General features: G+C 59.9%; 114 protein-coding genes and 1 tRNA gene (1 of these 115 only partly in view). 65 read left to right on the plus strand and 50 right to left on the minus strand.

The annotated features are described in order from the left end of the window. Positions 1-161 precede the first annotated feature (161 nt). The gene (locus IB248_RS18655; RefSeq protein ID WP_192241501.1) at positions 162-611 is read right to left on the minus strand and encodes a DNA polymerase III subunit chi; all 450 of its coding nucleotides are present in this window, start codon (positions 609-611) and stop codon (positions 162-164) included. Beyond that, complete coding sequence (locus tag IB248_RS18660; RefSeq protein WP_192241502.1) at positions 608-2,101, minus strand: leucyl aminopeptidase; 1,494 nt, start codon at positions 2,099-2,101, stop codon at positions 608-610. Before IB248_RS18660 ends, IB248_RS18655 begins: the two co-directional genes overlap by 4 nt. A 190-nt stretch (positions 2,102-2,291) precedes the next feature. On the opposite strand from IB248_RS18660, the gene IB248_RS18665 reads away from it, so the two are divergent. The 7 genes from IB248_RS18665 (at position 2,292) to rsmA (ending at position 10,777) form a co-directional block, all read left to right on the plus strand. After that, complete coding sequence (locus IB248_RS18665) at positions 2,292-3,059, plus strand: phosphatase PAP2 family protein (protein ID WP_192241545.1); 768 nt, start codon at positions 2,292-2,294, stop codon at positions 3,057-3,059. Positions 3,060-3,160: 101 nt separating this feature from the next. Continuing rightward, positions 3,161-4,339 carry an LPS export ABC transporter permease LptF gene (lptF, locus tag IB248_RS18670; RefSeq protein WP_025659817.1) on the plus strand — a complete coding sequence of 393 codons (1,179 nt, stop codon included), beginning with the start codon at positions 3,161-3,163 and terminating at the stop codon, positions 4,337-4,339. Next, positions 4,336-5,424 (plus strand): LPS export ABC transporter permease LptG, encoded by a 1,089-nt coding sequence (lptG, locus tag IB248_RS18675; protein ID WP_018116849.1) that lies wholly within the window; start codon positions 4,336-4,338, stop codon positions 5,422-5,424. Before lptF ends, lptG begins: the two co-directional genes overlap by 4 nt. Then, entirely contained in the window at positions 5,424-7,781 is a 2,358-nt protein-coding gene (locus IB248_RS18680) for an LPS-assembly protein LptD (RefSeq protein ID WP_018857366.1), read from the plus strand. The genes lptG and IB248_RS18680 overlap by 1 nt, the downstream gene beginning before the upstream one ends. A 187-nt stretch (positions 7,782-7,968) precedes the next feature. Continuing rightward, positions 7,969-8,919 carry a peptidylprolyl isomerase gene (locus tag IB248_RS18685; protein WP_025659820.1) on the plus strand — a complete coding sequence of 317 codons (951 nt, stop codon included), beginning with the start codon at positions 7,969-7,971 and terminating at the stop codon, positions 8,917-8,919. Positions 8,920-8,924: 5 nt separating this feature from the next. Then, positions 8,925-9,950 (plus strand): 4-hydroxythreonine-4-phosphate dehydrogenase PdxA, encoded by a 1,026-nt coding sequence (gene pdxA, locus IB248_RS18690; RefSeq protein ID WP_192241503.1) that lies wholly within the window; start codon positions 8,925-8,927, stop codon positions 9,948-9,950. Beyond that, on the plus strand, positions 9,950-10,777 hold the full coding sequence (gene rsmA, locus IB248_RS18695; protein ID WP_018116249.1) for a 16S rRNA (adenine(1518)-N(6)/adenine(1519)-N(6))-dimethyltransferase RsmA: 828 nt from the start codon (positions 9,950-9,952) through the stop codon (positions 10,775-10,777). The genes pdxA and rsmA overlap by 1 nt, the downstream gene beginning before the upstream one ends. Positions 10,778-10,888: 111 nt before the next feature. Here rsmA and gmk read toward each other — a convergent pair whose 3' ends face one another. The 7 genes from gmk to fabD form a co-directional block, all read right to left on the minus strand. Next, positions 10,889-11,554, minus strand: coding sequence for a guanylate kinase (gmk, locus tag IB248_RS18700; protein WP_018116250.1), 666 nt, complete (start codon positions 11,552-11,554; stop codon positions 10,889-10,891). A 3-nt stretch (positions 11,555-11,557) separates the two neighbouring features. Further along, complete coding sequence (locus tag IB248_RS18705) at positions 11,558-12,445, minus strand: YicC/YloC family endoribonuclease (RefSeq protein WP_018116251.1); 888 nt, start codon at positions 12,443-12,445, stop codon at positions 11,558-11,560. A gap of 15 nt (positions 12,446-12,460) precedes the next feature. Next, positions 12,461-13,696 carry an endolytic transglycosylase MltG gene (gene mltG / locus IB248_RS18710; RefSeq protein ID WP_169681067.1) on the minus strand — a complete coding sequence of 412 codons (1,236 nt, stop codon included), beginning with the start codon at positions 13,694-13,696 and terminating at the stop codon, positions 12,461-12,463. A 117-nt stretch (positions 13,697-13,813) separates the two neighbouring features. After that, positions 13,814-15,076 carry a beta-ketoacyl-ACP synthase II gene (gene fabF, locus IB248_RS18715; RefSeq protein ID WP_192241504.1) on the minus strand — a complete coding sequence of 421 codons (1,263 nt, stop codon included), beginning with the start codon at positions 15,074-15,076 and terminating at the stop codon, positions 13,814-13,816. A 94-nt stretch (positions 15,077-15,170) separates the two neighbouring features. Further along, a complete protein-coding gene (locus IB248_RS18720; RefSeq protein ID WP_003547058.1) occupies positions 15,171-15,407 on the minus strand; it encodes an acyl carrier protein in 237 nt (78 codons plus the stop codon). A 289-nt stretch (positions 15,408-15,696) separates the two neighbouring features. Beyond that, positions 15,697-16,434 (minus strand): 3-oxoacyl-[acyl-carrier-protein] reductase, encoded by a 738-nt coding sequence (fabG, locus tag IB248_RS18725; protein ID WP_018857373.1) that lies wholly within the window; start codon positions 16,432-16,434, stop codon positions 15,697-15,699. 30 nt (positions 16,435-16,464) lie between these two features. Then, a complete protein-coding gene (gene fabD, locus IB248_RS18730; protein WP_018857374.1) occupies positions 16,465-17,409 on the minus strand; it encodes an ACP S-malonyltransferase in 945 nt (314 codons plus the stop codon). Between the two features lie 207 nt (positions 17,410-17,616). On the opposite strand from fabD, the gene IB248_RS18735 reads away from it, so the two are divergent. The 6 genes from IB248_RS18735 to rplI all read left to right on the plus strand — a co-directional run bounded on the left by IB248_RS18735 (position 17,617) and on the right by rplI (position 23,345). Continuing rightward, a complete protein-coding gene (locus IB248_RS18735; protein ID WP_025659826.1) occupies positions 17,617-18,660 on the plus strand; it encodes an aldo/keto reductase in 1,044 nt (347 codons plus the stop codon). 201 nt (positions 18,661-18,861) lie between these two features. Then, positions 18,862-20,637 carry an adenylate/guanylate cyclase domain-containing protein gene (locus tag IB248_RS18740; RefSeq protein ID WP_169681069.1) on the plus strand — a complete coding sequence of 592 codons (1,776 nt, stop codon included), beginning with the start codon at positions 18,862-18,864 and terminating at the stop codon, positions 20,635-20,637. Positions 20,638-20,890: 253 nt separating this feature from the next. Next, positions 20,891-21,349: a 30S ribosomal protein S6 gene (rpsF, locus tag IB248_RS18745; protein ID WP_018857377.1), complete on the plus strand. Its 459-nt coding sequence runs from the start codon at positions 20,891-20,893 to the stop codon at positions 21,347-21,349. A 12-nt stretch (positions 21,350-21,361) separates the two neighbouring features. Continuing rightward, complete coding sequence (gene rpsR, locus IB248_RS18750) at positions 21,362-21,610, plus strand: 30S ribosomal protein S18 (protein WP_004680498.1); 249 nt, start codon at positions 21,362-21,364, stop codon at positions 21,608-21,610. Between the two features lie 154 nt (positions 21,611-21,764). Continuing rightward, positions 21,765-22,748 (plus strand): DUF2232 domain-containing protein, encoded by a 984-nt coding sequence (locus IB248_RS18755; RefSeq protein WP_018857378.1) that lies wholly within the window; start codon positions 21,765-21,767, stop codon positions 22,746-22,748. 21 nt (positions 22,749-22,769) lie between these two features. Then, on the plus strand, positions 22,770-23,345 hold the full coding sequence (gene rplI, locus IB248_RS18760) for a 50S ribosomal protein L9 (protein WP_025659829.1): 576 nt from the start codon (positions 22,770-22,772) through the stop codon (positions 23,343-23,345). Between the two features lie 57 nt (positions 23,346-23,402). Here the strand turns inward: rplI and IB248_RS18765 are convergent, their stop codons facing one another. The 3 genes from IB248_RS18765 to IB248_RS18775 are packed head-to-tail and all read right to left on the minus strand — an operon-like array spanning position 23,403 to position 26,619. Further along, a complete protein-coding gene (locus IB248_RS18765) occupies positions 23,403-24,467 on the minus strand; it encodes an HlyD family secretion protein (protein ID WP_018857380.1) in 1,065 nt (354 codons plus the stop codon). Between the two features lie 15 nt (positions 24,468-24,482). After that, complete coding sequence (locus IB248_RS18770; RefSeq protein WP_169681071.1) at positions 24,483-26,165, minus strand: MFS transporter; 1,683 nt, start codon at positions 26,163-26,165, stop codon at positions 24,483-24,485. A gap of 10 nt (positions 26,166-26,175) precedes the next feature. Beyond that, the gene (locus tag IB248_RS18775; protein ID WP_018116191.1) at positions 26,176-26,619 is read right to left on the minus strand and encodes a MarR family winged helix-turn-helix transcriptional regulator; all 444 of its coding nucleotides are present in this window, start codon (positions 26,617-26,619) and stop codon (positions 26,176-26,178) included. A gap of 339 nt (positions 26,620-26,958) precedes the next feature. On the opposite strand from IB248_RS18775, the gene IB248_RS18780 reads away from it, so the two are divergent. Next, positions 26,959-28,455 (plus strand): replicative DNA helicase, encoded by a 1,497-nt coding sequence (locus IB248_RS18780; RefSeq protein WP_018857382.1) that lies wholly within the window; start codon positions 26,959-26,961, stop codon positions 28,453-28,455. A 31-nt stretch (positions 28,456-28,486) separates the two neighbouring features. Here IB248_RS18780 and IB248_RS18785 read toward each other — a convergent pair whose 3' ends face one another. The 3 genes from IB248_RS18785 to IB248_RS18795 all read right to left on the minus strand — a co-directional run bounded on the left by IB248_RS18785 (position 28,487) and on the right by IB248_RS18795 (position 30,384). Beyond that, complete coding sequence (locus tag IB248_RS18785; protein WP_018857383.1) at positions 28,487-28,789, minus strand: AzlD domain-containing protein; 303 nt, start codon at positions 28,787-28,789, stop codon at positions 28,487-28,489. Beyond that, positions 28,786-29,490 (minus strand): AzlC family ABC transporter permease, encoded by a 705-nt coding sequence (locus tag IB248_RS18790; protein WP_018857384.1) that lies wholly within the window; start codon positions 29,488-29,490, stop codon positions 28,786-28,788. The genes IB248_RS18785 and IB248_RS18790 overlap by 4 nt, the downstream gene beginning before the upstream one ends. 72 nt (positions 29,491-29,562) lie before the next feature. After that, a complete protein-coding gene (locus IB248_RS18795) occupies positions 29,563-30,384 on the minus strand; it encodes an AraC family transcriptional regulator (protein ID WP_025659832.1) in 822 nt (273 codons plus the stop codon). A 179-nt stretch (positions 30,385-30,563) separates the two neighbouring features. Here IB248_RS18795 and alr point away from each other — a divergent pair, with 179 nt between their 5' ends. Then, on the plus strand, positions 30,564-31,730 hold the full coding sequence (gene alr / locus IB248_RS18800) for an alanine racemase (RefSeq protein ID WP_192241505.1): 1,167 nt from the start codon (positions 30,564-30,566) through the stop codon (positions 31,728-31,730). Between the two features lie 4 nt (positions 31,731-31,734). Here the strand turns inward: alr and IB248_RS18805 are convergent, their stop codons facing one another. Beyond that, complete coding sequence (locus IB248_RS18805) at positions 31,735-32,370, minus strand: LysE family translocator (protein ID WP_113470709.1); 636 nt, start codon at positions 32,368-32,370, stop codon at positions 31,735-31,737. Between the two features lie 150 nt (positions 32,371-32,520). Between IB248_RS18805 and radA the strand changes: the two genes are divergently transcribed. From radA to IB248_RS18825, 4 genes are all read left to right on the plus strand, one after another. Beyond that, positions 32,521-33,924: a DNA repair protein RadA gene (radA, locus tag IB248_RS18810; protein ID WP_018857388.1), complete on the plus strand. Its 1,404-nt coding sequence runs from the start codon at positions 32,521-32,523 to the stop codon at positions 33,922-33,924. 93 nt (positions 33,925-34,017) lie between these two features. Further along, on the plus strand, positions 34,018-34,647 hold the full coding sequence (locus IB248_RS18815; RefSeq protein ID WP_169681077.1) for a CvpA family protein: 630 nt from the start codon (positions 34,018-34,020) through the stop codon (positions 34,645-34,647). A 171-nt stretch (positions 34,648-34,818) separates the two neighbouring features. Beyond that, positions 34,819-36,309, plus strand: coding sequence for an amidophosphoribosyltransferase (purF, locus tag IB248_RS18820; RefSeq protein ID WP_018857390.1), 1,491 nt, complete (start codon positions 34,819-34,821; stop codon positions 36,307-36,309). A gap of 78 nt (positions 36,310-36,387) precedes the next feature. After that, the gene (locus tag IB248_RS18825; protein WP_062369333.1) at positions 36,388-37,131 is read left to right on the plus strand and encodes an SDR family NAD(P)-dependent oxidoreductase; all 744 of its coding nucleotides are present in this window, start codon (positions 36,388-36,390) and stop codon (positions 37,129-37,131) included. Between the two features lie 7 nt (positions 37,132-37,138). Here IB248_RS18825 and IB248_RS18830 read toward each other — a convergent pair whose 3' ends face one another. Continuing rightward, positions 37,139-37,885 (minus strand): GH25 family lysozyme, encoded by a 747-nt coding sequence (locus IB248_RS18830; RefSeq protein WP_112666415.1) that lies wholly within the window; start codon positions 37,883-37,885, stop codon positions 37,139-37,141. Between the two features lie 358 nt (positions 37,886-38,243). Here IB248_RS18830 and cysS point away from each other — a divergent pair, with 358 nt between their 5' ends. From cysS to cimA, 6 genes are read left to right on the plus strand one after another with little or no spacing between them, the layout of a single operon-like run. Next, positions 38,244-39,635: a cysteine--tRNA ligase gene (gene cysS / locus IB248_RS18835; RefSeq protein WP_025659838.1), complete on the plus strand. Its 1,392-nt coding sequence runs from the start codon at positions 38,244-38,246 to the stop codon at positions 39,633-39,635. Then, positions 39,632-40,108, plus strand: a complete 477-nt coding sequence (locus IB248_RS18840) for a GFA family protein (RefSeq protein WP_018857394.1) — start codon at positions 39,632-39,634, stop codon at positions 40,106-40,108. The genes cysS and IB248_RS18840 overlap by 4 nt, the downstream gene beginning before the upstream one ends. Continuing rightward, a complete protein-coding gene (locus IB248_RS18845; RefSeq protein WP_169681079.1) occupies positions 40,105-40,593 on the plus strand; it encodes a GFA family protein in 489 nt (162 codons plus the stop codon). Before IB248_RS18840 ends, IB248_RS18845 begins: the two co-directional genes overlap by 4 nt. Continuing rightward, the gene (locus IB248_RS18850) at positions 40,590-41,069 is read left to right on the plus strand and encodes a GFA family protein (RefSeq protein ID WP_169681081.1); all 480 of its coding nucleotides are present in this window, start codon (positions 40,590-40,592) and stop codon (positions 41,067-41,069) included. Before IB248_RS18845 ends, IB248_RS18850 begins: the two co-directional genes overlap by 4 nt. Beyond that, positions 41,062-42,021, plus strand: a complete 960-nt coding sequence (pip, locus tag IB248_RS18855; RefSeq protein WP_169681082.1) for a prolyl aminopeptidase — start codon at positions 41,062-41,064, stop codon at positions 42,019-42,021. Before IB248_RS18850 ends, pip begins: the two co-directional genes overlap by 8 nt. 29 nt (positions 42,022-42,050) lie before the next feature. Further along, the gene (cimA, locus tag IB248_RS18860; protein ID WP_018857398.1) at positions 42,051-43,667 is read left to right on the plus strand and encodes a citramalate synthase; all 1,617 of its coding nucleotides are present in this window, start codon (positions 42,051-42,053) and stop codon (positions 43,665-43,667) included. Positions 43,668-43,670: 3 nt separating this feature from the next. Here cimA and IB248_RS18865 read toward each other — a convergent pair whose 3' ends face one another. Continuing rightward, positions 43,671-44,537, minus strand: coding sequence for an rRNA adenine N-6-methyltransferase family protein (locus tag IB248_RS18865; RefSeq protein ID WP_169681084.1), 867 nt, complete (start codon positions 44,535-44,537; stop codon positions 43,671-43,673). Between the two features lie 105 nt (positions 44,538-44,642). Between IB248_RS18865 and rarD the strand changes: the two genes are divergently transcribed. After that, positions 44,643-45,557, plus strand: a complete 915-nt coding sequence (gene rarD / locus IB248_RS18870; protein ID WP_025659843.1) for an EamA family transporter RarD — start codon at positions 44,643-44,645, stop codon at positions 45,555-45,557. Positions 45,558-45,566: 9 nt separating this feature from the next. Here the strand turns inward: rarD and IB248_RS18875 are convergent, their stop codons facing one another. Next, the gene (locus tag IB248_RS18875; RefSeq protein WP_026371809.1) at positions 45,567-46,193 is read right to left on the minus strand and encodes a TIGR00730 family Rossman fold protein; all 627 of its coding nucleotides are present in this window, start codon (positions 46,191-46,193) and stop codon (positions 45,567-45,569) included. A gap of 155 nt (positions 46,194-46,348) precedes the next feature. On the opposite strand from IB248_RS18875, the gene IB248_RS18880 reads away from it, so the two are divergent. The 6 genes from IB248_RS18880 (at position 46,349) to IB248_RS18905 (ending at position 54,413) form a co-directional block, all read left to right on the plus strand. Beyond that, complete coding sequence (locus tag IB248_RS18880) at positions 46,349-48,301, plus strand: LysM peptidoglycan-binding domain-containing protein (RefSeq protein ID WP_169681086.1); 1,953 nt, start codon at positions 46,349-46,351, stop codon at positions 48,299-48,301. Positions 48,302-48,504: 203 nt separating this feature from the next. Then, the gene (locus tag IB248_RS18885; RefSeq protein WP_192241506.1) at positions 48,505-50,382 is read left to right on the plus strand and encodes an ABC transporter ATP-binding protein/permease; all 1,878 of its coding nucleotides are present in this window, start codon (positions 48,505-48,507) and stop codon (positions 50,380-50,382) included. 241 nt (positions 50,383-50,623) lie between these two features. After that, complete coding sequence (locus IB248_RS18890) at positions 50,624-51,322, plus strand: phosphatidylserine decarboxylase (RefSeq protein ID WP_025659847.1); 699 nt, start codon at positions 50,624-50,626, stop codon at positions 51,320-51,322. A 13-nt stretch (positions 51,323-51,335) separates the two neighbouring features. Beyond that, positions 51,336-52,184, plus strand: a complete 849-nt coding sequence (pssA, locus tag IB248_RS18895; protein WP_018857405.1) for a CDP-diacylglycerol--serine O-phosphatidyltransferase — start codon at positions 51,336-51,338, stop codon at positions 52,182-52,184. Between the two features lie 162 nt (positions 52,185-52,346). Next, complete coding sequence (locus IB248_RS18900) at positions 52,347-52,487, plus strand: hypothetical protein (RefSeq protein ID WP_007531226.1); 141 nt, start codon at positions 52,347-52,349, stop codon at positions 52,485-52,487. A 153-nt stretch (positions 52,488-52,640) separates the two neighbouring features. Further along, positions 52,641-54,413 carry an adenylate/guanylate cyclase domain-containing protein gene (locus IB248_RS18905; protein ID WP_192241507.1) on the plus strand — a complete coding sequence of 591 codons (1,773 nt, stop codon included), beginning with the start codon at positions 52,641-52,643 and terminating at the stop codon, positions 54,411-54,413. Here IB248_RS18905 and IB248_RS18910 read toward each other — a convergent pair. Genes IB248_RS18910 through IB248_RS18920 form a run of 3 tightly spaced genes read right to left on the minus strand, consistent with a single transcriptional unit; the run spans position 54,410 to position 56,203 of the window. After that, a complete protein-coding gene (locus IB248_RS18910; RefSeq protein ID WP_113470698.1) occupies positions 54,410-55,033 on the minus strand; it encodes a LysE/ArgO family amino acid transporter in 624 nt (207 codons plus the stop codon). The genes IB248_RS18905 and IB248_RS18910 overlap by 4 nt on opposite strands. A 38-nt stretch (positions 55,034-55,071) precedes the next feature. After that, positions 55,072-55,836 (minus strand): SOS response-associated peptidase, encoded by a 765-nt coding sequence (locus IB248_RS18915; protein ID WP_192241508.1) that lies wholly within the window; start codon positions 55,834-55,836, stop codon positions 55,072-55,074. Positions 55,837-55,882: 46 nt separating this feature from the next. After that, complete coding sequence (locus IB248_RS18920; protein WP_169681092.1) at positions 55,883-56,203, minus strand: YnfA family protein; 321 nt, start codon at positions 56,201-56,203, stop codon at positions 55,883-55,885. 88 nt (positions 56,204-56,291) lie between these two features. On the opposite strand from IB248_RS18920, the gene IB248_RS18925 reads away from it, so the two are divergent. The 8 genes from IB248_RS18925 (at position 56,292) to IB248_RS18960 (ending at position 60,964) form a co-directional block, all read left to right on the plus strand. Beyond that, on the plus strand, positions 56,292-56,711 hold the full coding sequence (locus IB248_RS18925; RefSeq protein ID WP_169681093.1) for an NUDIX domain-containing protein: 420 nt from the start codon (positions 56,292-56,294) through the stop codon (positions 56,709-56,711). Positions 56,712-56,771: 60 nt separating this feature from the next. Next, a complete protein-coding gene (locus IB248_RS18930) occupies positions 56,772-57,203 on the plus strand; it encodes a TIGR02301 family protein (RefSeq protein WP_026371811.1) in 432 nt (143 codons plus the stop codon). Between the two features lie 100 nt (positions 57,204-57,303). Next, on the plus strand, positions 57,304-57,561 hold the full coding sequence (locus IB248_RS18935; RefSeq protein ID WP_018857413.1) for a hypothetical protein: 258 nt from the start codon (positions 57,304-57,306) through the stop codon (positions 57,559-57,561). Positions 57,562-57,578: 17 nt separating this feature from the next. Continuing rightward, entirely contained in the window at positions 57,579-58,325 is a 747-nt protein-coding gene (locus IB248_RS18940; RefSeq protein ID WP_169681095.1) for a hypothetical protein, read from the plus strand. A 61-nt stretch (positions 58,326-58,386) separates the two neighbouring features. Continuing rightward, on the plus strand, positions 58,387-59,220 hold the full coding sequence (locus IB248_RS18945; RefSeq protein ID WP_169681096.1) for a folate-binding protein YgfZ: 834 nt from the start codon (positions 58,387-58,389) through the stop codon (positions 59,218-59,220). Then, positions 59,217-59,822: an HD family hydrolase gene (locus IB248_RS18950; RefSeq protein WP_169681098.1), complete on the plus strand. Its 606-nt coding sequence runs from the start codon at positions 59,217-59,219 to the stop codon at positions 59,820-59,822. Before IB248_RS18945 ends, IB248_RS18950 begins: the two co-directional genes overlap by 4 nt. Then, complete coding sequence (locus IB248_RS18955; RefSeq protein ID WP_192241509.1) at positions 59,819-60,385, plus strand: tyrosine phosphatase family protein; 567 nt, start codon at positions 59,819-59,821, stop codon at positions 60,383-60,385. The genes IB248_RS18950 and IB248_RS18955 overlap by 4 nt, the downstream gene beginning before the upstream one ends. A gap of 3 nt (positions 60,386-60,388) precedes the next feature. After that, a complete protein-coding gene (locus IB248_RS18960) occupies positions 60,389-60,964 on the plus strand; it encodes a hypothetical protein (RefSeq protein WP_192241510.1) in 576 nt (191 codons plus the stop codon). Positions 60,965-60,977: 13 nt separating this feature from the next. On the opposite strand, the gene IB248_RS18965 is transcribed toward IB248_RS18960, so the two are convergent. Together IB248_RS18965 and IB248_RS18970 are read right to left on the minus strand one after the other, a co-directional pair. After that, entirely contained in the window at positions 60,978-61,493 is a 516-nt protein-coding gene (locus IB248_RS18965; RefSeq protein ID WP_192241511.1) for a superoxide dismutase family protein, read from the minus strand. A gap of 117 nt (positions 61,494-61,610) precedes the next feature. Continuing rightward, positions 61,611-61,928, minus strand: coding sequence for a hypothetical protein (locus IB248_RS18970; RefSeq protein WP_192241512.1), 318 nt, complete (start codon positions 61,926-61,928; stop codon positions 61,611-61,613). Positions 61,929-62,382: 454 nt separating this feature from the next. Here IB248_RS18970 and IB248_RS18975 point away from each other — a divergent pair, with 454 nt between their 5' ends. From IB248_RS18975 to IB248_RS18985, 3 genes are all read left to right on the plus strand, one after another. Continuing rightward, complete coding sequence (locus IB248_RS18975; RefSeq protein ID WP_192241513.1) at positions 62,383-64,254, plus strand: EAL domain-containing protein; 1,872 nt, start codon at positions 62,383-62,385, stop codon at positions 64,252-64,254. A 69-nt stretch (positions 64,255-64,323) separates the two neighbouring features. Beyond that, the gene (locus IB248_RS18980) at positions 64,324-64,968 is read left to right on the plus strand and encodes an HD domain-containing protein (RefSeq protein ID WP_018857422.1); all 645 of its coding nucleotides are present in this window, start codon (positions 64,324-64,326) and stop codon (positions 64,966-64,968) included. A gap of 9 nt (positions 64,969-64,977) precedes the next feature. After that, positions 64,978-65,832 (plus strand): MOSC domain-containing protein, encoded by an 855-nt coding sequence (locus IB248_RS18985; protein ID WP_192241514.1) that lies wholly within the window; start codon positions 64,978-64,980, stop codon positions 65,830-65,832. On the opposite strand, the gene IB248_RS18990 is transcribed toward IB248_RS18985, so the two are convergent. The 12 genes from IB248_RS18990 to rpoZ form a co-directional block, all read right to left on the minus strand. Next, positions 65,829-66,830, minus strand: a complete 1,002-nt coding sequence (locus IB248_RS18990; RefSeq protein WP_192241515.1) for an aldo/keto reductase — start codon at positions 66,828-66,830, stop codon at positions 65,829-65,831. The genes IB248_RS18985 and IB248_RS18990 overlap by 4 nt on opposite strands. Before the next feature lie 106 nt (positions 66,831-66,936). Next, the gene (gene recO / locus IB248_RS18995; protein ID WP_192241516.1) at positions 66,937-67,695 is read right to left on the minus strand and encodes a DNA repair protein RecO; all 759 of its coding nucleotides are present in this window, start codon (positions 67,693-67,695) and stop codon (positions 66,937-66,939) included. A 67-nt stretch (positions 67,696-67,762) separates the two neighbouring features. Continuing rightward, positions 67,763-68,125, minus strand: a complete 363-nt coding sequence (locus IB248_RS19000) for a response regulator (protein ID WP_018857426.1) — start codon at positions 68,123-68,125, stop codon at positions 67,763-67,765. Positions 68,126-68,356: 231 nt separating this feature from the next. After that, the gene (locus IB248_RS19005) at positions 68,357-69,109 is read right to left on the minus strand and encodes a Crp/Fnr family transcriptional regulator (protein ID WP_018857427.1); all 753 of its coding nucleotides are present in this window, start codon (positions 69,107-69,109) and stop codon (positions 68,357-68,359) included. 133 nt (positions 69,110-69,242) lie between these two features. Next, positions 69,243-70,181 carry a GTPase Era gene (era, locus tag IB248_RS19010; protein ID WP_018857428.1) on the minus strand — a complete coding sequence of 313 codons (939 nt, stop codon included), beginning with the start codon at positions 70,179-70,181 and terminating at the stop codon, positions 69,243-69,245. Between the two features lie 8 nt (positions 70,182-70,189). Continuing rightward, the gene (gene rnc, locus IB248_RS19015) at positions 70,190-70,909 is read right to left on the minus strand and encodes a ribonuclease III (RefSeq protein WP_112642791.1); all 720 of its coding nucleotides are present in this window, start codon (positions 70,907-70,909) and stop codon (positions 70,190-70,192) included. Next, positions 70,906-71,649 carry a signal peptidase I gene (lepB, locus tag IB248_RS19020; RefSeq protein WP_018857430.1) on the minus strand — a complete coding sequence of 248 codons (744 nt, stop codon included), beginning with the start codon at positions 71,647-71,649 and terminating at the stop codon, positions 70,906-70,908. Before lepB ends, rnc begins: the two co-directional genes overlap by 4 nt. 114 nt (positions 71,650-71,763) lie before the next feature. Next, positions 71,764-72,168 carry a holo-ACP synthase gene (gene acpS, locus IB248_RS19025; RefSeq protein WP_018857431.1) on the minus strand — a complete coding sequence of 135 codons (405 nt, stop codon included), beginning with the start codon at positions 72,166-72,168 and terminating at the stop codon, positions 71,764-71,766. After that, positions 72,165-72,749, minus strand: a complete 585-nt coding sequence (locus IB248_RS19030) for a DUF2062 domain-containing protein (RefSeq protein ID WP_025659865.1) — start codon at positions 72,747-72,749, stop codon at positions 72,165-72,167. Before IB248_RS19030 ends, acpS begins: the two co-directional genes overlap by 4 nt. Positions 72,750-72,890: 141 nt before the next feature. Next, positions 72,891-73,040 (minus strand): hypothetical protein, encoded by a 150-nt coding sequence (locus IB248_RS19035; RefSeq protein WP_018857433.1) that lies wholly within the window; start codon positions 73,038-73,040, stop codon positions 72,891-72,893. A 180-nt stretch (positions 73,041-73,220) separates the two neighbouring features. Continuing rightward, positions 73,221-75,461, minus strand: a complete 2,241-nt coding sequence (locus IB248_RS19040) for a bifunctional (p)ppGpp synthetase/guanosine-3',5'-bis(diphosphate) 3'-pyrophosphohydrolase (RefSeq protein WP_018857434.1) — start codon at positions 75,459-75,461, stop codon at positions 73,221-73,223. A 100-nt stretch (positions 75,462-75,561) separates the two neighbouring features. Then, complete coding sequence (gene rpoZ / locus IB248_RS19045; RefSeq protein WP_018857435.1) at positions 75,562-75,966, minus strand: DNA-directed RNA polymerase subunit omega; 405 nt, start codon at positions 75,964-75,966, stop codon at positions 75,562-75,564. Between the two features lie 285 nt (positions 75,967-76,251). Between rpoZ and IB248_RS19050 the strand changes: the two genes are divergently transcribed. Next, positions 76,252-76,833 (plus strand): NYN domain-containing protein, encoded by a 582-nt coding sequence (locus IB248_RS19050; RefSeq protein ID WP_018857436.1) that lies wholly within the window; start codon positions 76,252-76,254, stop codon positions 76,831-76,833. Positions 76,834-76,865: 32 nt separating this feature from the next. Here the strand turns inward: IB248_RS19050 and smpB are convergent, their stop codons facing one another. Together smpB and dapA are read right to left on the minus strand one after the other, a co-directional pair. Continuing rightward, positions 76,866-77,345: an SsrA-binding protein SmpB gene (smpB, locus tag IB248_RS19055; protein ID WP_025659866.1), complete on the minus strand. Its 480-nt coding sequence runs from the start codon at positions 77,343-77,345 to the stop codon at positions 76,866-76,868. Between the two features lie 103 nt (positions 77,346-77,448). Continuing rightward, a complete protein-coding gene (dapA, locus tag IB248_RS19060; protein WP_192241517.1) occupies positions 77,449-78,333 on the minus strand; it encodes a 4-hydroxy-tetrahydrodipicolinate synthase in 885 nt (294 codons plus the stop codon). Positions 78,334-78,546: 213 nt separating this feature from the next. Between dapA and IB248_RS19065 the strand changes: the two genes are divergently transcribed. Both IB248_RS19065 and IB248_RS19070 read left to right on the plus strand, forming a co-directional pair. Next, positions 78,547-80,619 carry a transglycosylase SLT domain-containing protein gene (locus tag IB248_RS19065; protein ID WP_192241518.1) on the plus strand — a complete coding sequence of 691 codons (2,073 nt, stop codon included), beginning with the start codon at positions 78,547-78,549 and terminating at the stop codon, positions 80,617-80,619. 63 nt (positions 80,620-80,682) lie between these two features. After that, positions 80,683-81,570: an alpha/beta hydrolase gene (locus tag IB248_RS19070; RefSeq protein ID WP_192241519.1), complete on the plus strand. Its 888-nt coding sequence runs from the start codon at positions 80,683-80,685 to the stop codon at positions 81,568-81,570. 93 nt (positions 81,571-81,663) lie between these two features. Here IB248_RS19070 and IB248_RS19075 read toward each other — a convergent pair whose 3' ends face one another. The 4 genes from IB248_RS19075 to IB248_RS19090 all read right to left on the minus strand — a co-directional run bounded on the left by IB248_RS19075 (position 81,664) and on the right by IB248_RS19090 (position 85,921). Further along, complete coding sequence (locus IB248_RS19075) at positions 81,664-82,764, minus strand: porin (protein WP_192241520.1); 1,101 nt, start codon at positions 82,762-82,764, stop codon at positions 81,664-81,666. A gap of 568 nt (positions 82,765-83,332) precedes the next feature. Next, a tRNA-Ser gene (locus tag IB248_RS19080) sits at positions 83,333-83,423 on the minus strand. An 80-nt stretch (positions 83,424-83,503) separates the two neighbouring features. Further along, positions 83,504-84,721: an FAD-dependent oxidoreductase gene (locus tag IB248_RS19085; protein ID WP_192241521.1), complete on the minus strand. Its 1,218-nt coding sequence runs from the start codon at positions 84,719-84,721 to the stop codon at positions 83,504-83,506. A gap of 84 nt (positions 84,722-84,805) precedes the next feature. Further along, a complete protein-coding gene (locus IB248_RS19090; RefSeq protein ID WP_192241522.1) occupies positions 84,806-85,921 on the minus strand; it encodes a Gfo/Idh/MocA family oxidoreductase in 1,116 nt (371 codons plus the stop codon). 205 nt (positions 85,922-86,126) lie between these two features. Between IB248_RS19090 and IB248_RS19095 the strand changes: the two genes are divergently transcribed. The 5 genes from IB248_RS19095 to iolB all read left to right on the plus strand — a co-directional run bounded on the left by IB248_RS19095 (position 86,127) and on the right by iolB (position 92,730). Further along, positions 86,127-86,990, plus strand: coding sequence for a MurR/RpiR family transcriptional regulator (locus tag IB248_RS19095; RefSeq protein WP_018857444.1), 864 nt, complete (start codon positions 86,127-86,129; stop codon positions 86,988-86,990). 105 nt (positions 86,991-87,095) lie between these two features. Further along, complete coding sequence (iolC, locus tag IB248_RS19100) at positions 87,096-89,030, plus strand: 5-dehydro-2-deoxygluconokinase (protein ID WP_192241523.1); 1,935 nt, start codon at positions 87,096-87,098, stop codon at positions 89,028-89,030. A 23-nt stretch (positions 89,031-89,053) separates the two neighbouring features. Beyond that, a complete protein-coding gene (gene iolD, locus IB248_RS19105; RefSeq protein ID WP_192241524.1) occupies positions 89,054-90,904 on the plus strand; it encodes a 3D-(3,5/4)-trihydroxycyclohexane-1,2-dione acylhydrolase (decyclizing) in 1,851 nt (616 codons plus the stop codon). A 65-nt stretch (positions 90,905-90,969) separates the two neighbouring features. Beyond that, positions 90,970-91,887, plus strand: a complete 918-nt coding sequence (gene iolE / locus IB248_RS19110) for a myo-inosose-2 dehydratase (RefSeq protein ID WP_192241525.1) — start codon at positions 90,970-90,972, stop codon at positions 91,885-91,887. 45 nt (positions 91,888-91,932) lie between these two features. After that, the gene (gene iolB / locus IB248_RS19115; protein WP_192241526.1) at positions 91,933-92,730 is read left to right on the plus strand and encodes a 5-deoxy-glucuronate isomerase; all 798 of its coding nucleotides are present in this window, start codon (positions 91,933-91,935) and stop codon (positions 92,728-92,730) included. 99 nt (positions 92,731-92,829) lie between these two features. Here iolB and IB248_RS19120 read toward each other — a convergent pair whose 3' ends face one another. Together IB248_RS19120 and IB248_RS19125 are read right to left on the minus strand one after the other, a co-directional pair. Then, positions 92,830-93,270: a glyoxalase superfamily protein gene (locus IB248_RS19120; protein ID WP_192241546.1), complete on the minus strand. Its 441-nt coding sequence runs from the start codon at positions 93,268-93,270 to the stop codon at positions 92,830-92,832. A gap of 5 nt (positions 93,271-93,275) precedes the next feature. Further along, the gene (locus IB248_RS19125; RefSeq protein ID WP_192241527.1) at positions 93,276-93,464 is read right to left on the minus strand and encodes a hypothetical protein; all 189 of its coding nucleotides are present in this window, start codon (positions 93,462-93,464) and stop codon (positions 93,276-93,278) included. Positions 93,465-93,610: 146 nt separating this feature from the next. On the opposite strand from IB248_RS19125, the gene IB248_RS19130 reads away from it, so the two are divergent. Then, positions 93,611-93,937, plus strand: coding sequence for a hypothetical protein (locus IB248_RS19130; RefSeq protein ID WP_062374651.1), 327 nt, complete (start codon positions 93,611-93,613; stop codon positions 93,935-93,937). A gap of 81 nt (positions 93,938-94,018) precedes the next feature. Here the strand turns inward: IB248_RS19130 and IB248_RS19135 are convergent, their stop codons facing one another. Continuing rightward, positions 94,019-94,465, minus strand: coding sequence for a host attachment family protein (locus tag IB248_RS19135; protein ID WP_018857452.1), 447 nt, complete (start codon positions 94,463-94,465; stop codon positions 94,019-94,021). A 276-nt stretch (positions 94,466-94,741) separates the two neighbouring features. Between IB248_RS19135 and IB248_RS19140 the strand changes: the two genes are divergently transcribed. Both IB248_RS19140 and IB248_RS19145 read left to right on the plus strand, forming a co-directional pair. After that, on the plus strand, positions 94,742-95,137 hold the full coding sequence (locus tag IB248_RS19140; protein ID WP_192241528.1) for a PilZ domain-containing protein: 396 nt from the start codon (positions 94,742-94,744) through the stop codon (positions 95,135-95,137). Between the two features lie 94 nt (positions 95,138-95,231). Beyond that, positions 95,232-96,344, plus strand: a complete 1,113-nt coding sequence (locus IB248_RS19145; RefSeq protein WP_113471051.1) for a pyridoxal phosphate-dependent aminotransferase — start codon at positions 95,232-95,234, stop codon at positions 96,342-96,344. A gap of 133 nt (positions 96,345-96,477) precedes the next feature. On the opposite strand, the gene IB248_RS19150 is transcribed toward IB248_RS19145, so the two are convergent. Continuing rightward, the gene (locus tag IB248_RS19150) at positions 96,478-96,744 is read right to left on the minus strand and encodes a sel1 repeat family protein (RefSeq protein WP_018857454.1); all 267 of its coding nucleotides are present in this window, start codon (positions 96,742-96,744) and stop codon (positions 96,478-96,480) included. Between the two features lie 438 nt (positions 96,745-97,182). Between IB248_RS19150 and IB248_RS19155 the strand changes: the two genes are divergently transcribed. Then, positions 97,183-97,521, plus strand: coding sequence for a DUF2147 domain-containing protein (locus IB248_RS19155; RefSeq protein ID WP_018116338.1), 339 nt, complete (start codon positions 97,183-97,185; stop codon positions 97,519-97,521). Between the two features lie 74 nt (positions 97,522-97,595). On the opposite strand, the gene IB248_RS19160 is transcribed toward IB248_RS19155, so the two are convergent. After that, positions 97,596-98,294 carry a glutathione S-transferase N-terminal domain-containing protein gene (locus IB248_RS19160; RefSeq protein WP_192241529.1) on the minus strand — a complete coding sequence of 233 codons (699 nt, stop codon included), beginning with the start codon at positions 98,292-98,294 and terminating at the stop codon, positions 97,596-97,598. 152 nt (positions 98,295-98,446) lie between these two features. On the opposite strand from IB248_RS19160, the gene IB248_RS19165 reads away from it, so the two are divergent. Beyond that, on the plus strand, positions 98,447-98,623 hold the full coding sequence (locus IB248_RS19165) for a hypothetical protein (protein ID WP_018116339.1): 177 nt from the start codon (positions 98,447-98,449) through the stop codon (positions 98,621-98,623). Between the two features lie 93 nt (positions 98,624-98,716). Further along, entirely contained in the window at positions 98,717-100,213 is a 1,497-nt protein-coding gene (locus tag IB248_RS19170; RefSeq protein ID WP_192241530.1) for an AMP nucleosidase, read from the plus strand. A gap of 10 nt (positions 100,214-100,223) precedes the next feature. Here IB248_RS19170 and IB248_RS19175 read toward each other — a convergent pair whose 3' ends face one another. After that, positions 100,224-100,448: a hypothetical protein gene (locus IB248_RS19175; protein ID WP_018116253.1), complete on the minus strand. Its 225-nt coding sequence runs from the start codon at positions 100,446-100,448 to the stop codon at positions 100,224-100,226. Between the two features lie 147 nt (positions 100,449-100,595). On the opposite strand from IB248_RS19175, the gene IB248_RS19180 reads away from it, so the two are divergent. Genes IB248_RS19180 through IB248_RS19195 form a run of 4 tightly spaced genes read left to right on the plus strand, consistent with a single transcriptional unit; the run spans position 100,596 to position 102,937 of the window. Continuing rightward, positions 100,596-100,955 (plus strand): YciI family protein, encoded by a 360-nt coding sequence (locus tag IB248_RS19180; protein ID WP_192241531.1) that lies wholly within the window; start codon positions 100,596-100,598, stop codon positions 100,953-100,955. Between the two features lie 10 nt (positions 100,956-100,965). Further along, positions 100,966-101,325, plus strand: coding sequence for a YciI family protein (locus tag IB248_RS19185; RefSeq protein WP_018857459.1), 360 nt, complete (start codon positions 100,966-100,968; stop codon positions 101,323-101,325). Positions 101,326-101,329: 4 nt separating this feature from the next. Beyond that, positions 101,330-101,689, plus strand: coding sequence for a YciI family protein (locus tag IB248_RS19190; RefSeq protein ID WP_018116256.1), 360 nt, complete (start codon positions 101,330-101,332; stop codon positions 101,687-101,689). 3 nt (positions 101,690-101,692) lie between these two features. After that, the gene (locus IB248_RS19195) at positions 101,693-102,937 is read left to right on the plus strand and encodes an RNA polymerase sigma factor (RefSeq protein WP_113471048.1); all 1,245 of its coding nucleotides are present in this window, start codon (positions 101,693-101,695) and stop codon (positions 102,935-102,937) included. Here the strand turns inward: IB248_RS19195 and IB248_RS19200 are convergent. Then, the gene (locus IB248_RS19200; protein WP_169681126.1) at positions 102,905-103,867 is read right to left on the minus strand and encodes a lysylphosphatidylglycerol synthase domain-containing protein; all 963 of its coding nucleotides are present in this window, start codon (positions 103,865-103,867) and stop codon (positions 102,905-102,907) included. The genes IB248_RS19195 and IB248_RS19200 overlap by 33 nt on opposite strands. 69 nt (positions 103,868-103,936) lie before the next feature. On the opposite strand from IB248_RS19200, the gene IB248_RS19205 reads away from it, so the two are divergent. Both IB248_RS19205 and IB248_RS19210 read left to right on the plus strand, forming a co-directional pair. Then, positions 103,937-104,953, plus strand: a complete 1,017-nt coding sequence (locus IB248_RS19205; protein WP_026371814.1) for a glycosyltransferase family 2 protein — start codon at positions 103,937-103,939, stop codon at positions 104,951-104,953. Beyond that, entirely contained in the window at positions 104,946-106,442 is a 1,497-nt protein-coding gene (locus IB248_RS19210; protein WP_192241532.1) for a glycosyltransferase family 39 protein, read from the plus strand. Before IB248_RS19205 ends, IB248_RS19210 begins: the two co-directional genes overlap by 8 nt. 72 nt (positions 106,443-106,514) lie before the next feature. Here the strand turns inward: IB248_RS19210 and IB248_RS19215 are convergent, their stop codons facing one another. Continuing rightward, positions 106,515-107,459, minus strand: a complete 945-nt coding sequence (locus IB248_RS19215) for a diacylglycerol kinase family protein (protein WP_113471044.1) — start codon at positions 107,457-107,459, stop codon at positions 106,515-106,517. 316 nt (positions 107,460-107,775) lie between these two features. Here IB248_RS19215 and IB248_RS19220 point away from each other — a divergent pair, with 316 nt between their 5' ends. Continuing rightward, on the plus strand, positions 107,776-108,996 hold the full coding sequence (locus IB248_RS19220; protein WP_192241533.1) for an MFS transporter: 1,221 nt from the start codon (positions 107,776-107,778) through the stop codon (positions 108,994-108,996). Positions 108,997-109,314: 318 nt separating this feature from the next. Continuing rightward, a protein-coding gene (gene mgtE / locus IB248_RS19225; RefSeq protein ID WP_192241534.1) for a magnesium transporter crosses the window boundary here: on the plus strand, positions 109,315-110,658 show its 5' portion. The gene runs 33 nt beyond the window's last position; 1,344 of the gene's 1,377 nt are visible here — the first part of the coding sequence; the start codon lies at positions 109,315-109,317; its stop codon lies off the right edge, out of view.

Genomic DNA, 110,658 nt, shown 5'->3' on the forward strand with positions numbered 1-110,658 from the left:
TACGAACGAAAGTTCAGGCCCGCTAGGACCAACCGCTCTGCGCATCGTCACTGCGGTGTTGCAATCACCTCAATGGCAAACGAGGCCGGTGCATCATAACCGATGCACCGGCCTCGCAATGTATAAGCCCGCTTGAAGCGGACCGCTTGAAGCGGGCTTTTTCATGCTTTTTTTTCCCAACGCCCTTCCGGGGTCTGTTGCCAATAGGTGAGGTTATGTCCTTCGCCTTTCAGGTTCTTCCATTGCGCGCGAGCCCCTTCGAGCTGCGCCTGGTCGTAACCATCGAACATAAAGACGATCCGGCTATAAGGCTCGACCGGCGGCGGCTCAGCTCCATCGACGATAAATCGTACCGTCGCCGCGTTGGAATTCCCTTCGGAAACCGTAAGGAGAACCGGCTGATCTGCCGCCAGGTCCCCCTCATCCGTGCCATGCGGCAGGAAGCTATCTTCGCGAAATGTCCAGAGATGCTGATCGAGCAGGTCGCGTCGCGCAGCGTCTTTCAACTGCACCGCGACCCGCCAGCCGCGCTCAACGCTTTTCTCGAGCAACGGCGGGAGGGCATCCTCCAGCTTGGATTCCGTCAGATGGTAAAACAGAACTTCCGTCATGACTCGTAGTTGGCACGCACCAGCTCATCGAGCAGGCGTACGCCGTAACCGGAACCCCAGGACTGATTGATCTCATCCTGCGGCGAGCCCATTGCCGTTCCTGCGATGTCGAGGTGTGCCCAAGGCGTTTCCTCCACGAATCGCTTCAGGAAATGAGCGGCGGTGATCGATCCCGCATGACGGCCGCCGGAGTTCTTCATGTCGGCGAACTTGCTGTCGATCAGCTTGTCATACTCCTTGCCGAGCGGCAAGCGCCACAGCTTTTCGCTGCTTGTCAAGCCGGCAGCGGTCAGCTGCGCGGAGAGCTCATCGTCATTCGAGAACAGACCGGCGTGGACATTGCCGAGCGCAACAAGGATAGCGCCGGTCAATGTTGCCAGATTGATCATGAATTTCGGCTTGAAGCGATCGTTGCAATACCACAACGCGTCACACAGAACGAGCCGTCCTTCAGCATCGGTATTGATGATCTCGATCGTCTGGCCCGACATCGAGGTAACGATGTCGCCGGGACGCTGCGCGTTTCCGTCGGGCATATTTTCGACCAGACCGATGATGCCGACCGCGTTCACGGCTGCCTTGCGGGCAGCGAGGACATGCATCAGGCCGGTGACAGCGGCAGCACCGCCCATGTCACCCTTCATTTCTTCCATGCCGGCAGCGGGCTTGATCGAAATGCCGCCGGTATCAAAGACCACGCCCTTGCCGATGAAGGCGACCGGACTCTCGCCGCTCTTGCCGCCCTTCCACTGCATGACCGCCAGACGCGGGGGTCTGACCGAGCCTTGTGCCACGCCCAGCAGGGCGCCCATGCCAAGCTTTTGCATTTCCTTCTCGGTGAGGATTTCCACCTCGACCCCAAGTTTCTGCAATTCGCTTGCCTTGGCGGCAAACTCCACCGGACCCAGAACATTCGGCGGCTCGTTCACAAGATCGCGGGCCAGGTTAACGCCCGCCGCAACGGCTTCCGAGAGCTTGAAGGCTTCTGCCGCCTCTGTCGCTTTGGCGGTAACGATCTTGATCGGCACCTGCCCGTTCCGGCCATTGCCGTCCTCGTCCTTCTTCTTGGTCTTGTAGGTATCGAAGCTATAGGCGCGCAAAAGCATTCCAAGCGCAAAATCCGCCGCTTCCTTCGCTCCGACGCCGGCACCCGGCGCATCGACGAAGATTGCGACCTTTTCGGCCTTCTTGATCTTGGATGCGGCGACGCCGCCAGCCTTCAGCCAATCGTGAGCGGTCAGCTCTTCAGGTTTGCCGAGTCCTACAACGATAAGCCGCTCAGCTGCGGACCTCTCGGGCGCAACGAGATCCAGCACAGTCGTCGCCTTGGCGGAGAAGCCGGCGATCTTTGCTGCTCTCGGGATGACGCCAGCGGGATCCGCAAGCTTGGCCCCGGCGGCAAGGTCCGCTCCGCTTGCCTGCAGGAGGATCGCGTAGCCACCGGCGATCTCGGTGGAGCTTGCAAATGAGATATCGAACTTGGCTGACATGTCTTCTCCAGTGGGATTGTCCTAAATCCGCTCTATCCGATCATTTCGGGTTTCACCCCCGAAAACAAGTCTTCGGGATGAGGCCGTGGCGGCCTGACTAACCGCCAACCCGTTAAAGGGATGTCATCTTCGGCGCATATTCCTCCCGCGGAATTAAGTCCACAGGAATTCCGAATTGCTTTCCCTTTTGATGTCTGCAGGGACGAGGACGTGTTGGCGCATACAAATGCCCGACAGCGATCCCGCACGTGTGTTTATAGGTCTTTTCTGTCTGTGGTGGCTGCTGCTTCTGCTGTTCAACGGCTTTCCGCAGATCGATGTCTACGCATCAGCGCATTTCTTTGTGCGCGAGGCATGCAGCACTCCAGCCACATTCGGAAAAAACTGCGGCTACTTTCCTTACCGGCACGAGGCTTATCTCGGGTTCCTGAGAACGCTGTTCTTCCGGCTTCCCTACCTCATCGCCATCGTCCTCTTGTGGAAACTTTTGGAGTGCTACGGGCACTGCGGGGCCACTTTCAACCTCGCGCGCGCCCGCGCCTTCAAGATTGCTCTCGGCTCGCTGGTGATCGGCCCCGTGATCCTCACCAACCTCATTCTCAAGACATACTGGGGTAGACCGCGACCGTCCCAAACGCTGGATTTTGGTGGCCACCTCGACTTCGTGCAGGCGGGCTCCATGATCGGAAAATGCGTATCGAACTGCTCTTTCATTTCCGGCGAAGCGGCAGGCGCCGGCTGGGTTTTCTGTCTGATTTTCCTGATACCACAGCCGGCGCGCTTCGCGCTTGCCCTCCCCCTCACAGCAATCGCCTTTCTGACACCGGCCATGCGTCTTGCATTTGGCGCGCACTACCTTTCAGACGTCATCCTGGGTTGGCTTTCGTCCGTTGTTGTCTTTGCAGGTCTTCTTGCGCTTACCGATTCGCCACAGGGCAAAAAAAAATCTGAAATTTGAATGAATTTTCGACTCCAGCTTGTCGCAAAAGAGACCCAAACAGCGTAGATGGATTTCGCTGCGTAGCGGCATTGGTTCGCAAATGGCGTTCAAGGGCATTAATGAAACTGCTTGAAACATACATACTCCGGCGCGTTGGCCAGATGTTTCTCGTTGCCCTGTTGCCGGTGCTCGCGATCATTTGGACGACTCAGGTCCTGCAGCGCGTCAATCTCGTAACCGACAGCGGCCAGTCGATGGGATCGTTCGCCAAGCTGGCAACGCTGATTCTACCGTCGATCATTCCGATCGTGCTGCCGTTCGCACTTGTCATCGGTGTGACGCAGACCCTGACGACGATGAACAACGATTCGGAGCTGACCGTCATCGACGCGGCTGGCGCCAAGCGCAGCATTATCCTGCGCCCGATCCTCATCCTCGCCGCCGTCATTAGCATCTTTTCGTTTCTGGTGGACAACGTCGTCGAGCCGAAGGCCAAGACGGGGGTTCGCCAGATGGTGGCCGCTGCCTATGCGGATCTGCTCTCGACCGTGATTGAAGAGAAGAACTTCCGCCGCATCGACACCGGCCTCTACGTACAGATATCCGAGAGATTGGCCGGACGCGTGCTCAAGGGCTTGTTCGTCGTCGATGAGCGCGACCCCGCATTCGAGCTTATCTACTACGCACGTGAAGGCGCCGTTGACGAGAAGGGCACGTCACTCATCATGCATGATGGCGAGGTTCACCGCAAAACGCAAACCGGTGAAGTCTCCGTCATTCGTTTCGATTCCTACTCCTTCGACCTGTCCGATCTGACCCAAAACCGCGGTCAGGCGACTCTTCGCGCATCCGACCGCGAGCTTGCGTTCCTCTTCAATCCGGATCCGAACGACAAGGATTACATCGCCAGACCCGGTAGTTATCGTGCCGAATTGCACCGCCGCATGACGGATTGGGTTCTTCCGATGGTGTTTGCGCTGATTTCGCTCGCGATCGCCGGTGATGCTCGCTCCCACCGCGAAGCACGGTTGCACCCCATGGTCGCGGCGCTCATCTTCGCGTTCGGTATTCGTTGGGCGTCGTTCTACGCCGCCAACCAGATCGACACGGATCCAGAGTATATCGGCGTGCTCTATGCGATTCCCGTGGTCGCCAGCCTTTTGGCAATCGCATCTCTGTCGCACCATAAGCGCCTGTCGGTCGTGTCCGCGATGAGCGACCGAATCTCCGCCTCTTGGCAGAGACTGTCGCGACGCTTTGGTCGGTCGGCAGATCCCTCCGCCGGAGGCAGCGCATGATTCTCGGGACACTCGGCCGTTACTTCTTCCGTCGATACCTGCTGACCACAATGTGGTTCTTTCTCGGCGTGATTGGCATCGTCTACCTCGTTGATTTCAGCGAGACCGCTGGCCGACTCTCCGGTCTTCCGGGCTACACCGTGACCGGCGGGCTCGCGATGACGGCGGTGCGTCTGCCGCTCATCTTGCAGCAGACCGTGCCCTTCATTGCCCTCTTTGTGGGCATGACCGTTCTAATCGGGCTCAACCGAAAATACGAACTGGTCGTGACGCGTGCTGCCGGCATCTCGGTTTGGCAGTTCATGTCTCCCTTCCTCGCAGGCGCCTTTTTGCTCGGCGTCCTGGTCATGACCGTTCTCAACCCGCTGGCAGCCTGGGGGCAACGTCAGGCTGCCGTCATCGAGAGCAACTGGCGTGGAGAAGTCTCAGGGTCGAACGCCGCGCCGCAAGTTCCGTGGATTCGCCAGATCAGCGGCGGGGACGACGTGATCATCGGAGCGAATACGATTCTCGAAAACGGCACGCTGCTTATGAACGCCGTGTTCGTGCATTTCGATTCGTCCGATCACATCATCCTGAGACAGGACGCCGCGTCGGCAAAATTGGAAGATGGTTACTGGCTTCTTAAGAACGTTGTCGAGCGTCGTCCGGGCGAAGTCGCCACACGGCTCGATGAGGTGCGCGTAAGCACCAATTTGAAACAGGATTTCATCCAGCAGAGGCTGACAGCCCCTGAAACTATTGGATTTTTTGATCTCTCGAGCCGAATTGACGCGGCGAGATCCTTCGGGATTCCGACCAAGGCGCTTGAGACCCAATTTCATTCGTTGTTGTCCCAACCACTGTTGCTTGTCGCAATGACTCTCATTGCTGCAACAGTGTCCCTAAAATTTAGCCGGTTCAACCAGTCGAGGTCGGTGATTCTGGGTGGAATCCTGTCGGGCTTCGTGCTTTATGTGGTCACCGTGCTTGTAAAAGCATTCGGAAGCAGTGGGGTTGTCCCGCCTTTCGTGGCAACGTGGATTCCGGTCATTGTTGCCTTGGCTTTGGGTGCAACAATTCTGCTTCATCAGGAGGATGGCTAGTGGCGGCAGGCGACCGCAAGACTCTTAGTAAACAGTTGGTTGCCCTGCTCCTAGGCGCGGCCCTGTCTACCTATTCGAATGGCTTTCCTGCTGCTTTCGCCCAGGATGCCCTGCAAGGCTTGAGGCCGAACGTGTCCGCCGACCAGAAGCTGATTCTGTCGGCAAACGAACTCGTCTACAACAAGGACGCGCAGATCGTTTCGGCCATCGGCGGTGTACAGATTAACTACGCCGGCTACAGATTGGTGGCGCAACGCGTCGAGTACAATCAGCAGACCCGCCGCCTGATGGCGCTCGGCAACGTGGAGTTGATCGCCCCCGACGGCAACCGCATGTACGGTGACAAGATTGACATCACCGACGATTTTGCCAACGGGTTCGTAAACGCGCTCCGAATTGAGACCCCCGACAATACGCGCCTGGTTGCCGAAACCGGCCAGCGTGTTGGGGGCACGCAAATGATCCTGAACAGGGGCGTCTATACCGCCTGTTTGCCTTGCGCTGAAAGACCGGAACGACCTCCCTTCTGGCAGGTAAAGGCTGAACGCGTCATTCAGGACGGCGTCAAGCATACGATTCGCCTTGAAAAGGCGCGCTTCGAGCTCCTTGGCCACCCGCTCGCCTACGTTCCGTGGATCGAGGTCCCCGACAATACCGTGAAGCGGAAGTCCGGCTTCCTTTTCCCGACCTTTAGCGCATCGCAGAATCTCGGCTTCGGCCTTTCTGTCCCGTACTATTACGTCATTTCGCCGAGCAGCGACGTCACGGTGACCGGCACGGGTTACACCACCCAGGGTTTCCTGGCGGACGCGGAATTCCGCCAGAGATTCGAGAACGGCACGCACACCTTGCGCGTGGCCGGTATCGACCAGCTCAGCCCGGGGACCTTTACGCCCGGCACCAGCGATGCCGAAAATGACTTCCGCGGTGTCGTAGCGTCGAAGGGGGCCTTCCAAATCAACCCGCGATGGGCGTTTGGTTGGGACGTGATGGTTCAGAGTGACAACAACTTCGCTCGCACCTATAACCTGAAGGGTCTGGACGAAAGTACACATACCAACCAAGTTTACCTGACGGGTCTCGGCAAGCGGAATTATTTCGATCTGCGCTCGTTCTATTTCGACGTTCAGAACGCCGATCCGAATGATATCGCCGAGAAGCAGCAGGCAATCGTTTACCCGGTGATGGACTATCACTTCGTGGCGCCGCAGCCGCTCGCCGGAGGTGAACTATCTGCCGATGTCAACTTCACGAACCTGTCGCGCACGCACGACGACTTTTATAGCGTCGCAGGCTTTGATCGGTTCCGCGGCCTTGAGGGCCAGACATCTCGCCTGACGGGCGAACTGGAATGGAAGCGGACCTTTGTCACGCCTCAGGGCTTCTTGATCACTCCGCTGCTTGCAGCCCGCGGCGATGCCTTGGCGTTGAACATGACGCCGCCGCCGACCTCCGGCACCTTTGTCTATGACGGCAATTACGACGACGGTAATGCAGCGACGCGTTCGATGTTTACCGCAGGGTTGGAAATGCGCTACCCGATCCTCGGTACGACCGCGAACAGCACACACCTGTTCGAACCGATTGTTCAGCTTTATGCACGGCCCGACGAACGGCTTGCCGGCTCTCTTCCGAACGAAGATGCGCAGAGCTTCGTGTTCGATGCGACCAATCTTTTCGAGCGTGATAAGTTCTCCGGCTACGACCGTATCGAAGGTGGCACGCGCGCCAATGTCGGCTTCCAGTACACCGGTACGTTCGACAACGGCTACAAGCTGCACGGTATCTTCGGCCAATCCTACCAGCTCGGCGGCCAAAACTCCTTTGACACGGCTGATCTGGTAAACGTCGGCGCCGACTCCGGCCTCGAAACGGACGTCTCCGACTTCGTCGGACTCGGCGGGATCGAAACGCCACAGGGCGTTGCCCTTGCAGCTTCCTATCGGCTTGACGACAAGGACCTGGATTTCCGTCGTGGCGATTTGACGGCCGGTTACCAGACCGACAATTTCCAAGGTCAGATGATCTACACGCATGTCTCAGCGCAGCCGGAATACGGCTTCGCCGAGGACAATGATGAGATCCAGGCCAAGGCTGCTGTTAAGTTCAAGGATTATTGGACGGTATTTGGCGGCGTCGCTTGGGACCTTCAGGACAACACTGTTGTCAGGAAGACAATCGGCCTTACCTATGAAGACGAATGCACCATCTTCACGATCGCATATATCGACAAGCGCGATACCACCGCGGAAACCGCGAGCGACTGGAGTATCGGGGCGAGGTTGACCTTCCGGACGCTGGGCGACATCAATCTCGGCACGCCCATAGATGCCAGCCCAACCATCTACCAGAATTAACTGTCAGTTCTGTAATACGGCGAAAGAAAGGGCCTTTCTTTCGCCGTAAGACTATGCAGGACATTGTCGCCAGTTGAGATCTAAGGCATATGCTGAATTTTCAATTTGCAGCGGTAATGCCCGTGTGTCTCGGGAAGGAATGCGCGCCGCGACGTGAGTGCGCGGCGTCAATGGGAAGGGTCGATAGATGATTGGCGCAAGAAGAACCGTAAGGACGATGATTGCCGGCGCGACTTTCGCGATGCTGGCGGCTTTTGCCTCGCCGCAGACCGGCTCAGCTTTTGCTGCAAGCGAAGTCAGAGTTGTCGTCAACGGAACAGCAATCACCAGCGGTGACATCGCCAAGCGCCAGGCATTCCTGCGCCTGCAGCATCAAAAGGCTGATGCGAAAGCAGCGGAAGAACAGCTGATCGAACAGACGCTGAAGCAGCAGGAAATTTCCCGCGTCCGCATGTCGGTTTCCAAGGACGACGTCAACGCATCGTTCGCGCGGTTCGCGAGCGGCAACAAGTTGACGACGGACCAGATGACGCAAATTCTCGAACGCGCCGGCGTCGGTGTTGATCATTTCAAGGCTTTCATTGCCGTGCAGATGAGCTGGCCGCGCCTTGTCAATGCCCGCTACGGTTCGAGCAATCGCATGTCGAATTCCGACCTTGTTGCCCGCATGATGGAGAACAAGCAGAAGCCGGAAACCACCGAATATATTCTGCAGCAGATGATCTTCGTCGTTCCCGCCAACAAGAAGGGCATCGTCGGCAAACGCAAGAGCGAAGCCGAGGCGTCTCGCGCGAAGTATCCGGGTTGTGACCAGGCAAAGGTCTTCGCAGCAACGATGCTTGACGTGTCAGTCCGTGACCTTGGTCGCGTTCTTGCACCGGAACTTCCGGCCGAATGGAAGCCGCTTGTCGAGCAGGCAAAGGGCAACACGACCGCCACGCGCGTGACCGACAGAGGTGTCGAATACATCGCCATCTGCAGCCAGCGCCAGGTTTCTGATGACCAAGCCGCCGAAATGGTGTTCCGCCAGGAAGACCTTGATAAGGCGAAGGCAGGGAAGAACGCCCCTCCGGAAAATCCGAACGCCCAGAAATATATGGAAGAGCTGCGCAAGAAGGCGCAGATCATGCGTCCCTGAGCAAGATGACACTCTCGTTCTCGCGCCCGCTTGCTCTCAGCCAGGGCGATCCGGCCGGCGTCGGCCCCGATGTCACACTTCTGGCCTGGATGCGGCGCAGGGAGCTGGGTCTGCCTCCGTTCGTGTTCATTGGCGACCCTGATGTGCTGGCATCGCGTGCCAAGCTCCTAGGCTTGACGATCGCCCTTCGCGAGACCGATTGCACCAACGCCAATGATGTCTTTGCAGATGCCCTCCCCGTGCTCCCCATTGCCGCAGGTATCGACGTTGTAGCGGGTGAGCCGCATGTGGCGACGGCAAAGAGCACGATCGCCGCGATCGAAAGAGCTGTCTCGCTGACAATGAGTGGCGAAGCCCTCGGCGTCGTCACCAACCCGATCGCCAAGTCCGTTCTCTACGAATCCGGCTTTCCCTTCCCCGGACACACTGAGTTTCTGGCCGATCTCGCCGCACGTGCGACTGGACAGGCGGGGATACCGGTGATGATGCTCGCGGGTCCGAAGCTCCGCACCATTCCTGTTACAATTCATATTCCGCTCAAGGATGTGCCTCAGGCACTGACGGCCGATCTCATCATCGAGACTTGCCGGATTGCTGATGCCGATCTCAGGCGTCGCTTCGGGATCGAGCGACCCCGGCTCGCGATAGCCGGTCTTAATCCACACGCCGGAGAAGACGGTGCGATCGGCAAAGAGGATGAAACGGTCATCAAACCGGCCATCCAATTCCTGAGATCCGAGGGGATAAACGCAATCGGTCCGCTGCCTGCCGATACGATGTTCCACGACGACGCCAGAGCGCGTTACGACGTTGCGATCTGCATGTATCACGACCAGGCCCTGATACCGGCCAAGGCACTTGGCTTCGACGACGCTGTCAACGTCACGCTGGGATTGCCCTTTGTGCGCACCTCGCCCGATCACGGCACCGCCTTCGGGATCGCCGGCAAGGGCCTTGCGCGTGAAAACAGTCTCGTCGCGGCGCTGAAGCTCGCCGGTCACCTCGGACGCACCACAGAAGGGCATCGTTGATGGCTGCCTTGGATGGGCTGCCGCCCCTTCGCGATGTCATTCAGCGCCATGGCCTCGATGCGCGCAAGGCGCTCGGCCAGAACTTCTTGCTCGATCTCAACCTGACGCAGAAGGTTGCTCGCACAGCCGGCTCCTTGGAAGGAGCCACGGTTTTTGAGGTCGGTCCGGGTCCCGGCGGCCTGACGCGCGCCATTCTGGCATTGGGTGCAAAGAAGGTGATCGCCGTCGAGCGTGATTCTCGCTGTTTACCCGCGCTTTCGGAAATCGCGGATCACTATCCGGGGAGGCTCGAGGTCATCGAAGGCGATGCGCTGAAGACGGACTTCGAAGCTCTGACGCCCGAGGGACCGGTGAAGATCATTGCCAACCTGCCCTACAATGTCGGCACGCAGCTGCTGGTCAATTGGATCCTGCCGAAGCAGTGGCCTCCTTTCTGGGACTCGCTGACGCTGATGTTTCAGAAGGAAGTGGGAGAGCGCGTCGTTGCGGCCGAAGACGACGACCACTATGGACGTCTTGGCGTGCTTTGCGGATGGCGTACGAACGCACGGATGGCGTTTGACATTCCGCCGCAAGCTTTCACGCCGCCGCCGAAAGTAACGTCGACTGTCGTTCATCTGACCCCAAAGGAAAGCCCGATCCCCTGCTCGGTCGCCGATCTGGAGAAGGTCACGCATGCCGCCTTCGGCCAGCGACGCAAGATGCTGCGGCAGAGCCTAAAGCCGCTGGGGGGCGAAGTCTTGTTGAAGAAGGCGGATATCGACCCGCAACGACGGGCCGAAACGCTTTCAGTCGAAGAGTTTGTTCGACTGGCGAATTGCCTCTAGCCAGCGTTCGCTTAGGGCACGCCGACTTTCCAGGATAGTGAATCGCGTGACAGCATATCGGCCCGGTCAGTTGATCTAGCCGCAAGCACCATTGCATCGACCGTGCAGGTCCTAAAGGTTCGGCTCTTCAGTCAGCAGCCCGTTGACGAAATCGAACAAGCCGTAACGCCGGTCGCGGCGGACGCGTTCGGCATTGACGATGCAGCTCACATTGCGAAAAGCCTCATCGAGATCGTCGTTGACGATGACATAGTCGTATTCGCGCCAGCGTTCGATCTCCGCGCGCGAATTCAAAAGCCGCGTACGAATGACCTCTTCCGAATCCTCGGCCCGGCGATGCAAGCGAGACTGCAGTTCGGTCATGGTGGGCGGCAGCACGAAGATCGAAACGATATCGGCCTTCATCTTGTCCTGAAGCTGCAAGGCACCCTGCCAGTCGATATCGAACAGCATGTCGCGACCTTCGGCCATGGCCGATTCCACGGGCTCGCGCGGCGTGCCGTAAAAGTTGCCGTGAACCTCCGCCCATTCGAGCAGATCGCCTGAGTCGCGCATCCTCTCGAACTGCGGTACAGTGATAAAGTGATAATGCTTGCCGGCAATCTCGCTCGGCCGCTTGGCCCTGGTCGTAACGCTGACAGAGATTTCGAGGCTGTGGTCGTCTCGGAGAAGGTTGCCAGCAATTGTCGACTTGCCTGCGCCCGAGGGCGAGGACAGGACAAGCATCAGCCCGCGCCGGGCGATTTTGGTGGGTGTGCTCGACTGGGCCGGGCTCATGTATCACTCCAGATTCTGGACCTGCTCGCGGAACTGGTCGATGACGACTTTCAGTTCGATGCCGGCGGCGGTGATTGCCGCGGCATTCGACTTCGAGCAGATAGTATTCGATTCTCGGTTAAATTCCTGTGCAAGGAAATCCAGCTTACGCCCGACCGGGCCGCCCTTGCCGAGCAGGTCGCGAGCGGCAACCACATGCGCTTTCAGGCGATCGATCTCTTCACGGAGATCCGCCTTGGTGGCGAGCAGAGCAGCTTCCGCATGCAGCCGGTCGCGATCCAGCTTTCCCGATCCATCCATCAGCAATGCGACCTGCGCGGCCAATCTCGTCGAGATCTCCTGCGGAGAGCGGGAGGGGTCACGCTCGATCACCTCTGTCAATCCCTCGATGGTGGCCACATGGTCGAGAAGTACGCGCGACAGAGCGGCACCTTCCGTCTCGCGCATGTGCCGTAGGTCGGCGAGAGCTGCGATCAGGCCTTCCACAATATCGGAATCGCGGGCGGCGATCGCTTCATCACCGTCCTCGCTCTCGCGGAATTCGATGATACCCCGGATGGCGAGCAATGTATCCAGCTGCAACGGCGCGGGATCGATGATGCCGCCAAGCTGATCGCGCAAGGCGAGCACAGCGGAAAGCGCTTCCTGATTGAGGACGGTTTCAATGCGGCTCTCACCGGCAGAGACGGAAAGCGACGCCTGCATATTGCCTCGGCTGAAGCGCTCGCCGGCAAGGCGACGCACGTCGCTCTCCATACGCTCCAGCCCCGGCGGGAAGCGCAAGCGCAGGTCAAGGCCCTTGCCGTTGACCGAACGCAACTCCCAAGCCCAACGCCAACGGCCGCTCGTGCCTTCTCGCCGCGCAAAACCGGTCATGGACTGCAAAGCCATGCGAGCCTCCAAAAATCAGTTCGTCTTCTTTTTCTTTTGGGCAGCAGGCGCGGCAGGTGTGTCCGGCTGCGTCTGGCTCTCGGGCTGTCCGTCGACCGCAATATTGGGATCGGCTCCCTTGGCGGCTTCCAGTTGGCGCCAGCGCTTGACGTTCGCGTTATGCTCCTCAAGAGTGGCTGCAAAAACGTGCCCGCCGGAACCATCGGCGACGAAATACAGATCCTGCGTCTTCCACGGATTGGCGACAGCCTCCAGCGCATCACGGCCCGGATTGGCGATCGGCGTCGGGGGAAGCCCCTTGATCACGTAGGTGTTGTAGGGCGTTTCCTTCTTCAGGTCCGACTGATAGATCGGGCGATCCGTCGGCTTTCCGTCGCCGCCGAATAACCCGTAGATGATTGTCGGATCTGATTGAAGGCGCATCCCCTTGTCCAGCCGGTTAAGGAAGACGGAAGCCACGTGGGCACGCTCATCGGGAACGCCAGTCTCCTTCTCGACGATCGAGGCGAGGACGACCAGTTCGTCCTTTGACTTGAGTTGCAGCGACGGGTCGCGCTTGTCCCAAACCTGCTCGACCAGCTTCTGCTGGGCCGCAGCCATCTGCTCGATGATTTCGACCCGCTTCGTGCCGCGCGAGAACTTGTAGGTATCCGGGCGGAGGCTTCCCTCTGCGGGGACGACAGCCGGGAGATCGCCTTCCAGCACGGCATCCTCGTTCAGGCGATTGAACATCTGGCGGACGGTGAGGCCCTCGGGGAAGGCGACGGAATACAGGATCGACTTCCCGGATTTCAGCAGTTCCATGATGTCGTTCATGGAAGCATGTGCCTTGATTTCGTACTCACCCGCCTTGAGGCTCTCGCCATCATCAAGGTGGGTTGCCGTGAGGTAGCGGAAGATACGGGCATCCGAGACGATGTTGTTTCGTTCAAGGCTCGCGGCAATTTCAGCAACGCCGGCACCATTTCGCACGATGAAGTTCGTATTCGTTTCCAGCGGACCAGGATCTTGGTAGGCCGAGATCGCGTAGTAGAAGAGGAAGACAGCGGCTGCGCAGCCGAGGACGACCAGCGTCATCAGGAAGTTCAGGAAAATGATAACCTGGCTGCGCGCTTTCTTCGAGCGCTTCGGCGGCTCGGGCACGCGTTCCGGCCGCAGCGCCTCGCTTGGCGACTTGGGAATGATCGGCCCACTCTGCGTCTGCTGGCTCTCCTCGCCGATCGTCCCGTTGTTTTGGTTCGTATCGTTCACCGGCAATCCTCTAAACTTGGCCTCAAGTCCCGCTTCTTGCTAAGCAATGCGGCAAAATGCAGGTGGGGCCACGCCGCGCAAGGTGCAGCCCCACCGCCAGAACGTCAACGCCTGAACTCAGGCGACGTAGCGGCGCAGCACCAGCGAGGCATTCGTGCCGCCGAATCCGAAGGAATTCGACAGGGCGACGTTGATTTCCCGCTGCCTGGCCTTGTGCGGGACGAGGTCGATCGCGGTCTCGCGCTCAGGATTGTCGAGGTTGAGCGTCGGAGGCGCGACATTGTCCCGGATTGCAAGCGTTGCGAAGATGGCCTCGATCGCGCCGGCAGCACCGAGCAGATGACCGGTCGCGGACTTCGTCGACGACATCGAGATCTTGGAGGCTGCATTACCAACCAGACGCTCCACCGCGCCGAGCTCGATCGTGTCGGCCATCGTCGACGTGCCATGCGCGTTGATGTAGTCGATATCGGCAGCGGTCAAGCCGGCTCGCTTCAACGCCATCGTCATGCAGCGCTGCGCGCCTTCACCGTCCTCGGACGGAGCCGTGATGTGATAGGCATCGCCCGAGAGGCCATAGCCGACCACTTCGGCATAGATCTTGGCGCCGCGCGCCTTGGCATGTTCCAGCTCTTCGAGAACGACGATACCGGCCCCCTCACCCATGACGAACCCATCACGGTCCTTGTCATAGGGGCGCGACGCTTTGGTCGGATCGTCGTTGTGCTGGGTGGAGAGCGCCTTGCAGGCGGCAAAGCCGGCGAGCGAGATGCGGCTGACCGGGGACTCGGTGCCGCCAGCAACCATGACGTCCGCATCGCCGAACGCGATGAGACGGGCAGCGTCACCGATCGCGTGAGCGCCAGTCGAGCATGCCGTGACCACCGAGTGGTTCGGCCCGCGCAGCTTGTGGCGGATCGACACCTGTCCGGATACGAGGTTGATCAGACGGCCAGGAATGAAGAAGGGCGAAATGCGGCGCGGGCCCCTGTCGCGCAGCGTGTAGCCTGCTTCGACAATGCCTTCGATGCCGCCAATGCCGGAGCCGATCAAGACGCCGGTCGCAACCTGGTCCTCATCGCTCTCGGGGTGCCAGTTCGCATCTTTAAGCGCCATATCGGCGGCGGCCATGCCATAAATGATAAACGGATCAACCTTGCGCTGTTCCTTAGGCTCCATCCAGTCGTCGGCGTTGAAGGTGCCGTCGCTGCCGTCACCAACCGGAATGCGGCAGGCAATCTTTGCGGGCAGATCGTCGACTTCGAACTCAGTGACCAGGCGGGCGCCGTTTTGACCCGCAAGCAAGCCGGACCACGTCACTTCCGTTCCGCATCCCAAGGGCGATACCATGCCGGTACCTGTTATGACGACCCGTCTCATCGACTGCATTCCCCCGCCTTTTATGTTCTTGGAGAACCATGCCAGAAATAAAAAGGGCGGACTCCGGGTCCGCCCTTTTCTCAATCGCTCAGGATTAAGCCTGAGCCTTTTCGATAAACTTCACGGCATCGCCGACCGTCAGGATCGAGTCTGCAGCGTCGTCCGGAATCTCAACGCCGAATTCTTCTTCGAACGCCATGACCAGTTCGACGGTGTCGAGCGAGTCAGCGCCCAGATCGTCGATAAAGCTGGCGCTTTCAACAACCTTGTCGGCGTCGACGCCAAGATGATCAATAACAATTTTCTTTACGCGTTCTGCGATATCGCTCATGTCGGTTTCCTCGACCTTATATCCTGATCAGAATGCCTTGTGACATCCCTACCCTGTTTCAGCCTGCGGCGCCGTTAAGCCACCCTCGGCAAACTCTTTGAACCCGGCTACCAGAAATGTCCCAGGCTTGCACAAAAGCCCGCCGGTCCGTCTGCTTTCTCGGGAGACTGTTCACAGTCATGGCCCGCTTAACACGGTTTAAGTCTGCCGCAAAGCCAGAAAATCAACCCCATCGGGTTGCTCAACACGCTATTGCGGCGAAAACTGCCTCGAAACGCAGTTTCCCGTTTCAGATCATGGCCATGCCGCCGTTTACGTGCAGCGTCTGGCCTGTCATATAAGCAGCTTCCGACGAGGCGAGATAGGCAACCGCAGAGGCGACTTCCGCGCCGGTGCCCATGCGTTTCATCGGGATCGCTCCCATGATCGCTTCCTTCTGCTTGTCGTTCAGCTTGCCGGTCATGGCGGACTCGATGAAGCCAGGCGCCACGCAGTTGACCGTGACGTTGCGGGTTGCGATCTCCTGAGCCAGTGACTTCGTGAAGCCGATCATGCCCGCCTTGGAGGCGCAGTAATTGGCCTGGCCCGGATTGCCGGTCACGCCTACGACCGACGTGATGTTGATGATACGGCCATAGCGGCGGCGCATCATCGGGTGGGTCATCTCGCGCGTCAGGCGGAACATCGCCGTCAGGTTCACTTCGATGACGCTATCCCAGTCCTCGTCGCTCATGCGCACAAACAGGCCGTCCTTGGTGATGCCGGCGTTGTTGACGAGGATGTCCACACCTTCGAGATCGGCTTCCGCCTTGACGCCGAGCGCCTTGACTTCGTCGCGGTCTGCGAGGTTGGCCGGGAAGATCTTGACGCGATCGCCGAGATCGTTGGCCAGCGCCTCAAGCTTCTCGACGCGGGTGCCATGAAGGCCGACGATTGCGCCCTGCTTATGCAAGATACGGGCGATTTCTTCGCCGATGCCGCCGGATGCGCCGGTAACCAGAGCCTTGCGGCCGGAAAGGTCGAGCATGGGTAGTGTTCCTTGTAATCGTTAAATCTATCAGGCCATCAGGGCGGCAACGGCCGCGTCGATATCAGCAGGCGTGTTGACGGCGATGCCGTTCACCGTCTTGTCGATGCGGCGTGCAAGGCCGGTCAGGACCTTGCCGGAGCCGACCTCGTAAAGCGTCGTCGCGCCATTGGCCGCGAACCACTCGACAGTCTCGCGCCAGCGGACCTGGCCCGTCACCTGCTCCACCAGCAGCTTTGCAATCTCGTCGGCGTCGGTCACCGGCGCAGCGCGCACGTTGGCGATAAGAGGCACGACCGGGTTGGACTTCCTCACGCCGGCCAGCGCTTCGCGCATCGCTTCTGCAGCTGGGGCCATCAGCGAAGAATGGAAGGGAGCGGAGACCGGAAGCAGGATCGCGCGCTTGGCGCCCTTCTCGGTCGCAATCGCAGCGCCCTTTTCGACGGCCGCCTTCTCGCCTGATATGACGATCTGACCGCCGCCGTTGTCGTTGGCGATCTGGCAGGAGCCGACGGCCGAGGCTTCCTCGCAGACGGCGGCGACATCGGCATGTTCAAGGCCAATAATGGCCGCCATCGCGCCGACGCCGACCGGTACGGCGGCCTGCATGGCGTTGCCGCGGATGCGGAGCAACCGTGCAGTGTCGGCCAGCGAGAAGGTTCCTGCGGCGCAGAGCGCTGAGTATTCGCCTAGCGAATGACCGGCGACATAGGAGACCTTTGCCTTTAGGTCGACGCCGTTGGTTTCGAGGACCCGGATAACCGCCATCGACACCGCCATCAAGGCCGGCTGCGCATTGGCCGTCAGGGTCAGCGTATCTTCCGGCCCATTGAACATCGTCTCGGACAGCTTCTCGCCCAGCGCTTCGTCGACTTCTTGGAAGACGGCGCGTGCCTCGGCGAAGTTTTCAGCGAGATCCTTGCCCATGCCGACAGCCTGGCTGCCCTGCCCCGGAAATGTGAAAGCGATGGTCATCCTATGTCCTTTATAATTGGACCTCTGGTTATTTCGCCTCCAATTGACATTCTTTCCTGCAGAGTCAAGTGCCGGAGCCCCGCGCTCCAAGGCTTTTGCAGCTGCGAGAACGCAGCGTTTTGGCCCCTTGCGCTTACTCAATTCCAGTCTAGATTTGCGCCGCCCCTCCAGACCATTTCTTTTTCAGATCACTTTCAAGGCTTTCAGATGAAATACAGGAAACTTGGCCGCACGGATATTTCCGTGTCCGAAATCTGCCTCGGCACCATGACGTGGGGCACGCAAAACACCGAGATCGAAGCGCACGAGCAGATGGACCATTCCGTCGAGAAGGGCGTCAACTTCTTCGACACGGCCGAGCTCTATCCGACTACGCCCGTTTCGGCGGAAACGCAGGGGCTGACCGAAGACTACATCGGCAGCTGGTTCCAGAAGACGGGCAAGCGCAAGGATATCGTGCTCGCGACGAAGGTCGCGGGCCCCGGCCGTTCCTACATCCGCAACGGCGACGGTGCCGACGCGAAGAATATTCGCCTGGCGATCGAGGCAAGCCTGAAGCGCCTGCGGACCGACTATGTCGACCTCTACCAGATTCATTGGCCGAGCCGCGGACATTTCCATTTCCGTCAGGCTTGGCACTACGATCCCTTCAAGCAGGACCACGCCAAGGCCGTCGCCAATATCACGGAGATATTGGAAACGATGGGTGCTCTTGTGAGGGAAGGCAAGGTTCGCGCCTTCGGCCTTTCCAACGAAACCACCTGGGGCACCCAGAAGTATCTGACGCTCGCCGAACAGCTCGGCCTGCCGCGCGTTGCCACGATCCAGAACGAATATAATCTGCTCTACCGCCACCACGACCTCGATCTGGCGGAGCTGTCGCATCACGAGGATGTCGGCCTGCTCGCCTATTCCCCCCTCGCCGGCGGCATCCTGAGCGGCAAGTATATCGACGGCGCCAAGCCGGAAGGCTCGCGCGGGGCGATCAATGGCGATCTCGGCGGTCGGCTGCAGCCTTTGCAGGAAGCACCGACGAAGGCTTATCTCGATATCGCTGCACGGCATGGGCTCGATCCTGCTGCGATGGCGCTCGCCTTCTGCCTGCATCGCCGATTCATGGCTTCGGTGATTATCGGCGCGACGACGATGAAACAGCTCGATACAGACCTGAGCTCCGTCAATCTCAAGCTGTCGCACGACGTTCTCGTGGAAATCGAGGCGGTTCATCGCCAGTACCCGATGCCGATCTAAGGCAACCGGACGATGCATCACGATCTGGCCGTCGACGGCCAGATCACTGCCCTGAAACCATTGCATCGGGGCCCGCCCCACGCAAGTCGCCACAACGACAAGTTTCGAGAACTTTGCCCGCGCGGCAATTTCCGCTTCTCCGTCCTGCGCAATTCAGCTACGTTTATAGGGCTCTGTGTAGGGCCGCGGGGAGCTCATTCCGTGGAACGGAAGCTCGCAGTCATCCTTGCCGGCGACGTGGCCGGTTACAGCCGCCTTGTTGCAGCCAACGAGGAGGATGCGCTTGCGACCCTGAGCGTCTACAGCACCACGATTGGTGACCTCGTTTGCGAGCATGGCGGGCGGATTTTCGGCAGCTCCGGAGACAGCGTGGTGGCGGAATTCCACAGCGCAGTGCAAGGCGTTCGCGCAGCGGTCGCCATCCAGCGCGCGCTCAATCGCCGAAACGCCGACTTGCCTGTGGATCGCCGAATGGAGTTTCGCCTCGGGCTCAATCTCGGGGACGTCGTGGTTTCCGGCGATAACCTGCTCGGCGACGGGGTGAATGTCGCCGCCCGCCTTCAGGAGGTGGCGCTACCTTCGGGTATCTGCATCTCTGGCGCCTTGCGCGAGCAGATCGAAGGAAAGCTGGACTTCCCTCTCGTGCCGATGGGCGATCGTACGCTGAAGAACATTCCGCGCCCGGTGCCTGTGCATAAGGTCGACTGGACCGGCGAGGACCCCGTGGAGGGCGGCGCGCTCGGGGGGCCGCTCCGACTGCCTGACAAACCCTCGATTGCGGTATTGCCCTTCGTCAACATGTCCGATGACCCAGAGCAGGAGTTCTTCGCCGATGGCTTGACCGAAGACATCATCACCGCGCTTTCGCTCTACCGCTGGTTTTTCGTCATCGCCCAGAATTCTTCCTTCGCCTATAAGGGGCGGGCCGTCGACGTGAAGCAGATTGGACGCGATCTCGGTGTCCGCTATCTCGTGGAGGGTAGTGTGCGCAGGTCCGGGACGCGGGTCCGCGTCACGGGGCAGCTGATCGAAGCGGAGAGCGGCGTTCACCTCTGGGCACAGCGCTACGACCGCGAAATCGCCGACATCTTCGCCATCCAGGACGAGCTCACCCAAAATGTCGTCGGCGCCATCGAGCCGGAAATCCTGATAGGCGAAAGCCGCCGGGCACTGCTTAGAACGACGGACAATCTTGATGCCTATGAAAGCCATATGCGCGGCACATGGCTCCACAATGCCCAGGATACCGCCGAACACTTCATCGAATCCATAGCCTGGCATCGCCGAGCCATCGAGCTCGACCCCGAATTCGCACGCGCTCACATGATGCTGGCTCGCTCGCTCTACGCGCGCTGTTTCCACGGCTTCAGCAGCGATGTCGACAGGGACAGCACGGAACTTCGGGCGGAGGCAGAGCGCGCAGTGGCGCTCGATCCGCGCGATCCCTATTCCCACTACGCCATGTGTCTTGGCCATTTCGTCGCTCACAACGCCCCGGCCGCAGTAGAAGAGGCACAGCAGGCGATCGATCTCAATCCCAATTTCGCGCTGGCGCATATGGGACTTGGGTGGGCCAGAATCTTCACTGGCCACTTTGCGGCAGCTTGCGATCCACTCCATATGGCCCTGCGGCTCAGCCCGCATGATCCCCTGGCCTACCTCATCCTCGACCGGCTGGCGCTGTCGAACTACCATCTCGGCAACTACGAGGAAGCGATCCACTATTCCGAGCGCGGCCTTTCCCTGCGACGCGCCTATTTCAATCGCGTCGTTCTTCTTGCAAGCCTGGGGCAATTGCAGCGGCGCGAGGAGGCACAGCGCCTGATCCCGGAAATTCTCGCGAATGTCCCCGCCGACCTGGAGCATTACTGGAAGATCCTGACGCCCTACGTCGACCCCGGTCACTACGACCATTTCGTCGACGGGCTGCGCAAGGCCGGGCTACCGTCGTTGAACTCGCAACGAGAACATTGCTGACTGTCCCTTGCGTTTCCGCCAAAAATCCGTATAAGCGCCCTGTTCGCAAACCCGGTCTTCTGGCTGGTGGCTGAACGGAGGGCCGGTTTCCTACGGGAAATCGTTCGGAACGGAAGCGTTCCAGCCTCCCGTGTCTCCGCTCTCGACCGTCTCGGAAACGCTTTTCTTGCCTGGGTCCGCCCATTCAGGAGCAGTCGTTGAGGCTTAGCCGCCGAATATCGGGTTGAATAAACGCAAGAAAGGCAAAGCTGTCATGGCTCTTTATGAACATGTATTCCTTGCCCGACAGGATATTTCCGCTCAGCAGGTTGATGCCCTCGTAGAACAGTACAAGGGTGTTATCGAAGCTAACGGCGGTAAGGTCGGGCGCGTAGAAAACTGGGGCCTCAAGTCCCTCACCTACCGTATCAAGAAGAACCGCAAGGCTCACTACGTTCTCGTCGACATCGACGCCCCGGCTGCTGCCGTGCAGGAAATGGAACGTCAGATGCGCATCAGCGAAGACGTCCTGCGCTACATGACGATCGCTGTTGAAAAGCACGAAGAAGGCCCGTCTGCCATGATGCAGAAGCGCGACCGCGACGACCGCGGCCCGCGTGAAGGCGGCGACCGTGGCCCGCGCCGCGAGTTCGGCGACCGTCCGCCGCGCCGGGATGGCGACTTCCAGCGTGGTCCGCGTCCGGACCGTGCTCCCCGCGAAGACCGTGCATAAGGAGATCTAAGAATGTCTGAAGCTTCCTCCGCTCCGGTTCGTCGCCCGTTCCACCGTCGTCGCAAGACTTGCCCGTTCTCCGGCGCAAACGCTCCGCGCATCGACTACAAGGACGTTCGTCTCCTGCAGCGCTACATTTCCGAGCGCGGCAAGATCGTTCCTTCCCGTATCACGGCTGTTTCCCAGAAGAAGCAGCGCGAACTCGCCCAGGCGATCAAGCGCGCTCGTTTCCTTGGCCTGCTGCCGTACGTCGTCGCTTAATCAGCCGACGAGACCAAATCGAGGGAAGGCAGCAGTGCCTTCCCTTCTCCCTTTCGCGATGGGCGCGGATCGGAACTCTTAAAACCCATGTTGAGGCTTTTCTGAAGCTGTTCAGAAGAACCCTCTAACTGCTCGATGAAGCAGGACAGCGACCGTGAACCGACTGAACACAAAAACGCTAAGCATTGGCGCACTCGCCGGAGTGACCGCAGCACTTCTGGTGCTCGGCGCGAGCCTGCAGCCGTCGTTCAGCGCGGTCCTCTACGCTGCTTCGGCACTTCCCATTCTTCTCGTCGGCCTCGGCTGGGGCAACATGGCGGCAATCTCTGCCGTCGTCGCAGCCGCTGTAGTCGGCGCGATCGCCATCTCGCCGTCCTTCGCGCTGATGATGACGCTGGTCACGCTGCTTCCGGCCGGGTGGCTCAGCCACCTTGCGAATCTTGCCCGTCCCGCCTCGGAGCTTGGCGGGCCTGAGCATCTGATGGCCTGGTATCCGCTTTCGGATATCCTGCTGCATCTCTGCGGCCTCGTCACCATCGCGGTGATCGTCGTTGGCGTGATGATCGGTTACGGTCCTGAGCTCATCGACCGGCTGGTCGATGTCCTGTTCGGCTCGCTTGCGCAGCAGCAGCCAGAGTTTTCGCCCGATCCGGCAGTGACGGCACAAACCAAATCGCTGGTCCTGCTCATGCTGCCTGCCATCCAGGGCGGCATGTGGGTGGTCATGCTGTTTTCCGCCTACCACATCGCAACCCGGATCGTCAGTGCATCCGGCCGTGGTCTGCGTCCGCGTGAGGACATTCCTTCGGCACTGCGCATGAACCGCAATTCAATCTTCGTTTTTCTCGTTGGGCTTGCCGCCACGTTCTTCGGCGGCATACCGGCGATGATCGGAGCAACCGTCGTCGGCACCTTCGGCGCCGGCTTCCTGCTTTCCGGCTTCGCCGCGCTGCACTTCCGCACGCGCGGCAAGGATTGGCGCCTGCCGGCACTCATCCTCTGCTACCTGGCATCGCTCGTCCTGATGGTGCCAGCCTTTTTCATCCTCGTGGTGGGACTGAGCGATACCCGCAAGGCGATCGCACTGACCCCGAACAAGGATGTCGATGCCCCCAAACAGACAGACACGAAAATCTAAAGACACGAAAGGAACACCAACATGGAAGTCATTCTTCTTGAACGCATCTCCAAGCTCGGCCAGATGGGCGAAACCGTAAAGGTTCGCGACGGCTTCGCTCGTAACTACCTCCTGCCGCTCGGCAAGGCTCTTCGCGCCAACGAAGCCAACAAGAAGCGTTTCGAATCCGAGCGCGCAACGCTCGAAGCTCGTAACCTCGAGCGCAAGTCGGAAGCACAGAAGGTTGCTGACGTTCTCGACGGCAAGTCCTTCATCGTCGTTCGCTCGGCTGGCGAAACCGGCCAGCTGTACGGCTCGGTTGCTGCTCGCGACGTCGTTGAAATCCTCGCTGCCGAAGGCTTCAACATCGGCCGCAACCAGGTTCACCTGAACACCCCGATCAAGTCGATCGGCCTGCACAAGGTTGAACTGCAGCTCCACGCTGAAGTCGAAATTCACGTCGAGCTCAACGTTGCGCGTTCGGCTGAAGAAGCTGGCCGTCAGGCGAAGGGCGAAACCCTCACCTCCGTCGATGCCATCTACGGCGTTGACGAAGACGCCCTGCGTCCGGAAGACTTCTTCGATCCGGAAGCCGACCTCGAAGGCGACGAAGCTTAATCTTCAGAGAAACCTCTCTGGAATGTACGAAAGCCCGGCTCACGCCGGGCTTTCTGCTTATTTGGATGCTGTGTTCTGTTGCGGCGCGGCACTTTTGTCGACATCGACGACGACCGAGAGACCCGGGCCCAAGTCCTTGACTGCCGGCTGGTCGGGATCGAAGCGGATGCGCACGCCGACACGCTGCGCGATCTTCACGAAATTGCCGGTCGCATTGTCAGCCTTGATGACCGCGAACTCCGATCCGGCGGCCGGCGAGAAGCGCTCGATGTACCCCCTCAGCTGCCGCCTGCCGAGCGCATCGACGGTGATGGTTACCGGCTGGCCGACCTGCATGCCGTAAAGCTGCGTTTCCTTGAAATTCGCGACGACCCAGACGTCCTCCGGCACGACCGCCATGAGCTGCGTGCCGGCCGTCACGTACTGCCCGATTCGAACCCCGACTTCGCCGAGGTGACCGTCGCGTGGCGCCAGGATCCTGGTGTTCTGGAGGTCGATTTCCGCCAGATGCACCACGGCTTCAGCGCTTGAGACGTTGGCTTCCAGCAGCGAACGGTTGACGATGATCGTCGCAAGGTTTTGCTTGGAAACCTCGAGTGCGGCCTTCGCCTGGTTCAGGGCGGCCTTTGCCTGGTCAAGCGTCGCCTGTGCGGCCTCTGTCTCACTCTGCGATGCGATCCCGCGGTTGCTGAGGTTGTTTACGCGATCCCAGGCCTGCTGCGCGCGCGTCAACGCTGCGTTCGCGCTATCGATCTGCGCCTCGCTGGAGGCGATACTCGCCTTTGCCGCAAGCTCGGACTGGCGGGAATTCTCGAGCGACGCCTTCTGCCCGTCGAGCGCAGCACGCGCCTGGGCAAGCTTCTGGACGTAAATGCGGTCATCGATCTGGGCGAGCGTGTCGCCCTGCTTGACCTGCTGATAGTCCTTCACGGGCACATCGACGACATAGCCGCTCACCTGTGGACTCAAGATCGTGACGTAGCCTCGAACATAGGCATTGTCGGTCGTCTCCACTGACGTGACGAACGGCGGAAGGCGCCATGCATAGAGAACGAGAAGGACGCCGGCGATGCCGGCGAGCACTGCGATGATGGTCGAGGGGGACCGAAGAAATTTCAACATGCTGACGCCCTGAGATCACGATTGAGCGGGGATTGCATCGGACTGGCCTGTCCCTGACCACGGCAGCCGGCGCCACGCTTGATGCAGAAGAATGACGATCAGGCCGAAGACGGAGGAGTAGCCGATGACAAGGAACGTATCGTTGTAGGCGAGAATATAGGCCTCGCGGCTGACCTGCTGCGCGAGCAACATCAGGGCCTCCGCGTTGAGCAGCGTCTTGTCGCCAAGCACTTTGCCGTAGGCCGCGCTCATCTGGGAGATGCGCTGCGCCACGATCGGATCTTGCAGCAGAATATGCTCGACGAGCACGTTCGAGTGGAACTTCTCCCGGATCGTCACGAAAGTCCCGAGCATCGCCGAGGCAAAGAGCGAGCCAATGCTCTGCGTGAAGACGAAGATCACCAGGAAATTCACGATATACTGCACGCCGCGGGAGATCGCCGCCTTGAAGCCATTCGCCATGACAGGCGGCAGGAACATCGCCGCACCGGCGGCGACCATCGCCTGGCTCAGATACATCTGAGGCGGACGCGTCAGGCTCGTCGACTGGCTGTCCATGAAGGCGCCGGCTGCAATAAGGGCGAGCGCCAGCACGTGGGCGGTCTCGACGTAACGGGTCGTCATCAGAAATGCGCAGAAAAGACCACCAACCAACGAGGCGAGGAGAATGATCGCGTAGAGCGTCACGGTCTGATCGTTCAGAAGCCCGAGCTGCTGATAGAAATTGGCAGCGGTTGACGACTGCTCGGAGGAGACGAAGCGGAAGAGCAGCAGGACGCCTGCCATCCGCAGGTTCGCGCCGGTGAACAGCCAGCGGAAATCGATCAGGGGACTGGCGCGTGGCAACTCCATGGCGAGCATGAGCGCAAGCGAGCCGACCGACACCGCCAGCAGCACGCCGATCCACGGCGCCTCGAACCACCAATAGAGCCGGCCAAGCGTCAATACGACGGCGAGACATCCGAAGCCGACCGCCAGCAGGAGATAGCTCACTATATCCTGCCGCTGGATGACATTGGCCCGCGGCGGTGCTGTGAGCGGCAGCAGATAGATGATTGGAAAGGCGACGAGCGCGAGCCCCATCTCGAACATATAGAGCGCCTGGTAGCCGCCGAAATGAAGCAGCGAGGGCGAGACGATGCGCGCCACCGGCGAAGCAAACAACGTACACATCAGCGCAAGGCTGATCCCCAGCGAGAGCTTCTTTTCCTGGGGGAAAGGCTCCAGCATGTAGAGGAAGCCGAGCGTCGACAGCGGTGCTGCAGCCATGCCGCTCAGCGTGCGCACGACGATTGCGGAATGCAGGTCGGTGATAAGAAGATTGAGCACCGCCGCAGCGACGAAGCAGATAATGCCGAGTTCAGCGAAACGGCGAAGGCCGTATTGGCTACGGATCTTGAAGAGTGCAATCGACATGCTGGCGTAAGGCGCCATGTAAGCCGCCGACAGCCAGGAGAGTTCAGTCGTGGTCGCCGAAAACGAACCCTGCAGCTGATAGATATTGGCGGTGAGCAGGTTCATGCCGAGGCCCTGCGTCAGAAAAAGCAGGACCGACGCCGCCATGTAGAGCGGCATTTTCCAGGCCGGCATCGGTACGCCCGCCGCTGGAGGCGGCGACGGCATCGGTTGCGTGTCCGGCTTCGCCTCCCCGGCTGGCCTTGGCGCCACATTGTCGTTGGCGGTCTGGGCGAGGCTCATCGGCAGGACCTCAAATTCCCCGAATGCCCTGCAGGTTGGCTTGCATGGCCCGTATCACGTCCAAAGTAGTCTTCAGATCGCTTTCGGGAATACCGGCAATGACCTGCGCCCGCACTTTTACTGCGATGTCTTCAATCTCACCCGCCACGACCTTGCCGGTCTCGGTGATGTAGATTTCCTTGGCACGGCGATCGGAGCCGGCCACGCGCCGCTGCACGAAGCCCTGCGCTTCCATCGCATCGAGGATCCTGACGAGCGTTGGCGTCTCCAGCTCCAGCCGTTCGGCAAGTTCGCGCTGATTGATCCCATCTTTCTTGTTGAGCGTGAAGAAGACCCGGGCGCGCGGCAACGTCATGCTGCGCTCCCGCACTATCTTGTCGAAGACGGCCCTAAGCTTGCGATTGAAGGCAGCAAGGTCTTCGATTAGCTCACGCCCAAGGGTGGGTTTTGCCATATATTTCAGCCCCATTTTGTTAGTGCACTAATTATATCCTTACTACCTATATTATTTTCCGTTGTTTTTCAAGTGCCGACGCGCCTGCTCGGATGCAAGTCTCCTCCGACAGGCCTAGACTACCAAATAAGGCACAATGGAAGTGAGTCGTTTTGGCCGTGTTCCGCAGGTGACACTTTCGGTATTTTTGCATTAACCGCAAGTGAGACTGTGGAGAAGTCGAACAATGGGCAAAGCTCCCCTGTATCGACGGCGGCATTGGCGTCTTCTCTCTTCCGCACTTGATTTTGTCGCGCGCGCGCGCCACACCCGAAGCTGAACAAGACAGAACGGATCAAGATGAACGACGTCGCTCGAAAGATTGCCGCCGTTGCTCCCGCGGAGCAGCACTACCGGGAAGCCCCGAACAATATCGAGGCCGAACAGGCGCTTCTCGGCGCGATCCTGATGAACAACGACGCCTATTATCGGGTGTCGGACTTCCTGAAGCCGATCCATCTCTACGAACCGCTGCATCGCAAGATTTTCGAAGTCGCGGGCGACATCATCCGCATGGGCAAGATCGCCAATCCGGTGACGATCAAGACCTTCCTCAAGGCTGAGGAAAAGGTCGGTGACATGACGGTCTCCGAATATCTGGCGCGTCTTGCCCGCGAAGCCGTCACCATCATCAATGCCGAGGACTATGGTCGCGCGATCTACGATCTGGCGCTGCGTCGCGCGCTGATCACCATCGGCGAAGACGTCGTCAACATCGCCTATGACGCCCCGCTCGACATGCCGCCGCAGACACAGATCGAAGATACGGAACGTCGTCTGTTCGAACTCGCCGAGAACGGCCGCTACGATGGCGGCTTCCAGTCCTTCAACGATGCCGTGGCGCTTGCGATCGACATGGCAGCCGTCGCCAAGGAGCGCGACGGGGGTCTGTCCGGCATCTCCACCGGCATCCATTCGCTTGACGGCAAAATGGGCGGTTTGCAGCGTTCTGACTTGATCGTGCTTGCCGGTCGTCCGGGTATGGGCAAGACTTCGCTAGCGACCAACATCGCCTACAATATCGCGGCTGCCTATGAAGGCGAAGTGCAGCCCGATGGCAGCTACAAGGCCAAGAACGGCGGCGTCGTCGGCTTCTACTCGCTCGAAATGTCCTCCGAACAGCTGGCCACCCGTATCATCTCGGAACAGACGGAAGTCTCCTCCTCGAAGATCCGCCGCGGCGACATCAACGATGCCGACTTCGAAAAGCTCGTTGCCTGCTCGATGATGATGCAGAAGGTGCCGCTCTATATCGACCAGACCGGTGGTATCTCGATCGCGCAGCTTTCCGCCCGCGCCCGCCGCCTGAAGCGCCAGCGCGGCCTCGATTGCCTGGTCGTCGACTACATCCAGCTGATGACCGGCTCGGGCAAATCAGGCGAAAACCGCGTGCAGGAAATCACCCAGATCACGACGGGCCTGAAGGCGCTCGGTAAGGAACTCAACGTTCCGATCATTGCACTCTCCCAGCTGTCGCGTCAGGTCGAAAGCCGCGACGACAAGCGCCCGCAGCTTTCCGACCTTCGTGAATCCGGCTCGATCGAGCAGGACGCCGACGTCGTGCTCTTCGTGTTCCGTGAGGAATACTACGTCAAGAACCTCGAGCCGCGCGATCCGAACGATCCGAAGTATGCCGAATGGGAAGCGCTGTTCGACAAGGTGAAGGGTACGGCCGACGTCATCATTGCCAAGCAGCGCCACGGGCCGACCGGTACGGTGAAGCTCGCCTTCCAATCGGAATTCACCCGCTTCGCCGACCTCGCCGATCCCTCCTTCATTCAGTACGAAGAGCACTGACGGGACCCTTTCCGTGAGCACACTGCTCGATCTACAAGCCGGCAGTTCGCAGGATGGCAACGGTCGCCACACCGACGGCAACACTTGCGAGCATCGGCAGCCGCCGCGCTGCGAGCGCCGTCACCAGGGAGGCCGCCGTTTCGGCCCAGCCTGTCGCAAAGGCGGTGGGCGCGATGACAGCCATCAGAACCGCTGGCGGTATCGCCTCGATGGCCGTGCGAGTCTGTTCCGTCATCTCGACATGGCGAAGGAGAAACAGGCCGCTCATGCGGGTCAGCACCGTTGCAGCCGCCATGGCGAGGATCGCAAGAAGCGTATGTAAGTCCAGGGTCATGCCGTGACTGCCTTTGTCTTGCCTGTCCAAAGCGCCGCGGCAAGTCCAGCGAGGGCCCCAGCTGCGATGTACCAAACGCCGGGCACGAATTGGTGCACCAGAACAGCGGCCAGCGCACTGGCGGCGAGCACCGAGCCCGTCGCGCGTCCCTTCCAGAAACCCATTGTCAGCACGACGAAGACTGCCGGAAAGGCGAAGTCGAGCCCGATCGCGGCAGGGTTGCCAAGGAAGGCCCCGAGCGATGCGCCAACCAGGGTCGACCCGACCCAGGCTGCATAGAACGGCGCCGCGACGCCCGCAAACCATGATGGCGTCAGTCGCGCTACGCCCACACGGAACTCTGCGATCGCCCATATCTCATCGGCGAGGAACAGCATGGCGGCATACTTCCGCAAGCCCGAGAAGGCCTGCATCTTCGTGCCGATCGATGCGCTCATCAGGACATGGCGGATATTGACAAGCAGGGCGGCAAATCCGACGCCCGCCCAACTGGCGGGGTGCGTCCAGATATCCATAGCGACAAACTGCGAGCCACCGGCAAAGACGAGTGCGCTCATCAGAGTGGCTTCGAGAGCAGACAGCCCTTTCGTGGCCGAAACCGCGCCAAAGACAAGACCGATCGGAATGACGGCGACGACGAGCGGCAGGATTGCCTTTGCCCCGGCAAGAAAATCGTCTGTCCGTCGCCTTTGAGTGAACATTGAAACCTCCAGAACTGCGAAAGTTCGGAGGGTGTTAAGCCGTTGCACGGCGATGGTCTTGAACGAAAGTGATCAACCCACGCGATACTGCCCCGGCGTGACGCCCGTGCGTGCCTTGAAATGGCGGGTGAAGTGCGCCTGGTCGGCGAAACCGCATTGGATCGCCACATCGGCGGGCGCTTGCCCTGCCCGCAACAGCTTGCGCGCCTCGCGCACCCGCTTGTCGGTCAGGAAGGCATGCGGAGTGATGTGATATTCGCGCCGGAATGCCCGGATGAGATGCGCGCGACTCAGACCCGCGACGTTAGCCAATTCGTCCAGCCCGACGTCGCTGTCGAAATTGTCGGTCAGATAGTCTCGCGCGCGGCCGACTGCGGTGCGCTCCTTGGTGTCCACCGGCACGACGATCGTGCTGCCGTAACGCTGGAAGATCGCAGCAAGCACGCGAAACATCGCCTCCTCGGATTCCAACGCTCCGGCGCCGCTCTCCAAGACGCGATGGGCGGCGTGGAAGGTGGCGGCCATCTCGGGATCGCTGAGAAGCTCCTTGGGGAAGGATGGGGTGGCGTTGAAGGCCTTGCCGGTCACGTCTTCGAGGATATCGACGAAGAGTTTGGTGTCCGGATAGATCATTCGGTAGCGATAGCCATCGCCACCCGGCACACCGTCATGCACGACGCCCGGGTCGATGAGATAGAGATCGCCTGCGCCGGTTTCCTCCCGGACGCCCTTCATCGTCGCGATCTGCGTGCCGCTTTCGATCGCGCCGATCGAGAAGGTGTCATGGGCATGCGGCGCATATTCATGCGTCACGAAGCTCGCGCTCAGGCACTCCATGTTACGGAAACGCCGGTCGCGCCAGAACCGTGCCCGCTCCATGCCTGCCAGCGGCATCGCGTCGGCCGCCTCTTTCTGCGATACGTTCTCCATCGAACCAAACTACTGCAGGCGCGCCCCTGCGTCTTGAACAAAAGTGATCGCAAGATGGATATCTCCTTGGCTTGCTTCCACTTTGCCTTATTGATCTCTAGACTGCGACCCGACTAGCACTCTCCCTATTTTTGTGAAGCACGATGACTGATTTTGTTGATAGTTTCGAAGATGAAGACCCATTCGACTCCGCTGGCCTGCGCCTGACCGTCGATCTGACGGCGCTGACGGAAAACTGGAAGGACATGGCGCGGCGCTCCGGCAAGGCGCGAGCCTCCGCGGTCGTGAAGGCGGATGCCTACGGCACCGGGATCGAAGACGCAGGCGAGGCGCTTTTCATGGCCGGCGCACGCGATTTCTTCGTGGCGACCGTCGATGAGGGCGTGACGCTTCGGCCTTATGCGCCCGACGCCCGCATTTTTGTCCTGTCCGGCGTCTGGCCTGGTACAGAGCGGCGGCTCTTCGAAAACGACCTCGTCCCGGTCATCTCATCGGAGGAGCAACTCGCCTTTTGGATGGCGGTTCTTGCCGACTACGGCGACTACCCCTGCGCGCTCAATGTCGATACGGGCTTCAACAGGCTGGGCCTTTCCATGGAAGAGGCAATGGCGCTCGCTGACGACGTTTCACGCCCGGCAAGTTTTGCGCCGGTGCTCGTCATGAGCCATCTCGCATGCAGTGACGACCATTCCTCGGAGATGAACAAGCAACAGCTTGAATCATTTCGGCAGTTTAGCGCGGCGTATGAAGGCATCGATTCAAGTCTTGCGGCGTCGGGCGGCATCTTCCTCGGCAGCGACTATCACTTCGATCTCACGCGCCCCGGCATAGCACTCTATGGCGGCGAAGCGGTCAACGGCCTGGCGAACCCGATGCGACCGGTGGTGACCGCCGAGGCGCGGATCATTCAGGTGCGCACGGCCAAGGCAGGCGAGTTCGTCGGCTACGGCCGTGCCTTGCAACTGACCCGCGACAGCAGGCTCGCCGTCGTGTCGGCGGGCTATGCCGATGGCTACCTGCGTAGCCAGTCGAGCGGTGGCGTGCCACTGCGACAGGTCGTGCCCGAGGGAGGTTATGGCTTCCTGGCTGGCCGGAAGATTCCCATTGCCGGCCGAATCACCATGGACCTGACGATTTTCGACGTCACTGACCTTCCGGAAAACGCAGTGCGCGCAGGCGATTACGTGGAATTGTTCGGAAAGAACGTGCTGGTCGACGACGTCGCTAGGTCGGCGGGTACGATCGGCTACGAAATCCTGACCAGCATCGGCCTTCGGCACGAGCGGCGTTACCTGCACGAGGAAGACTAAGGACCTAGCGCGTCGTTAGCGCCAATCGCACGCCCAGTGCCACCAGCAGCGCGCCAAGGCCGCGATCGAGCCAGAGGCCGATACTCTTTCTGCGTTTGATGAGATCGGCGAGGCGCCCTCCCGCCAGGATGAGCGGCGGCTCGATGAAGGCTGCAACGACAATGATGAAGACGCCATGGACCGCCAGCTGCAGCCACGTCGGTCCGGCACCCTCCACCACGAACTGCGGGAGGAAGGCGAGGAAGAAGACCGCGACTTTCGGGTTCAGCAGCGAAACGAGGATGCCCTCCTTGTAGACGCGGCTCCAGGGCAGGACATCCTTCGCCGCATTGACCAGGCCTCCTCCGCCCTTCGAGCGCAATGCCTGAATGCCGAGCCAGACGAGGTAGATCGCGCCGACCCACTTCACCACCGAGAAGGCCAGCGCGGAGGCGGCGAGGATCGCCGAAAGACCAAATGCCGCCATCGCCACATGCAGGCCGGCGCCCGTCCAGATGCCGAACAGCGCGGCGAAGCCGGTCCTCGTGCCGCTTTTGACGGTGTGGCCGAGAATGAAAGCCATGTCCGGACCGGGCGACAGATTGAGCAGGACCGCCGCGGTCAAGAACGCGATCCAATGCGCAAGCGAGTAATCCAGCATCGTCGTGGCCTCCAAGACAGTGGAGAACAGGTGCCACCGCAGCCCCTGATAGGGAAATCATTAGTTTTGATCGGTGCCGGGAATGATTATTTGAGCCATCAAAGTGATTCGATGCGACGCGTTGCGGCCATCCAACCGAAAGCATGATTGATGGCGAAGGCCAGGACACATTTCATCTGCCAGAGCTGCGGCGCGGTCCACAACCGCTGGGCGGGCAAATGCGATAACTGCGGCGAGTGGAATACCATCGTCGAAGAAGACCCGATGGGCGGCATCGGCGGCGGCCCGGCGAAGACGCCGAAGAAGGGCCGGCCGGTCACCCTGACGACGCTGTCAGGCGAAATCGAGGAAGCTCCACGCATCCACACAGGCATTTCCGAACTCGATCGGGCTCTCGGCGGCGGCTTCGTGCGCGGCTCGGCCGTGCTGATAGGCGGCGATCCCGGCATCGGCAAATCGACGCTGCTGATGCAGGGAGCGGCAGCTCTATCGCGCCATGGCCACCGCGTCATCTACGTATCGGGTGAAGAGGCGGTCGCCCAGGTACGGCTGCGGGCGCAGCGCCTGCAGGCTGCCGACACCGATGTGCTGCTCGCCGCGGAAACCAATGTGGAGGACATTCTGGCGACGGTCGCCGAAGGCAAGCGGCCCGATCTCGTGATCATCGACTCGATCCAGACGCTTTGGAGCGAACTGGCCGAGTCCGCGCCCGGAACCGTAACGCAGGTACGCACCGGCGTTCAGTCGATGATCCGCTTCGCGAAACAGACCGGTGCAGCCATGGTTCTTGTCGGTCACGTCACCAAGGACGGACAGATCGCGGGGCCGCGTGTCGTTGAGCATATGGTCGATGCCGTGCTCTACTTCGAAGGCGATCGCGGTCACCACTATCGCATCCTGCGAACGGTCAAGAACCGCTTTGGGCCGACGGACGAGATCGGTGTCTTCGAGATGTCGGACAAGGGATTGCGCGAGGTTGCCAATCCATCCGAGCTATTCCTTGGCGAGCGCAACGAGAAATCACCGGGAGCGGCCGTCTTTGCCGGCATGGAGGGCACGCGCCCGATCCTGGTCGAAGTGCAGGCGCTCGTTGCCCCGACATCGCTCGGCACCCCGCGCCGCGCAGTGGTCGGCTGGGACTCGGCGCGCCTGTCGATGATCCTTGCCGTACTCGAGGCGCATTGCGGCGTTCGGCTCGGTCAGCACGACGTCTATCTGAACATTGCAGGCGGTTACCGCATCTCGGAACCGGCGGCCGATCTCGCCGTGGCCTCGGCCTTGGTTTCATCGCTCGCCGGTATTGCCCTGCCGGCCAATTGTGTCTATTTCGGCGAAGTCAGCCTGTCGGGCGCCGTCCGGCCGGTTTCACAGACGTCCCAGCGCCTCAAAGAAGCCGAGAAGCTGGGCTTTTCTGCCGCGCTGCTTCCCTCGGCGTCAGCCGACCTGCCAAAGGGTTCCGGCGGTCGCTGGAGCGAGATCGAGAGCCTTCCGGACCTGGTTGCACGCATTGCCGGTTCGAAAGGCGCACTGCGACGTGTGGAAGAAGAGGTTTGATCCTTTCATCGCCTACACCGGTGATGTTATAGGAAGCACGCAATGAGGCGCGACCAAGCCGTATATAAACGGCGGTCCTGGAGTTGAATTTATATGCCCATTACGATTTTCGACGGTATTGTCATCGGCGTCGTTCTTTTCTCCGCCGTACTTGCAATGGTCCGCGGCTTCTCCCGCGAAGTTCTTTCTATCGCAAGCTGGGGCGGCTCTGCAGCCGCCGCATACTATTTCTATCCCTACCTCGTCCCCTACGCGAAGAAGTACACCGACGACGACCGCATCGCGCTCGTCGGTTCGGCAGCTGTCGTGTTCCTGATCGCGCTGATCGTGATCTCCTTCATCACCATGAAGATCGCGGACTTCATCATCGACAGCCGGATCGGAGCGCTGGACCGCACTTTGGGCTTTCTCTTCGGCGCGGCTAGGGGCATACTTCTTCTCGTCGTGGCCGTCGCCTTCTGGAACTGGCTCGTGGACGCGGATCACCGCCCGGCCTGGGTGAACAACGCCAAGTCGAAGCCGTTCCTGGACTCGATGGTCGTCAAGTTGCAGTCCGTACTACCGGCGGAATTCGCGCAAATGGTGCGGGCGAGCGTGATGGACAAAATTCAGCCGCAGGGCGGCAATACTGACAGCGGCAACGCGCCGGCATCCGACCAGGCGGCGCCAGCCGAAGATGCAGCTCCTGTCCCTGCAACCGGCGCACAGCAGCCGTCTAATTGACGCAGTGTTCAACAGCTTGACCCGCCGCCTGGCAATTGCCATCTGAGCGGAACGTGAATAAAGGTCCGGCCGGGCATCCGCTCTGCCGGGCCTCAGCCGTTTAAAACGCATGATCACGGCGTCATGCTATGGAAAGCCGATCCATTCTTGTGAGAGCAAAGGCCCGCATCGATGAACCAGTCCCATTCCTTGACGCTTAATGACGAATTCGATGGAGACACCCTCCACGAAGAATGCGGCGTCTTCGGCATTCTTGGCCATGACGATGCGTCTACCCTGACCGCGCTCGGCCTGCATGCACTTCAGCATCGCGGGCAGGAAGCAGCCGGCATTGTCTCGTTCGATGGACTGCGCTTTTATTCCGAACGTCACATGGGTCTCGTCGGCGACCATTATACCAATCCGACCACGCTTGCTCGCCTGCCCGGAAACATCTCCATCGGCCACAACCGCTATTCAACGACCGGGGAAGTCGCCCTCCGCAACGTGCAGCCGCTCTTCGCCGAACTTGAAGTCGGCGGCATCGCTATCGCCCACAACGGCAACTTCACAAATGGCCTGACCCTTCGTCGCCAGTTGATCGCCGGTGGCGCCATCTGTCAGTCGACCTCCGATACGGAAGTGGTTCTCCACCTCATCGCCCGCTCGCGCTACACCTCCACGGCCGACCGCTTCATTGATGCTATTCGCCAGATGGAAGGCGGCTATTCGATGCTCGCCATGACACGCACGAAGCTCATCGCGGCACGCGACCCCACGGGTATCCGCCCGCTGGTTATGGGCGAACTCGACGGCAAGCCGATCTTCGCTTCCGAGACCTGTGCACTCGATATCATCGGCGCGAAATTCATCCGCGACGTCGAGAACGGCGAAGTCATCATCTGCGAGATCCAGCCTGATGGTTCAATCTCGATCGACGCGCGCAAGGCCGGTAACGGCCAGCCGGAACGCCTCTGCCTGTTCGAATATGTCTATTTCGCCCGCCCTGACTCGGTGGTCGGCGGTCGCAGCGTCTATGTCGCGCGCAAGAACATGGGCATCAATCTTGCAAAAGAAGCCCCGGTTGACGCCGACGTCGTCGTTCCGGTTCCGGATGGCGGCACGCCGGCTGCACTCGGCTATGCTCAGGAAAGCGGCATCCCCTTCGAATACGGTATCATCCGCAACCACTATGTCGGCCGCACCTTCATCGAACCGACGCAGCAGATCCGCGCCTTTGGCGTCAAGCTGAAGCATTCCGCCAACCGGGCGATGATCGAAGGCAAGCGCGTCGTGCTCGTCGACGATTCGGTCGTGCGCGGCACGACGTCGCTGAAGATCGTGCAAATGATCCGCGATGCCGGTGCCAAGGAAGTGCACCTGCGCGTCGCAAGTCCGATGATCTATTATCCTGATTTCTACGGCATCGACACGCCTGATCGCGAGAAGCTTCTCGCCAACCAGTACGACAGCCTAGAGGCCATGTGCAAATATATCGGCGCGGACTCGCTGGAATTCCTGTCGATCAACGGCCTTTATCGCGCCGTCGGCGGCGAGGATCGCAATGACGCCCGTCCGCAGTTTACCGACCACTACTTCACCGGTGACTATCCGACCCGCCTCCTCGACAAGGAAGGCGAAACGATGGGCCGCAAGGTTTCCCTGCTCGCGACCAACGGCTGACAGCCATTGGCTTTGACATTTGATTAAGGGGCGCTTATTGCGCCCCTTAATTCTTCAGCGACGCAGGACCGGGGCACAATGACTATCAACCTTGAAGGCAAGATCGCGCTCGTTACCGGCGCATCCCGAGGTATCGGCTATTTCACGGCGCTGGAGCTGGCAAAGGCCGGAGCGCATGTGATTGCCTGCGCCCGCACGGTCGGCGGCCTCGAGGATCTCGATGATGCGATCAAGGCCGCTGGTGGCTCCGCCGCTACCCTCGTCCCGTTCGACCTCGCCGACATGAACGCCATCGATGCGCTCGGTGCCTCGATCTTCGAGCGCTGGGGCAAGCTCGACATTCTCGTCGCCAACGCAGGTGTGCTCGGCGTGATTTCGCCAATCGGACATGTCGAGGCAAAGACCTTCGAGAAGGTGATGAACATCAACGTCACCGCGACATGGCGGCTGATCCGCTCGGTCGATCCGCTGCTTTCGCGCTCCGACGCCGGCCGCGCCGTCATTCTCTCATCGGGTGCTGCGCACAAGTGTCGTCCGTTCTGGGGCCCCTACTCCGCTTCCAAGGCAGCCGTCGAAGCACTGGCGCGCACGTGGGCTGGCGAAACGCAGCGCACGCCGCTTCGGATCACCAGTGTCGATCCGGGTGCGACCCGCACTGCTATGCGTGCCCAGGCTGTCCCGGGAGAAGATCCCGAGACGTTGCCGCATCCCTCCGAGGTCGCCAAGGCGATCCTGCCGCTGGTCGGCCCTGATGTGACCGAAACCGGTAAGCTCTTCATCGTCCGCGAGAACAAGCTCGTCGACTACCGCCTACCGGAATAAGCACGCTTCACTTGGCGGCCAGAGCCGGGAACAGGTGCGCGAAACCTGTTTCCGATGGGCAGAGCGCGTTAAGGTCGACCGAACCCTTAATGCCATCCAGCCCGCCGTTGTCAGCGAATTGCCAGATCGACCAACCGCCGCAGTCCTCCCGTTTCGGCGCCTGGCCGATGCTGCGTAGCCAGAGATAGTGATCAGGAAAACGTGCCTCGTTGCCCTTCAGGTACTGATCGAAGAATTGCTGGTTCAGGTAGAAGATCGGTTTGCCGGGATAGGCACCGTTCAGCTCATCAAAGAACGCGCTGATCTCGGCGCTCAACTCCTCGAGCGTCGGCACCTTGCCGCAGTTTCCGGTAAATTCGAGGTCGATCGCGATCGGCATCGCATCCATTTCGACCGGGACGGTTCCCATGACATTGCGCGCCTGTTCGCGGCCGGGGCGGCAGAAGGTGAAGAAGTGATAGGCGCCACGCACGATGCCGGCGTCCCTCGCCGCCTTCCAGTTTTCGGCAAAACGCTTGTCGCGGTGGTCGCCCCCCTCGGTCGCCTTCATGATCGCGAAACGGACGTTCGGCTGGCGTGCCAGCGCTTGCCAATCTATGGCACCCTGATGGTGGCTGATGTCGACGCCCTGTATGGGATAGTCCGCAAGCGTCGGAGGTGTGAACGGTGCCATGGCGCGATCGTATGCCAGATACGATGCGACCGCGACAGCTAGAATCACCACCGCGAGGACTGTTCGATAGAGGGTTTTCATCACTCCAATGGTCTTTCGTTTTCCTTGACGCGTTGTAGCAGAATTTCGTGAGGTCGCGGCGGATGGCATCAGCCCGGCCCTGCGCTTGCGCTTCGGGCGTTCGGCGCTGCAATCGATTCACTGGATCGATTGCTCCGGTTAGGGGCCGGACCGCTTCTCACCCCCCTTGACCAAACCGGGTTAGCGCGCCATAAAACCCGCCATGAAAACGGTTATCTGCATTATCTGCCGGAAGATTATTCGCTAGCGCGCTCGCTGGCCTGGCCGTTTTCGTCTCCTGAAAAGTCCAAGATGAGAAACGCCCCGGCCCGCCGGGTAGCAGCATTTTTTTCGGATCATTGCATTTGGGAGAGTAGACATGGCCGGCGCGCCAGACACAAAGAAGCCGGAACTGAAGCTTTACAACACGCTGACGCGCGAAAAGACGGCCTTTGCGCCGATCGATCCGCAGAACGTGCGCATGTATGTCTGCGGCCCTACCGTCTATGACTACGCCCATATCGGCAATGCACGCCCGGCCATTGTCTTCGACATTCTGTTCCGCCTGCTCCGGCACGTCTATGGCGCCGAGCACGTCACCTATGCGCGCAATATCACTGATGTCGATGACAAGATCAATGCAAGGGCTCTGCGGGACCATCCCGGTTTGCCGCTGAACGAGGCGATCCGCCTGGTCACCGAAAAGACCGAGACGCAATATCTCGAAGATGCAAAGGCGCTCGGCTGCCTCGACCCGACGATCCAGCCCCGGGCGACAGAAAACATCGCCCAGATGATCGAGATCATCGAGAAGCTGATCGCCAAGGGCCATGCCTATCAAGCGGCCGGCGAAGTGCTGTTCGACACGAAATCGATGGTCGACTATGGCCAGCTTTCGAAGCGCAATCTCGATGAACAGCAGGCCGGAGCCCGCATCGCCGTCGATGCGCACAAAAAGAACCCCGGCGACTTCGTGCTCTGGAAACTCTCGAGCGAGAGCGAGCCAGGCTGGGAGAGCCCCTGGGGCCGTGGCCGCCCCGGCTGGCATATCGAATGCTCGGCCATGAGCGAGCGCTATCTCGGCGAGGTCTTCGACATCCACGGCGGCGGTCTCGACCTGATTTTCCCGCACCATGAGAACGAGATCGCACAGTCGCGTTGCGCCCATGGCACCAAGGTCATGGCGAATGTCTGGATGCACAACGGCTTCCTGCAAGTCGAAGGCCGCAAGATGTCGAAGTCCGAAGGCAACTTCGTCACCATCTATGAACTGCTGCATACTCAGAAGTTCGGCGGTCGGCAGTGGCCAGGCGACGTGCTGCGCCTTGCAATGCTGATGACTCATTATCGCGAGCCGATCGATTTTTCCGTCAAGCGGCTGGAAGAAGCCGAGCGCCTTCTCGCCAAATGGCCAGCAGCCGATGCCGCGGGCGCAGAGCCCGATGCCACGGTGGTCAGGGCCTTGGCCGACGACCTCAACACGGTGGCGGCGATCCAGGCGCTGCATACGCTTGCCCAGTCCGGCGATCACGCAACGTTCGCCGCGAGTGCCGCGCTGCTCGGCGTCCTTCCTGAGATGGCCGAGATCGACGAGGCGGTTGCGATCGAAATCGACCGGCGCGTGAAGGTACGGCTCGAATTGCTGAAGGCGAAGAACTTCGCCGAGGCCGACAAGATCCGCGAGACGCTGCTTGCCGAAGGCATCCAGCTCAAGGACGGCAAGGATCCGGCTACTGGCGAGCGGGTAACGACATGGGAGGTGAAGAGATGAACACCTATACCGGCGGATGCCAGTGCGGAGCAATCCGCTTCCGGGTTCGCGGAACCTTGAAGGATTCATCCATCTGCCATTGTCGCATGTGCCAGAAGGCGTTTGGCGCCTACTACGCACCTCTGGTTTCCGTCCGTGGCGCAGAGTTCGAGTGGACGCGCGGCGAGCGCAAGCGCTTCCGCTCGTCGAACCTGGTCGAGCGCGGCTTCTGCGCCGATTGCGGTACGCCACTGACATACGAGGCGCCGGATGGCATGGCGATCGCGGCTGGCGCCTTCGACGATCCCTCGGCGCTTCCGCCGGTCATTCAGTTCGGCACGGAGCGCAAGATCGGCTTCGTCGATCACCTGCATGAGTTGCCCGCGCGCGAGACCGAAGAGGACGTTGAGGCTGCGCCCTTCGTGCTCGACATCGTTTCCTACCAGCATCCGGATCACGACACGACCACCTGGCCCGAGGAGAGGAACCCGTGACAACAGCTGCGGCTCTGAGCGGAGGTTGCCAATGCGGCGCGGTTCGCTACCAGGTCGTGGGTGAACTCGGCTATCCGCACCTTTGCCACTGCCGCATGTGCCAGAAGGCGGCTGGAAACTACTTCATGCCGCTCGCCGCCGCCAAGCGAAGGGTTTTTGCGCTGACGCGTGGCGAACCGAAGTGGTTTCACTCGTCCGATATCGTCCGCCGCGGCTTTTGTGCCGACTGCGGGACGCCGCTTTTCTATGATGTTCCGGATGCGGATTTCGTCAACATCGTGCTCGGCTCCTTGGACGATCCCGATAGCGTCAAGCCGGTGATGCAATCGAACACCGGACGCAAGATGAGCTGGTTTCATGAGCTCGACGTACTGCCCATCGAGCCCGAAGCGGAAACGCCCGAGAGCGAAAACGCGATTGCCGCCAGCAATCACCAGCACCCCGACCACGACACAGCACATTGGCCAACCGGAGCGTCAGCATGAGCGAACCCATTCGTACCGGCGGCTGCCAATGCGGCGCGGTCAGATTCCGCACCAGCGGCAAGCTTGGCCGCCCCTCGATCTGCCATTGCCGCATGTGTCAGAAGCAGTTCGGCGGCCTCTTTTCCGCCCTTGTGACCGCGCCTGACGAGGGGATGGAGTGGACACGCGGCGAACCCAGCTATTTCCAGTCGTCGGTCAATATCGAGCGCGGCTTTTGCAAGAACTGCGGCACGCCGATGACCTACCGCCACCCGGGCGGCCTCGAACTGGCGATCGGCACGTTCGACGAGCGCAGCGACCTGGCCCCGCAGATCCAAGTCAACTACGACGCCCGCATTCCCTGGGTCGAGACTATCTTCGACCAACGCATTCACAAAGAACCCGATTTTTATGCACGGCAGGAGGCGATCATCTCCTTCCAGCATCCCGATTACGATACTGCAATCTGGCCAACCGAAGGCGTAGAACATGACTGAAGTGCTCCGTACCCTCTATCCCGAAATCGAACCCTATGCCTCAGGGCATCTCGACGTCGGCGATGGCCACAAGATCTATTGGGAACGTTCGGGCACAGCGGGTGCAAAGCCGGCAGTCTTCTTGCACGGCGGACCGGGCGGCGGCTTCTCTCCGAGCCACCGCCGCCTGTTCGATCCCGCACTCTACGATGTGCTGCTGTTCGACCAGCGCGGATGCGGCAAGTCCACGCCGTATGCCGATCTCAATGCCAACACCACCTGGCATCTCGTCGCCGATATCGAGCGACTGCGTGAAATGGCAGGCGTCGAGAAGTGGCAGGTGTTCGGCGGTTCGTGGGGCTCGACGCTGGCGCTCGCTTATGCCGAGACGTACCCGGAACGCGTTTCCGAACTGGTCGTGCGCGGTATCTATACGCTGACCAAAGCCGAGCTCGACTGGTACTATCAGTTCGGCGTGTCGGAAATGTTCCCCGACAAGTGGGAGCGCTTCATCGCGCCGATCCCGCCCGAAGAGCGCCACGAGATGATGCTGGCCTACAATCGCCGGCTCACTGGTGCGGACCGGTCCGTTGCCCTTGAGGCCGCTCAAGCCTGGAGCATCTGGGAAGGCGAGACAATCACGCTGCTGCCGGAAAAATCGACCAGCGGCAAGTTCGAGGATGCCGACTTCGCCTACGCCTTTTCCCGGATCGAAAATCACTTCTTCGTCAATGCCGGCTGGATGGACGAAGGCCAACTGCTGCGCGATGCCTACAAGCTGAAGGATATTCCAGGCGTCATCGTGCATGGCCGCTACGACATGCCCTGCCCGGCAAAATACGCCTGGCTGCTGCACAAGGCGTGGCCGCAGGCTGAGTTCCATCTGATCGAAGGCGCCGGACACGCTTATTCGGAGCCCGGCATCCTCGACCAGTTGATCCGGGCTACGGACAAGTTCGCCGGAAAGCAATAACGAGGCACAAGGCCGACAGGACGACCATCATGACACGCGAAAAGATCTACCTCTTCGACACGACGCTCCGCGACGGGCAGCAGACGCCCGGCATCGACTTCTCCGTCGAGGACAAGATTGCGATCGCGAGCATGCTGGATGAGTTCGGCCTTGATTATGTCGAAGGCGGATATCCCGGCGCCAATCCGACGGACTCCGCCTTCTTCAGCGAGAAGCGCACGACACGGGCCCGCTTCGTCGCCTTCGGAATGACGAAGCGAGCCGGCATCTCGGCCTCAAATGATCCGGGCCTCGCAGCCCTCCTGCAGGCTGAGAGCGACGCGATCTGTTTCGTTGCCAAGAGCTGGGACTACCATGTGAAGGTCGCGCTCGGCTGCACCAACGAGGAAAATCTCGAAAGCATCGCCGAGAGCGTCAAGACCGCCGTTGCCGCCGGTAAGGAGGCAATGGTCGACTGCGAACATTTCTTCGACGGCTACAAGGCAAACCCCGCCTATGCCATCGCCTGTGCAAAGACGGCCTATGACTCCGGCGCGCGCTGGGTCGTTCTCTGCGACACCAACGGCGGCACGCAGCCGCCGGAAATCCGCGCGATCGTCGAGGCGCTGATCGTGGCGGGCGTTCCCGGGCACTGTCTCGGGATCCATGCGCATAACGATACCGGTCAGGCGGTGGCCAATTCGCTCGCAGCCGTGGAGGCAGGCGTTCGCCAGATCCAGGGCACCTTGAACGGGATCGGCGAGCGCTGCGGCAATGCCAATCTCGTGACGCTGATCCCGACACTGGCGCTGAAGGAAACCTATTCCCATCGCTTCGAGACGGCGATCGACAGTGAACGGCTGACCAACCTGACGCGCCTGTCGCATGCATTTGACGAACTTCTGAACCGCTCGCCGGACCACCAGATGCCCTATGTCGGCGCTTCGGCCTTCGCGACCAAGGCCGGCATCCATGCCTCCGCGCTGCTCAAGGATCCCCGCACCTACGAGCACGTGACGCCTGATAGCGTCGGCAATTTCCGCAAGGTCATGGTCTCCGACCAGGGCGGCAAGGCGAATTTCATCAACGCTTTGAAGCGCCGCGGCATCGAGGTCGGCAAGGATGATCCGAAACTCGACCGCCTGATTGCGCTGGTCAAGGAGCGGGAGGCTTCCGGTTACGCCTACGAGGGCGCCGACGCGAGCTTCGAACTATTGGCGCGCCGCACCCTCGGAACCATCCCGGAATTCTTCTCGATCGAGGGCTTCCGCGTCATGGTTGAGCGCCGCTTCGATTCCCATGGCCGCGTGAAGATCGTCTCGGAAGCGGTCGTGAAGATCGTCATCGAGGGGCAGACGATCATGTCGGTTGCCGAAGGCGACGGCCCGGTCAACGCGCTCGACCTCGCGCTGCGCAAGGATTTCGGGAAGTATCAGCATGAGATCGACGATCTGGTGCTGGCCGACTTCAAGGTGCGTATTCTCAATGGCGGCACCGAGGCCATCACCCGCGTTCTCATCGAATCCACCGATAGCGACGGCGTGCGCTGGTGGACGGTCGGCGTGTCCGAGAACATCATCGATGCGTCGTTCCAAGCGCTTGTTGACTCGGTCATCTACAAGCTGATGAAGAACCGGCAATTGGCGGGCAAGATCGCGGCGGAGTAGCCGTCAGCGGCTGTAGACAAGGCCCCAATCCTTCTCCGAATACCATTCGTCGCCCTGTCGCTCGGTTTTCCAGCGCAGGGCGCAAACATGTTGCATCCCGCCGCGGCCGAACGAGGCTTCAAGCCGTCTGTAGCTGTCAAATCCGCCGGATACGGCCTCCGCCCAAACGAAAGCCACCGGGCACAGAAACTCCACCGCGTAAGCATCGTCTTCACGGCGAAAAAGGAAAAAGCCGGCATAGGAAGCCAATCCCGTCGGCCCCGTGGCATCGACGTCGGGAACGCCGAGCGGAAAGATTAGCCGACCACCGATCGACAGGTGCTCCACCCAGGGATCGGCGGGACGGTGAACCGCAAAATTGACGTAGACGGCATTGGTCAGTTCGCGTGGCCACTCCACCCCGTTGCCATGGACGACCTTCACATTTGGATAGTCCCGAAGATTGGCCTCAGCGCGCGCCGCCAGTTCCCCGTCGAACTCCACGGCAATCACGCAACCCTCGGCGCCAACGAGCAGGGACATGATCGCTGTATAATAGCCGCTGCCGGCGCCCACATGACAGACCATGTCGCCGCGCCGGAGCGCCAGCTTGTGTATTCCCCGGGCGTGTAGGCTCGGGCTGCCGTTGTTGACGTGCCGCTTGTGCTGAAGCGCAAACAACGCATCCTGATAGACGACGGAGGCATCGCCCGAGGGAACATCGACGTAGCCGTACCAACCTGCCATCCTCCACGGTGGCGGCCCCAGAAAGCGCTCGCGCGGGACAGTCGCGTAGGCCTGCAACAACGCATCGTCGTCCTGAATGCCTTCCTTCGTAAGCACCCGTGATGCATATGCTCTGCGACACTGCGCAAGAGCTTCGTCGTCCATATCCTTCACCATCGCGATGGCCGGCAATATTCACCGAAATGAATTGGCCTATTCACGTCCGTTAAGTTAAGCGGCTCATAACGAGAACAAATATGGAAACACTCGATGTCTGCTAATGCAAGCGCCGCGATTGCCAAAAACGAAGACAGTCCCCGTGGCTTCGCCTTTGCGCTGGTAGCCTATCTTCTGTGGGGTTTCCTACCGATCTACATGAAGGCCGTCGCTCATATCTCGCCGGCCGAGGTCATTGCTCATCGAATTCTCTGGTCCTTGCCCCTGGCAGGTCTGGTGCTCATCGTTCTCGGCCGCACCCAGGATATCCGGATAGCCCTGCGGTCACCGCGGATGCTGGCCATGGCAGCGCTCACGGCAGCGCTGATCACCGTCAACTGGGGTACCTATGTCTGGGCGATCGGCGCCGGCCATTCGCTCGATGCGGCGCTCGGCTATTTCATCAACCCGCTATTCAGCATCCTACTCGGCTCCGTGCTATTGAAGGAGCGGCTGCACCCCATTCAGATCGGAGCGATTGCGTTGGCTGGACTTGCAGTCGTCGTGCTGGCGCTCGATAGCGGCGGTGTTCCATGGGTGTCGCTGACGCTGACGATTTCCTGGGGGCTTTACGCTCTGTTTCGCAAGACGTTGCCGCTCGGCCCGAACCAGGGTTTCTTTCTCGAAGTGCTGATCCTCAGCATCCCGGCGTTTTTCTACATTCTCTATCTCGAACTCGGCAGCGGGGAAGGACACTTCTTTCGCACCGGCGGGGCCGATACGGCCCTGCTGCTCGGTTGCGGCGTCGTTACCGCCGTACCGCTGATGATCTACGCCAACGGCGCCAAGCTGCTGCGGCTTTCGACCATCGGCATCATGCAATACATCGCGCCGACGATGATCTTCCTGATTGCGATCTTCGTGTTCCACGAACCTCTCGGCACCGCACGCATGATCGCCTTCCCACTGATCTGGGCGGGACTCTTCCTCTACAGCTGGGCGATGATCAAAGGGAACCGGGAGCGCTAACTCCCGGCCCTACATCTTCGAAATAACGGCGTCCTCGCCGTCACTGTCGACCGAAGCAATTTCAGCCGCCTGCGCCATGATGCCAGGGATGATCTCGGATATGTCGTCGATGACGAGCGGCTGAACGCGATGGGCGGTGTGGACGAAGCCTTCGTCCGTCATGTGGCGCATGAGCTCCATCATCGGGTCCCAGAAGCCGTTGACGTTGGCAAAGACCATCGGCTTCTCGTGACGGCCGAGCTGCGCCCAGGTCATGATCTCGACGATTTCTTCGAGCGTGCCGATGCCGCCCGGCAGCGCGACGAACGCATCAGAGCGCTCGAACATCGCATGTTTGCGGGTATGCATGTTAGGCGTTACAATCAGTTCATTGAGCTGGCCGAGGGAATGGCGAGTAGCCTCCATGTCGATCAGGAACTCGGGAATGATCCCGGTCACCTGGCCCCCGTTCGAAAGCACGCCGCTCGCCACAGCCCCCATGATGCCCTTGGTGCCTCCGCCATAGACGAGGCGCAGGCCGTAGTCCGCGATTTCCTTACCCAGCGCACGGCCGGCCGCCATATGGCGAGGATCGCTGCCCGGTCGCGAGCCGCAGTAAACACAAATGGAGCGAATGGAATGAGATTGATCTGTCATAGGGGCAAACAACTATTCTCTCTGTCTCCAGTCAAGAAAAATGACGGAAAAGCTGCGTCGTACTATTGCCTTACCGCTTTGACTGCTTGTGCAAAGCAGCGGGAATCGCTAGCAATTTTAGTAAGTCCGGCAAGATTGCCGCCTGGGGAGACGTGATGATGAGAAACCGTGCCGGCTTGCTGGCCCTTGCAGTGCTTGTAATCGCAATTCTATTGATGGTCTTTTTTGTCATGCCCCGCATCGGCGGAGACGCCGCCAAAGTTGGTGATGCAATTAACCAGGCCGGCTCCGAAGTAAAGAAAACAGTCACCGAAACCGCCAAGACATCGCGCCCTTCAGTTCCCGACGATGCAGAGACCACGCAGAAAGTCGGTCGGCTTGCTTCGGAGGCGGGCCAATCCATCTCCGAACTTAAGGCGCTCTTTGCAGACGGCAAGGGTCCGACACAGGAAGTTTTCGAGACAGCCAAGTCGAAGGCGACGACCTCACTGCAGGCACTTGCGGACTTTGCGATTCCTGATGGCACGAACCCGGTCACGGCTGCCGCCGCCACCAAGGCAAAAGACGATGCAGCCAAGGCGCTGACGATCGTCAAGGCGCTACCGGAGAATATTGCCGATGCGGCAACGGCGATCGCAAAAGCCGAAGCGGCGCTGACAGGCTCACCGGAGCCGGCCAGCGAACCGTCGGTCGCGGCCTCGCCTGCGGAAAACACCAACAAGCTCCCCACTTTCGACGTGCTGCGCGTAGAACCGGATGGCTCTACGGTCATCGCCGGTTCGGCAGTACCGAACAGCAAGCTTGAAATCCTGGATGGGGACAAGGTCGTAGCGACGACGGACGTCGGCCCGACTGGCGATTTCGTTGCGGTGCTCGATAATCCGCTCTCCGCCGGCGACCACCAGCTCGTCCTGCGAGCCACCGGCAAGGATGGCAAAGCTTCGACATCGGAAGAAGTTGCGACCGTATCCGTTCCCACGGATGGCAAGAACTCCGAACTGCTGGCGATGGTCTCCAAGCCGGGCACCGCCAGCCGCGTCATAACCGCGCCCAAGCCGGATACTCAGGTCGCCTCCAATGGCAGTACTGCTCCGAGTTCGTCGGATGCCGCGAGCGCGCCGGCTGGTGCAGGTCCGACGACGGCTAACGATGTCATGGTCAGCGCCGTCGAGATCGAAGGCGACAAGATCTTTGTCGCAGGCATGGCGAAGGCCTCGGCGAACGTCGTCGCCTATGCCGACGACCAGCTGATCGGCAAGGCGAAGGCCGGTCCCGACGGTCATTTTGTTGTCGATGGCGTGATGCCGCTTTCGGTCGGCGATCACAAGATTCGCGTCGATGTTCTCAATGACGCCGGTAAGGTCGCCGTTCGCGCGTCGGTGAATTTCAACCGCCCGGAAGGAAATCAGGTCACTGTTGCCGCGCAGAGCGTGAAGCCTAACGGCGGAAGCGCGGCGGGGACCGTGCCACTGGATGAAAGTACGCTCGGAAAGCTGAAGAATGATGCCGCCAAGGCCTTCTCCCTGCTCAACGGGCTCTTCGCCGACGGCAAGATACCGGGAGTGGAAGAGCTCGCGGCTGCCCGCTCTGCCACCGAGTTCGCCCTGCGTGCCATCGTGGAATTCCGCACCGCGGCCGATGCCACAGCCGACGTCAGGCAGCAGGCTTCGACCACAGCCCAGGCCGCAGCCGATGCCCTGAGCATGCTGCAGGCTCTGCCAAAGGATGCGAAATCCGTCGGCGATGCGCTGGGCAAGCTCGGCGCCGGCATCGCCCAGCTGACCGCTCCTTCCACTGCACCGGCCGCGCCGAATGCACCTGCGACCAACGAGATCGCTGGAGACCAGGGCGGTCCGACGACGATCGAGCAGGCGCCGCTCGCACCGAGCAACGAGACGGTCATTATCCGCCGCGGCGATACGCTCTGGCAGATATCGCGGCGCGTCTATGGTGCGGGCGTTCGCTACACGACGATCTATGTCGCCAACGAGGACAAGATCACAAACCCGGACCGCATCTTGCCGGGACAGATCTTCGGCCTTCCCAAGGATGCCCTGCCGAACGCGGAAGAGCTTCACCGCAAGCGGCTGTCGGGCGAACACCTCTAAGGCGATCCCATCTTGATAGAGCGGCCGGACGGATATCACGTCCGGCCGCTCTTTTCCTGCGGCACCCATTTGTTGTATTGGTCCCGCCAACCCCTGTGTGGCGGTGACGACGATCATGTCCGGCGAGCCTCTTTCGGCATTTCCGCGGCTCCCAAATTTGTCGGCAACGCAGCGCCATCAGCGCCTTTCGGCGGGAGATTCGCATGGCAAACGACAAGACAGTCTCTGATTCCAACCTCCTGCGGACGCTGTTCAATCTGTGGCCCTACATGTGGCCAACAGGTCGCCCGGATCTCAAGATGCGGGTCGTCTGGGCTTCGGTTTACCTCCTCGTTTCCAAGTTCGTACTGCTGCTCGTCCCCTATTTCTTCAAGTGGTCGACCGATGCGCTGAACGGGAAGATGGACCTCGCCGGCAAGCTGCCGGACCTGCTTGTCGGCGCGACGGCGTTGGTCATTGCCTACAACCTCACCCGCCTCATCCAGCTCGGTCTGAACCAGTTGCGCGACGCGCTCTTTGCCAGCGTCGGGCAGCATGCTGTCCGGCAATTGGCCTACAAGACCTTCGTGCACATGCATGAACTGTCGTTGCGCTTTCATCTCGAACGCAAGACGGGTGGACTTTCGCGTGTCATCGAGCGTGGCACCAAAGGGATCGAGACCATCGTGCGGTTTACGATCCTCAACTCCGTGCCGACGATGATCGAATTTTTGCTGACGGCCATCATCTTCTGGTGGGGCTACGGCTTTTCCTATCTCGCCGTCACCGCGTTCACCGTCTGGGCCTATATCTGGTTCACGATCCGCGCCAGCGACTGGCGCATCGCGATCCGCCGGGCGATGAACGACAGCGATACCGACGCCAATACCAAGGCTATCGACTCCCTCCTCAACTTCGAGACGGTCAAGTATTTCGGCAACGAGGAGATGGAGGCCCGGCGCTTCGACAGGTCGATGGAACGCTACGAGAAGGCGGCCACGGATGTCTGGACCTCGCTCGGCTGGCTCAACTTCGGCCAGGGCGTGATTTTTGGCCTGGGCACGACGGTGATGCTCATCCTGTCGGCCCTTGCCGTCCAACGTGGCGAGCAGACGGTCGGCGACTTCGTCTTCGTCAACGCCATGCTGCTGCAGCTTTCCGTTCCCTTGAACTTCATCGGCTTTGTCTATCGTGAAATTCGCCAGGGGTTGACGGATATCGAGCAGATGTTCGATCTCCTCGAAGTCAAGGCTGAAGTGATGGATGCGCCCGAGGCGGCGCCTTTGGATATCAGGCAAGGTGCCATCTCCTTCAAGGATGTGCACTTTTCCTATGACCCTGCCCGTCCGATCCTAAAAGGTATCTCCTTCGAAGTGCCTGCGGGCAAGACGGTCGCCGTGGTTGGTCCGTCGGGCGCCGGTAAATCGACCTTGTCGCGCTTGCTCTATCGTTTCTATGACATTCAAAGCGGTTCGGTCTCGGTCGATGGCCAGGACATCCGGACAGTGACCCAGAAGAGCCTGCGATCGGTCATCGGGATGGTCCCGCAAGACACCGTCCTTTTCAACGATACGGTTGCCTACAACATCCGCTACGGGCGTCCATCGGCTACTGATGCAGAGGTCAAGGCAGCAGCCGAGATCGCCCAGATCGCTCACTTCATCGATCTGTTGCCCGAGGGCTTTGATACCAAGGTTGGCGAGCGTGGCCTGAAACTCTCCGGCGGTGAGAAACAGCGCGTTGCGATCGCCCGAACGGTCCTAAAGGCGCCGCCGATTCTGATCCTCGACGAGGCAACATCGGCCCTCGACACCACCACCGAGCGCGATATCCAGACCGCACTCGATGTCGTATCCAAGAACCGCACAACGCTCGTCATCGCCCACCGGCTGTCAACGGTTATCGGCGCGGACGAAATCATCGTTCTGAAAAGCGGCGAGATTGCTGAACGCGGCACCCACACCGCACTTCTCCAGAAAAATGGCCTATATGCCTCGATGTGGAACCGCCAGCGCGAGGCCACGCAGGCCGAAGAGCATCTGAAGCAGGTCCGCGAGAGCGATGACATGGGGGTTGTGAACAGGCTTGCTCCGGCGAGCTAGCCTGAATGGACGGCATTTGAGCTGCTTTGCTGTTCAGAAGCCCGTCATAGATGTGTGGTCAAGGAGCCGCAGCATTGCCCCAGCTGCGGTTTCCCTGTAACCAGCGATGAGAAAAGAGCGTCAAAGCACAACGCGATCTTTCAGATTCGCTTGTTGCGCTTTAGTTCTTTGTTTTCACGCATGTCTTTGGCCCGAAACCGGTTGCCGCTTTTGGGAGACATGCTTTAGGAGCGCGGCATAAATGAGCTTGTTCAATACGGTACGCAACACGATCGTTCCGGTGCACAAGGAAGGTTATCCCTTCATCGCCGCCTTCTTCGTCGCCTCGCTCATTCTGGGCTGGATCTTCAAGCCGCTGTTCTGGATCGGGCTGATCCTGACGCTGTGGTGCGCCTATTTCTTCCGTGATCCCGAGAGAATGACGCCGCAGGATGACGATCTCGTCATCTCGCCGGCCGATGGCAAAGTGTCGTCGGTCCAGATGGTCGTACCGCCCGCCGAACTGAATCTCGGCAGCGAGCCGATGCTGCGGATCTCGGTGTTCATGAACGTCTTCAACTGCCATGTGAACCGCTCCCCGGTGCGCGGGCGGATCGTCAGCGTCAACTACCGGTCGGGCAGCTTCGTGAATGCCGAACTCGACAAGGCAAGCGAAGACAACGAACGCAACGGTCTTGTCATCGAAACCTCGCACGGCCAGATCGGGGTCGTTCAGATCGCCGGCCTCGTTGCTCGGCGTATCCTTTGCTGGGCCAATACCGGCGAGCCTCTGGATGCCGGCGAACGCTTCGGCCTGATTCGCTTCGGTTCGCGCCTTGATGTATTTCTCCCGGCCGGCGCAGCGCCCCGGGTGACGCTCGGCCAGACGGCAATTGCCGGAGAAACCGTGCTGGCCGAATTCGGCTCCACCAAGGGCCCGGTCGTCAGCCGTCGAAGCTAGACTGGAGCGCGACATGGAAACGCCCTTCCCGCCTTTCGAGCCCAACGGTCCGCCTGACGATTCGGGCCGCGGACCACGGCTTCGCGAGATCCCGCTTCGCCTTATCATTCCCAATCTCATCACGATCCTGGCGATCTGTGCCGGCCTCACCGGCATCCGCCTTGCATTCGAGAACCGGTACGAGCTTGCGGTCGGCATGGTGCTTCTCGCCGCATTCCTCGATGGGATCGACGGCCGCGTTGCCCGCCTGATGAAGGCGACGTCGAAGTTCGGCGCGCAGATGGATTCGCTGGCTGATATCGTGAATTTCGGCGTCGCGCCCGCGCTTGTCGTCTATGTCTTTGCACTGGATCAGGCCCGCTCCATCGGCTGGATCGCCGCCCTGATCTACTCCATTGCGGCGGGCCTTCGTCTGGCTCGCTTCAACGTCATGGCCGAGCGCGAGAACAAGGCAACCTGGCAGTCGGAGTATTTCGTCGGCGTGCCCGCGCCAGCCGGCGCAATGCTGGTGCTGCTCCCTGTCTATCTCGGCTTCCTTGGGCTGACGACCGATCGCACTTTCGCTTATTTTTCATCCGTTTATACGGTTCTGATCGCGTTCCTGCTCATTAGCCGCCTTCCTGTCTGGTCGGGCAAGTCCGAGGGCAGCAGGCTGCGGCGTGATCTGGTGCTGCCGGTCATGCTCGGGGTCGTTCTCTACGTGGCGCTACTGTCGAGCTTCACATGGGAAGTCATGGTCGTGACCGCCGTCATCTACCTGCTGACGTTGCCGTTCGGCGCGCGCAAGTGGAAGCGGAAATACGGCACGCTGACCATCGAGGAACCGGGTGTCGGCGAGGACGATATCGGCCGTCACATCTGACATTTTTCAACTCTCCTTTGCCGAAGAATGCCTGACTCAAGCCTCGCGAAATATGCATCGGATACACAATTCCTGATAAGCGGCGCCTCGATTTTGTCGCTATTACACGCAAAAGAGCAATAAATATAAGAGTCTAGGGACAGCACACGTGAGGAGAGTATTGTGACCCCGAAGAAGACAAGCGTCGAACAGCCGGCGAAGTCCGACCTCAGCGCCAACTACCGCCCGCTCGGCCTGAAGGCCGTTCTTGCGGCCGCCCTGATGCTCAAGAGCAAGCCACCGCTCGTCAAGAAGATTGCCTAGGGCGAGGCAAATGCCGCGCTGTCGATGGGACCGACAGCGCCAAGACCAGGCTCTTGCCTCCATGCTTCATTGAAAATCCAACGCGCGTCCTTATCCCGCGCGACGTGGTTGAACCGAACTGCTAGGATGTCCATAGGCCAGTTCGGAGGCGATATGACCGACGTCCAGACAAATCGCAAGCTCAGTGCGATCCTTGTCGCTGATGTCGTTGGCTATTCGCGGATGATGGCAAAGGATGAGGCAGGCACGCTTGCCGCGTTGAAGCATCACCGGCTGTCTGTCTTCAATCCTGAGGTCGAGAATCACAACGGCCGCGTCATCAAGCTTGTTGGCGACGGCGCTCTCGTCGAGTTTGGCAGCGCCGTTGATGCGGTCAAGTTCGCGCTTTCGGTGCAACGCACCGCCGCCGCTTCGGGCAACGACGCCTCCCATCCAGGAATCACGCTGCGCATCGGGATCAATCTCGGCGATGTCGTTATCGATGGTGACGATATTTATGGTGACGGCGTAAACATTGCCGCGCGTCTGGAACCGCTGGCGGAACCCGGCGGTGTCTGCATCGCATCGAGCGTCAGGGAGAACATCGTAGGCCGCGTCGACGCGGAATTCGAGGACGGTGGCGACGTCCAACTCAGGAACATCGATCGGCCAGTCCGGATCTGGAAATGGCAGCCGGACGCTCACCCAAGCCCTACCAGTGCTCTCTTGCAAAAGGCAAAAGACAACCTCCGGCCGTCGCTGGCCGTGCTTCGCTTCCAGAATATGAGCGGCGATGTCCAGCAGGAGTATTTCGCCGATGGCGTTGTCGAAGACATGATCACGGCGCTCAGTCGTTTCCGCTCCTTCGCGGTGATCGCCCGCAACTCCTCCTTTATCTACAAGGGCCGCGCGATCGATGTGCGCCAGGTCGCTCGCGAGCTTGGCGTACGCTACGTGCTGGAAGGCAGCGTGCGGCGCGCCGGTAACCGCTTGCGCATTACCGCACAGCTCGTCGAAGGCGCGACCGGTGCGCACCTGTGGGCAGAGCACTACGATGGCTCTGCGGAAGAAATTTTTGATTTCCAGGATCGCATCACTGAGAGCGTCGTCTCGATTGTTGAGCCCCAGATCAAGTCTGCCGAGATCGCGCTTTCACGAAGGGAGCGGCCAGAGAGCATTGAAGCCTATGATTTCTACCTTCAGACCATGGGAAGCTTCTACTCCGACATGCCAGAGCGGAACGACGCCTCCCTCGCCCTGATCAACAAGGCAATCGCCCTCGAGCCTAACAACGCGACCTATCTTGCGACGGCAGTCGGGTTGCTCATGCAACGCGGCACTCTGGGCTGGAAGCTGCCGGGGGTCGAGGATCAGCGAGCACTCTGCGAGAACTACATCGAGCGGGCGCTTGTGCATGGCCACGGCGACGCGTCCGTCGTGGGGATCTGCGGCAATACTCTGATGCAGTACCTGAAGCAGTACGATCGAGGTTTCGAGTTGGTCTGCCAGGCCGTTGCCTTCAACCCCAACAACCTCGACGTCGTCAATTATGCGGGCGTCGCGAACCTCCATTGCGGCAGTCTCGATGAGGCCGTCACATATTTCCTGCGCGCCGAACGACTGAGTCCAAACAGCCTTGGTGCTCATTGGAACCTTACCGGGCTGGCTCATGTCGAAATGGTCCGCGGGAACTATGAAGAGGCTCTGGCCTGGGGGCGCAAATCCATGGCGGCGAATGCCTATTACGGTCCGTGCTTCTGGATGATGATTGCGGCCAATGCAAAACTCGGACGCATGGACGAAGCGCGGCGGCACCTTGCGGGTCTGCTTGCATTCTCGCCCGGCGTCACAGTCGCCCGCATCCGCGCCGGCCAAGCCGCCAAGAACCCTAACCGGATCGAACCGATCCTCACAGGGTTGGCGCTCGCCGGCATGCCGGAAGCCTAGGCCGGGTGGAAGAAGCGGACCAGCAGACTGATCGCCAGCAGCCCCATGACAATGCCGATGATGACATCGAGAACCCGCCAGGCTGCGGGTTTTGCAAAAACCGGCTGCAACAGGCGAGCGCCGTAGCCTAGGCCGAAAAACCAGATGAACGACGCCGTCGCGGCACCGACACCGTAGGCGATGCGGTCTGCACCGCTATAGGGCGCGGACAGACTGCCAATCAGAACGACCATGTCCAGATAGACGTGCGGGTTCAGAAAGGTAAAGGCTAGGCAAGACGCGACTGCAGCCTTCAGACCCAGTGTCTGCGGAGAACCCGCCTGCATCGCGCCGGGATGGAGAGCGCGACGGAATGCCAGAACGGCATACGAACCGAGAAAAATTGCCCCACCTAGCGTCACAGCCGAGATGAGAGTCGGCGACTGGGCAACAAGCGTTCCCAGCCCGGCAACGCCGGCTGCGATCAGCACTGCATCCGATACGGCGCAGATCAGGCACAGGATGAAGACGTGTGAGCGCAGCAGGCCTTGGCGCAGAATGAACGCATTCTGTGCACCAATGGCGATAATGAGCGACGCACCAAGGAAGAAGCCGGAAAGCGCGGCAGAAATGGAGATCATGTGATTTTCCGGAAGAATTATGCGGTGGGATTATCAGCTTAGAAGAAGCTGAGCTGGCCGTCATCCGGCTTTTTCTTTTCAGGCGGCGACGGCAGCTTATCAACAGCCACCTTATCCTGGAGGTCGGACCCCATATTGGTCACTTTGTTGACCTTGTCGGAGACGGGGATCGCCTCGAAGAAATCTTCTTCGACCGGCTTCATCAAGCCGGCGACGTCCCGTGGCTCCTGTGTCTTGCAATCCAGCCAGCGCGAAAAGTCTTCCGGCTTGATGACGACGGGCATGCGGTCATGGATCCGAGCGATGGCGGCATTTGCCGCGGTCGTCAGGATCGCGCCGGTGTCGACTTCCGAACCGTCTGCGGACGACCATGTTTCCATCAGGCCGGCGAACGCCACAATGCCGCCGCGGCGCGGCCTGATCCAATAGGGCTGGGACTTCTCGCCCCTCTCCCTGCCGGGGCGATGCCATTCATAGAAGCCGGAGGCTGGCACGAGCACGCGCCGATGGCGCATCGCCGCACGAAACGACGCCTTGCCGATCGCCGTTTCGGCGCGGGCGTTGATCAACAGCGGAAATTGCTTGGGACCCTTCACCCATCCCGGCGTAAAGCCCCATCGTACGAGCACCGCGCGCCGCTCCGGGAGGTTGCTGCCTTTCTCCCGCGTTTCATCCGAAACGACGACGAGGATGGGCTGGGTCGGCGCAATGTTGTAACGCGCGGGAAAGTCCTCGAGATCCATGATCCCCAGAACTTCCTTCAACTCCTCCGGGGATATTGTCAGGGCATAACGTCCACACATTCGGATGTCTTTGCACTCCGTCCGGCGACGGTCAAGGCTAGCCGCCTCAGCCGCGCGGTGCGAGTAGGATGATTGCCGAGCCGCAAAGGCAGACGAGCGCGCCACCAATGTCCCAGCGGTCGGGCACACGGTTCTCGACGATCCACAGCCAAATCAGAGAAGCCACGATATAGATGCCGCCATAGGCAGCGAAGGTGCGGCCGGCGGCCTCACTCGGCACGAAAATGAGGAGCCATGCAAATAGCGCGAGGGACACCATACCAGGCGCCAGCCACCAGACGGGCTTTGCCATTCTCAGCCAGGCCCAGAAGGTGAAGCAGCCGGCAATCTCGAAAACAGCGGCTGCAGCATAAATGATATAAGTCACGAGGGCTCCATCGAATCGCCGCGTTCAATATCCGGCGGAACGATGGCGGCGCCAAGCACATCCCAACAGAGACCAACGCGGCAACCCCATGAGTTCCATTCCGAAGGCGGCCTCCTCAGCCATCCTCCAGCGCGGCAACCGGTTCCTCCTCGTGCTTCGGCGCAATCCGCCGGCGGCCGACATCTATGCGTTTCCGGGAGGACGGGCCGAACCGGGCGAAACGCCGGAGGAAACAGCGTTGCGCGAGTTGGAGGAGGAGACCGGCATAAAAGCTCGCAGCCCTCACCTCTTCGCGACATACGATTTGAAGACGCACGCCCCTGACGGCGCGGTCGTCAACCACTTCTTTCTTTCCGTATTTCGGGTCGAGGCCGGCGAGACGGCTATCGGCCTTGCGGCCGACGACGCCGCCGATATCGGCTGGTTCACCGTTGAGGAGATCCGCCGGTTACCCGTGCCTCAAAGCGTGCTTGAATGTGCCGAGCGCCTGGCGTCCGGCAGCGAATAAGCAGGTGGAAACTCAAGCAAGCGCCTTGTTCCCGTCACTGTCAGGGTATCAACTGTCAACATGATTCCCGTTCGACGCGCGTTCCTGTTTCTTGCATTGTGCGCAAGCGCCGCCCTACCCGCCCCTGTATGGGCACAGGGTACAACGCCGCCAGTGTTGCCAGAGCAGAGTGCGCCAAAAGCGGTCACCGTGCCATACGACGAAAAGCTATCGCGGCTTGCCGAAGTGTTGGGCTCGGTTCACTACCTGAGGACTTTGTGCAAGGCGGAAAACAGTAGCGAGTGGCGAGGGCGCATGCAGCAACTGCTTGATTCAGAAGCCAAGGACGAGCCGCAGCGCAAGGAACAGCTGACCGCGGCTTTCAATCGCGGATACCGCGCTTTCGCGTCTGTTTACACGGATTGCACGCAGGCAGCCATCGTGGCAGAAGAGCGATACCGTGCCGAAGGTGCAACACTCGCCACAGAAATAACATCAAGGTTCGGAAATTAACGGTTAATTAACCTCTTTTCACTGGCGGCCGTGTCGTTTTGGGAAAAGGCTGATAAGGTCGTTAACTAGGCAGTAAGGCATGCAGTTTGAGGAAATGACAATGGAACCAAGCCTCAATGACATCGACGACATGATCGTTCATGAGAAGACTCAGGCGGCTTTGGAGTACCATAACGAAGCCTGGGCTGATGGCATGGCAGACGGAATTGAACCCGAGATCATCGCCGATACAGCAATCATCCACGCGCTACGGGAAACTATTCGCCTCCATGGCGAGAATAGTGCCGAAGCGCTTCTGGATTCCTTGCGCGAGCGCATGCTTGCCGGCGAGTTTTCTCCGAACCGCACCCTGCAATAACGATCACAGAGAGTTTGATGCATTCCGCTAGGGACAATGCTTCGCGGCCCGCGATCGCGCCGCTTTTGCTTGCAATCGGCCTTAGCGCCAGTAGCTTTCTGACCGGGACTTCGGCCCTGGCACTCTCAGAGCTGCAGAAGACCCCAGGACAGGTTGAACAAAGCGCTCCTGGCCAAGGCGGCGACAAGCCAGCCCCCTCCCCAACCTCACCCGGCGTTCCGATGCCCGACCCGCTGGTCAATTCGCAGGCCGGCCAAAGCAACGACAAGACGCCCGGCGCCGAGGACAGCTCGAAGCCAGTCGAAGTCATCTACGATATCAGCAAGGTCCCCGAGCCCGTTCGAAAGATGCGGGAGCAGATCGTCGAGGCTGCCGCTTCGGGCGATCTCGAGCGGCTGCGCCCCCTGCTCGGCACCGGCGCCACTCAGACACAGGTGACGGTCGGAGAGCCGACGGACGACCCCATCAGCGCGCTCAAGGATCTTTCGGGCGATCCGGAGGGCGATGAGATCCTGGCGATCCTGCTTGATGTCATTTCCACCGGCTTCGTTCATGTCGGCCAGGGCACACCGGACGAAATGTTTGTCTGGCCCTATTTCGCCGAGAAGGACCTGAAGGCTCTGACTCCCCCCGAGCGAGTGGAATTGCTGCGCATCGTTACGGCCGGCGACCTGTCCGACATGCAGGAGTTCGGCGGTTATAATTTCTATCGATTGGGCATCACCCCCGGCGGCAAATGGAAGTACTTCACCGCCGGCGACTGAGGCTTGCGATCCCCTCACCGAAGACATACTTCTGAGCGATAACGAACGCGACAGGTGCGCCATGCCAGCCGTATTTCTGAAGAACCGCTCGCTTATACGGGTGAGCGGTCCGGAGGCCCAATCCTTTCTGCAGAACCTGATCACGACCGATCTTGCCGCGCTCGCAGCGGATGAAGCACGGCCGGGCGCGCTGTTGACGCCGCAGGGCAAAATCCTGTTCGATTTCATGATCTGGCAGGACGGCGATGGGTTCATCATCGATACGGACGATGATCAGCGGGATGCGCTGCTTAAGCGACTGGGGATGTACAAGCTCAGAGCCGCCGTCGACCTTTCGCCTGCCGGCGAGGGCGTCACGGTTTCTTGGGACGGCGCAAATACGGGTCCAGCCGATAGCCGCTTTGCCAAAGCTGGCGTGGCGCTCGTCCGCCAGGCGGGGCAGCACGGTGCCAATGACCGCGAAATCTATGACGCATTGCGCATCGCGAGCGGCGTTGCCGTATCCGGGCAGGACTATGCGCTGCAGGATGCCTTCCCGCACGATGTCCTGATGGACTTTAACGGCGGCCTCTCCTTCAAGAAGGGCTGCTATGTCGGCCAGGAGGTCGTCTCGCGCATGCAGCATCGCGGCACGGCGCGCCGCCGTGTCGTCACCGTGAAAGCCGAGACGGCGCTGCCGCCCTCCGGGACGGAGATCACCGCCGGGGGCAAACCGGTCGGCACGCTCGGATCGGTCGTCGGAAAAGGCGGCCTCGCGATCGTTCGCATCGACCGTGCCGGTGAGGCCATTGCGACAGCGACGCCTCTATTGGCAGGCGAGACGGCCGTCATTCTCGAACTACCCGCCTGGACAGGGCTGACGTTCCCGTCGGCGGCGGACGAGGCCAGCGCGTGACGACAAGGGCGCCGCGCGCGTGGCAGCGCATGCTCTCGGGCCGCCGGCTTGATCTGCTCGACCCCTCTCCTCTCGACGTCGAGGTGAGCGATATTGCGCATGGGCTTGCGCGCGTTGCCCGCTGGAACGGGCAGACCTCGGGAGATCACGCCTTCTCCGTCGCCCAGCATTGCCTTGTCGTGGAGGATATTTTCCGCCACCTCAACGAGGCGACAGCCGATCAGCGCCTGATGGCGCTACTGCATGATGCGCCGGAGTATGTCATCGGCGACATGATCTCGCCGTTCAAGTCGGTCGTCGGCGGCGGATACAAGGCCGTCGAAAAGCGGTTGGAAGCGGCCGTCCACCTTCGGTTTGGCCTGCCGCCCCACCCTACGCGCGAACTCAAGGAGAAGATCAAGAAGGCTGACACCATCGCTGCGTATTTCGAGGCAACTCAGCTTGCCGGGTTTACGTCCATTGAGGCAAAGAAATTCTTCGGCCAGCCGCGCGGAATCACAAAAGACATGTTGCTGATGACGCCACTGCCGGCAGTCGAGGCGCAGCGCCTGTTTTGCGAGCGCTTCGAGACAATTGAGGCCATGCGGAGCAGCAAAGCATGACTGTCATCATTGTCGCTCCGCTTGCCCGGATCGCCGAAATGGCAGTCCGGCATGGCGCCCGTGAGATGATCAGCCTGATGGCGAAGGAACAGGCTTTCCACCGGCCTGCCGTGATTCAGGCGCACCGGCATCTTCTCCTCCATATGAACGACATCGCGTTCAAGGGAACCGGTAACCTTGTCGCGCCGGATGAAACGCATGCGCGGGAGATCATCGGTTTTGCCCGCGAGTGGGATCGCGCTGCGCCACTCTTGATCCACTGTTGGATGGGCGTCTCCCGGTCGCCGGCGGCGGCCTTGATTACCGCCCTTTCCGTGTCGCCGGAGCAGGAGGATGCGGCGCTCGTTCGCCGGCTGCGCACTGCATCGCCTTTTGCCACGCCGAATGCGCGGCTGATCCAGATCGGCGATGACCTGCTCGGCCGCGGAGGGCGGCTGGTCGATGCGGTTCGAACCATCGGCCGTGGCGCGGACGCGGATGGAAACGCACCTTTCACACTGGCTTTGGACGAGCCGACGCTGGAACGTTTTGAGTCGATACCGGTTATCCCTCGAGGAGGTTGATCGATGTCGCTGCAGAACTATCGCGATACGTTTGTGCGATGCTTGGCTACACTCAGGAGCCTGACAAGCGCGCGCGACGAATATGCGTGGTTCCGGTGGCAAGCGATCTATCTCACACGTGATCGATTTTCCTACTTCTTTCGCGGCGATCTGGATGGTGTCAAAGTCCGCTTCCTCGGCCAACAGATAGATTTGACCACCGGCGCCACCAGCTCGGTTCCGATACGTTCGATTGCGCTGTACGGGGCAACATTCGGCCTGAATGAGGCAATCACTGCTTATCGCGGGCCTCAGAAGTCTGTTATCGACGTTGCGCATACCTTCAGCGAAAAAGGCGCTGCAGATTACCAGGCCGAGTTCTTCTATGTCAGGATGCGGCTGCTCTACTCGGCCGATGACAGCCGCAGGGGTTTCGGCACCGATCCCAGACTGCGTGAAAACACGAATATCATATTCGTCGGGCTGGAAGATCACGCGACGGCCGACCTGCTCGAAACAAGTCGCGTCGGGCAATGGGTCGCGACGGATAGGCCGGTTGCATCAAGCGAGTGGTATGCGGAGCGATACTACTATCACTGACCGGAAAGACTGCCTACTTGATGACGCCGCAGGCAAGGCGCTCACCCGCATCGCCTGCAGGTTGGCTGCGATAGTCATCAGAATTGGCATGAACGATCAGCGCTCGGCCGCGGACGCCATCAGTCTTGCCGTCGAGTGTGACCATGCCGTCAAACACCTGCGCTCGCAGAACGCCATCCTGATCAACATACTGGTTGGGCATGTCGCCGGCATGGGGTCCCATTGCGGACAGCAGGCCGTGCTCGGCATTGGTCGGATTGAAGTGCTTTCCGGCTGACTCGTGATGGCCGGCTGCATCGCAACTGCCGGTCTCGTGGACATGGAATGCGACCCATTTGTTGGCAGGCAGCCCAGCCACTTCGGCGTCGATCAATACGCCCCCAGTTGCCGCCGCCGTTAGCGTGGCCCGACCGCTTGCCTTTCCGTCACGCCCGATAAAGTCCGCCGTGGCCGTTTGCTTGTCCTGAGCCATCGCAGCGGAGGAAACGGCCAAGAGCGTCAGAGCCGCGAACGAGAGGATTGTTTTCATTGGAGCTTCCTTTGCATCGTCGTTTCCCAACGTGCGAGGTACGAAGCAGTTCCCAAAACGGCGGCAACGAAAAAGCCGGCTCTGAGGCCGGCTTCGCAAATTCAGCGCACCACGTGATCAGGCGACAGTGTCGAGATCATACTGACCGTATGTGCTCTCATACAGATCGTAAGAGGCGTTCTGCTGGGACTGCGGATAGAAATTACGGCTACCCGTCTCACTTGCAGCCATCATGAAGGCAAGCACGCCATCCGAGAGCTTTGGTGCAAAGTCCTGAGCATTGCTCCCTTCTGAGCCCAACTGCTTCAGAATGCCCGGCTTGTCATCAGCCGCCCGCTCGCCACGGCTCAGCACGCCGTCGCCATTTGTGTCCAATCGCGACAGGGTCGCGAGATACGCATAAGATGTATCACTAACCGATGAAACTTGGCTCATACAAACCTCCATTCACCGCTGTTTCGGTGATGTTTGTACGCAATACGAAATGGAAAAATCTAAGACTGAACGGTCGTTAAACTGATTTGCGCACTGCGTCAATAAGCTGTTAACACGCCATTAACCATGATTGATAAAGTGTGATTTCAGCGCATCAGCCGCGCGCGGTCTGGGCTCAAATGCCCACATTTCCAGGCAGTTCGTGACCAGCAGTCAAATATAATGCCAGCAATATATTCGTTTGCGTTGCAATAGAATTTTAATGCGACCGATGGATTATCTTCGCCACGTCAGCATAGGGGCCGGTCGAATTTGAGATTGCCTAGACGATAATTTTGGATTGTTTCAAAAGGTCTTTTCATGTCTGGCGCGCCGCGTCGAAACTGCAGGCTGGCAGCACGCTCACAGGGCTCCGCTCACCCTCCCCTCGCTCCCGAAACAAAGATTGCCGAAAATGGACGCTGAAGCCCTTTTCCGGCAACAGTGCACGACCGCCCTCAATGAGGATCGCTCTGCCAACGCTGAGCGCCTGATGAATCTTGTCGTCGAGACATATCGACTGCAGGCAGGAAAGAAGCGCGCCGCGGAAGACCATTCTCACCTGCTGAGCGAAGAAAACACCACGCTTAAAGGCAGCCTCGTTGCCACGAAAGAAGATCTCGCGGAACAGCAACGCCTGTTCGGGATCGTTCTCGACAACCTGCCGCAAGGTCTGAGTGTCTTCGACGCTGAGCAGCGATTGATCGTCTGCAACACGCGCTTCCGACAAGTTTTCGGCTTCAGCGTCGAAGCTGCCTCTCCCGGCGCCTCGCTGAAAACACTCATCTCGATGATCCGCGGCACCGAGCGGATCGAGAAAAAGGTCTCGCGTCTGCGCGCCGCCACCGAAGGTGGACACATCCGCCACCGCGAATGGATCATGGAAGACGGGCGCACCATCCAGAGCGTCATCACCGTCCTCCCCGATGGCAGCAACATTTCCATTCATGCGGACGTTACCGAAGACCGAAAGGCGGCCGAGCGCATAGCTTATCTCGCTCATCACGACCCGCTGACCGGACTGCCGAACCGCATCAGCCTCAGGGAGCGCATCGACGCCGCGCTGGCCGCCTGTAAGCCGGACGAGCAGATTGCCCTTGTGCACCTTAATCTTGACCGCTTCAAATCGATCAATAACACCCTCGGCGTTTCGGCCGGTGACAAGATCCTGCGGCAGGTGGCTGAGCGCATCCGCATGTCGGCAGGCGGTAATGTGCTGGCGCGCCTCGGCTCGGACGAATTCGCGATTCTTCAATCCGGACGGCAGCAGCCATGGAACGTCACGGCTCTGGCCGACCAGATTCGCCGCGAACTCTCGGAGCCGTTCTTTCGTGGAGACAAGGCCGTTGAACTCAGCGTGTCGATGGGGATCGCAATCAGTCCGCAGGACGGAATTGAAACGGACACCCTGCTGAAATACGCCGGCGTCGCACTGTCGCATGCCAAGAGCAGCGGTGGAAAGGGCGAGCGCTTCTTCACGGCCGAAATGGAAGCGCAGATCGAAGCACGGCATACACTGGAAGCGGATTTGCGCAAGGCGATCGAAGGCGAGGAGTTCGAGCTTCACTATCAACCGCTCTATGACCTCGGCCAACAGAAGATCTGCGGTTTCGAGGCGCTTCTGCGATGGAACCACCCGACGCGCGGACGGGTGCCGCCCATGGAGTTCATTCCCCTTGCCGAGGAGGTTGGCCTCGTGGTCGATATCGGACGCTGGGTCATACGCCGCGCCTGTCGCGATGCCATGGATTGGCCAGAAGATATCAAGGTTGCGGTCAACGTATCGGCGATCCAGTTTACGAACAGTGATTTGCCGAGCGATGTCGCCGCGTCGCTGGCCGAAGCGGGGCTGCCAGCTAACCGTTTAGAAATCGAGATCACCGAAAGCGTGCTGATGGAAAACCTCGATGAGGCCCTGCCTGTACTGCACGCGCTCAAGCAGAGCGGCATCCGGATCGGCATGGACGACTTCGGCACCGGCTATTCGTCGCTGAGCTATCTCCGACGGTTCCCCTTCGACAAGATCAAGATCGACAAGTCGTTCGTCAACGGTATCGTTGAAGACAAAGAAGCCTTTGCGATCATGCGTGCCATCATCCTTCTCGGCGATGCGCTCGGCATGCGCGTGACCGTGGAAGGCGTCGAAACGGCCGAGCAGTTGGCCATGCTCCAGCGCGAAGCCTGCGATGAAATCCAGGGCTACCATATCAGTCCGCCACGGCCGGCCGTGGACGTACCTTACCTGTTGGCTTGGCCGCAGGCGCACCCGAGCGCCCGCGCCAGCTAGTACGCTCTTCGTTGCGACTCGTGGTTCCTGCGTTTATGGAAGGACACCCTCTTCCCACGCGGTGATCCCATGTTCCAGGCGAAGGCCTTCGCTCCATTTGAAAAGCTTGCCGCCGCGCTCGTACCGCATTCGTCGGAAGGCGATGACGGCTCGCATGACGTGGCGCATGTCTTGCGCGTTTTCAAGAACGCCATGCGCATTCAGGCTGTCGAGGGTGGCGATGCCAGGATCCTTGCGGCTTCCGTCCTCCTGCACGATTGCGTCGCCGTGGAGAAGAACTCCCCCATGCGCTCAAAGGCGTCCGCTTTGGCAGCAGCGAAGGCCTCGGCCGTTCTCGCGAAGCTTGGCTGGGCCAGTGACGACATCACCGCCGTTGCGCATGCGATTGTCGCGCATAGCTTTTCCGCCAATGTTACGCCCGAGACCCTGGAGGCAAGGATCTTGCAGGATGCCGATCGCCTGGATGCGATCGGCATGGTCGGCGCGGGACGCTGCTTCTACATTGGCGGCCGAATGTCCTCCGCGCTCTACGATCCGTTCGATCCGGCAGGCAGCAACCGCGAGCTTGACGACAAGCGCTATGTCATTGACCACTTCCAGACAAAATTGTTCAAACTCGCGGACGGCTTTCAGACGAAGGCCGGGCGGGCGCTCGCGGCCACACGCGACCAGCGCCTGCGCGACTTCCTTGCGGCTTTCATGGACGAAATCTAGGAGCACTTGATGCGTATTACAGGCCTTTTCATCTATCCGCTCAAAAGTGCTCGGGGTATCGCGCTGCAGTCCTCGGAGATCGATGCATTCGGGTTGCCGGGCGACCGGCGCGCCATGATCACCGATCGGGACGGACACTTCATCACCCAGCGGGAGTTGCCCGATCTCGCTCGCATCGCCGTGCAGGCGGGACCGTCGGGCCTCCATCTCACCATGGGCGACAAGAAGATTGACGCGCAGATTCGAACGGCCTCAAAACGGATGGACGTCTCGATCTGGAAGTCCATCGTCAATGCGGCGGTTGCCGATGATGCTGTGAATGCTGAACTTTCGGCCTGGCTCGGGCGAGAGGTGAGACTGGTGTTCTTCGATCAGGATGCCAAGCGTTCCGCCAGTGCGGAATGGGCCGGCGAAGGCACACCGGTCACATTCGCCGATGGCTACCAGATCCTTGTCACCACGACAGGCTCCCTGCGGGCACTGAATGCCGATCTCGAGGCGCACGGCGAAGGGCAAGTGGGCATGGAGCGGTTCCGGCCCAATATCATCCTTGATACCGAGGAAGGTTGGCAGGAAGAGCGGTGGGCTGCGATTGAGATCGGCGGCATTCGTTTCGATCTCGTCAAACCTTGCGCACGTTGCATCATGACCACCCAGGACCAATCGACCGGATCGCGCGACGTTCCTAGTCCGATGCCCGCCATGGGGCGCATTCGGATGTCTGCGGACCGGCGTGTACCCGGTCCGCTCTTCGGCTGGAATGTCACGCCTCGCGGGACCGGTCGGATTGCGGTCGGCGATACAGCCAAAGTCATCGAGGAGAGGCCCGAAGGCTGGGCCTTCAAGGTCCGCAACCGCGGCTAGGCGCGAAGCTGCGCGAGTGCCTCATCGATTTCATCCGTGATAGCCGGCGATAACGGGCCTTTGGCCAGCGCGCCGGCGTTTTCTTCAACCTGGGCAACGGTGCGAAAGCCCGGGATCGGCAGGGTTCGGGGCGAACGCGCCCACAGCCACGCCAGGGCGCCTTGTGTGAGAGTTCGACCATCGGACTTCAGCAACTCGCGAACCGCTTCCAATCGCGCTGCAAATTCCGGCGCGATCCGGCCGTCCTTGAAGTAGACCATCCAGTCAAGGCTCGCGCCGCGAACATCCTTGTCACCGATTTTCGTGTCGGCGCGGAATTTTCCGCTGAGCAAGCCCATCGCGAGCGGCCCGCGGTTGATCGAAATCAGCCCATGCCGTTCGATCACCGAGATCATGTCAGGCACCGGCTCGAAGACGTTCATCGTGTGCTGGACGGCAACAAAACCCAGGCGTTCCGAGTGTCGCGCGGCACGATCGGGATAATCCGTGCTCCACCCGAAGGCGTCGATCTTCCCCTCGTCACGCAGCGTCTCAAGGGTTTCGAAGACCTCGTCCGACTGCTCGAGCGGAAAGTCGTTCAGATGAAATTGAAGCAGATCGAGGCGATCCCGTTTCAACCTGCGCAGCGACGTCTCGGCCGAGCGGCGAATGAAGACAGCATCGGCGAAGGCGCCGGTTGCCTGCTTCGTCTCCGGATCGGTGGCAAAGCCGAACTTGGTCGCGATGACAATGTCGCTGCGACTACCGATCGCACGCCCGAGAACTTCCTCTGAATGCCCGGCCCCATAGTTCGAAGCCGTATCGAAGAAACGGATGCCGAGTTCGATCGCGCGATGAATGGCGGCGACGGACTTGTCGTCATCGACCTCGCCCCAGCCGAGCGGCGTGTCGCCGGCATAGAAGGGACCGCCGATTGCCCAGCAGCCCATACCCAACCGGGGTATTTCATAATCGTTCCAGAGATTTATCGTCGTCATCGCATCCGGTTTGGTCAGCATCGCATTCCTCCAATCGCTGGGCTGCATGCGATCGAAATAGGAAGATGGGTGAGACACGTAAAGCGCCTGATCCGAATGATGTTTTTCGCCAATGAAAAACGGTCGGTCAGGCGGACAATTCGTCCTGCGGTGCGGCCGCCTTGAGTGCTTTCAGAGCTGCCTGTACGAAGCCCTCGCGCGCAGCTGCCGATTCCACGCCGCGCGGCTCATAGACATGGCGATGGAGAAAGAATGCCGTCAGGCGGAACGCGGCGCTGAGGCCGTCGATATCAGCCGCGCGGTTTTCCTCACTGTTCAGGAATGGTGGCAGGAGCAACATCTTGTCCGCCCAGGGAGCACCGGCAGTCCGGCTGACCGCCCTGCCCGACTTCGGCGACACATAAGCAAGGTCGGAACGACTGCCCGTCGCGGCGCACTCGGTCAAATCGAGACCAAAGCCGAGGTCGTTCAGAACGGCAAGCTCGAAACGGACGAAGAGCTCACCGGCATCCGCCGGATTGTGGAGATTGTCGAGGATGACTTCGAGCGCTTCGAAGAGATGCGGATGCGGATCGCGCTCCGGCAGCAAGCGCAGCAGTGCGCCCATCGCCTGCACGCCATAGACGGCAGTCGCCGTTTCCATCAGCCGCGCGGCCCGTAACGTCAATGGCTCTATACGGAATTCGCCAAGGTGCTCGTCTAGGCGCGCACGCCACGTAACCTCGACCTCGTTGCCGGGTTGAAGAACCGGTTGCATGGCACGAGACCGACCAGAGCGGACCATGCCAAGATGGCGTCCGCGCTCGCGCGTCATCACCTCGGCGATGACGCTGGTCTCGCCATGGCGCTTGACGCCCAAGATGATTGCCCGGTCATGCCACTGCATCGGAAGCGAACCCTAAACTTACGATTCGATCCTAACGCAAGACCGTTGCCCTGTCATAAAAAGGCATTCAGGCGCTGGCTGGGAACAGTTTCTGGAGGAAGTCGCGCATCGCCGATTCTCCAAACGGCTTGACGAGCAGCGGCACGTTCCGAAGGTCTTCGGGGAAGTCCTTTGTATCGGAATAACCGCTCACAAACCCAAAGGGGATGTTGCTGTTCGCCAGATGACGGGCAAAGTCGAAGCTCATGACTTCGCCAAGATTGACGTCCAGCAGCGCGAAATCGAAGGTCGCGGTCTTGGTCGCCTCCATCGCCTGTTCAAGGCTGCTGACGATTCCAATCGTTTCCACGCCCACCTGGCGGAGAATATCCTCCGCCTCCATCGCGATGATCAAACTGTCCTCGAGGACAAGAACACGGTTTGCCTTCATACCCAATACGCCCCTCGCTGAGTATCAACTAAGATGCTCGGCACCTGCATTTCCCGGATTTCAACCTCTGACGCCCCATGGCTCATTGGCGACGACTATATACCGCTTAGCTTGCATAGCCGCTTTTTCGTTTCGGGTCGATAAAAAGCAGGGCAGGAAGAAAGATGGCAGGGTGACCTTACGGGCGTGCCGCTCAGAAGGCATTTAAATAAGACATGTCGCTTACAGCTATTATATGAACGGACGGCCCCTCTCTCCAAGCCCCTCCCAACCGGCAGCAGCCTTGAGCCCCTCCCCATCAAGCACCTCGCAGGCACGCTCCTGCCAGCGGATGAGGTTGCGATTGGCGAGCTTTTTCAATGTCTTGTTTGTATGCACGATCGAAAGTCCCAATGTATCCGCAACGTGTTGCTGCGTGATTGGAATCGATGCGTGGCCGTTGAAGAGCTTCAGCTGCCTACCGCGCTCGAACAGGAAAGCGATGAGATAGGCGGCGCGCTCGAGCGCTGTCCGGCGACCAATGCTCAATAGGTGTTCGTCAAGGATACGTTCTTCCTGGGCGGCAATCCAGGTGATGTCGAAGGCCAGGGACGAATGCTTGTTGTAGAGGGTCATCAGCTTGTCGCGCTCGAAAACGCAAAGCGATACAGGCGACAATGCCTCGACGGAGTGCTGCATCTCCCCCATAATCGTTCCCTGAAGACCGATCAGATCACCCGGCATCACGTAGTTCAGGATTTGCCGGCGTCCGTCCTCCAGCGTCTTGTAACGAAAACCCCAGCCGGAAAGGACGGTGAACAGGTGAGCGCTGTGCGCACCCTCGACTATGATCGTGGCACCAGCATCCGCGGCCAGCTCGCCTCTCTTGAATTTCGAAACGAAGTCGAGTTCATCGGCGGTGAACTCCCGGAAGACCCGGTTGGCACGCAGCGGACAGTGCTCGCAGGGCGTTTTGAACGAGTGGGTGGGACGCGCGGTCGGCATGCAGGCCCTTGTGCTCGAATGAAGGACGCTGCCGGAATTGGCAGCGCTTCCTACGAGAACACGCAAATGGCAAGGGTTGTTCCACCCGCGCGGGAATTTTTAACGCAGAAACAACGCGGTAGAAGCCGTCAACTTACGTCGGAAAATCCAGACCCATTTCGCGGAAGCGCTCGGGGTCATCGCCCCAATTTTCACGAACCTTCACGAACAGGAAGAGATGAACCGGCTGCTCGAGGATTTCGGAGAGCTCTCGTCGGGACGCCGACGAAATCGCCTTGATCGTTTCGCCACCCTTGCCGAGCGCGATCTTCTTCTGGCTATCCCGTTCGACGTAGATTACCTGCTCGATTCGAACCGAGCCGTCCTTGCGTTCTTCCCACTTTTCCGTCTCGACATGCGACGAATATGGAAGCTCCTGATGCAGACGCAGGAACAGCTTCTCGCGGGTGATCTCCGCAGCCAGCTGGCGCATCGGAAGGTCGGAGATCTGGTCTTCGGGATAGTACCAGGGGCCTTCGGGCAGCGTCTTTGCCAGATAGTCCATGACGTCGTCACAGCCGGAGCCGTTCTCGGCCGAGATCATGAAGGTATGGGTGAAGTCGATCTTCTGGTTGGCCGCCGCCGCAAGCGCCAGCAGATCTTCGCGTTTGACCCGATCGATCTTGTTCAAGACGAGAATCTTTGGCTGATGTACCTCCTTGAGGCCCTCAAGAATGGCTTCCGCATCGCCGCGCAGACCACGTTCGCTGTCGATCAGCAGCATGATCAGGTCAGCATCCTTTGCGCCGCCCCAGGCTGATGTCACCATCGCGCGGTCGAGCCGCCGACGCGGCTTGAAAATGCCGGGCGTATCCATGAACACGACCTGCGCATTGTTGTGGATCGCGATGCCGCGCACGATGGCACGCGTCGTCTGCACCTTATGGCTGACAATCGAAACCTTGGCGCCGACGAGGCGATTGACCAGCGTGGACTTGCCGGCGTTGGTCGCTCCAATCAACGCGACAAAGCCTGACCGTGTGGCACCCGCAGTTTCAGGGGCGTCGTCCGCCATATCGTGTTCTTCCGTCATTTGTCCCGTCAGTTTCCGGCAGAGGACTTCTGCCAAATGCCTTCGCGTTCCAGCATTCGCGTGGCTGCGACCTGTTCCGCGGCCCGCTTTGAGCGTTCGATGCCCGTTTCGGGCTTAACACCTGTGACCTCAACAGTCACCGTGAAACGCGGATCATGATCCGGTCCGGTGCGTTCTTCAACCCGGTAGATCGGCGTGATGCCGAATTTGGCGTGCGACCACTCCTGCAATTCGGTCTTCGCGTCGCGCCGCGCGCCGTCGGCGCGCGCTGCCCGCTTTTCCCAGAACTTCAGGATGAAACGCCGGGCGACCTCCAGGCCGCCATCGAGGTAGATCGCCGCAATAAGGCTTTCGACGACGTCGGCTCGCACGTTCATCATACGCTTGCCGGTCAGCTTCTTGACGTCGGCGCCAGTCCGGATGAAGAGATGCAGGCCGAGTTCATCAGCGACCTCAGCACAGGTGTCGGCACTGACGAGCTGATTGAGGCGCACCGAAAGTTCGCCCTCGGTCGCCGTACCGAACGTCCGGAAGAGCAGTTCGGCAACGCAGAGGCCGAGGACTCGGTCACCGAGGAACTCCAGCCTCTCGTAGTTGCCGCCCTTCTGCGTGCGGGCACTTGCATGCGTCAGTGCCCGATCCAGCCGCTCCTTTTCGGCGAACTCGTGACCGATCAGGGCTTCAAGCCGTGTTCGATCCGCCGCCGAAAGCGTCTGTGACTTGCTCATTCAACGCCCTTGAACAGACGATCCCACCGCATGTTCGTCGGCCACTTCCAGATCTCGCGGAACGAGGTGTCGTTGCCGAGCGAGAAGAAGATGACGCTGGCGCGACCGACCAGATTTTCCGCAGGCACAAAGCCAACGTCGAAGCGGCTGTCGAGCGAATTATCGCGATTATCGCCCATCATGAAGTAATGGCCTTCCGGAACGATAAACTCGCGGGTGTTGTCGCCACGCGAAACCGGGGACTGATCCAGCGTGTCAAAGCTGACGCCGTTATCCAGCGTCTCGCGATACACCGGCACATCCTGGCCCGGATCCTGCGCGTAGTCGGAATTGAACGTGCCATTCGGCACCCTCGGAACCGCCGTGCCGTTCACGTAGAGGACGCCTTCCTTGACCTGAATGCGATCACCGGGAAGACCAACCAGCCGCTTGATGTAATCGACGTCGGGGTTCGGCGGGAACCGGAAGACAACGATGTCGCCGCGCTTCGGCTCGCTCTCGAAAATGCGACCGCTGAAGAGGTTCGGCGAGAACGGTAGCGAGAACCTCGAATAGCCGTAGGCAAACTTGTTGACGAAGATGTAGTCACCGACAAGCAGTGTCGGCATCATGGAGCCGGACGGAATGGTGAACGGCTGAAAAAGCACCGTTCGGATAACCATCGCCAAAATCAGCGCCTGGGCGATGACCTTGATGTTTTCCCATAGGGCGTTCGGCTTGGTTTCGACTTTTTCGGACACGCAGTCTTGTTCCTTCAATGCACCGCCAGGGCGCAACTCTTGTTTGCTTCTCTCTAGCGGCTTCGACCGATTGCGGCAATGGCGCCAACATTAAAAGCGACTCTACGTCGCTGCTCAGACATCTTCCGGCAGGGCCTCAATGATGACGAACGCTTGCGCCAAGGGATAATCATCCGTTATCGTCAAATGAATGGCAGCCTTGTGGCCAGCCGGCAGCAGCGACTTCAGCACATCGGCCGCGCCGCCCGTCAGCCGCATCGTCGGCTTGCCGCTCGGCAGGTTCACAACGCCGAGATCCTTCCAGAACACACCTTGCGCCATGCCCGTCCCGAGAGCCTTGGAGCAGGCTTCCTTGGCGGCGAAACGCTTGGCATAGGAGGCGGCGCGATTGGCGCGCCGATCGGACTTTGCCCGCTCAATCTCGGTGAAGCAGCGATTGGTGAAGCGCTCGCCGAAGCGTTCGAGGGATTTCTCGACTCGCCTGATATCAATGAGATCGCTGCCGATACCGATGATCATACGGTTTCCTGCACTGGATTGGACAGCCGCACGCGGGCACGCGTCATAAGGCGTTCGCGGCGGCGCGTCTGAAAGCCCTTCACGGCATAAAAGGTTCCGAAATAAACGATGACGGAGGTCAAGAGCGCCGGCGGGATGGAGCCGACAAGCATCGGTTCGAGCACCGGTTGCCAGAGTTCGCTGAAATGCAGCTCATGAAACAGCGCCCCAAGGTCGATCGAATGCCCTTGCATCGTATCCTGACGCGCAAGCAGCAGGTGACCGATCTCCCAGGTCGCGCCCCAGATGAACGGATAAGTCAGCGGATTGCCGAAGGCCGCACAGCCAAGAGCAGCGGCGACCATATTGCCCGCGAATAGATAGCTGAGTACGAAGGCCATGATAAAATGAACGCCGATAAAGGGCGTCCAGGACACGAAGATCCCTGCGGCTACGCCCATGGCGACGGCGTGCGGCGACGCCGTCAAGCGCAGAACACGCATCGTGAGATAGCGGAGCGGCCGCAAGAATCCCTTGCGAGGCCACAACAACTCGCGCATCTTTTCACGAAATCCGGCAGGTTTTCGACGTCTGAACAGCATGGCGCGTATGTAGTGCAACTCGCACCAGCGTTACAAGAGCGTCAAACTATCTCAGTCATTATTTGATCACTGCAGACTGAGCACTCACCAGGGGCGCGATATGCAATACGCCCCTTTCATTCTTCAAGTATAGAACCGATATTAACGGGTGCGAAACATACCGCGGTCAACCTGACGCTGACGATATTCAAGATCGATACGGTCAAACGAGCCGTTCAGATAGTCCATTTCGCGTTCTTCAGCGGTCGGAGCGCGCAATGCGCGGGCAATCTTCTTGATCGGTTTAAACATTTCTTTGCCTCATCTTCTGTTCGTTTCCTGATGACTGGAAGATAGGCGCTCGCAGCAGCAATTACCAACGCTCTAACAAGGGCACAGCCATGCAATTGACGCATACCTAGCCTTATATCAGTGCGTTTTCCGTCATGAAGCGATCACAAAATGTGCAAATGCCAAGTGGCGGTTGCCGACTTACTCGTAAAGCCGGCGAACCGTCGCGACGCATTCGAGGTCCTTCAGCTGGGCAAGCAGCTGGTTCAACTGCCGAAGGTCCCACACTTCGACGTCGAGCGTCATTTCGGTGAAGTCGGTTGCGACGCGCACCGTATTGAACACCCGAATATTGACGTCGACGCCGGCAACGGTCTGGGCAAGCTTTGCCAACGTACCGGGCTCATTCAACGCATTGACCATGATGCGCGCCATGAAACGCGACTTGTTGGCCTCGTCGAGATCCCAGCGAACATCAATCCAGCGGTCCGGCTGATCGTCGAAACGTTGCAGCGTCGGTGACTGGATCGGATAGATCGTAATGCCGTTGCCTTTTTCCGTCGTATTCATGATCCCGACGATGCGGTCACCGGGTACGGCGCCCGTCGGCGCAAACTGCACATCAACATTGCTCGAAATGCCGCGGATCGGCACCGTGTCCATTTCCAGAGCACTGAGATCTGCACCATCGATGCCGGACTTCGGCTTGCCCGGGATCTTGAAGATCATGCCGGAGGCGCTGCGAACGTTGAACCAACCGTCGTCACCGCTCGGCTTGGCCGTCACGCGTTCTTCGAGATGATCCGGATAGACGGCGCGCAATACGTCGAGCGACGACATTTCACCGCGACCGACCGCAGCGATGGCGTCTTCCACATCCTTCTGGCCAAGGCGATGGAGCGCGGGCTTCATCGCTTCACGGGAGAAGATCTTGCCGGCTCGCTCGAAGGTGCGCTCCAGGATGCGATGGCCGAGACCGGCATATTGTTTGCGGATTGCAAGTCGGGTGGCCCGGCGGATCGCCGCACGCGCCTTGCCCGTTACCACGATCTCTTCCCAGGCAGCAGGCGGCACCTGCACGCCGGAGCGAATGATCTCGACCTCGTCGCCATTCGCCAGTCGTGTTACGAGAGGCATGATGCGCCCGTTGATCTTGGCGCCCACGGTCGTGTCGCCGATATTGGTGTGAACGGCATAGGCAAAGTCGATCGGCGTCGCACCCCGTGGCAGCGCGATCAGCTTGCCCTTCGGCGTGAAGCAGAAGACCTGATCCTGGAACAACTCAAGCTTCGTGTGCTCCAGGAATTCTTCAGGACTGTCCCCTTCCGCCAGCGCCTCGATCGTGTGCCGCAGCCATGAGTAGGCGTTGGACTCGCGCGAGAGGATATCGTTGTCGGACGTCGAAGCCCCGTCCTTGTAGAGCGTATGGGCGGCAATACCGAATTCCGCGATCTCGTGCATGCGCTTGGTGCGGATCTGCAGCTCGATACGCTGCCTGGATGGGCCGACGATCGTCGTGTGCAGCGAACGGTAGTCGTTCTGCTTCGGCGTCGAGATATAGTCCTTGAAGCGCCCGGGAACGACGCGCCAGCGGGTGTGGACGATGCCGAGAGCCCTATAGCAGGCCGAGATATCTTCAACGATGATACGGAAACCGTAGACGTCAGAGAGCTGTTCGAAGGACAGCGACTTCGACTGCATCTTGCGGAACACGGAGTAAGGCTTTTTCTGGCGTCCCTTGACGATGGCGCCCGTCAGCCCGTTCGTAACCAGCAGATCGCCCAATTCGGTCTCGATCTTCTTGACCAGACCCTCGTTGCGCTTGGAAAGCTCCTCGAGCCGCCTGGTTACGGTCTCATAGGCTTCGGGATTGATGTGGCGGAAGGAAAGGTCTTCCAGCTCCTCGCGCATGTCCTGCATACCCATGCGCCCGGCCAGCGGCGCATAGATGTCCATCGTCTCCTCGGAAATGCGCGCGCGCTTTTCCGGCGACATGTGGTCGAGGGTGCGCATGTTGTGCAGGCGATCTGCCAGCTTGACGAGCAGCACGCGTACGTCGTCGGAGATGGCAAGCAGCAGCTTGCGCAGGTTTTCTGCCTGTTTCGCCTTCTTGGTGACGAGGTCGAGCTTCTTGATCTTCGTCAGCCCTTCGACCAGCCGACCAATATCCTCGCCAAAGAGCTCATCGATTTCGGCGCGGGTGGCTGTCGTATCCTCAATGGTGTCGTGAAGCAGCGCGACGGCGATCGTCGACTCATCGAGATGCATGTCCGTCAGAATGGCGGCGACTTCCAGCGGATGCGAGATGTAGGGATCGCCGCTGGCACGCTTCTGTTGCCCATGCTTTTGCATTGCATAGACATAGGCTTTGTTCAGCAGGGCTTCGTTGGCGTCGGGCTTATATTTCTGAACCCGCTCCACGAGCTCGTACTGCCGCATCATCCCGAAACCACTCCATTACAAACGAAAAGCGCGCCAATCACGGATTGGCGCACATGATATGCGATAATATGCCGAAGCTATAATCGTGCAAGGTTGACGATTAGTAATCGTCGCTCTTTTCCGGTGGCACCAGGCCTTCGATGCCAGCCAAAAGCTCCTCTTCCGACATCTGGTCGAAGGTGATCGTTTCCGGCAGGTCTTCCTGCTCTTCGCTGTCGGCCGCAGCGACGCCGCCGGCTGCGATGAGGCTCGCCGGATCGGGCTCGGGCTCGTCGATTTCGACATGCTTCTGCAGCGAGTGGATCAGGTCTTCCTTGAGATCGTCCGGCGACAGCATCTCGTCCGCGATCTCGCGCAACGCCACGACCGGGTTCTTGTCGTTGTCGCGATCGATCGTGATCGAGGCGCCCTGGGAAATCAGCCGGGCACGGTGGCTGGCAAGCAGAACCAGCTCGAAGCGGTTCTCAACTTTATCAATGCAGTCTTCTACGGTGACACGGGCCATTGCCTGTCCTTTACGTCGTGATCTCGGGATTAACACGCCCGATACAATTAAAACCGGGCAAATTCAAGTTTTCATTGCACGACGCCTCTGCGGGCGAATCTGACGAATTTTGGAACTAAAGCGGATTTCGACCAGAAGTTGCTTGGAATATCACGAATCGTGCCCTAAATCTTTCTTATATGAAAAGTTCATAAAGTACGATTTGTTCCAGGCGACCTCATAACTCATTGTTTTGTTGGGTTTTTGACGGAAGCACGACGATTGCTCACATTGGATTGGTACGGGATGTTTGATCCACGCGAAAAAATTGCTCTTTTTATCGATGGCGCCAATCTCTACGCTGCGTCCAAAAGTTTGGGTTTCGATATCGACTACCGCAAGCTGTTGAAGGCGTTCCAGAAACGTGGCTATCTCCTGCGCGCCTACTACTATACGGCCCTCATCGAGGACCAGGAATACTCCTCCATTCGCCCGCTGATCGACTGGCTGGATTACAACGGCTACAAGGTTGTGACGAAGCCGGCAAAGGAATTCACGGATTCGATGGGTCGCCGCAAGATCAAGGGCAACATGGATATCGAGCTTGCGATCGATGCCATGGAGCAGTCGGAAACCGTCGATCATCTCGTCATCTTCTCCGGCGACGGAGATTTCACGACGCTCGTCGAGGCGCTGCAGCGGCGGGGCCGAAAGGTCTCGGTCATCTCAACGATGGCAACACAACCTCCAATGATTGCCGACGATCTGCGTCGCCAGGCAGATCACTTCATCGACCTTCTATCGCTGAAGAGCGAAATCGGGCGTGATCCTTCAGAGCGACCACCGCGGCCAACCGAAACGGCAACGCCAACCGATCTGGAAGCTTGAAGCCAGCAATTCACCGCCGGCTATGCCTTTGACTAGCCGTTATCCTTGAGAAGACGGCTCTTCTGCCGGTTCCAATCGCGTTCCTTCTCGGATTCGCGCTTGTCGTGCAGCTTCTTGCCCTTGGCGAGCGCCAGTTCCATTTTGGCGCGGCCGCGATCGTTGAAATAGATCTTCAGCGGTATCAGGGTCATACCTTCGCGATTGATCCCCGCTCGCAGACGGTTGATCTCGCGGCCGGAAAGCAGGAGCTTGCGGCGGCGGCGCGGCTCATGATTGAAACGGTTCGCCTGCAGATATTCCGGCAGATAGGAATTGATCAGCCAGATCTCACCATCCTCATCCGAGGCATAGGATTCTGCGATATTGGCCTTGCCCTCGCGCAACGACTTGACCTCGGTGCCCTTGAGCACGAGCCCAGCTTCGTAGGTATCGATGATCTCGTAGTTGAAGCGCGCCTTGCGGTTTTCCGCCACGATCTTCTTGACCACGCGCTCGCTGCCTTTGGGGGCCATGACACATTCCAAATGCTTAGGGGCGCGACGACCGCGCCCTTCTCTCTTCTCCCCTATGTAGGGGAACATCGACCGCCTGTGAAGGCGGGCCGAATGGCTTGCCTCAGTTCAGCAGACCGGCATGGCGCATGGCTGCGTCAATCGCCGCTTCCGTCGCAGGTTCCAGTGTCGAAATCAGCGGCGAACGCACGTTGCGGCTCATCCGCCCAAGCTCCGACAAGCCATACTTCGCTCCGCAGAGGCCGGGCTCCATGAAGATGGCCTTGTGTAGCGGCATCAAGCGGTCCTGATATTCCAGCGCCTTCGCATAGTCACCTGCAAGCGTCGCAGCCTGGAACTCGGCGCAAAGGCGCGGCGCCACGTTGGCGGTCACCGAGATGCACCCGACGCCACCGTGGGCATTAAACCCGAGTGCCGTGGCATCTTCACCCGACAACTGCTTGAATTCCTTGCCGCAGGTAAGACGCTGCTCGGACACGCGCTCGATCTTGCCCGTCGCATCCTTGACGCCGACGATATTCGAGTGCGCTTTGGCAAGCGCGCCCATCGTCTCCGGCGTCATGTCGATAACGGAGCGACCCGGGATGTTGTAGATGTAAATCGGCAGCTTCACTGCCTCGGCGATCGCGGAGAAATGCGCGACCAGCCCCTTCTGGGTGGGCTTGTTGTAATAGGGCGTGACCACGAGGACCGCATCTGCCCCGGCCCTCTCGGCGTGCTGAGCAAGTTCGATTGCTTCACGCGTGTTGTTCGAGCCGGCGCCGGCCATGACAGGCACGCGCTTGGCTGCGGCTTCAATGCAGAGTTCCACGACCCGCTTATGCTCGGCATGCGACAGCGTCGGAGATTCGCCGGTCGTCCCAACCGGAACGAGACCGCTGCTGCCTTCCTTGATCTGCCAGTCGACGTGGTTCGCGAACGAAGTTTCATCCACTTGGCCGGCATCGGTGAAGGGAGTGACGAGAGCGGGAATGGATCCCTGGAACATGCAGAACTCCTCATGGCCAAATCCACGCTTCGGCCGCATTCCTTGAATATTGGTGGGGCACCATAGTGCGGTGAAATCGCCGCGACAAGCACGCATGGATCGGTTTAGGGCAAATTCCGATAGCAAATGTGAACGAAGTTTACTGACGTTAGTAAGCTTTCGTTAAGATGGCTCCCGCCAAATGGTCGGGCGTGTTTTCGTTGTGAGTGTCCCATGAAGAGAGCAGTCCTGATCGTGTCCGCCCTCGGCTTTACAGTCGCCGCGTGGAGCAGCGCCGCGTCGTCGCTTCCGAATGAGGGCGCGCCCGTTCCGGACGTGAAGCCGATTGGTTTCGTCCCCCAGACGACAATACCGGAATCGATCGTTACCGGCTCAATTCCGCGCGGCCAGGCAATTGCACCCGTTAACAGTGATTTGAAATCCGGCCTGGACGCGCTTTCGGACAACAATCCCCTGCAAGCGCTTTCCATTCGCGACGGCATTGGACGTGGGACGCTTGACCGGCATATCCTGACCTGGGCGATTGCGGTCTCGGGGCAGAAGGGCATTCCCTCGACAGAGATCACGGCTGCGGCGCAGGAATTGCAGGGATGGCCCGGGCTCGCAAAGCTGCGGGCTTATTCGGAGCGGGCTCTTTACGATGAAAACCCTAACCCGACCACTGTCTTGGCGGCCTTCGGCCAGACCGCGCCGGAGACCACGCCGGGCGCGATGATCCTTTCGCGTGCGCTTGTCGCGACGGGTAAACAGAGCCAGGCGGCGAAGACCATTCGCAAGATCTGGCGCGGCGAGATGCTGGACAAACCGACCGAAGACAAGATTTTGGCTGAGTTCTCCGGCTTGCTGACCTCGGCCGATCACAAGGCGCGAATGGACTACCTGATGTACCGCAATCGCACTGAGCAGGCCAAGCGCTTTGGCGACATGGCTCAGGCCCAATCCCTCTACAAGGCATGGGCCGCTGTGATGAGCAAGGCACCCAACGCCGGTGCGCTTCTTGCCGCGGTCGATGGCCAGTGGAAAGGCGATGCCGGTTACCTCTTTGCGCGCATCGAGCATCTGCGAAAACAGGACAAGTATACGGAAGCCGCCAAGCTGCTGCGGCAGGCCCCACGCAATCGGGATGAACTGGTCAATGCCGGCGAGTGGTGGAACGAGCAGCGGATCGTGAGCCGCGGCCTCGTCGATCAAGGGGAATTCAAGGCGGCCTACGGAATCGTTGCCAATTACGCTGCGACGACGCCGACCGACATCGTCGAGGCCGAATTCCACGCAGGCTGGTACGCGCTGCGCGGGCTGCAGGATCCTGCGGCGGCACAGGCCCATTTCCGGAAGATCCTCGATTTCTCCAATGGGCCGATATCCGTATCGCGCGCCTGGTACTGGATGGGTCGATCCGCCGAGGCGGGTGGGCCTGGCAAGGCCTCGGAATTTTACGCCAAGGCCGCAAGCTATCCGACCACCTTCTATGGGCAGCTCGCCGGCGACAAGCTCGGCAGCAAGACACTGAACGTGGCGTACCCGTCTCCGACTGCTGCGGATCGCCAGCGCTATCTGGCGCGTGAGGCCGTGCAGGCCATCGCCCGTCTCGACGCGGCCGGGCATGGCTGGCGGGCCAATAGCCTCTACCTCGCGCTCGCCGAGCAACTGCAAAGCCCTGGAGAACTTGCGGTTCTGAGCGCGCAGGCCGAACGGTCCGGCGACCACCATCTGTCGCTGCAGATCGGGAAGATTGCTTACTCCCACGGCGTGGATGTCGCGGCGCTGGCCTTCCCACTCGGCGTCATTCCGACGAACGCCAACATCTCCGGCTCCGGGAAGGCCCTCGCCTACGCGATTGCCCGGCAAGAGAGTGCCTTCAATCCCGCGGCCGTTTCGGCAGCCGATGCTCGCGGATTGCTGCAGATATTGCCGGGCACGGCAAAGGCCGTCGCCAAGCGTCACAACATCGCCTATTCGAAGGAGCGACTGACCGCCGACGCCGGCTATAACGCGACCCTTGGGGCGCATTATCTCGGCGAACAGATCGACGCCTTTGGCGGCTCCTACATCATGACCTTCATTGCCTATAATGCCGGTCCCAAGCGGGTGCCCGAATGGATCGGCCGCTATGGCGACCCGCGCGGCCAATCGATCGACGCCATCGTCGACTGGATTGAGCGCATCCCCTTTCCCGAGACGCGCAACTATGTTCAGCGGGTGATTGAGAATTACGAAGTCTACAAGGCCCGGTTGGGTCAGCCGAGCGACATCGTTCGTGACCTGACCTACGGCCGCTCCTCCTGATCACCATTGGCGAACATTGCTGGCCTCGCTAATTTGTTCCCATGCAACGGGGGACGACCAAGCGTGGATGAAGCAAGAGACGATGGTTTCCAAGCGACAACCTACCAGAGCGATGACGGACTCACGCTCCATGCGCGAGACTACGGTGGTCCTGACATCACTGACCGGCTACCGATCGTCTGTCTGCCGGGATTGACGCGGAACTCGCGTGACTTTCACCAACTGGCGCTGCTCCTGTCGACCGATCGAGCGATGCCGAGACGCGTCATCACGCTCGACTATCGCGGGCGCGGCCTGTCCGATTGGGATGCCAACAAGGCGAACTACAATCTCGGCGTCGAGACGCGGGATGTCATTTCCGCCTGCCAGCACTTTGCCGTTGAGCGCGCCATCTTCATCGGCACCTCGCGGGGCGGGCTAATCCTTCATCTGCTGGCCGAGATGGGGCCGGATCTGATCGCCGCCGTCATTCTCAACGACATCGGACCGAAGATCGAAGCCGCCGGCCTCAAGCGCATCCGCGACTATCTCAACTCGGCTGCGCCGCCGCGCAACTGGCCGGAAGCAGTCGCATTTCTCAAGGCCTACCATGGCCCCTACTTCACCGCCCTTGGGGAGCGCGACTGGCAGGAGATGGCTGGTGCGATCTATCGGGAACTCGACGGGAAGCCGATCGCGGACTTCGATCCGGCCATTGCCGCTCAATTACAGATGATCGACTTCGATCAGCCGCTACCTGATCTCTGGCACTATTACGACAGGCTCGCGACGATGCCTCTCATGGTCGTCAAGGGCGACAACTCCGATCTCGTCTCCGACAAGACGCTTGCGGAGATGAGCGCTCGGTGTCCAGCAATCGTGTTTCTGGAGGCACCTGGCCAGGGACACGCACCGCTGCTGCATATGCAGCCACTGCTCCAGCGAATCAGGCGGTTCATAGCGGAGGCGTGAGCGCTCTCCAAGCCACTCACCCTTGCAGTGGCCCCACAACAAAAAGCCCGGCTCGAAAGCCGGGCTCTCCTGATTGACCGAAGTCAGACCAGATTAGAATGCACGCTGCAGACGGAAGTAGCCAGTCGTCTCGTCGTCGATGTTGTCGCCATCGATGTACTGAACCGAAGCCTTGGCGTAGAAGTTGTCGGTGATCTGGTAATCAACCGTCAGACCAACCTTCCAAGCGTCGTCGCTGGAGAAGTCGTCTGCCGTATCGTTCAGACCGTAGTTGCCGAACCATTCAGCACCGGGAGTGATCTTCAGCTTGTCGGTCGCCTGGATGGCGTACTCAGCTGCAATCGCCCACTCAGAGGTATCGTAGTAAGCGTTCAGGCCAGATGCCCAAACCGCTGCGAGGCCGAGCGTACCCGGACCGATTGCAACCGTACCCATGGCGCGGATCGCACCGTCTTCGGTGTCGGTATCATAGCCACCGATAACCTGGTAGGTGAAGGCGCCAGCCTTGCCACCGAGGCCGAGAGCAATACCAACGTTGTTCGGGTGCTCGCCGAGACCGCCGACCGTGTCGTCAGTAGTGCCAAGGACGCCGTCCGGACCCGGAAGGGGGACGCTACCATGAATCGCATCTTCCAGTTCGTCAACCGAGATACCGGCATAGAAGTCGCCAGACTCGTACTGATAACGGATGGAGTTGTGCAGCGTTTCATGGCTTGCGAGAACGTCGGTTTCGCCCGAGAGACCGTCATCCCACCAGCTGTAGAACAGACCAGCGCGGAAGCCAGCGATGTCGATGTAAGCCGAGTCCAGGACCGAGTTCTGGAAAGCGGAGTTCGCCGCATCAGCATTGTGCTGCAGAACGATCACGCCGGTGAGCGGACCATACTCGGTGTCGCTCTTGGCCGTGAACTGAACCTGGCCACGGGTGAACGCGTCCCAGTCAGACGTGCCCGGGTTAGGGCCACCGTGATCAGACTGATCTTGACCAACGTCAACCTGGAAACGGATGTAACCTTCGATCTTCAGGCAGGTTTCCGTGCCCGGGATGTAGAAGTAGCCAGTGCCGTAAGCGTCGCAGACGCGAACGTATTCAACCGGTTCCGGCTCAGCAGCAACAATAGCGTCAGCAGCCTGAGCACCGGAAACTACTGCGAGAGCAGCAGCGGAGCCGAGAAGAAGGCTCTTGATGTTCATATTGACCTCCAATTCAAAGTTTCGATCGGGTCTGGGTTTTTCGCCGTTAGAGCAGCGTTCCCTGCCCCATCCCCATGTTTCAAGAAGTCGGACGATCAACCGCCCTTGCTTCCGAGGTTGAAAATACAAGACCGGGACTGTCACGCAATCACCAACTTGCCCGTTTGGGGTGTTTGCGACAGCCTTCCGCATACGCTGTTGCTGAAAGGTCACAAATGCGGCACCCACCCCTCTCGTTTCTTTATACTTTATTAAGAAACCCCTGATTTTGCGGGAGTTTGCCGCCGCTGAGCTGGGGTGTGCGGCTGTGGATTGTGCCACACTGGAACCAGTTTCCTGCCGGATTCGCGTCTTTTATAGGAGATGAGGGAGACAGCGTGTTGGCGCCTGACCTCGGCCTCATGTGCAATCGCAGCGGAATCAGCTTTGTTGACGAAGGATGATTCTCGGTTCGATTCTGCTGACGCGAGATTCGGGACGCCAAACGCGGAGGTCGTGGACAGCGCGCCGAAAGACGACGCACTCGAAGAGCGGTCATTCGTCGAAACAGTTTGTGCGATGATCATGGTGGCGGAGAGGAAGGGATTCGAACCCTCGATACGCTTTTGACGTATACTCCCTTAGCAGGGGAGCGCCTTCGACCACTCGGCCACCTCTCCGGTGGGAGCCTGATAGAGTCATTCGACAGGTGACGCAAGCGCTTTTTCGGCTTTTTCACCTGATGCCGAGGCCGCCGGCCTCAGCTCAGCAGTTGCTTGAGATCGGTAGATGCGTCCGCAATGATCGCCCTGTCGGGATTGATCCCGGATTCCAGCATCTTCTTGCCGCTGACGTAGGCCCTGGCGTCATTGATGGCATCCACGGCGATGAACGCCCCATTCTTGAAATACCAGATCGAGTGGGCGCCGTCGCGCGAGCCTGGACGCAGGACTGTATCGTCATAGCCCATGTTGAAGCCGGCGATCTGCAGCTTCACGTCATACTGATCCGACCAGAACCAAGGCTTGGGATCGTATGCTTCGTTGCCGCCGGCGATGATGGCGGCGACGGCTTCTGCCTGGTCGACGGCGTTCTGCACCGATTCGAGACGGATGCGTCCGCCTTGCCACGGCAGGGCCGCACAGTCACCCGCGGCAAAAATCGACGGATCGGACGTGCGGACGAATTCATCCACTATGATTCCGTTGGCGACCTCGAGACCCGCCTCCTTGGCGAGTTGATCGTTAGGGACGACGCCGATGCCGACAATGACGAAATCGACCTCGATCGTGGACCCGTCGGAGAGTTCGGCAGCGACAACCCTGCCTTCATGGCCGACAAGATGCTTGAGCCCGGTCTTCTCCCGGATGACAACGTCATGTGTCTCATGAATCACCCGCATGATGTCGGCCGTCTCCCTGGCAGCGACGCGCTGCAGGATTCGGTCAGCCATCTCGATCACGGTAACCTCGAGACCGCGGTGACGGGCGACAGCAGCTGCCTCAAGTCCGATATAGCCACCACCAATAATGAGGACTCGGCGACCGGGCCGCATTTCATCAGCAAGCAGATCAGCGTCACGTTTGTCACGCGCCACATAAACGCCCTCGAGATCCCCGCCGATCGACGCAGGCAGTGCGCGCGGCGTGGAGCCGGTCGTCAACGCCAGCGTGCCGTAGTCGAGCGCTGAACCGTCCTGTAGCAGGACCTGCTTCTTGTCACGCACGATCTGCTCCGCCCAGGTGGAAAGCCTGATCTCGACATTGTTGTCGGGGTACCAGTGTTCCGGCCGGAACAGCAGTCGATCGAAGGTCATCTCGCCAAGCAGGTACTTCTTCGTGAGTGGCGGCCGCTGGTAGGGCAGCGCGTCTTCCGCACCGATGATGGTGATTGGGCGCATATCCTTGAGCGCACGCAGTTTCGCGGCCAATGCAAAGCCCGCCTGCCCCGCGCCGATGATCACCAGTCTGTCCGTCACGTTTTCACTCCCAGCATGCAGCCGCGCGTTCCAGAAAAGGGGTATCCCCTGCCTCCAGCGCCGTCAACCGGAAGCGGACAGACCTCAATCGATCTCGATCCAGCGGCGCTCGTGGAATGACTGTGCCATGGCGTGAACGGACTTCTCTATCCTAAGACCGTCTTCGAATGTCACGATCGACGACGGCTCACCGGAAATTGCGCGGATCAGTTCGCGGCATTCGATGATTTTCAGATCGTTGAAGCCGAGCCCGTGGCCAGGCGCCGGGATGAAGCGATCGTAGGGCAGATGCGCCGGGCCGGCGAGTATCTTGCGGAAGCCCTGCTCCGAGCCGCGCCCTTCGGCCTGATAGAGTTCGAATTCGTTCATGCGCTCTTGATCGTAAGTAATGGCGCCATTCGAGCCGAAGATCTGCAGCGCGATTCGCCCTTTCCGCCCCCAAGCGGCGCGGTTTGCCATCAGCACCGCAGAGATCCCACCGCCAAGTCGCATCAGGACATTGGCCGCATCGTGATTCTCGACATCGCGGCGACCGCCTTCCTTCAACGGCCGGCTGGCGTAGGGCTTTACCATGTCGGTGCTGACAGCCTCAACGTGACCGAACAGATACCAGAGCAGCGACAGCGGGTGCACGGCGAAATCATCAAGCGCGCCGTAGCCGGCGGAAAGCTCGCTCTTCCAATAGAAGAAGACATCGGGATCGGCCATGAAGTCCTCGTCCATCTCGACGCGGATGTGATTGACCGCACCGATCGCCCCCTCCTCGATCAGTGCCTTGATATGCCGCATGACGGGGTTCTGGATATAATTGTAGCCGAGAACGGCGATCTTGCCCGAGGCCTTTGCCGTCTTCAGCATGCGTTCGGCATCGGCATAAGCCGGTGCCATCGGCTTTTCGCACCAGACGTGCTTCCCCGCTTCGAGCGCGGCAATCGCCATCTCGGCGTGGAACTGGTTCGGCGTGGTGACGGAAACGACATCAACTTCGGGATCGGCGATCAGCCTGCGCCAATCGGCGGTTGCCTTTTCGAAGCCGAACTCGGAGGCGCGCTTCTCGGCAAGCTCGGCATTGGCTTCGGCCAGATGGACCAGGCGCGGGCGTTCGACGTCGCCGAATACGGTCTTGACCGCATTCCATGCGAGTGCGTGGCACTTGCCCATATAGCCAGTGCCGATCAGGCCGATTCCCAGTGCTTTCATTGTATCTCCTCCAGATGTCGGGCGGATTTTTGGAATATTTAGATCATTTTGACAAGCGGCCTTTCTCGCGCACTTTTGCCGCCCCGGCTCCAAAAACTGTTCAAAACACTTGGATTTCAATAGAATAAAAACAATTGGGCTCCCGAATGAAAATCATCTATGCTCATAAATATGGAATGTTTATTTCGTTCAATGGACAGCGTGGATGGACAGTGACAGCAAAACGCCCGCCAGGGTTCCTCGCGACTTCGAGAGCCTGCGCAGCATCATCATCGAACGGAAAGCAAACATGCCGAAGCGGCTTGCGCAGGTCGCAGCTTTCGCACTCGGCAACCCGGACGAAATCGCCTTCGGCACGACGGCAAGCATCGCTGCGGCATCCGACGTGCAACCGTCGACCCTGGTGCGTCTGGCCCATCATCTTGGCTACGAGGGCTTTTCGGACCTGCAGAGCATCTTTCGCGAACGCCTGCGTGACCGAACGCTGACATATGAAGAGCGACTGGTGACGCTGGAGCAGGCAAGCGGCGAGGACGAGGACGCCAACCTGCTTTCCGGTTTCATTTCGGCTGCGAGCCAATCGGTCAACAGGCTGGCGGCTACCGTCCAGACGGATACCTTTACCAAGGCAGTCGATATCCTCGCGGCTGCCGAGACGATTTACCTGATCGCCAAACGACGCTCCTATCCGCTGACGGCGCATATGACCTACGCCTTCTCGAAGCTGAACATTCGGCACCAGATCGTCGCATCACCAAATGGCGTCGATCCGGAAATGGTGCAGTTCGCGACGGGGAAGGATGCAGCAATCGCAGCGAGCTTCTCTCCCTATGCCGCCGACAGCCTCAGCCAGGCGGAAGCGTTGGCGGATCGTGGCGTGCCTGTCGTTGCCATCACCGATTCGGCCTTTTCGCCCCTCGCCGCCCGCGCCACCTGCTGGTTCGAGGTGGCGGAGGCAGACTTTGCCGGCTTCCGCTCGCTTTCTGCTTCGATGGCCCTGACAATGGCAATTCCGGTGGCGATCGCCGAGCGGCGGCGCAAGCGAGCCCACGCAAAATCGACTAAATGAAAAATGGAACAAACATTCCGAATTGACAAAAATACGGAACCGATGTTTCATTGCTCGCAATCAGCAGGCGTCAAGCCGTAGCCAAAAATCTAGCGGGAGGACATCATGGCACAACCGAACCCGGGCTCGCAGCCAGAACCGTCGCTTGACGTGATCACGATCGGGCGTTCCTCGGTCGACCTCTATGGGCAACAGATCGGCTCGCGCCTTGAGGATATCGGTTCTTTTGCCAAGTCTGTCGGCGGTTGCCCTGCGAACATCGCCATCGGGACAGCCCGTCTCGGGCTCAAGTCGGGCCTGATCACCCGCGTCGGCGACGAGCAGATGGGCCGGTTCATCATTGAGCAATCTGCGCGCGAAGGGGTCGAGACGAAAGGCATCAAGACCGACAAGGAGCGCCTGACGGCGCTGGTGCTCCTCGCCGTCGAAGCCGAAGGCGTATCGCCGATGATCTTCTATCGCGCGGACTGTGCCGACATGGCGCTCGATGAAGGTGATATCGACGATAGCTTCATCAAGTCGTCGCGCGCCGTGCTGGTGTCGGGCACGCATTTTTCCCGGCCGAACACGGAAGCCGCACAGCGCAAGGCCATCCGCATCGCCAAGGCCAATGGCCGAAAGGTAATCTTCGACATCGATTATCGGCCGAATCTCTGGGGCCTCGCAGGCCATGCCGAGGGCTTTGAGCGCTATGTGAAGTCGGACCGTGTCTCCTCCAAGATGAAGGAAACGCTTCCAGACTGCGACCTGATTGTCGGAACGGAAGAGGAAATCCTGATTGCGTCAGGCGCCGACGACGTCCTTGGCGCACTCAAGGAAATTCGCCGCCTGTCGCCGGCAACGATCGTTCTCAAGCGCGGTGCGATGGGTTGCATCGTCTATGACGGTCCGATCAGCGACAATCTGGAAGACGGCATCGTCGGCGAAGGCTTCCCCATCGAGGTGTTCAACGTGCTCGGCGCCGGCGACGCCTTCATGTCAGGCCTGCTGCGCGGCTGGCTGAAGAACGAGCCGCTGAAGACCTGCGCCACCTGGGCCAACGCCTGCGGCGCCTTCGCCGTCTCCCGCCTGCTCTGCTCGCCGGAATATCCGACCTGGGCGGAGCTCGACTACTTTCTGAAGCACGGCAGCAAGCATCGCGCGCTGCGCAAGGACGAAGCGATCAATCACATTCACTGGGCCTCGACGCGCAAGGGCGACATTCCGCTTCTCATGGCGCTTGCCATCGACCACCGGTCGCAGCTCACCAGCGTGTGCGACGAACTCGGCGTAGATTACAAGAAGATCGTCGCCTTCAAGCGCCTTGCGGTAGAAGCCGCCGCCCGTGTCGCGGATGGCCGCAACGGTTACGGCATGCTGATCGACGAGCGCTTCGGACGCGACGCCTTCTTCGATGCGGCAACCAAGAACTTCGCATGGATCGGTCGCCCGGTGGAATTGCCGGGTTCCAAACCGCTTCGCTTCGAGTTCAGCCAGGACATCGGCTCGCAGCTTGCGGAATGGCCTCTCGATCATTGCATCAAGTGCCTGTGCTTCTACCATCCGGACGATCCGGCAGCCCTGAAGACCGAGCAGCAGGAAAAGCTGCGGACGCTCTTTGAAGCCGCCCGCAAGGTTGGCCGCGAATTGCTCGTCGAAATCATCGCAAGCAAGAACGGACCGCTGACCGATGATACGATCTCGACGGCGCTGGAAGAACTCTATGCGCTCGGCATCAAACCGGATTGGTGGAAGCTCGAGCCTCAAGCTTCGACGGCCGCCTGGAAGAAAATCGATGCCGTGATCGCCAAGAACGACCCCTGGTGCCGCGGCATCGTGTTGCTCGGCCTTGAAGCGCCGGCCAACGAGCTGGTGAAAGGCTTCGAGGCGACGCTGGCAGCTCCTTCCGTGAAGGGATTCGCCGTCGGCCGCACGATTTTTGCCGAGGCAGCCCGCGGCTGGCTTTCCGGCAAGTTGAATGATGAAGAAGCGATCGCAGATATGGCCGGACGCTTCCGCCAATTGACCGAGGCCTGGTTGAAAACCCGCGGCCTACATTAATTAGAGCATTTGGGAGGTGCCCCATGGGCAAGACTGTACGATTGACGATGGCGCAGGCCGTTGCGCATTTTCTCAAGAAGCAGATGACAGTAGTCGACGGGAAGAAGGTGCCGATCTTCGGCGGCGTCTGGGCGATCTTCGGGCACGGCAACGTCGCCGGCATCGGCGAGGCCCTATACCAAGTGCGTGGCGAATTGCCGACCTATCGCGCCCATAACGAACAGGGCATGGCCCATGCGGCGATTGCCTATGCCAAGGCGAATTTCCGCCAACGCTTCATGGCCTGCACGACCTCGATCGGCCCCGGTGCACTCAACATGGTGACGGCCGCCGGTGTCGCCCACGTCAACCGCATTCCGGTTCTCTTCCTGCCGGGCGACGTCTTTGCCAACCGTGCACCGGATCCGGTGCTGCAGCAGATCGAGGATTTTGGCGACGGCACCGTTTCAGCCAACGACGCTTTCCGCCCGGTCTCCCGCTATTTCGATCGCATCACGCGCCCCGAGCAGATCATCTCGGCGCTGAAGCGTGCCATGCAGGTGCTGACTGATCCGCTCGATTGCGGCCCAGTTACGCTGTCGCTGTGTCAGGACGTGCAGGCGGAAGCCTTCGATTATCCCGAAAGCTTCTTCCAGGAGCGCGTCTGGACCATGCGCCGTCCGCGCCCGGATGCCGATGAGTTGGCGAACGCTATCGCTCTCATCAAGAAATCCGAAAAGCCGGTCATCATCGCGGGCGGTGGCGTGCTTTACTCCCAAGCAACCAAGGAACTGACGGCATTTGCGGAGGAACACCGGATCCCCGTCGTGGTCACGCAGGCCGGAAAGTCGGCGATCGACGAGCGGCACCCGCTGGCGCTTGGCTCGGTCGGTGTCACAGGGACATCGGCGGCCAATGCGATTGCAACGGAAACAGATCTGATCATCGCTGTCGGCACTCGCTGCCAGGATTTCACGACCGGCTCCTGGGCACTGTTTCAGAACGAGAAGCTGAAAATTCTCGGCGTGAACATTGCCGCCTACGATGCCGCAAAGCACGACGGCCAGACATTGGTGGCCGATGCGCGCGAAGGTCTGAAGGCGGTCTCGAGCGGGCTTACCGGCTGGAAAGCACCGACCGTGCTGGCGGAAAAGGCCGAACGGGAAAAGAAGGTCTGGGTGGAGGCGGCCGCCAAGGCGATGGCGAGCACCAATGCCGCCCTGCCCTCCGACGCCCAAGTGATCGGCGCCGTTACGCGCACGATCAACCTCGAAAAGGCAATCGGCCTTTGCGCCGCCGGCGGTCTGCCGGGCGAGATGCATAAGCTCTGGCCTGCGACGGCACCCGGCAGCTACCACATGGAATACGGCTTCTCCTGCATGGGCTACGAGATCGCCGGCGGCCTTGGCGCCAAGATGGCGCAGCCCGAGAAGGAAGTCTTCGTCCTCGTCGGCGACGGCTCCTACATGATGCTGAATTCCGAGCTCGCGACGTCGGTCATGCTCGGCCTGAAGCTCAACATCGTCGTGCTCGACAACCGTGGCTACGGCTGCATCAACCGGCTGCAGATGGCGACCGGTGGCGCGAACTTCAACAACCTGCTGAGGGACGCGCACTACGAGGTGATGCCCGAGATCGACTTCCGGGCGCATGCCGAGAGTATGGGCGCCGTCGCGGTGAAAGTCGCATCGATCGCCGAGCTCGAGAAGGCGATCGCGGACGCAAAAAAGAACGACCGTACGTCGGTTTTCGTCATCGACACCGATCCGCTGATCACGACGGAAGCTGGGGGCTATTGGTGGGACGTTGCTGTCCCTGAAGTCAGCCCGCGTGAACAGGTCAACAAGGCGCATGCGGCTTACGTCAAGGCGCGCGCCGACCAGCGTATCGCCTAACCGGCTGGTTTAATTTTCGGAAGAGCGGTCCCGCTCTTCCAGCAATGCCTTTGAGGAGACTATTGATGAAGGCCAAACTTGGCATGTCGCCGATCGCCTGGTGGAACGACGATCTTCCTGAGCTCAGCGACGACGTATCCCTGGAAGAATGCCTGCGCCAGTCGCGCAGCGCCGGCTTCACCGGCATGGAACAGGGCCGCCGCTTTCCGAACAATCCGGCCGAGATGCTGCCGATCCTGCGCGCCGCCGACGTGACGCTCTGCGGCGGCTGGTTCTCCGGCACGCTTGTCGACAAGGACCTTTCCGCCAACAAGGAGCGCATTGCGCCGATGATCGAGCTGTTCAAAGCCGTCAACGCGCCTTGCATCGTCTATGGCGAGGTTGGCCGTTCAATTCAGGGGGACCGCTCCAAGCCGCTTGCCACCAAGCCGCGCCTCTCCGACGACGAGATGAAGGCTTATGCCCGCAAGGTCACGCAGTTTGGCGAATGGTGCGCCGAGCAGGGCATGCCGCTTTCCTATCACCACCACATGGCGGCCGTCGTCGAGACCGAGCCGGAGCTCGATGCCTTCATGCGCAATTCGGGCGAAGGCATTCCCCTTCTGCTCGACGCCGGGCACCTGGCTTTCGCCGGCGGCGACGTCTTGCGCGCCATCGATAACCACCACGCCCGCATCAACCACGTCCACGTCAAGGACATCCGCAAAGCCGTTGTCGACGGGCTCGACCGCAGCAAGCAGTCATTCCTCGATGCGGTAGCGCTCGGCGCCTTCACGGTACCCGGCGATGGCTCGCTTGATTTCGGCGCCATTGTCAAGCGGTTCGCCGGTTACGGGTATGAGGGATGGTTCGTCGTCGAGGCAGAACAGGATCCGCGCAAGGCGCCGCCGCAGAAGATGGCGGAGATCGGTCACGCCGAACTGATGCGGGTGATGACGGCCGCTGGCTACACGGTGGAAACCGAAGGATTTCCGAAGGGATAACACGCCCGTTGAAGCGCATTGATGTGGAATGAAGGACAAACGTTCATGCCGAACCTTCTCGTAAAGCCCAAGGGTGACAGAGGTCGCGTCACCCACGTCACGCCCGACACCGCCGGCTGGACTTATGTCGGCTTCGACATTCATCGGCTGAAGCCGGGTGAGACCGTCTCCGGCGCCGCAAGCGACCGTGAAGTTTGCCTCGTCTGGGTGGCCGGCAAAGGCAAGGCGACCGCCGCTGGAGAGGATTTCGGTTCGGTCGGCGGGCGCATGAGCCCATTCGAGGGTGCGCCGCACTCGCTCTATGTTCCGGCTGGCACAAGCTGGTCGGTGACCGCGGAAACCGATCTCGAACTTGCCGTCTGCTCGGCGCCTGGCGGCGGCGATTACAAGGCGAAGCTCATCCCGCCCGGCGTGCACCCGCAATTCCAGCGCGGCAAGGGCTCGAATGTTCGCCTCGTGACCAACATCATGCCCGAGGACGACAACTCCGCTCATTCGCTGCTGGTTGTCGAGGTCATCACGCCGAACGGCAATACATCCTCCTACCCTTCTCACAAGCATGATCAGGACAATCTGCCGAACGAGAGCCTGCTGGAGGAGACCTATTACCACCGCATGAACCCGCCGCAGGGCTTCGCCTTCCAACGCGTCTATACCGATGATCGGTCGCTCGATGAGGCGATGGCGGTGGAGAATGGCGACGTGACGCTGGTGCCGAAGGGTTACCACCCGTGCGCCACCGTCCACGGCTATGATCTCTACTATCTTAACGTCATGGCCGGCCCGAAGCGGGTATGGAAGTTCCACAACCAGCCAGAGCACGAATGGCTGCTGAAGGCGTAGGCGAAATCACGATCGGCAAATAGCCTGACAGCGCGGCAGCGTGTTGATGGTCCAATCCTCCATCAACTGCCGCCAACACTGCGCACACTAAGTGGCCACTTAAATCTCGAGCACGAGATGTGGGACGCCGTTCGAGGTCTTGCGCGGAGATACGCCATTGCTGTCGACCTGCGCGTTGATGCGCTGCCGGAAGGCGGAGAAGCTCTCGAAGGTCACGACATCCACCGGTTCGTCGAAGTGGATGGTGATCTTGTGGAGCCCGCCGCCCGGTTGAGCGGCAAGCGCCAGGACCTTGCCGGTGAACGGCTGGTTCAAATAGCGGCCGCGCACCAGGGAGCCTACGGAGATGGCGGCGATTGGTTCCTCGTTCGGCCGGGTGGCGAGTGCGGAGAGCGTGTTCCAATCACGCACGCCATACTGCCGGGCAATGAGTTCCAGCGCGGCACTATGAGAGATCGCGGTGCCGCGCGCTTCCATGGCCTGGCGGAGGCGCTTGGCTTGCGATTTCAATTCTTCGATTGTCGGATATGCGGTGGTCACGGAGTTCAGCCTTTCGGAAGGCATGCCATTTCGCCCTGTACAAGGGTGCTCGCATTGCCTGCAGTCAGCATGCACCAATTGGCTGCGACTGATCCTATCGAGTACTTCACCATGGACTTGTCGTCCGCGAGCGGCAGGCGCCTCGAGCCAAGTTCGATATGCTTGAACGGCGGCGAACTGTCAAGCGATGCCACGGAGGCCCATCCCTGTCTAATAACGAGCCATTTTGATCTCCACACAGGCATAAGCTTCGGATTGTAGGGAGATCATTCAGAAGTTGTCAGCAATCTTGCGCTAATCTCGAAGCGTACAACAAGCGGAGGCTACCATGGCCTTTCAGATGCACCTCGACACAGAGCAGCCCGAGCAGGCTTACCGGGAGTTTTCGCTCGACCGCCCCGGAAAGATCATCTTCGTTGGGCATCACCTCAGCACGGGAACGCAAGTCCGCTGCCTGATCCGCACGATCACGCTTGCCGGCGCGGTACTGGAGGTCAATCCGAGCCTCGAGGTCCCGAACCACTTCTTCCTCGAAATCCTCGGCATCCACGACGAGATCGGCTCGACGGTGGTCAAGCGCGAGGGCGACCTCGTGACGATCAGCTTCAACATGCTGATCAACCCGGAATTCCTGCATCACGTCTTAAGGCTGAATTTCGAATCTTAGCCTCGATGTATTGCTCTTGCATCTTGTCTGCGAAACCGCCGCTTCCCTGGTGGCGGTGCGCCGCGGCCGTAGGAGGTTGCGTCAAGAAGCTAGGTGCCGCTCTATTTGGTCGACCGGCAGATTAATGTAATCCTTCGGCACCTCAGCCGAAACTGCAGCCTGAACATCGGCCGATAGGTTGGCTCGCAGCGTACCGAGCGCCTTTGGCGGCGCAACCAAAATGATGCGACGCGCGTTTTTTTCACGCACCAGCACCTCCATCTTTGCGGCTACCAGCTTCAGGAACTCTGCCTCGGCCTGCTCGTGCCAGTCCGTCTGCTCAACGGCACTGGCACTCTGCCCATCGGCCGCGTGCGTTCGACCCGGTTTGTCTGCGCCTATTTCGCGGTCCGGTTCGTTGGGCTGGCTCAGGGTTTCTTCAACCTTGAGGTTCATCAATTCCGCATCGCCTGCGTTCCGCAGGATCAATGCCTTGGCACCATCGCAAACAACGACCCACGACTTCGACGGAACTCTGACATCAACCATTGTGATTTCCTCGCTTTGCAATTTTGAAGCGCTATGCGCCGCCGACAATTAGGCAAACGTGCAAATCGACAAAGAGTTCGATGACAATTCGCGACAACTACGGTCCGGCGATCCATTCGCTACTCGACGCGAGAAGATGTTCGCCCCAGCTGGCCGAGCGGGCGGAAATGGCCGCATCGCTAAAATTGTATTTTCCTCGTTCACAATTGTGCAAGGCATTCGTGTGAGGCTTCAATTGAAGAGAACCGGGATTACCTTGGTTCAGGGAAACGCGGAATGTCGATGCTTCGTGCCACACACCTTGCAACCGTGAAATCCGCGGTTTACGAGACGCGCTGGGAAAAATACAACGTAAGGCGCCCTGCCCGGATCGTTGCGGTTCGGCCCTGTCTTACCGGCATCTCCGTCCGGAGTGCGGAGATCGTCGATATCTCGCAGGGTGGCGCTACGTTTGTCGTGTCATCCACCGCGGGCCTGCCAAAGCACTACTACCTTAACATTCTCGGCCTTGCCTATCGGATCGGTTGTGCGGAAACCTATCGCAACAACGAACGTATCGGCGTCCGCTTCATCAATACGATCGAGCCCGACGTGCTGCGCCGCGTTTTGCGCGCCGACTTCATGATTGGCAACATGGAAGCGATCGAAGCCCGCGGAATCGTGCGGATGTAAATCGTGAAAACCGGGGAATAATGTTTCTTGCCTTGGCGGCAGCGGGGCCTATTGTCGGTCCGAATTTTCACAGCATCCAGGAAATTGCCCCAGCATGTCCGCCTTCTCGCGCTTCACGCCGCTTGCTAACGCCCTTCCCTCCACCGTTCCGTTCGTCGGCCCAGAAGCAATCGAGCGTCAGCGCGGCCTTCAGGTCAAGGCGCGTATCGGCGCCAACGAGAATGGCTTTGGCCCTGCCCCATCCGTACTCGCAGCCATGCGCGTCCAGGCTGGCGAGATATGGAAGTACAACGATCCTGAAAACTACGAGCTCAGGGAAGCACTTGCCAACCATCTGGGCGTCGGAATCGACTCCATCGCGATAGGGGGCGGCATCGACGAACTGCTCGGCCAGATCGTACGGCTCGTCATTGAGCCGGGCGCACCCGTCGTGACATCGCTCGGCGGCTATCCAACGTTCAATTTCCACGTTGCCGGCTTCGGCGGGCGGCTCGTGACCGTGCCCTATGCCAGCGATCGCGAAGATCTCGACGGCCTCCTCGCAGCCGTCAAACGCGAGAACGCGCCGCTGGTCTATTTCGCCAATCCGGACAATCCGATGGGAAGCTGGTGGGATGCCGACAGTGCCGTCGCCTTTGCCCGTGCGCTACCGGAAACCACGATGCTCATTCTCGACGAGGCCTACAGCGAAACCGGCCCGGTGGGATCGCTGCCCCCCATCAGCGCGCTGATCGACTTGCCGAATGTTGTGCGCACGCGCACCTTCTCGAAAGCCTATGGCCTGGCGGGCGCCAGGGTCGGCTATGTCATCTCGACATCAGGTACGGCGCGCGCATTCGACAAGATCCGCAATCATTTCGGCATGAATCGACTGGCCACGATCGCTGCACTGGCGGCACTCAAGGACCAAGCCTATCTCGCCGAGGTCGTGGCCAGCATCCACGGCGCGCGCGACCGGATCGCCGCCATCGCCAAGGCCAACAACCTCGTTCCGCTCGCCTCCGCCACAAATTTCGTTGCGATCGACGCCGGACGTGACGGCACCTATGCCCGTGCCATTGTCGATGGCCTGATGCAGCACGGCGTCTTCATTCGCATGCCCGGCGTTGCCCCGCTCAACCGCTGCATCCGCGTCAGCGTTGGACCGGAAGCTGACATGGCGCTTCTCGAGGAAGCCCTGCCGCAGGTACTCAAGACATTAGGTTAAACGCAAGGAACCGCGCCAGCCTTGTTCCTGCCGGTCGCGGTTGATGTCCTGGCATTGGCGCGTCCGAGCACCGCGCCAGCCCCCTTTTGAGGTTGTTATCGATCTTGCCCGCGCCTTTGCGGGCAAACGGTTCTCAGTGGATCGTCATCCATTCGCGGGCAGCGCGCAGCGCTTCCACGATCTGCATCTTGTCCATGCCTGCGGCAACGTCAGCCCGAAGCTCGGCGGCGCGGTCGTTGCCTTTGATCGCTGCGATGTTCAGCCACTTGTGAGCGGCGACCAGATCGACAGCGCAGCCGCGGCCGGTCGCATACATCAGACCCATTTCGCAGAAGATGTCGGCGTTGTTCTCGCCACCCATGGTGGCCATTTCAGCATTGTGCATTTCAAAACGTGCCATCGGTTTATCCCTGTTTTGCCTGTTATCGACTTGCCCTGTTTTACCTCCGGAGACCTGCCGTCTATCGCGGTTCTAAGTACCCTTCGGTTCGGCGGGTTTGCCCCGCTCGTTTGATGGATCCACTATGCCGATGCGCTTTCAAAAAACGCCTAAAATGCATGATTAATTTGAGACAAACAAAGTGCAAACGCTTGGTAAAATTGGATTTTTGTTAAACATCGGATTCCTTGCGGATTAAGGATTTTCGACACAATTTTACGGAATATTCAGATCTGAAAATCAACCTTCCGTTCACCACGAAATCAGCATCAAATGCCCAGAACGGAAGATTTCGCCGCTGTCGGTCTGCAAAAACGCTCGCCTGAAGCAGTGAAAAAAGCTCATTTACGTTTACGTTCGCGTCATATATTTTCGCGCCTGGACATTAGGGAGGAACGAATGATCCGAACACTTATTCTCTCTGGCGCATTGATGTTTGCCGCCGGGGCAGCTTCTGCTGACGAACCGATCGTCGGCAACTGGAAGACAGCTGCGGGCGATACGGCCCAGATTGCATCTTGCGGCGGCAGCTACTGCATCGTGCTGAAATCCGGCAAGTATGCCGGCAAGAAGATCGGCATTCTCGCAGGAAGCGGTGTTACCTATACCGGCCAGATCACCGATCCAGCCAACGACAAAACCTATAGCGGATCCGGCAATATTTTCGGAAATTCACTGAAGATGAAAGGCTGCGTCCTCAACGTGCTCTGCAAATCGCAGACCTGGACACGCCTGTAAGAAACGGCTTTCCAAAAGGAAGCGCCCGGAAAGCCGGGCAGCCCGGAAAGCCGGGCGCTTTTCTGCGTCAATTGTCAGCGGGCGCGCTGCTTGAAAAGGATCTTCTGCGCTTCCTTGTCATCGGCAAGATTGCTGCGTTCGCGCTCTTCCTTGCCGATTGCCGTGCCACGGACCACGGCCGGGCGCGCCATCATCGTCTCGAACCAGAGCTTGAGGTTGGGAAACTCGTTGAGGTCCTGTCCCTGCTTCTCGTATGGAACGACCCAGCCGATGCAAGCCATGTCGGTAATCGAGTAGTCCCCGGCGAGATATTCGCGCTCTGCCAACCGCTTGTTCATCACGCCGTATAAGCGGTTCACTTCATTGGTATAGCGGTTGATGCCGTATTCGATCTTCTCCGGTGCATAACCGCGGAAGTGATGCGCCTGTCCAGCCATGGGGCCCAAGCCACCCACCTGCCAAAAGAGCCATTCCTCGATCTGGACGCGTGTGCGCTCGTCCGTCGAATAGAACTTCCCGAACTTGCGACCGAGATATTGGAGGATGGCGCCGGACTCAAACACCGAGATCGGTTCGCCGCCGGAGCCATCCGGATCGACAATTGCCGGCATACGGTTGTTCGGGGCGATCTTCAGGAATTCCGACGTGAACTGCTCCCCCTTGCCGATATTGATATACTTGACCTCGTAGGGAACGCCGAGTTCCTCGAGCATGATGCTGATCTTCCAGCCGTTGGGGGTGGGCCAGTAATAAAGCTCAATCGGTGCCGTCATGAAAATCTCCTTTGCGGGACCAAAGAGATAAGCAGCAGCCGCGCTTCAAGCTGCCCGGCTTCCTGAACGCCTGATGAACCATGATCTCAGCACCGGTTCAGCCACAACGTGGCAAAACTGTCTCAACGCTAAGGCGATACCGGGGCAAAGGCATGGATATGCTCATTTTGGCAAGACGTTTCACCATCATCACGCTGTTTGCAGCAGTCTTCGCCGTCAGCTTTTCGGTTGCGGTCAACCGCAATGCCGGTGGCGGTGCGCAGTCACACTTCGGGGCCAACTATACGTGCTTCGACGCCAGCCGCCCGTTCTGCAGAACAAGCAACTGACTGGCTGCGGCGGCACATCGCTGCCCCCAAAAATCTCTGCAATCCCTTTAGACGCGTCGTTTGCTTGTTAGGAACAACACCCTATAATGCCGCATGAACAAACGAATCTCTTCCCCTCTCGACATTTCGTCTCCGTCACCTTTCGCGCCGCAAACCTTTGACGATCCCGTCGAGGCAGTCGACGCGCTGACAGAACTCTACGAACGCAACACCCATTTCCTGGTTGAGAGCTTCGCAACGCTAGCCAAGGGCGCGCCAATTACATCGCGCTATCGTGCCTTCTACCCACAAGTTAGCATCGAGACGACGAGTTACGGCCACATCGATACTCGTCTGTCCTACGGGCACGTTACCGCTCCCGGCATTTACACGACGACGATTACTCGGCCTCAGCTGTTTCGGCACTATCTGAAGCAGCAGCTTGGCCTGTTGATGAGAAATCATAACGTGCCGGTCGTCGTTTCAGAATCGACGACGCCTATTCCACTGCACTTTGCGTTCGGTGAGGGTGCCCATGTCGAGGCATCCGCCGCGGCGTTCATGGACATTCCGATGCGTGATCTGTTTGACACGCCGGACCTGAACACAACGGACGACGAGATTGCCAACGGCGAATACATTCCACCGCCAGGTGAACCTTCGCCGCTTGCCGCCTTTACGGCTCAGCGCATCGACTACTCGCTTGCCCGTCTTGCCCATTACACCGCGACCGGCGCGCAGCATTTTCAGAACTTCGTGCTGTTTACGAACTACCAATTCTACATCGACGAATTCTGCATCTGGGCACGCAAGCTGATGGCGGAAGGCGGAGATGGCTACACGGCCTTTGTCGAGCCGGGCAATATCATCACGCATGCCGCCTCCAATCAGCCCGAGACCGACGTTACGCTTTCGCGCCTCCCGCAGATGCCGGCCTACCATCTGAAAAAGAAAGGGCATGCCGGGATCACCATGATCAATATCGGCGTCGGCCCATCCAATGCCAAGACGATCACCGACCACGTGGCCGTCCTTCGCCCGCATGCCTGGCTGATGCTCGGCCACTGCGCCGGCCTGCGCAACAGCCAGCGCCTGGGTGATTATGTCCTTGCTCACGCGTACATGCGCGAAGACCACGTCCTTGACGACGATCTGCCTGTCTGGGTGCCGATCCCGGCACTGGCGGAAGTGCAGGTCGCCCTGGAGGGCGCCGTGGCAGAGATCACCGGCTACGAAGGCTTCGAGCTGAAGCGCATCATGCGCACCGGCACAGTCGGCACGATCGACAACAGGAACTGGGAGTTGCGCGACCAACGCGGCCCGGTCAAACGTCTGTCCCAGGCTCGTGCCATCGCGCTCGACATGGAATCGGCGACGATCGCCGCAAACGGCTTCCGCTTCCGCGTGCCCTACGGCACCCTGCTCTGCGTATCGGACAAGCCGTTGCATGGCGAATTGAAGCTGCCCGGCATGGCGACCGCCTTTTACAGGACGCAGGTCAACCAGCATCTGCAAATTGGTATCCGTGCGATCCAGAAACTCGCAGCCATGCCGCCGGAAGCACTGCATTCGCGCAAGCTCAGAAGCTTCTTCGAAACGGCCTTCCAATAGGCCGTTTCCCTTATTGGCGAGTGGCTGCGACCGCGCTAGTCGCAAGTTGGCGCTCATAGTGCTCGCCCGCGGCATCCAGCACCACAATCGTAACCGCAAAAAGGGCTGCGACGGCAACGAGGCGTGCGATTGTGGCCCGCATCATTGGCAGTTCCGTATCAGCCTGATAGGGTTGTTTGTTCTGTTGGCGACTTGCGCGGATGGCGTTCGCCAGCACGATCTCGAAAAAACCCATCGTCGTCACTCCATATTGTTGACGACACTTGGTCGAAGCCAGTGTGCTCGTTTCGACCCAAATTTCCGTAAAAAGATTTTTTCGCTTCCTGTCGAAATCACCCTAGGCTGAGCGTCCAATGATCGTGACAGCCAGGGAGAGCGAACGATGAAATATCTCTGCCAGGTCTGGTTCGAGCCGGCGACGCTTGAAGCCGTGACCGAGGAGGAAAAAAGGAACCTCGACAGAGCGTCCCTCGCTTACGACGATGATCTGATCGCCAGCGGGCACATGATCGCCGCGCAGGCGCTGCAATCGCCAAAGAATGCCGTGACCGTCCGCGTTCGAAATGATGAAATGTCAGTGACGGACGGCCCTTTTGCAGAAACAAAAGAACAACTCGGCGGCTTCATTCTTATCGACGCAAAAGATCTGAACGATGCCATTCGCGTTGCGGCCGGTATCCCGCTTGCAAGACTAGGGTCAATTGAAGTCCGGCCGATCTACGATATTCCGGTTTATAGTTGAGGGAGACGTCATGAAATATCTCTGCCAGGTCTGGTTCGACACCGAGAAGAGCAAGCTCGTCCCGCAGGAAGAGTGGGATGTGGTCACGCAGGAATGCATCGCAAGCGACGATCACTGGCATGACCGCGGCGTCCTGCAAGTCGCTCTTGCGCTGCACGAGCCCGAATCTGCAGTTACTCTTCGAGTGAGGCAGGGCGTCACGACGGCAACCGACGGTCCCTTCGCCGAAATCAAGGAACATCTTGGTGGTTTCGTATTGATCGACGCCGCCGACATGGAAGAAGCCGAGAGGATCGCCTCGACGTTCCCCATATTGAAATACGCTTCGATCGAGATACGGCCGGCCTATTCCATCAAAGACGGGAGATAATGCGATGCGCTATGTTTGCCTGATCTACAATTCGGCCGATGTCGACGGTCGTCAGGCCCCTGCAGAAACCGAAGCTGTCGTTCGCGCGCATTTCGGCTTCGACGAAGGGTTGCGCGAACGGGGCACGCTGATTCATGCCGATGCGCTCGAAACGCCCGATAAGGCTGTCGTCCTGCGGGTGCGCAACAACGAGCTTAGCATGACTGATGGCCCTTACGTCGAGACGAAGGAGCATCTGGCCGGCCTGTATGTTATCGATGCCTCCGATATGGATGAGGCAAAGGCAATCGCCGCTGGAATTCCATGTGCGCGAATTGGCGCTGTGGAAATCCGCCCGGTGCGGATCCTGACATTGCCGGAGTAGACCTTGGAACGTCTGATCGAGGATATCTACCGATCGCAGTCTCGCCGGGTGCTTGCGACACTCATCCGTCTCCTTGGAGACTTCGACAGGGCCGAAGAAGCCCTGCACGACGCGTTTGCAGCCGCCGCGCGGACGTGGCCCCGCGATGGTGTTCCGGCAAACCCGTTCGGCTGGCTCGTTTCCGCCGGGCGATTTCGCGCGATCGACCACATCAGGCGCCGGTCGCGTTTCGATATGTCGGCGAAGGACATCGAGGAAAGTCTATACGGGTCTTTCGATGAAACGGAGATTGGCGACGTGGACCTGATCCAAGACGACATGCTCCGGTTGATCTTCACCTGCTGTCATCCGATCATACCCGCCGACGCGCAAATGGCGATGGCGCTTAGAGAGATATGCGGACTTACGACTGAAGAGATCGCCCATGCATTTCTAGTCCCCGCCCCAACTGTGGCACAGCGCATCGTACGCGCGAAGAACAAGATCCGCACAGCGAAGATTCCCTACGAGGTCCCTGAGCGCGACGAATTGCCGGAGCGGCTCGACCGGGTGCTGCATGTGATCTATCTGGTCTTCAACGAGGGATACTCCGCTTCGTCCGGCGAGGAGGTCGTCCGAGCGGATCTCACTTCGGAGGCCATCCGCCTGACACGGCTGCTCGCGCGCCTTCTGCCGCACCCCGATGTCTCGGGGCTGCTTGCACTCCTACTCCTTCAGGATTCGCGTCGCGCCGCCAGGCGGAGTTCGCAGGGAGGTCTCATTCTCCTGGCCGATCAGGATCGCGGGCTTTGGGACCGTGAAAAGATTCGCGAAGGTCTCGGGCGCCTCGACGGCGCCCTGCGGAATGGCGAGGTCGGTATCTACACGCTGCAGGCGGCCATCGCTGCGGAGCACGCGCGAGCCGAGACGCCTGAGAGTACGGATTGGCGCCGCATCGTCAGCTTCTATGATCTCCTGCTGTCGGCCCAGTGGTCGCCGATTGCCGAACTCAACAGGGCCGTCGCCGTGGCGATGGTGGAGGGAGCAGAAAGAGGTTTGCAGCTCGTTGACGCCATCCTGCAGGCAGGAGAATTGGAGAGCTATCATCTTGCGCATTCGGCCCGTGCCGATTTTCTGAGGCAATTGGGACAGAAGGCCGAGGCGATTGCAGCCTACGAGACAGCCTTGAGGCTGTGTCAACAGGCGCCAGAGCAGACATTCCTGAGAGAACGGATTTCAGAGCTTACGGCTGCGGCCGAGCGGCAGTGATATCGCAGTGCCCGTCAGTGCCGAGACGATGATCAGCAAATGCGCATTGATGCTTGCCTGCGCCAAGGCAGCAAGGGCCGTCTTCTCGCTGGATGCGCCTAGGGCAACGGCGCCGGCAGTGATCCCGGCCGGATAAGTGCCGACGCCACCCGGCGCGTGCACCGGAAGCACAGAGGAGAGCTCGCCGCCAAGCGCCCCGCCGAAACTTGCGGCCATCGGCAATACGCCCATCAGGTTGAGGGCCCAGGCGAGCACCAGAACCTTGACGAGCCAGTTGATGACGGTCATCGCCCAGGCGCGCGTGAAAGCGGCGGCATCGACCGGAAGTCCCCTCTCAACCTCAACCACCAGCTTCTGCGCTTTTACCGGCAGCATCGTGCCGGCAAGCCGCAACAGCGGTCGCCTCAGAGCAAAAGCGACTACCGGAAGTGACAGGAAGGACACCCAGACGATCCATGCAACGATGTTGTGTGGTGACGCGATCGCGAAGCCTATGCCGGCGGCAGCCAGCAAGGCGTGCAGATCAAGCAGGCGCATGACGAACAGCGCCGACGTGCCGCGCGCAAGCGGAATACCGAACTCGGTGCGCATCAACACCGGAAAGCTTGTCTCCCCCGTTCGAAACGGCAGCATGATATTCAGGAGATTGTGAATCTGCGTGACGCGAAAAAGCACCTTGAAGCGGCCCGCAGTTTCTCTCGGAAAATAATCGTAGATGCGCCAGGTCCTGAGAAAGTAGGTGCTGGTCAGAAGTGCGAGAGCGGCGATAATCGGGATAGCACCGACCTCGGCCCATTGTCCGAGAATGACCGGCCAGCCCCAAAACCACTGGATGAAAAGCGCGTAAGTCGCCACGATCACAATCGTCAGCAGCGTCATCCGATTGCGGATAAACCAGGATTGTCGGCTGGCAACAACCGGAAACTTCATATAGTAGGCTTTCCTGACTATCGCGGCGAATGCCGCTTTTGGCCGTGCGCCTTGTAGGAGAATTCAAACGTGCAGACAACAGTAGACCCACGTCAAGGCCTCGTGGAAGCGATGCGGCCGGTCGAATTGTCGCTCGTTGTGCCTGTCTTCAACGAGGAAGAGAGCGTCGGCCCGCTTGTCGATCGCATCTGCTTGGCCATGGCCGGCTACTCCGATCGCTGGGAGCTTATCCTGATCGACGATGGCAGCACCGATGCCACGCTGGTAAATGCGCGCAAGCACATCGGCCGCGAGGGCCTTACGCTGAGGATCGTCGAACTGCAGCGCAATTTCGGCCAGACGGCCGCGATGCAGGCAGGCATCGACGCCGCGACCGGCCGGTTGATCGCCACAATGGATGGCGATCTGCAGAACGACCCGAAAGATATTCCGTCCATGGTCGCCGAACTGGAGCGGCGTGAGCTCGATCTTTTGGTTGGCTGGCGCAGGAACCGCCAAGACGGTCTCCTGCTACGCAAGATTCCCTCATGGTGTGCCAATTACTTGATCGGGCGCATTACCGGCGTGAAGCTGCACGACTATGGCTGCAGCCTGAAGATCTACCGCGCCTCGATCATCAAGCAGGTGAAGCTGATGGGCGAAATGCACCGCTTCATCCCCGCCTGGGTCGCCGGCGTCGTGCCAAGCTCGCGCATCGGCGAAATGGTCGTGACCCACCATGCCCGCCAGCACGGACAGTCCAAGTATGGCATCTCGCGTACTTTTCGCGTGATCCTCGACCTGCTTTCCGTCATGTTCTTCATGCGCTACAAGGCACGGCCAGGCCATTTCTTCGGCTCACTGGGCCTCGGACTGGGTGGGATCTCCGCTCTGGTGATGCTCTATCTGTTCGTCGACAAGTTCGTCTTGGGCAACGACATCGGCACCCGCCCGATGCTGATGGTCGGCATCGTTTTCATGCTGTCCTCCGTGCAGTTGATCACGACCGGCATTCTTGCCGAGATGATTGCCCGTACCTATTATCGCGACGACACCTCGCCGAACTACATCGTCCGCCAGGTCTTCGACGGAAGTGAGAATGCGTAATCTGCTGGCTCGCAAGCCGGACGCGGTTGTCCTGCTGCTGGCGGCATATTTTGTCGTCAGCTTTGTCGTTCGCCTCCTCGTGCCAAACGGCCTGCGGGTCGATGAGTCCCAGCAGGCGTTCTTCTCGCAATGGCTTGTGGCCGGCTACGACACCCAGCCGCCGCTCTACAACTGGCTGCAGGCGATGGTGGTGTCCGGCTTCGGATTGTCGATCGCAACGATTGCCGCAACCAAGAACCTGGTGCTGTTTCTCCTTTTCCTGAGCTACTACAAGCTGGCCAAACTGGTGCTCGATGATCGCCTGTTTGCTGCCATCGCGACGCTTTCGCTGTTCACGATTCCACAGGTTTTCTGGCAGGCACAAAGGGACCTGACCCATACAGTCGCCCAGATGCTGATGATAAACCTCTTCATCTACAGCATCATCAAAACGCTGAAGGCCCCATCCCTGTTCTCCTACGCGGCAATCGGCGTCACGCTGGGACTGGGCATGCTGTCGAAGTACAACTTCACTCTCGTCGTGTTTGCAGCGCTCATTGCAGTGTTTCTGCATCCGGAGGGACAGAAGCGCCTGTTCGACTGTCGCTTCTTGCTTTCACTGGCTATCGCGGTCCTCATCTTCGCGCCGCACGGCCTTTGGCTCCTTAACAATATCGGCCTGGCCGCAACCCGCACGCTGAATACCATGGCGCAGGAAGCGCCGACCAGCGTACTCGCGAAACTGATCAAGGGGCCGACCGAGTTCTTCGGTCAGGTGCTCGTGATCATGGCGCCTCTTGTTGCGGTTTATGCAATCGTTTTCGGCGAGAAGTTCCTCCGCAGTCTGCGACCGACGACCATCTGGGCTCACTTTTTCGACACGATATTTCTGGCGATTGGCGTGCAGGTTCTCGTGCTGGTTTTCGCCATTGGCATAACATCCATGCGCGACCGATGGGTGCTGCCCCTCCTGTTCCTGATGCCGATTGCGTTTTGCCTGAAGATACAGGCCCGAGGCATTCAACCGCAGGATTCTGCGCGGCGCTTCTTTATCGCACCTCTCGCGGTCATGATCATCGTCCCGTCGCTGAGTCTGGTTCTCGCGCACGCGCCGTCACTCTTCGGCCGACCTGAGGCCTACAACGCGCCTTACGAGGAGTTTGCCGGCAAGATCATTGCTGAGGAAGGCAAGCGTCCTGGGCTGGTGCTCACCGACAGCTGGCCGGCGTCGGGAAATATGCATATGCAGTTGCCTGATGTTCCAACGATGTCCACGTTCTTCGGCAATCTGGCTATCGATTACGATTGGACCGCGGAGAAGCCGATCCTGGTGGTTTGGCTTCCCTCCAAGGATCGAACGGCGCTACCGCCGGTGCTGGTTAACTGGATTGAACAGAACCTCGGCCCGCAATACTCCGCAGTGGCGACCAAGTACACAAGCATCGGTTACATCAGCGGGCGACCGGAGGATCAACGGCTCTTCGGCTACGCCTGGATATATCCGCGCTAGCTCCGGCGTCCCCCTCAGCTCGTCCGACCGATCCAGAGCGATTTCTGGGATGCGCGCCACCAGCAGGAGCTGCTAGGGAGCGACTTCGCGCCGCTCCGCTTCGTCAACTTGCGCTGCAAGTCCTTGCTGGACCAATACCTTGAGTTCGCCTGGATGCAATTTCAATGCAACGTCTCGCTCCAGGGGACGCAGCTCGCCATCCATCACGCAATTCGCCTTTGACGGCAGCTTTGGAAAGTGCAGATGCACTTCTGCCGGATGCATGATCATCACGTCCGCATTCTCCCTCACCTTGCCTCGCAAGAGATCGATCGCCAGACGCGCGACGCCGAGCGGCTTTAGTGGATTGGCGGTATAGAAGCCTAGTTCGCCACCTGTGAGGCTGTCTGCATAAAGCAAGGCATTCTGGCCGAAAGGGTTGTTTGAAACCGAGACCGCGGAGACCCGGCGCCTCTCATAAACTCCCCCCGCTTCGAACTCGACCTCGAATTCGGGTGGGTTCAACACGACACCAAATGCGGCCCGCGCGCTTGCCCCCATCTTTCCAAGACGCGAGCGGTACGAGTAGGAATTTCGATAGCGCACCATGCGCGCATGCAGCCCGGCCGAGAATTGGTGAATGAACGGCCTGCCGTTGGCGCTGGCAATATCGACACGATCGACTTCGCCAAAGGCGAGTGTTTCAAGCGCTTGCCAGATATCGAGTGGAACGCGCAAGGAACGGGCGAAAAGGTTCATTGTACCGGCCGGCACAACGCCAAGTGCGACGCCGTTTCTCCAGGCTATGGACGCTGCCGCCGATATCGTCCCGTCGCCACCGCCGGCGACGATGCCATCGATGTTTCCCCAGCGGGCCGCCCGCTCCATCGCGGGTACAATCTCCTTGCCGGAAAAGACGATTGCATCGAAATCGTGACCCGCTTCCCTGAAGATCGCCTCGGCCCGCCTTTCATAGGCTTCCATGTCGGTGGTCCTGAACGTTCCACCATCTCGATTGAAAAAGCCAACTAGTTTCATCAGGCTCCCGTTGATCCATCCCGACAGGCAAAGTCTGTTGGCGCTGCAAAGCAGATGGTTCCCGTAGCGGCAATTTCAAGCTGAAGCGCGTCTCACGGCCGCCGCGAGCGGCGACAGAGCCCCCAAATTTGCAAGGGACGTATGCAAATCGGGGGACGCTGCACTGCAGAAAACGCACTCGACCTGCAGCAATCTATCGTTGATAGATGGGATATTGGAGCATCGTCTTCATCTCCCTTCATCTCCGGCCTACCGGTCACCGGCGCATCTTGCGTCCCGTCCCGTATGTCACCTATCGAATGCCAAGGAGTGCCTCTTGAGCCAGGTCGCCGTAAACGATTCCATAGATACGATGGCGGCAGAAGAGGCCCCGTCTCCGGCGGCAATTGCGCTCGTACAACTGGCGCTTGCCTGCGGCGGCTTCGGGATAGGCACCGGCGAATTCGCTATCATGGGTCTTTTGCCTAAGGTCGCCGACACCTTCTCGGTGACGACGCCGCAGGCCGGCTACGTGATCAGCGCCTATGCGCTCGGCGTCGTTATCGGTGCTCCAATCATCGCGGTTCTCGCCGCAAAGATGGCGCGCCGCTCGCTGCTTCTCCTCGTCATGGGCATCTTTGCCGTCGGCAACCTGTTGAGCGCGATGGCACCGACCTTCGAGAGCTTCACGTTGATGCGCTTCATCACGGGGTTGCCGCATGGCGCCTACTTCGGCGTTGCCGCGATCGTCGCGGCATCCATGGTGCCGATGCACAAGCGCGCTCGCGCCGTCGGCCGCGTGATGCTCGGGTTGACGGTTGCGACCCTCCTGGGAACCCCGCTCGCCACCGTTTTCGGGCAGTCTCTCAACTGGCGGCTTGCCTTTACGATCGTTGGAATTATCGGCCTGCTGACGGTCGCCCTGATCTGGTACTACGTGCCACGCGACCGAGTTGCCGAGGGCGCAAGCTTCAAGCGCGAACTCGGCGCCTTCAAGCGTCCGCAGGTCCTGTTGACGCTCGCCACGGCATCCGTCGGCTTCGGTGGAATGTTCGCCATGTTCAGCTACATCGCGCCAACCACGACCGAGGTTGCAATGCTGCCGGAAAGTATGGTGGCCGTGATGCTGATCATCTTCGGCATCGGCATGAACGTCGGCAATGTCGTCGGCTCCTGGTTTGCCGACAAATCGCTGATGGGAACGATCGGCGGTTGCCTTGTGTTCAACATCGTCGTGCTGACACTGTTCTCCCTCACGGCTGCCAATCCGTTCATGCTGGCGCTTTGCGTATTCTGCATCGGTTGCGGCTTTGCTGCCGGTCCCGCTGTCCAGACCCGATTGATGGATGTCGGGGCGGACGCGCAGACGCTTGCTGCGGCATCTCACCACTCGGCATTCAATATTGCGAATGCGCTGGGCGCCTGGCTCGGCGGCCTGGTTATCGCACAGGGCTATGGCTTCGCCGCCACCGGCTATGTCGGCGCCATCCTGTCGTTTATCGGCATCTTTGTGTTCGTGGCATCTCTAAACCTCGATCGCCGTGGCCGGAGCGCCTGACGCGGCCGCCCCGGCGTCAACGCATAGTCGACAGCGGCCGCAAATTCGAAAGAACGCTGCTCGAACGATATGCCGCGCCGGAAGGTGCGGCATTCTGGCATCAAGCACCTCAAGCGCTTGACTTTTTTGCCAATTGAGACCACCTAGAGCCTTACGCGGATCACCTCCATTTTCCGCGGATATCAACGGAGCCATCATCACGATGCCAAGCGACAGTAGCAGTCGATTGCCTTTGCCGTACGCGGCCCTCGTGCGCTGACCTGACTCCGTCGGGCTCGCCCGTCGGACGCTACGGCGGATCGACGGAAAGGCGAGCCTATGAACATCAATCGCTTCCCACTGCGGGCGGGCCATGCCGCTCGTTTCTTCAGCAGCGACCACCTCGGCCCGATCACCACGGCCGAGCGCGTCGAACAGCTGAACACACTTGAAATATCCGAAGCCGCAGCAATCCTGGTTACGCTGCCGCAGCAAAAGGCTGTGCGAATTCTCGGACGTCCCGAGTTGCATCACGCCGCCGCGATCCTTGCAGACATGCTGGTCGAGCATGCCGCACGGCTGCTGAACGCCGTGGCAAACGACCGTGTCGCCGACCTCTTTCAGGAAATGAACGAGGAGGTTCGTGCACACCTCTTCTCGCGGCTGGACCGCACGACCTGTCTCGCCGTCCAGCACCTGATGGGGTATCCGCCCCGCACGGCCGGCAGCATCATGACGACCGAATTCGTCAGCGTGCCCGACACCTGGACTGTCGAACAGACGCTGGAGCACGTGCGCAAAGTCGAGCGTTCGCGCGAGACGGTCTATGCGATCTACGTTCTCGATGCGGTCAGCCGCGCGCTGACGAGCGTCGTCACACTCCGCCGCCTCATCACCGGCGAGCCCGGCGACTCGGTCCTGACCGTTGCGCAGAAGGAAGGGGTTGTGCGTGCCGATCCGCTGATGACGCAGGAAGATGTCGCCCGGCTGATCCGCAAGCATAATCTGCTCGCCCTGCCCGTCGTCAGCGAGGACGGCCACATGCTCGGCATCGTCACGGTCGACGACGTCATCGACACGATGATCGCCGACCAGACCGAAGACGCCCAGAAATTCGGTGGTATGGAAGCCCTCGGCAAGCCCTACACCAAGATCAGCTTTGCCGGCATGATCCACAAGCGTGCTGGTTGGCTGTGCGCCCTCTTCCTCGGCGAAATGCTGACGGCAAGCGCCATGCAGCATTTCGAAGGCGAGCTTGAGAAGGCGATCGTGCTGACGCTGTTCGTGCCGCTGATCATGAGCTCTGGCGGCAACAGCGGGTCGCAGGCGACATCGCTGATTATCCGGGCGCTGGCGCTCGGCGAGCTCAAGCTCTCCGACTGGTGGCGCGTGCTGATGCGCGAGCTGCCGACGGGTATCGTGCTCGGCACGATCCTGGGATTGGTCGGTTTCGCCCGCATCGTGCTCTGGCAAAAAATCGGGCTCTATGACTACGGCGAGCACTGGGTCCTGGTCGGCGTCACGATCTTTACCGCACTGATCGGCATTGTCACGTTTGGTTCGCTGGCGGGCTCCATGCTGCCGTTCATCCTGCAGAGGCTGCGGCTTGATCCGGCAAGCGCCTCCGCCCCGTTGGTCGCCACGCTCGTCGATGTGAGCGGGCTGGTGATCTACTTCTCGGTC

This window comes from Rhizobium sp. RHZ01 (genome assembly GCF_014851595.1).
GTDB classification, from domain to species: domain Bacteria; phylum Pseudomonadota; class Alphaproteobacteria; order Rhizobiales; family Rhizobiaceae; genus Rhizobium; species Rhizobium altiplani.

What these genes read in the sequence shown, in the direction of transcription:
- IB248_RS18735 (WP_025659826.1), top strand. Translation starts at nt 17,617, where the DNA reads ATGAAATACAGGAAACTTGGCCGCACGGATATTTCCGTGTCCGAAATC.
- IB248_RS18685 (WP_025659820.1), top strand. Translation starts at nt 7,969, where the DNA reads ATGATTGGCGCAAGAAGAACCGTAAGGACGATGATTGCCGGCGCGACT.
- IB248_RS18770 (WP_169681071.1), bottom strand. Translation starts at nt 26,165, where the DNA reads ATGAGCCTCGCCCAGACCGCCAACGACAATGTGGCGCCAAGGCCAGCC.
- IB248_RS18960 (WP_192241510.1), top strand. Translation starts at nt 60,389, where the DNA reads ATGTCGCTGCAGAACTATCGCGATACGTTTGTGCGATGCTTGGCTACA.
- radA (WP_018857388.1), top strand. Translation starts at nt 32,521, where the DNA reads ATGGCGAAGGCCAGGACACATTTCATCTGCCAGAGCTGCGGCGCGGTC.
- IB248_RS19000 (WP_018857426.1), bottom strand. Translation starts at nt 68,125, where the DNA reads ATGAAGGCAAACCGTGTTCTTGTCCTCGAGGACAGTTTGATCATCGCG.
- IB248_RS18935 (WP_018857413.1), top strand. Translation starts at nt 57,304, where the DNA reads ATGGAACCAAGCCTCAATGACATCGACGACATGATCGTTCATGAGAAG.
- rsmA (WP_018116249.1), top strand. Translation starts at nt 9,950, where the DNA reads ATGGCTGCCTTGGATGGGCTGCCGCCCCTTCGCGATGTCATTCAGCGC.
- IB248_RS18925 (WP_169681093.1), top strand. Translation starts at nt 56,292, where the DNA reads ATGAGTTCCATTCCGAAGGCGGCCTCCTCAGCCATCCTCCAGCGCGGC.
- IB248_RS18875 (WP_026371809.1), bottom strand. Translation starts at nt 46,193, where the DNA reads ATGACAGATCAATCTCATTCCATTCGCTCCATTTGTGTTTACTGCGGC.
- IB248_RS19005 (WP_018857427.1), bottom strand. Translation starts at nt 69,109, where the DNA reads ATGCCGACCGCGCGTCCCACCCACTCGTTCAAAACGCCCTGCGAGCAC.
- cimA (WP_018857398.1), top strand. Translation starts at nt 42,051, where the DNA reads ATGACACGCGAAAAGATCTACCTCTTCGACACGACGCTCCGCGACGGG.
- IB248_RS19135 (WP_018857452.1), bottom strand. Translation starts at nt 94,465, where the DNA reads ATGGTTGATGTCAGAGTTCCGTCGAAGTCGTGGGTCGTTGTTTGCGAT.
- rpsR (WP_004680498.1), top strand. Translation starts at nt 21,362, where the DNA reads ATGTCTGAAGCTTCCTCCGCTCCGGTTCGTCGCCCGTTCCACCGTCGT.
- IB248_RS19150 (WP_018857454.1), bottom strand. Translation starts at nt 96,744, where the DNA reads ATGGCACGTTTTGAAATGCACAATGCTGAAATGGCCACCATGGGTGGC.
- IB248_RS18910 (WP_113470698.1), bottom strand. Translation starts at nt 55,033, where the DNA reads ATGATCTCCATTTCTGCCGCGCTTTCCGGCTTCTTCCTTGGTGCGTCG.
- IB248_RS19180 (WP_192241531.1), top strand. Translation starts at nt 100,596, where the DNA reads ATGAAATATCTCTGCCAGGTCTGGTTCGAGCCGGCGACGCTTGAAGCC.
- IB248_RS18940 (WP_169681095.1), top strand. Translation starts at nt 57,579, where the DNA reads ATGCATTCCGCTAGGGACAATGCTTCGCGGCCCGCGATCGCGCCGCTT.
- IB248_RS19065 (WP_192241518.1), top strand. Translation starts at nt 78,547, where the DNA reads ATGAAGAGAGCAGTCCTGATCGTGTCCGCCCTCGGCTTTACAGTCGCC.
- IB248_RS19090 (WP_192241522.1), bottom strand. Translation starts at nt 85,921, where the DNA reads ATGAAAGCACTGGGAATCGGCCTGATCGGCACTGGCTATATGGGCAAG.
- acpS (WP_018857431.1), bottom strand. Translation starts at nt 72,168, where the DNA reads ATGATCATCGGTATCGGCAGCGATCTCATTGATATCAGGCGAGTCGAG.
- IB248_RS19185 (WP_018857459.1), top strand. Translation starts at nt 100,966, where the DNA reads ATGAAATATCTCTGCCAGGTCTGGTTCGACACCGAGAAGAGCAAGCTC.
- fabG (WP_018857373.1), bottom strand. Translation starts at nt 16,434, where the DNA reads ATGCTCGACCTTTCCGGCCGCAAGGCTCTGGTTACCGGCGCATCCGGC.
- IB248_RS19175 (WP_018116253.1), bottom strand. Translation starts at nt 100,448, where the DNA reads ATGGGTTTTTTCGAGATCGTGCTGGCGAACGCCATCCGCGCAAGTCGC.
- IB248_RS19160 (WP_192241529.1), bottom strand. Translation starts at nt 98,294, where the DNA reads ATGACGGCACCGATTGAGCTTTATTACTGGCCCACCCCCAACGGCTGG.
- IB248_RS19030 (WP_025659865.1), bottom strand. Translation starts at nt 72,749, where the DNA reads ATGCTGTTCAGACGTCGAAAACCTGCCGGATTTCGTGAAAAGATGCGC.
- IB248_RS19140 (WP_192241528.1), top strand. Translation starts at nt 94,742, where the DNA reads ATGTCGATGCTTCGTGCCACACACCTTGCAACCGTGAAATCCGCGGTT.
- pdxA (WP_192241503.1), top strand. Translation starts at nt 8,925, where the DNA reads ATGACACTCTCGTTCTCGCGCCCGCTTGCTCTCAGCCAGGGCGATCCG.
- rplI (WP_025659829.1), top strand. Translation starts at nt 22,770, where the DNA reads ATGGAAGTCATTCTTCTTGAACGCATCTCCAAGCTCGGCCAGATGGGC.
- IB248_RS18970 (WP_192241512.1), bottom strand. Translation starts at nt 61,928, where the DNA reads ATGAGCCAAGTTTCATCGGTTAGTGATACATCTTATGCGTATCTCGCG.
- IB248_RS18980 (WP_018857422.1), top strand. Translation starts at nt 64,324, where the DNA reads ATGTTCCAGGCGAAGGCCTTCGCTCCATTTGAAAAGCTTGCCGCCGCG.
- iolD (WP_192241524.1), top strand. Translation starts at nt 89,054, where the DNA reads ATGGGCAAGACTGTACGATTGACGATGGCGCAGGCCGTTGCGCATTTT.
- dapA (WP_192241517.1), bottom strand. Translation starts at nt 78,333, where the DNA reads ATGTTCCAGGGATCCATTCCCGCTCTCGTCACTCCCTTCACCGATGCC.
- IB248_RS18975 (WP_192241513.1), top strand. Translation starts at nt 62,383, where the DNA reads ATGGACGCTGAAGCCCTTTTCCGGCAACAGTGCACGACCGCCCTCAAT.
- IB248_RS18665 (WP_192241545.1), top strand. Translation starts at nt 2,292, where the DNA reads ATGTCTGCAGGGACGAGGACGTGTTGGCGCATACAAATGCCCGACAGC.
- IB248_RS18840 (WP_018857394.1), top strand. Translation starts at nt 39,632, where the DNA reads ATGAACACCTATACCGGCGGATGCCAGTGCGGAGCAATCCGCTTCCGG.
- cysS (WP_025659838.1), top strand. Translation starts at nt 38,244, where the DNA reads ATGGCCGGCGCGCCAGACACAAAGAAGCCGGAACTGAAGCTTTACAAC.
- IB248_RS19145 (WP_113471051.1), top strand. Translation starts at nt 95,232, where the DNA reads ATGTCCGCCTTCTCGCGCTTCACGCCGCTTGCTAACGCCCTTCCCTCC.
- IB248_RS18805 (WP_113470709.1), bottom strand. Translation starts at nt 32,370, where the DNA reads ATGCTGGATTACTCGCTTGCGCATTGGATCGCGTTCTTGACCGCGGCG.
- IB248_RS18850 (WP_169681081.1), top strand. Translation starts at nt 40,590, where the DNA reads ATGAGCGAACCCATTCGTACCGGCGGCTGCCAATGCGGCGCGGTCAGA.
- fabF (WP_192241504.1), bottom strand. Translation starts at nt 15,076, where the DNA reads ATGAGACGGGTCGTCATAACAGGTACCGGCATGGTATCGCCCTTGGGA.
- IB248_RS18705 (WP_018116251.1), bottom strand. Translation starts at nt 12,445, where the DNA reads ATGGCTTTGCAGTCCATGACCGGTTTTGCGCGGCGAGAAGGCACGAGC.
- IB248_RS18780 (WP_018857382.1), top strand. Translation starts at nt 26,959, where the DNA reads ATGAACGACGTCGCTCGAAAGATTGCCGCCGTTGCTCCCGCGGAGCAG.
- IB248_RS18890 (WP_025659847.1), top strand. Translation starts at nt 50,624, where the DNA reads ATGAGCTTGTTCAATACGGTACGCAACACGATCGTTCCGGTGCACAAG.
- rarD (WP_025659843.1), top strand. Translation starts at nt 44,643, where the DNA reads ATGTCTGCTAATGCAAGCGCCGCGATTGCCAAAAACGAAGACAGTCCC.
- pssA (WP_018857405.1), top strand. Translation starts at nt 51,336, where the DNA reads ATGGAAACGCCCTTCCCGCCTTTCGAGCCCAACGGTCCGCCTGACGAT.
- IB248_RS18775 (WP_018116191.1), bottom strand. Translation starts at nt 26,619, where the DNA reads ATGGCAAAACCCACCCTTGGGCGTGAGCTAATCGAAGACCTTGCTGCC.
- rnc (WP_112642791.1), bottom strand. Translation starts at nt 70,909, where the DNA reads ATGAGCAAGTCACAGACGCTTTCGGCGGCGGATCGAACACGGCTTGAA.
- IB248_RS18660 (WP_192241502.1), bottom strand. Translation starts at nt 2,101, where the DNA reads ATGTCAGCCAAGTTCGATATCTCATTTGCAAGCTCCACCGAGATCGCC.
- IB248_RS18915 (WP_192241508.1), bottom strand. Translation starts at nt 55,836, where the DNA reads ATGTGTGGACGTTATGCCCTGACAATATCCCCGGAGGAGTTGAAGGAA.
- IB248_RS18655 (WP_192241501.1), bottom strand. Translation starts at nt 611, where the DNA reads ATGACGGAAGTTCTGTTTTACCATCTGACGGAATCCAAGCTGGAGGAT.
- rpsF (WP_018857377.1), top strand. Translation starts at nt 20,891, where the DNA reads ATGGCTCTTTATGAACATGTATTCCTTGCCCGACAGGATATTTCCGCT.
- fabD (WP_018857374.1), bottom strand. Translation starts at nt 17,409, where the DNA reads ATGACCATCGCTTTCACATTTCCGGGGCAGGGCAGCCAGGCTGTCGGC.
- alr (WP_192241505.1), top strand. Translation starts at nt 30,564, where the DNA reads ATGACTGATTTTGTTGATAGTTTCGAAGATGAAGACCCATTCGACTCC.
- IB248_RS19215 (WP_113471044.1), bottom strand. Translation starts at nt 107,459, where the DNA reads ATGAAACTAGTTGGCTTTTTCAATCGAGATGGTGGAACGTTCAGGACC.
- IB248_RS18885 (WP_192241506.1), top strand. Translation starts at nt 48,505, where the DNA reads ATGGCAAACGACAAGACAGTCTCTGATTCCAACCTCCTGCGGACGCTG.
- iolC (WP_192241523.1), top strand. Translation starts at nt 87,096, where the DNA reads ATGGCACAACCGAACCCGGGCTCGCAGCCAGAACCGTCGCTTGACGTG.
- era (WP_018857428.1), bottom strand. Translation starts at nt 70,181, where the DNA reads ATGACGGAAGAACACGATATGGCGGACGACGCCCCTGAAACTGCGGGT.
- IB248_RS18945 (WP_169681096.1), top strand. Translation starts at nt 58,387, where the DNA reads ATGCCAGCCGTATTTCTGAAGAACCGCTCGCTTATACGGGTGAGCGGT.
- IB248_RS19050 (WP_018857436.1), top strand. Translation starts at nt 76,252, where the DNA reads ATGTTTGATCCACGCGAAAAAATTGCTCTTTTTATCGATGGCGCCAAT.
- IB248_RS18720 (WP_003547058.1), bottom strand. Translation starts at nt 15,407, where the DNA reads ATGAGCGATATCGCAGAACGCGTAAAGAAAATTGTTATTGATCATCTT.
- gmk (WP_018116250.1), bottom strand. Translation starts at nt 11,554, where the DNA reads ATGAGCCCGGCCCAGTCGAGCACACCCACCAAAATCGCCCGGCGCGGG.
- iolB (WP_192241526.1), top strand. Translation starts at nt 91,933, where the DNA reads ATGCCGAACCTTCTCGTAAAGCCCAAGGGTGACAGAGGTCGCGTCACC.
- IB248_RS19165 (WP_018116339.1), top strand. Translation starts at nt 98,447, where the DNA reads ATGGATATGCTCATTTTGGCAAGACGTTTCACCATCATCACGCTGTTT.
- IB248_RS19170 (WP_192241530.1), top strand. Translation starts at nt 98,717, where the DNA reads ATGAACAAACGAATCTCTTCCCCTCTCGACATTTCGTCTCCGTCACCT.
- rpoZ (WP_018857435.1), bottom strand. Translation starts at nt 75,966, where the DNA reads ATGGCCCGTGTCACCGTAGAAGACTGCATTGATAAAGTTGAGAACCGC.
- pip (WP_169681082.1), top strand. Translation starts at nt 41,062, where the DNA reads ATGACTGAAGTGCTCCGTACCCTCTATCCCGAAATCGAACCCTATGCC.
- IB248_RS19095 (WP_018857444.1), top strand. Translation starts at nt 86,127, where the DNA reads ATGGACAGTGACAGCAAAACGCCCGCCAGGGTTCCTCGCGACTTCGAG.
- IB248_RS19190 (WP_018116256.1), top strand. Translation starts at nt 101,330, where the DNA reads ATGCGCTATGTTTGCCTGATCTACAATTCGGCCGATGTCGACGGTCGT.
- purF (WP_018857390.1), top strand. Translation starts at nt 34,819, where the DNA reads ATGAACCAGTCCCATTCCTTGACGCTTAATGACGAATTCGATGGAGAC.
- IB248_RS19155 (WP_018116338.1), top strand. Translation starts at nt 97,183, where the DNA reads ATGATCCGAACACTTATTCTCTCTGGCGCATTGATGTTTGCCGCCGGG.
- IB248_RS18825 (WP_062369333.1), top strand. Translation starts at nt 36,388, where the DNA reads ATGACTATCAACCTTGAAGGCAAGATCGCGCTCGTTACCGGCGCATCC.
- IB248_RS19040 (WP_018857434.1), bottom strand. Translation starts at nt 75,461, where the DNA reads ATGATGCGGCAGTACGAGCTCGTGGAGCGGGTTCAGAAATATAAGCCC.
- smpB (WP_025659866.1), bottom strand. Translation starts at nt 77,345, where the DNA reads ATGGCCCCCAAAGGCAGCGAGCGCGTGGTCAAGAAGATCGTGGCGGAA.
- IB248_RS18790 (WP_018857384.1), bottom strand. Translation starts at nt 29,490, where the DNA reads ATGTTCACTCAAAGGCGACGGACAGACGATTTTCTTGCCGGGGCAAAG.
- lptF (WP_025659817.1), top strand. Translation starts at nt 3,161, where the DNA reads ATGAAACTGCTTGAAACATACATACTCCGGCGCGTTGGCCAGATGTTT.
- recO (WP_192241516.1), bottom strand. Translation starts at nt 67,695, where the DNA reads ATGCAGTGGCATGACCGGGCAATCATCTTGGGCGTCAAGCGCCATGGC.
- IB248_RS18965 (WP_192241511.1), bottom strand. Translation starts at nt 61,493, where the DNA reads ATGAAAACAATCCTCTCGTTCGCGGCTCTGACGCTCTTGGCCGTTTCC.
- IB248_RS18765 (WP_018857380.1), bottom strand. Translation starts at nt 24,467, where the DNA reads ATGTTGAAATTTCTTCGGTCCCCCTCGACCATCATCGCAGTGCTCGCC.
- IB248_RS18880 (WP_169681086.1), top strand. Translation starts at nt 46,349, where the DNA reads ATGATGAGAAACCGTGCCGGCTTGCTGGCCCTTGCAGTGCTTGTAATC.
- IB248_RS19130 (WP_062374651.1), top strand. Translation starts at nt 93,611, where the DNA reads ATGCACCTCGACACAGAGCAGCCCGAGCAGGCTTACCGGGAGTTTTCG.
- IB248_RS18785 (WP_018857383.1), bottom strand. Translation starts at nt 28,789, where the DNA reads ATGACCCTGGACTTACATACGCTTCTTGCGATCCTCGCCATGGCGGCT.
- IB248_RS18990 (WP_192241515.1), bottom strand. Translation starts at nt 66,830, where the DNA reads ATGCTGACCAAACCGGATGCGATGACGACGATAAATCTCTGGAACGAT.
- iolE (WP_192241525.1), top strand. Translation starts at nt 90,970, where the DNA reads ATGAAGGCCAAACTTGGCATGTCGCCGATCGCCTGGTGGAACGACGAT.
- IB248_RS18865 (WP_169681084.1), bottom strand. Translation starts at nt 44,537, where the DNA reads ATGGACGACGAAGCTCTTGCGCAGTGTCGCAGAGCATATGCATCACGG.
- IB248_RS19035 (WP_018857433.1), bottom strand. Translation starts at nt 73,040, where the DNA reads ATGTTTAAACCGATCAAGAAGATTGCCCGCGCATTGCGCGCTCCGACC.
- IB248_RS18795 (WP_025659832.1), bottom strand. Translation starts at nt 30,384, where the DNA reads ATGCCGCTGGCAGGCATGGAGCGGGCACGGTTCTGGCGCGACCGGCGT.
- IB248_RS18830 (WP_112666415.1), bottom strand. Translation starts at nt 37,885, where the DNA reads ATGAAAACCCTCTATCGAACAGTCCTCGCGGTGGTGATTCTAGCTGTC.
- IB248_RS18930 (WP_026371811.1), top strand. Translation starts at nt 56,772, where the DNA reads ATGATTCCCGTTCGACGCGCGTTCCTGTTTCTTGCATTGTGCGCAAGC.
- IB248_RS19210 (WP_192241532.1), top strand. Translation starts at nt 104,946, where the DNA reads ATGCGTAATCTGCTGGCTCGCAAGCCGGACGCGGTTGTCCTGCTGCTG.
- IB248_RS18985 (WP_192241514.1), top strand. Translation starts at nt 64,978, where the DNA reads ATGCGTATTACAGGCCTTTTCATCTATCCGCTCAAAAGTGCTCGGGGT.
- lptG (WP_018116849.1), top strand. Translation starts at nt 4,336, where the DNA reads ATGATTCTCGGGACACTCGGCCGTTACTTCTTCCGTCGATACCTGCTG.
- IB248_RS18905 (WP_192241507.1), top strand. Translation starts at nt 52,641, where the DNA reads ATGACCGACGTCCAGACAAATCGCAAGCTCAGTGCGATCCTTGTCGCT.
- IB248_RS19075 (WP_192241520.1), bottom strand. Translation starts at nt 82,764, where the DNA reads ATGAACATCAAGAGCCTTCTTCTCGGCTCCGCTGCTGCTCTCGCAGTA.
- IB248_RS18815 (WP_169681077.1), top strand. Translation starts at nt 34,018, where the DNA reads ATGCCCATTACGATTTTCGACGGTATTGTCATCGGCGTCGTTCTTTTC.
- IB248_RS19200 (WP_169681126.1), bottom strand. Translation starts at nt 103,867, where the DNA reads ATGAAGTTTCCGGTTGTTGCCAGCCGACAATCCTGGTTTATCCGCAAT.
- IB248_RS18955 (WP_192241509.1), top strand. Translation starts at nt 59,819, where the DNA reads ATGACTGTCATCATTGTCGCTCCGCTTGCCCGGATCGCCGAAATGGCA.